Origin of the sequence: Streptomyces xantholiticus, from assembly GCF_014651015.1 — a bacterium.
Classification (GTDB): Bacteria; Actinomycetota; Actinomycetes; order Streptomycetales; family Streptomycetaceae; genus Streptomyces; species Streptomyces xantholiticus.
The window spans coordinates 88,232-182,812 of sequence record NZ_BMWB01000003.1 but is presented as its reverse complement, the minus strand read 5'-3'; the positions used below and the strand labels follow the sequence as shown (position 1 = coordinate 182,812).

Genomic DNA, 94,581 nt, shown 5'->3' with positions numbered 1-94,581 from the left:
CGGGCCCCGCCTCATGTCGCTGCGCCGAGCGTCAGATCCTCACCTGCACGGCCCGGGCGAGACGGTCGTGCAGGCCGCGCCCGTCCCGGTCCCAGACGAGCGCCGGGATCGCCAGGCACAGCAGCACACTGCGCACGAGGACGCGGCCGACGCCGAGGCGGCCGCCGTTCTCGGAGAGGACCCGCAGGCCGAGGAGTCGCTTGCCTGGTGTGAACCCGACGGTACCCACGGTGAGCACGCTCAGGACGAAGAAGATCCCGAGCGCCCAGTTGCCGGCCGCCTGCTGATCACGCCCCGCGAACAGTTGGTATGCGATCAGGAAACACAGTCCCCAGTCGACGAAGAGCGCTCCGAAGCGGCGCCCGAGGGGGGCGACGGAGCCCGGCCCCTGCTCCGGCAGCCCGAGCCGCTGCCCCCGGTATCCGAAGTCGACACCCATGTCCTCCGCGGCCGCGCGGGGCCCGGAGAGCCACGATCCGATTGCTTGCCTGTTGTCCACCCGTCCACGGTACTGGGCCCCGTTTCACCCACCTGCGCCCGGGGCCGTTCCCACAGGGTGACCCTCGGCCGGTTAACTTCGTCGAAACAAATGGGTCATGCTGGAGAAATGCCGTCCGCCTACGGTCGAAACCAGCGTGTGCCACCGCACTGGCCTCACGGACGAGCTACAACCCCGCCCCTCCCGGGTGGGAGTAGGAGGAGTTGGATGTTCCAGAACGCCGATGACGTCAAGAAGTTCATCGCGGACGAGGACGTCAAGTTCATCGATGTCCGCTTCTGCGACCTGCCTGGCGTGATGCAGCACTTCACGATCCCGGCAGCGGCGTTCGACCCGGCCGAGGAGCTCGCCTTCGACGGCTCGTCGATCCGCGGCTTCCAGGCGATCCACGAGTCCGACATGGCGCTGCGTGCCGACCTGTCGACGGCCCGCGTCGACCCGTTCCGCCGCGACAAGACGGTCAACATCAACTTCTTCATCCACGACCCGATCACCGGCGAGCAGTACAGCCGTGACCCGCGGAACGTGGCCAAGAAGGCCGAGGCGTACCTGGCCTCCACCGGCGTCGCCGACACCGCGTACTTCGGCCCCGAGGCCGAGTTCTACGTCTTCGACAACGTGCGCTTCCAGACCTCGGCGAACGAGTCCTTCTACCACATCGACTCCGAGGCCGGCGCCTGGAACACCGGCGCGCTCGAGAACAACCGCGGCTACAAGGTCCGCTACAAGGGCGGTTACTTCCCGGCCCCGCCGGTCGACCACTTCGCCGACCTGCGTGCCGAGATCTCCCTGGAGCTGGACAAGAACGGCCTCCAGGTCGAGCGCCAGCACCACGAGGTCGGCACCGCCGGCCAGGCCGAGATCAACTACAAGTTCAACACGCTGCTCGCCGCGGCCGACGACCTGATGCTCTTCAAGTACATCGTGAAGAACGTCGCCTGGCGCAACGGCAAGACCGCGACCTTCATGCCGAAGCCGATCTTCGGTGACAACGGCTCGGGCATGCACGTCCACCAGTCCCTGTGGCAGGGCGGCGCCCCGCTGTTCTACGACGAGCAGGGCTACGCGGGTCTCTCGGACACCGCCCGCTACTACATCGGCGGCATCCTCAAGCACGCCCCGTCGCTGCTGGCCTTCACCAACCCGACGGTGAACTCGTACCACCGCCTGGTCCCCGGCTTCGAGGCCCCGGTCAACCTGGTCTACTCGCAGCGCAACCGCTCCGCCGCCATGCGCATCCCGATCACGGGCTCCAACCCGAAGGCCAAGCGCGTCGAGTTCCGCGCCCCGGACCCGTCCTCCAACCCGTACCTGGCCTTCTCTGCGCTGCTGCTGGCGGGCCTCGACGGCGTCAAGAACAAGATCGAGCCGGCCGAGCCGATCGACAAGGACCTCTACGAGCTGGCCCCCGAGGAGCACGCGGGCGTCCCGCAGGTCCCGACCTCCCTCCCGGCGGTCCTCGACGCCCTCGAGGACGACAACGAGTACCTGCAGGCGGGCGGCGTCTTCACGTCCGACCTGATCGAGACGTGGATCGACTACAAGCGCAGCAACGAGATCGCCCCGATCCAGCTGCGTCCGCACCCGCACGAGTTCGAGCTGTACTTCGACATCTAAGATCGCCGCGGGTCAGAGCGGATTACCGCTCGCCTGTGCCGCTTGAACGACCGTCGGCCGTGTTCTTCCGCTCCAGGAAGACACGGCCGACGGTCGTTTGGCGCGCCCCCACGCGGCAGCGGCTGCGCGAGCGGGTATGCCCAGGCGGTCGGTCCGTACTGTCGCGCTCCTGCCCCGGCCGGGCCGAGCCGCCACCGGTCTCCCGGGGGCCGGCCCGGCTCGGCCCTCGTGCTCTCAGACGCCGAAGACCCGGGGTGCGGGCTGCGACCGGCAGCGGGGGCGCCACAGGACCACATGGTTGACAGCGGGTCAGGGAATCCGGTGAACGCCGGATGTCGGCCTGCGGCCACCGGCGCGAAGCTGCTAGCTGTGAGCGCGGTAGCTAAACGTACAGCTACGAAAAGTTGTCCGGAACACGGCGTTGCTCTCCGGTCTCAATGCCTCAAGAAAGGTCTGGGATGCCCAAAATCTTCCCTGTGGCCCTCCTCGCGCTCGCTCTTGCCGCCGTACCACTGGCCCCGGCGGTGGCCCAGGCGCCTCCGCAGTCCGACCAGGTCCCCGGCCGTTACATCGTGACCCTCAAGGACGCAGCCGCTGCCGACGCTGCCGGCGTGGAAGCGGCTGTGAACGCGGCTGTCGAGCAGGCCGCCACCCTGGGTGCCGATGTGCAGCACGTGTACCGCTACGCCCTCCAGGGCTACGCGGCGTCCATGAGCCCGAACGTCGCGGCCACGCTCGCGGACGACCCGCGGGTGCGTTCGGTGGAGCCCGACCGGCGGGTACAGGCCACCGCTCAGTCGGTCCCGACCGGTGTGGACCGGGCAGAGGCAGACAAGAGCCCCACAGCGGCCATCGACGGTGTCGACACCCGGGTGAACGCCGATGTCGCCGTCATCGACACCGGGATCAACCCGAACCACCCCGATCTCAATGTGCACCGGGCCGGCGGCAAGAACTGCTGGCTGCCCATCCTGCCTCCCTCCGACTGGCACGGTCACGGCACGCATGTCGCCGGAACCATCGGCGCCCTGGACAACGGCACCGGGGTGGTCGGCACGGCGCCGGGCGTCCGGCTCTGGCCGGTGCAGGTGCTCGACCCCTTGGGCAGTGGCACCACCTCGGCGGTCATCTGCGGCATCGACTACGTGACCCAGCACGCCGACGAGATCGAGGTCGCCAACATGAGCCTCGGCGGCGCGGGCACCGACGACGGCAACTGCGGCAAGAGCAACAACGACGCCATGCACCAGGCGATCTGCAATTCCGTCGCCAAGGGCGTCACCTACACCGTGGCGGCCGGCAACGACCACGCCGACGCCAAGAACATGATCCCCGCCGCGTACGACGAAGTGATCACCGTCAGCGCCCTGGCCGACTTCGACGGCAAGCCGGGGGGTCTCGGCCGGCCGACGTGCCTCAACGACCAGGACGACACCTTCGCCGACTTCTCCAACTACGGCTCCGACGTCGACCTGATCGCTCCCGGCGTGTGCATCCGCTCCACGTCCAACAGCGGCGGCTACACCACGCTGTCCGGCACCTCGATGGCCGCGCCCCACGTCGCAGGCGGCGCAGCGCTGTACCGGGCCACCCACCCCGGCGCACTGCCGCAGAGCGTCAAGACGGCTCTGCAGGGCACCGGCAGCCTCGACTGGACCTGGCCCTCGCAGGACGGCGACGGCACCAAGGAGCGTCTGCTCAGACTCGCGTCCTTCTGACGGCGGTCATCCGGCGTCCTTCTGACGGCGGTCATCCGCCCCATGGCGTGGGCGCGCACCGATGCCGGTGCGGGCCCACGCCGCGCTGCTTCTGCCAAGACGCCGCGAGCAGCGCTCCACCCGAACCGACCGCGCAGGTACGTGCAGCAGCAAGGGCCGCCATCCCGTACCGGGGTGGCGGCCCTTGGCGTTCGTCTCGGCGCAGCGACGACCGGTTCCTGGCCTTCGCGGTCGCCCCTTGCGGCGCTGTACACCCGTCGTAGGCGGCCGCGGCCCGACCGGTGCGTCGAATAATCACATGTGCCGTGTGGGGGGCCGCTGTTAGCGTCTCTTCTGCGCGGGGCGGCTCCCGAGTGTGCTTCCTTCTCCCCTTCTTATGACGAAACAGGGCACTCCATTCCCGCCCCGCGCCTCGACGTGCCGGCATCGACGCCCGGCCGAGCCCCCAGACACATCCGCGCACGGCACACCTGCCGGCCGGGTCTGGAAGAGAAGACAAGGACAATGGTCACCACCAAGGACGCAGGTACCGCTTCCGTCGCCCGTACGCTCACCGCCGTACTGCTGGACCGCCGTGGCGCGCTGTACGTCGCCGGGCCACGGCAGGCCGCGACCCTGGAGAGTCGGGCCGGTGTCGCGCTGCTCGAGGCCGACCTGCTCGATCGCGGCTACCTGGTGGGGGCGTCGCTGCGGGCCGCGCTCGTCGGGCTCGAGCCGAAGGTGCTCGCCGCGACCGGTACGGAGCTGCTCGCGGACCTCGACCGGGCTCTCGGCGCCGACCGGCCGCATGTGCCGCTGCTGCGCCGATTCCCCGACAGCACGCCCGCGGACACGTACCGGCACTTCGTGGACCGGATGCTGGTGCTGCTCTTCCAGCACCCGGACCAGCCGTGCGTCCTGTGCGGTACGGCCGGCGATGTGCTGCCCGTGTCCCCCTGCGCCCACCTGGTGTGCGGAAAGTGTTTCGACGGTGCCGACTTCTCCGCCTGCCCGATCTGCGAGCGCCGGATCGACGCGGACGACCCCTTTCTGAGACCCCGGCGTCCGCGCCTGGTCGACCGGCTGCCCGCCCGACGGCGGGCGCTGCCCGTGCGTCTGCGGGTGATCACCCTCGGCGGGGACCTCGCCGCGCGGGAGGCGGATGCCGGGCGTGAGCTCGACATGCTGCTGGCCCGTACCGGTGCGCTCGGCCCCCAGGAGGCGGACGACCTGGACGCCCTGCTGCTGACCCGGAGCCGTACGGATCTCGACCGGCTGCCCGCGACCGTGCCGGGCCGCGAGGTCAAGGCGCGGCTGCTGGCCTGGATGCTCGCCGACGCCGACGCGCACCCGGTCACGCTGCCGTTCGCCACCCGCCTCGTCGATACTGCGACCGACGTGCTGCGGCTGCTCGCGGTGCGGTCGGGCGGCGACGCGGGGCTGGTGCGCGTACCGCGGCTGACGAGTGTGCCCCGGGCGTTGCGGCGTGCGCTGCTCGCGATCGTCGACGGGCTCGACCCGGCGCTCGCGGCCGAGGACATGCGCCGTCACCGCGGGCTGTGGATCCACGCGGCCGAGGTGCTGCACCCCTTCGAGTACGCGAGCCGCTATCCGCGTGCCGCGCTGGCCTTCGCCGCCGTGCGCCGCACCCGGCTCGCCGACGACGGCCGGCTGGCCACGGTGCTGCGTGAGGCGGCGCAGGGTACGGGGCGGATCGACGCCTCCGGTGCGGCCGTGACGGTCCGCAGCTGGAGCGGTGAGGTGGAGGCGGCGCTGGGCCGCGCCGACACGGGTTCGGCGGTGGCGCTGCTGGCGCAGCGCCCGGGTGAGCTGGTGCGGCGGCTGCACCATATGCTGCGGCTGGCCGGCAAGGACGCGGACGCGGTGCTCGACGCCCTGGAGCGTGCGGTGCCCCGGGTGGCTCCGGCGGTGCTGCTGTCCGCGCTCGGTGAAATCCGTACCCCCGGCGGTGCCCGTCCGGCGCGGGTGTTCTTCCCGAAGGGCGGCAGCGCGAGGACGCACCTGGCCGACGACGAACGGCTGCCGCTGTCCGACGGCGTGGTGGAGCGCACGGTCGGCGTGCTCACCGCCGAGCTCCTGCGGCGGGCGGGTGACGCCGGCGAGCCCGTGGATGTCGCGGTGGTCGACGCGGAACTCGGCGGTGTCATAGCGCCGTTCACCGAGCGGACCGCGGCGCGGGCGCTCGTGACGCTGCCGCGCGGCAGTGAACTGGCGCTGCCCGAGGGGCGGACGGTACGGCTGTTCCTGCACTGGATGGAGTCCGAGACCTCCGGGACCGTGGATCTCGACCTGTCTGCCGCCATGTTCGACGCCGAGTGGCGGCCCGTCGGCTCGTGCTCGTACACCGGCCTGCGCTACCGGGGTTCGGCGGCGGTGCACTCGGGCGACCTGCAGAGTGCGCCGCCGCCCACCGGGGCGAGCGAGTTCGTCGACCTGGATCTGGAGCTGCTTGCCGAGGCCGGGGTCCGGCACGTCGTCGCGGTCGTCTACTCGTACAACAACGTTCCCTTCGAGGAGCTGGCGGAGGGTTTCGCGGGGCTCATGGCGCGGGACGAGGCGGGGAACTCCGGGCCGGTGTTCGACCCGAGGGCGGTGGAGCAGCGCTTCGACCTGACCGGGGCTTCGAAGTCCGCCGTGCCGCTGGTGATCGACGTGTCGGCGCGCACCATGCGCTGGCTGGACGTCACCCACGGGGTCACCGGGTCCCAGCACGCCGTGTGGCGTCACGAGAACGTGCTGGCGACCCTGGGGCAGGGCCTGACCGACCTGTTCGCCTCGGGCGCGCGCGTCGGTCTCGGCGAGCTCGCGGTCTGGCGGTCGGCGGTGCGGGCGGCGACGGTCTTCTTCCGCCGGCACGACGGGTCCTTCTCCTGCTACAGGCGGCGCGAGGACGAGTCGGTCATGGCGTTCGCCGCCCGCATCGGGACACCGGACACGGACGCGCCGGGAGCCGCAGCCCCGGAGTCGGCCGGTCTCGCGCACCTCGTGCGCGGCGATCTGCCGCTGCCCGCGGGCAGCGAGGTGTACGCCCTGCACCCCGGCGCGCTCGAGGCGGACAAGGTCCGGCTGCTGACGGCGGCTGACGTGGTGGCGGCGCTGGCGCCGCGCTGAGCGGCGGGGGGCCGGGGCGGGGCGGCGTCCACCGCGCCCGGGCGGGACGAGGGGGCGGAATACGGGCAGGCAGTACGATCGGGCCGCATGGGGATCACTGTGCAGACGCTGACGTACTACCCGGTCAAGGGCTGCGCCGGAACCGACGTCGAGTCGGCCCGGGTGGGGGCCATGGGGCTGGAGCACGACCGGACCTTCATGGTCGTCGACACCGTCGAGGGGGCGTTCCGGAGTCAGCGGGGGCTGCCGGCCATGGCCGCGGTCCGGCCCGAGGTCGTCGACGGCGGGCGGGCTCTGCGGCTGAGCGCGCAGGGCACCGAGAGCCTGGTCGTGGCCGTCGACCCGGAGGGCGAGCCGCGGCCGGTGAGCCTGTTCGACAAGCCGGTCGGGCACGCCGCGGACCAGGGGGAGGAAGCCGCCGAGTGGTTCTCCGACGTGCTCGGGGAGAAGTTGCGGCTGGTGCGGGTGCCGGACGGCTTCGACCGGGACGGCTGGGGCGAGACGCCGGGCAAGGTCGGCTTCGCGGACGCGCACGCCGTGCTCGTGGTGTCGCAGGCCTCGCTCGACGGGCTGAACGCGCGGATCGAGGCCGCGGGCGGGAAGCCGGTGCCGATGGACCGCTTCCGGGCCAACATCGTGCTGGACGGCTGCGCGCAGCCCCACGACGAGGACCTGATGCGGCGGCTGGAGTTCGCGGGGGCGGACGGGCCGGTCGAACTGGCCCATTCCGTCAGGGCGATGCGCTGCGCCGTGCCGTTGGTGGACCAGCGCACGGGACTGCGGGCGGGACCGGAACCGGTGCGTACGCTCGCCACGTACCGCCGGGAGCCCGCGTACGACAACAAGGTCAGCTTCGGGGCCAAGGCGGCGGTGGTACGCGAGGGCACGCTGGCGGTCGGGGACGCGGTGCTCGCCGAGTGGTACGAGAACGGGGCGCCGGATCCCCGGCGCCCCGCCTCATGAACCGGCCGGCTCAGCAACCGGGGCCGGCTCGGCGGCCGTAACGGATCAGCGGCCGTATCGGATCAGCGCCCTGACCATCCGGCATGTCGTGTCGGACGGCGCGTGGACACCGATGCGCTCCGCCGTCCCCCGTATACGGCGGTTGTCGGCGGTAGCCGGGTGGTAGACGCCGGAGTCGAGCAGTGCGATCGCCAGGCGCATCGCCTTCAGCCGGCGGTTGTGGGACACGTACCACTCGCGCGGCTGTCCGGCCGGGAGCGGCTTCTTCTTGGGCGGGGTCAGGGGCTTCGTGGTGAGTGTGGCAACGGCCATCGGCAACCTCCTGGCGCGGTGGCGGGACCATCCCGAACTACTGTTCATTCTACCGGCGGGCACTGACAATCTCCCCTGGCCAGACGGCGTTTGAGGGCTCCGCGGACGGTACCGTGGAGCGCATGGAGATCTGGATCAACCCCGCCTGTTCCAAGTGCCGCAGCGCCATCGACCTGCTCGACGCGGAGGGCGCCGAATACACCGTGCGCCGCTACCTCGAGGACGTACCGACCGAGGACGAGATCCGCGACGTCCTCGAGCGCCTCGGCCTCGAGCCGTGGGACATCACCCGCACGGGAGAGGCCGTCGCGAAGGAACTGGGCGTCAAGGACTGGGCCAGACAGGCCGGTTCCCGCGACAAATGGATCGCGGCGCTCTCGCAGCACCCGAAGCTCATCCAGCGCCCGATCATCACGGCGGAGGACGGCTCGGCGGTGGTGGGGCGTACGGAGGAGGCCGTACGGGACGCGATGGCGCGCGGCTGACGGTAACGAGGGGCAAGAGGGCGAGGGGTAGCCATGACGGGACGCAGGGACGGGGTTCTGGAGGGTCTCGCCGGGAATCCGGCCGCGCCGAGCAGTGTGCTGCTGCGGCTGCTCGGCGTGGAGGACATCCATCACATCGTCCGGATCGTGGTGTGGCGCAAGGACCTGCCGCAGGATGTCGTCGACGCCGTCGTCACTCATCCCGACCGTCGTATTCGATCGCTCTACGGCGAGAGCGGGCACGCCGATCCGGAGCAGCGCGCCCGGCTGCTCGACGGTCATCCGGGCGACGCGTTCGTACTGGCACACGGGCCGATGATGTATCGGGCAGCGGCGCCGCCGCTGCCCGACTGGGCGTACGAGAGGCTGCTCGAGCATCCGCGGGAATACGTCAGGTACGAGCTGGTGCGCTTCGGGTATCTGCCGCCGCACATCGCGGCGACGCTCGCCGATCACGAGGAGTGGTCCTACCGAGTGGCCGCCTGCCGCGCCTGGGACGAGCTGCCGGAGGCAGCCCGCCGGTCGCTGCTGGAGGACGCGGACGACGACGTCCGCACGGCGGCCGCCCTCCATGTCTTCCGGGGCGACGAGGAACTCACCACGGAGCTCGTCGGGCGGCTGCACGGCGACGGGCGGCTCGGCGAGGTGCTGGAGAGCGGCGCGCTCACCAGGGAAGTGGCGGAGCGGATGGTCGCGGAGCGGCCGTGGATCGCCAAGCTGGCCCTGAATCCCACGCTCCCCGCCGACCTGGTGGCGAAGCTCGCCGTCGACGACGACCCGAGTGTCCGCCTCGCCGTGTCGGCACGTCCCGGCCTGACCGAGGAGGAGCGCGCGGCGATCGACCACGCGGTCGACCCCGAGGACCGGCTCGCCACCCTGCGCTGGGTGTGGGACGCCCGCGACGACCCCGAGGTCCTGCGCCGCTGCGCGACGTCCGGGCACGTCTGGCTGCGCCGCAGTGCCGCCGTGTGCCGGGGACTGCCCGACGACATGGTCGAACTCCTCTCGGACGACGAGGATTTCGCCGTACGGCTGCTGCTCGCCGAGTACCACCCGGCGGCGCCCGCGGAGCTTCTGCTCGACCTCTGGCTGCACGGGAGCCATCGGGCGGTCGGAATGCTTATCGCCAAACCGCAGTTCCCGAGCACCGGCCTCGCGGCACGCTTCAACGACGCCGCGGACCCCCGGGCCCGCGCACTCGTCGTACGCGATCCGGACGCGACCTTGGCGCAGATCGACCGGCTCAGCCGCGACCCGGTCGCCGCGGTACGTGCCGAGGCGGCCCGGGATCCACGGCTGGCTCCGGCCCGGGTGCGGGAGCTGCTCGCGGAGCCGGAGACGGTGCATGCAGCGGCGGCCAGTCCCCGGTTGAGCGCGGGCGAGATGCACGCGCTGCTCGACGAGGTGGGCGTGCCCAGGCAGACGGGACACACGTCTGCCGGCCCTTCGTCACCTTAAAGAAAGTTAAGGAAGAGGCGCGTGGGGCGGCTGAGTACTCGATGGCGGCTACTCGTACGTAAGGGCACAAGGAACCATCCGGCCGCCCCCGCGGCCGGGGACAGGAGCCCTTACGTGTCACGCAAGAAGACCCTCAGCGGCAAGAAGAAGATCGCCCTCCTCGTCGGCGCCGCGGCCATGGTCGGCGGCACTGCGATTGTCATGACCGGGACAAGTAATGCCTCCGGGGCCTGCGACGGGCTTGCCCAGGCGATCAGCAACAACGAGAACTTCATCGCCGGGCAACAGGCCAACCCGGACGCCCAGTCGGCGGCGCGCATCGCCAACCGGGAGGCGGTGATCGCGCAGATCAAGGTCCAGCAGGAGGCGGCCGGCTGTGCCGCGGGCGGTGACGGCGGCCAGGCGGCCGCACCCCCGGCGGCCGAGCAGCCCCCGGCCGAGGAAGCGCCCGCAGACGAGGGCGCGGAGCAGGGCGGCGAAAACGCCGGCGAGGAAGCGGGTGCCGGCCAGGAAGCAGGCGCCGGCCAGGAAGCAGGCGCCGGCGAGCAAGCAGGCGGGAACGCGGGCGGCGCTGCCACGGGCGAGGTCGTCTGCGCCGGCTCGACCGTGACGCTCTCCGGTGAGGGCGGCGCACCCGCCGCCTCCAGCAACCAGTTCCCCGTCGGCACCCAGCTCAAGGTGACCAACCTGGACAACGACAAGTCCACGACCGTCGAGGTCACCTCGGTCTCCGGCAGCTGCGCCCTGCTGAACAACGCGGCCTTCGAGCAGGTACGCGAGGCGGGCAAGTTCCTCATCCGCAACGCGCGCATCGAGCGCGTCGGCTGACCGGGCCGGCCGCCGGAGTCCAGGACGCATGCCGCCGCAGCTCCCCCTTCCACTGTCCCAGGAGGAGCGGCCGCCGGGCCGCACACCCGGCGGCGACGGCAGCGTCACAACCCGGCGGCCCCGTGCCGTCGTAGCCGCAGGCCCCGGTAACGCCCCCGCCGGCCCTGCGGCTACGACTTTTTCCCTCTCCCTTACGGCGCCGCCCGCAGCAGCAGCTCCTCCGCCTCCGCCAGGATCTCCGTGAGCCGCACCCCGAAGCGGATGTCGCACGCGTCCGGCTTCCCGGTGCGTACGGCCTCGAGAAGGGCGTCCACCGCGGCGCGGAACGAGGCGACCGGATCGCCCCAGCCGTCGGGCAGCTCCACCCTCCCCTGCTCCCCCAGCAGCACCAGGCTCGTGCCGGCCGCCTTCCCCGGCGCGCTCAGGCCCAGCGTCACGGTGCTGGACGCGCCGGAGGCGTGCCGGAGCACCAGATGCACGGTGTCGGCGGGTCCACGGCCTGCCGACACCGTTGTCACATCGCCGAGGACAGGGATCAGCGCCGAGAGGGCGTGCGGGCCGACGTCCCACAGTCCGCCCTTCTCCCGCCTCCACGGCGACGCCGCGAACGGGCTGTTGGAACCGTCCGAGTACAGCGAACCGAGCCACTGCGCGTGGGCCGTGAACCACCCGTCGGCGGCGCCCTGTTCGGCCACCCACGGGGCCGTCTCCGAGGCGAACCGCAGCGTGCAGAACACCACCGACGCCACCCCGGCGTCCCCGGCCGCACGGGCCGCCGTCCGCGCCGCGGCCACATCGGTCGCGACCGGCTTGTCCAGCAGCAGATGGCATCCCGCCGCGGCAGCCCTGGCGGCGAGCGGAGCCTGAACGTCCGGCGGCACGGCGAAGGCGACCGCGTCGCATATCGCGAACAGCGCGTCGATGCCCTCGTCACCCGTGAACGCCGCCGTTCCGTGCGCATCGGCGAGCGCCGCAGCCGCGTCGGGCCGCCTCCCCCACACCCCGCTGAACACGACGTCCGGGTGCCCGGCCAGCGCCGGTGCCTGCGTCATCCCAGCCCACGGCCCTGCGCCGATGAGCCCGATACGCAGTTGCTGCGTCTGCTTCGTCATGCGCACCAGTGTGCACGGCGGTGTCGCGGCGCCGGAGAGTCCCGGAGGAGGCGGCGGTCAGGGGTGATGGGTTTCCCCCGACCCGGGGCCGGGCGAACGGATGGATCGTGACCGGCCGGTACCGCGCGTAACGCGGGGTTCACAAGCGGGCAACGGCCGGGAAATCGCGAATTGCCAAGCTTCGCCGCATACCGCTGCACCCGCAAAGGATGAGACCCCGTGACCTTCAAGGCTGAGTACATCTGGATCGACGGCACCGAGCCGACCGCCAAGCTTCGCTCGAAGACGAAGATCATGACGGGTGCCCCGGCGGGCCTCGCCGAGCTGCCCGTCTGGGGCTTCGACGGCTCCAGCACCAACCAGGCGAAGGGACACGCGTCGGACCGTGTGCTCAAGCCGGTCTTCAGCTGCCCGGACCCGATCCGCGGCGGTGACGACATCCTGGTGCTGTGCGAGGTCCTCAACACGGACATGACGCCGCACGAGTCCAACACCCGTGCCGCGCTGGCCGAGGTGTACGGGCAGTTCGCCGCGCAGGAGCCGATCTTCGGCATCGAGCAGGAGTACACCTTCTTCAAGGGGTCCCGTCCGCTCGGCTTCCCCGAGGGCGGCTTCCCGGCCGCGCAGGGCGGCTACTACTGCGGTGTCGGCGCCGACGAGATCTTCGGCCGTGACGTCGTCGAGGCGCACCTGGAGAACTGCCTCAAGGCCGGCCTCGGGATCTCCGGCATCAACGCCGAGGTCATGCCCGGCCAGTGGGAGTTCCAGGTCGGCCCGCTCGCGCCGCTCGAGGTCGCGGACCAGCTGTGGGTGGCCCGCTGGCTGCTCTACCGCACTGCGGAGGACTTCGACGTCTCCGCGACCCTGGACCCGAAGCCGGTGAAGGGCGACTGGAACGGCGCGGGTGCGCACACCAACTTCTCGACGAAGGCGATGCGCGAGGGCTACGACGCGATCATCACCGCGTGCGAGGCGCTCGGCGAGGGCTCCAAGCCGCTCGACCACGTCAAGAACTACGGTGCGGGCATCGACGACCGCCTGACCGGTCTGCACGAGACCGCCCCGTGGAACGAGTACAGCTACGGCGTCTCCGACCGTGGCGCCTCGGTCCGTATCCCGTGGCAGGTCGAGCAGGACCGCAAGGGCTACATCGAGGACCGCCGCCCCAACGCCAACGTCGACCCGTACGTGGTGACCCGCCTGCTGGTGGACACCTGCTGCTCGGCGCTGGAGAAGGCCGGCCAGGTCTGAGCATCCGGAACATGAGGAGAAGGGCGCCCGCCGGCACGGCGGGCGCCCTTCTCGTACAGGGTCGCGCCCATGCCGGCGGGGATCGACGACATCGACCGGGCGGCTCCTGAGCACGCGTACGGGCGCGATCAGGCCGCACGGTTGCCGGGAGCCGGGTCCGTACGGGTCGACCCGTGAGAACCGGGCGCACACGGCCACGGCGATCCGGCGCATCACCGGCCGCACCGACGACGCGGCTCCGGTCCTGGGCCGCCGGATCGCCACGTCCGGTGGGTAGCGCGCGCCGCAGCTCTTCGGACCCTGACGGCCATGTCCCTCCTGTCCGCAGAGGCGCGCCCCGCGGTCGAGCGCATCGCCCACTCGCCGCGCCTCGCCTCCGGCCTCTTCCGCGACCGCGGCCGTCCGGCGACGTCGCGGGCATCGGCGCGTGAACTGCTCGCCTCCAGGGCAGATGGGCGCAGGCGCAAAGGCGACGGAGACGGGGGCCGAAACTCCACCGACGTCGCGCGGGTCACGTATCAACGTGTGGAAGGGGCCTGCTGCGGGCGCGTCACGTCTGCTTGAATGGACCCATGGCCGGCATTCATGGGAGCAGCGGAGAAGGTCGCAGCGACCTCGAGCCGTTCTGGCCTTCCCGGCAGCACCATGACTTCGACCGGGTGTGTTGCCGCGCGGTGAACGCGCCGGCCCTCTGAAACCCCCCTCGGGCAGAACCCGTTCGGGCCTTCGGCCGACGCGCACGACGTACGTACGTCCGTCTCCCTCCGCGCGAAAGAGCTGACTTCTCATGGCGAACACCCGTGCCTTCTCCGCCGTCGCCCACTCTCCGTCCAGCCGGCACCGACTGCGTGCCGTCGACCGTGACGAGGTGGTCGACGTCGCCGGCCTCCTGCCCCCGGGCGCGACTTGGCTGCCCGCTCCCCCGAACGCCCTGCCCACCCTTCCGGGGCGGCCGCCGATGGTCGGCTACCTCGTGCTCGTACCGGCCGACCGGCAGCCGCAGCCCTCCCTCGCCCCGGAATCCGCCCCGCGCCCGGCACCGGAATCCTCCCCGGAGGTCGGCGCGCCGGACCGCGGCCCGGTGCTCATCGACCCGGTCCGGCGCACCGCCCAGGTGGACGGGCAGACGCTCGACCTGACCTACCTGGAGTTCGAGCTGCTGGCGCATCTGGTCGGGCACCCGCACCGGGTGCACACACGGGACCAGCTGGTCAGCACGGTGTGGGGGTACGGACACGTGGGCGACGGCCGCACCGTCGACGTCCATGTGGCGCGGCTGCGCCGCAAGCTGGGCACCGAACACCGCCGTACGATCCAGACCGTGCGGCGGGTCGGCTACAAGTACGTCCCCTAGAGCTCGTCAGGACGCACCGGTCCTGGCCTTCGAGAGCGCGCCGAGCACGATGTCGAAGGCCAGGAACACCAGCAGGGAGATACCGAGCAGCGGCACCAACCAGCCGACCAGGGCCGTCGCCGCCGCGAGCGGCAGCAGCACGGTCACGGGCAGCTTGCGCCATGTGCCGCGCGGCACCGGGCGACCGGCGCCCAGCCTGCGCTCCTTCGTCGGCCTGCGCAGCCACCACATGCGGTAGCCCCACACGACGAGCAGGATCAGGGCGACCATGAGGGCGGCCAGGGCGAGCTGGTTGGGCAGGCCGAAGAGCACGCCCATGTGACCGTCGATGCCGAAGCGGGTCAGCTTTGCGAGCAACGGGTAGTCGTCGAAGCGCAGTTCGTCGATGACCCGGCCGTCGCCGGGGTCGAGGGCGACGGAGTCGAGGTGGACCGGGTACTGGGTGTCGGTCTCCTTGACGATGTAGCCCTTGCCGTCGGCCGGCAGGGTGACGGCGATCCTGCCCTCGATCCCGGAGGCGCGCGCCGGGGCCACCGCCTCGTCGATGCCGACGTCCGGGCCCTGGTGGGCCGCTCCGTGGCCGCTGCCGTGGCCCTCGTGTCCGCCGTCCCCGCCGCCGCCTGCCTCGAGCGCGGCGGAGAGGGCGGGGGTGGCTCCGCCCAGCTGGTCCTGGAGGGCGCCGATGTTCTCGCCCGCGTACCGGGACCAGGTGAGGCCGGTGGCGGAGAGCAGGACCAGGCCGGTCACCGCCCACAGGCCGACCGAGCCGTGCAAGGACAGGGTCCTGCGGCGGCCCTTCGCGCCGCGCTCGGGCAGCAACAGGTCCCGCTTGCTGCGGCGTCGGCGTCCGAACCAGAGCAGCAGTCCGCCGAGTGCGACGGCCCAGAGCCAGCCGGCGGCCAGCTCGCTGTAGTGGCGGCCGACGTCACCGAGGTGCAGGCCGCGGTGGGGTTCGTCGAGCCACGTAGATCAGGTGCAGTGCGCCCTGCACGGCGAGCAGGCCGGCCCCGATGGCGCGGACACCGCGGCGGCGGCCGGCCGCGAATCGTCCGACGGCGGCGGTCACACCGAGCGCGACGATCAGCGCGCCGGACGGTATGTGATGCGCGGACAGGGAGGAATGCCCCATAGCGGCAAGGATGACCGCCACCGCCGCGAAGAGCGCGGCCCGCAGGGCGCGCATCGGCGACCGGGCATCCGTCATCGTCCGCACATGCTGCCAGGCCCGAGCCGGGTCCGGGAGAGTGACCGTGGGTACGGGAAGTTCTTCCGGCAGCAGAACCGCGGTTCCCGGCCCGGCCCGGCAGGGCAGAGTCGTGATCATGAGGCTTCTGATTCTGGGCGGGACACAGTTCGCGGGACGTGCGGTGACGGAGGCGGCGCTCGCCCGCGGGTGGGACGTCACGGTCTTCCATCGGGGACGGCACGCGGCACCGGAAGGCGTTGCCGTACGGCTCGGTGACCGCACCGCGGACGGCGGCCGGGCCACGCTCGCCGACGGCGAGTGGGACGTCGTCATCGACACCTGGTCGGGCGCGCCGTCGGGGGTACGGGACACGGCGCGGCTCCTTGCGGGACGGACCGGGCGGTACGTCTATGTCTCCAGCTGCTCGGTGTACGTCTGGCCCCCGGCGGCCGGGTACGACGAGAGCACGCCCACGGTGGAGAGTTCACCGGACGCCGGAGAGGTGCCGTACGCCGAGGCCAAGCGGGGCGGGGAGCTGGCGGTGCTCGACGCGTTCGGGGACGAGCGCTCGCTGCTGGTGCGCTCGGGGCTGATCCTCGGCCCGTGGGAGAACATCGGCCGGCTGCCGTGGTGGCTGGGGCGGATCGCGCGCGGCGGGGACGTGCTGGCTCCCGGACCGCGGGAGACGCCGCTGCAGTACGTCGACGTCCGTGACCTCGCGGAGTGGATGCTCGACGCGGCCGAGGCCGGGCGCAGCGGACCGTACAACCTGGTGAGCGCCCCCGGCCACACGACGATGGGCGAACTCCTCGACACGTGCGTCGCGGTGACGGGCTCGAAGGCGCGGCTGCGGTGGATGCCGGCGGAGACGGTGCTGGCGGCGGGCGTGGAGCCGTGGACGGACCTGCCGATCTGGATCCCGCCGACCCAGGAGGTGCACGGCGCCCTGCACGGCGTGGGCGTGGAGCGTGCGCTGGCGGCGGGCCTGCGGTGCCGCCCGGTCGCGGACACGGTCCGCGACACCTGGGCGTGGCTCATGTCGCTGGGCGGCGCGGCGCCGCAGCGGCCGGACCGCACGCGGGTGGGGCTGGCGCGGGAGGTGGAGGAACGGCTGCTCAGGGAGGCGTGACGCGGAGGCGGAGGACCTGGCGCAGTGGGCGTCGGGGGCAGCGCGAGCGGCAGCTGCGGGCCGCCGACGACAGCGGGGTGGTGCCAGGTCCACCCCCGGATCCGGTGGTCTCCACCTGTGCGGGCACCGAACCGCGGCTGTCTCGACCACGGTAGTTGAACGGCAAGGTGCCCGTTTTCGTCAGGGTCCAAACGGTTTTGGAGCTGGAGACTTCTACAATTTCCGCACACGAGTGAACACCTCACCGGTGGTGCCCGTATGGAACGACGCGCTACTTCCCTCCCCCGGGATTGGAGTTCCAATGGGACGCACATCGAGAAAACGCTCCACGCTGGCAAACCGGGCGATCGCCGCCTCGGCTGCCCTCCTTCTGGGCGGGGGTGGACTGGTCGCGGCCAATTTCTACGCTTCCGCAAATGAGGGCTGGGGCGGTGACGAGAACGGGCCGAGAACCCAGAGTGCAGGTCAGTCGGTCTCCACCATCGACTGTCCGGAAGTCGTCAATTCCATCAAGGAAATACCCGACGACCAGCGGCTCGCCGTCGACCGTGAACTTGCCACACTGGACAGCCAGATCACCACGTACTACCAGCGGTTCGCCGACAACAAGGAGCGGGTCCAGAGCGACCGCACCTTCGCGCAGAACCAGATTCTGAGCCCACTGAAGAACGAACGACTGGTGGTCATCCAGCGGATCGTCTCGCTGATCGACCGCTCGGCCGAACCCCCCCAGGGCCTGGAGGCGACGGCACCGTGCACGTTGCGCGCCGACGACAACGACCAGAACGACGGGGACCAGAACAACGACGACCAGAACGACGGTCAGGACGACGGCCAGAACAACGACGACGGTCAGGACCAAAACCAGGACCAGGGCCAGGACGGCGGCGACCAGAACAACGACGACGGGGACGGCAACAACGACAACGGTGACAACGCCGGGAACGAGGACAACGGCGGCCAGGCCGGCAACGGCCCCGTGGCCGACGACTTCGTCGAGATCGAGTCGGTCGAACCCAACGTCGACGATCCGCAGCAGCAAGGAGGCGCCTCCGACGGCACCTTCACCTCCGACTGCGGCGTGAACGAGAACGGCTTGTTCAATTCCGACAATCTCATCGCCGCCCCCGGCGTCAGCAACGGCGCGCACCACATGCACGACTACATCGGCAACCAGGCCAACGACGCCTTCGCCAGTGACGACGATCTCGCGAACGGAGACACCACGTGCAACAACCAGGGTGACAAGTCGACGTACTACTGGCCCGTGCTGCGTGTGCAGAACGGCCAGAACGAGTTCGACGCCGACCAGGACGGCGGCGGCAACGACCAGAACGTCGGTGAGATCCAGACACCGTCGGAGGTCACGCTGACGTTCGTGGGCAATCCGCAGAGCAAGGTGACCGCGATGCCGAAATTCCTGCGCATCATCACCGGTGACGCGAAGTCCTTCACCAACGGCGACGCGAATGCCAATGCCTCCTGGAGCTGCACCGGATTCGAGGACCGTCAGCTGAAGGACAAGTACCCGATCTGCCCCGAGGGCAGCCAGGTGGTGCGCAGCTTCAAGTTCCAGAGCTGCTGGGACGGCCAGAACATCGACAGCGCGAACCACCGCACCCACGTGGACTTCGCGGAGGAGGACGGCAGCTGCCCCAACGGCTTCCAGGCCATCCCGCAGCTGGTGCAGCGGATCGTCTACGACGTGCCGCCGCCCGTCTTCGAGGGCGACAACGCATCGGTCTTCGCGGTCGACTCGTTCCCCGAGCAGCTGCACAAGCCGATCACCGACCACGGCGACTTCATCAACGTCTTCGACGAGGACCTGATGGACGAGATGGTGGACTGCATCAACGAGGGCCGTAGTTGCCAGTGACCCACTGAACCGAGTTGGCCGGGCCGGCCTGGGAAAGTCCCAGGCCCGCCCGGCCTCTTTCCGTCTGCGGACGGTCGGCACGGCCCTTCCCGGGCCGGTCCGGGAGCACCCGGACCGGCCCGCGAGTGTCGGTGCGGCGGGTCAGTTCCCGTCCCGCGCCCCGTGCTCCTCGTGGCCTTGCTGCTCCCCCCGGCCGTCGTGTCCTTCGTGGCCGTCGTCCTCGCCGCCGTGGTCACCGGAGCCGTGCTGCGCCCCGGTCTCCACCTCGCCGCCGAGCCGGCCGCGCAGGGCCGCCACGACCTTCTCGTCGCCGACCGCGACCCATTTGCGCCCGACCAGATAGGTGCCGCCGTAGTCGTTGGCCGCGTTGATCCACTCGCGCTGACCGCGGTCGGTGGCGAAGGTCGCGAGGACGTATCTCCCGTCGGCCGTCCTGCAGTTGGCCTGGCGCAGTTCGTCCGCGTCCGTCTGGATGTTCGGTTCGCAGTCGGCCTGGCGTGCGAGTTCCTCCAGGCTGCCGGTCGCCGTCCGCGGCGCCTTCGCGCCCTGGTCGGCTCCGACACGCCCGTCGCCGTCGCCGCCCGATCCGCAGGCCGCGGTCAGAGCCAGGACCACAACTGCAAGTCCTGCCCGGGCCGCCCGCCCTCTGCTGGTGCTCGTACTCGTCCGCATCCGGCCATGGTGCCCTCCCGGCCCCTCTTCGCGCGGCCGAACCACGAGTAACGTGCGCGCCGCACGCACCTGTTGTCGCCCCAGCAACACAGAGGAGCGCTGATGCACAAGCTGTCGAGACGTACGCTGCTGGGCACTGCCGGAGCGGTCGGGGCCGGCGCGGTGCTCGCCGGCCCCGCGGCCGCCCTGCCCGCCCCGGCCCGACCGTCCGAGGACGCGCACACCGGGCAGGCGACCGGCCCCGCGCTCGCCGCCCTGGCCCGCCTGCTGCCCGGCCACGCCGACCAGTTCCGCCTCACCGGGCTGACCGGCCCCGAGCGGTTCCGCGTCACCGGTTCCACCGGCCGCATCGAGGTCGCCGGCACCGGCCCGATCGCTCTGCTGACGGGGGTGCACTGGTATCTCAAGTACGTCTGCCGGGCTCACATCTCCTGGTCCGGCTCCCAGCTCGATCTACCGCTCCGGCTGCCGGCGCCCCGCCGGCCGCTGGAGCGGAGCGCCACCGTCCCACACCGGTTCGCGTACAACGACACCCACGACGGCTACACCGCCCCCTACGCGGACTGGCCGCGCTGGGAGCGGCTGATCGACGTCCTTGCCCTGCACGGCTGCAACGAGGTCCTGGTGACGCCGGGCCAGGAGGCCGTCTACCACCGGCTGCTGATGGACTTCGGCTACTCCGACGCCGAGGCCCGCACCTGGCTGCCGGCGCCCTCGCACCAGCCGTGGTGGCTGCTGCAGAACATGAGCGAGTACGGCGGCCCCCTCTCGCCCGCTCTGATCGAGCGACGCGCCCACCTCGGCCGGCGCATCACCGACCGGATGCGGGAGCTGGGCATGCACCCCGTCCTGCCGGGGTATTTCGGGACGGTCCCCGACGGCTTCGCCGCCCGCACCCCGGGCGACGCGCGGGTCATCGGGCAGGGCACCTGGAACGGGCTGCGCCGGCCCGACTGGCTCGACCCGCGCACCCGGGCGTTCGCCGATGTCGCCGCCGCCTTCTACCGGCACCAGCAGGAGCTGTTCGGCGGGATCGACCATTTCAAGATGGACCTGCTGCACGAGGGCGGCACGGCCGGCGACGTACCGGTCCGCGACGCCGCCCGTGCCGTGGAGACGTCGCTGCGGACCGCACGCCCGGACGCGACCTGGGTGATCCTCGGCTGGCAGGCCAATCCTCGCCCGGCGCTGCTGGAGGCCATCGACACCTCCAAGGTGCTCATCGTCGACGGCCTGTCCGACCTGGACACCGTCACCGACCGGGAGAAGGAGTGGGGCGGGGCGCCGTACGCGTTCGGCACCATCCCCAACTTCGGCGGCCGTACGACGATCGGCGCCAACACCGACCGCTGGACGGAGAAGTTCACGGCCTGGCGCGACAAGCCGGGCAGCGCGCTGGTGGGCACCGCGTACATGCCGGAGGCCGCGGAGCGCGACCCGGCGGCACTGGAACTGTTCAGCGAACTGGCCTGGCGCGAGGAGAAGACCGACCGGGACGCGTGGTTCGCCGAGTACGCGGGCTTCCGCTACGGCGCAGAGGACCGCTCCGCACGCGCCGCGTTCGCCGCGCTGGCCGCGACCGCGTACAGGCTCACCAGCACCGACGGCCGCCCGTACGACTCGCTGTTCTGCCGCCGTCCGTCACTGTCCGCCTCGATCGGCACGGCCTTCGACCCGGCCGGTTTCGACCGGGCGTTCGCCGCGCTGCTCGGCGTACGGCCGTCGCTGCGCGACTGTGACGCGTACCGCCACGACGTGACCGACCTGGCCCGGCAGGCGCTCGCCAACCGTTCCCGTACGCTCCAGCTGCCGCTGCGGGCCGCGTACGCCAACAGGGACGTCGGCACGTTCCGGGCGATCTCGGCGCTGTGGCTGAAGCTGATGCGGCTGAGCGACACCATGGCCGGCTGCCACCGCTCGTTCCTGCTGGGCCCCTGGCTCGAGGACGCCAAGCGGCTCGCCACCGAACCCGAGGAGGCGGTCGGGCTGGAGCGCACGGCCCGCGCGCTGATCACCACATGGGCGGGCCGGAACGCCGCCGGCCATCTCAGCAACTACGCCAACCGGGACTGGCAGGGGCTGATCGACGACGTCCACGTGCCGCAGTGGGAGGCGTATCTGACCGAGCAGGGCGACGCGATGGAGGAGGGCCGGACGCCGCGGCCCTTCGACTGGTACCCGGCGGAGGAGACGTGGACCCGGGACCGCCGCGCCTACCCGGTCCGGCCCACGGGCGACGCCCACCGCACGGCCCTGCGTGTGTATGACACCCTGGCCCGCGCCCCGTACCAGGGATTCGTCACGGTGAGCGTGGAGCCACCGGCCTTCACCCCGGGAAGCACCGGCACGGTGACGGCCGCCTTCCGCAACTTCAACGGGCTGCGCGCCACCGGCCGGGTCGACTTCGAACTCACCGGTCCCGACGGGGAGGCCCAGGGCGAGCCGTGTCTGGACAGCGTGGCGCCGGGCGGCACCGGCTCGGTGGCCTGGCGGGTGCGGGCCCCTTCAGAACCTCTCACGGAGCCGCTGGTGCCCATGCCGTACGAGCTGAGCACCCGGTACGGGCCACGGGGAGAGGAGCGGGTGGCAGTCACCCAGCGCGGCAGTGTGTACCTGGCCTCGCCGCTCGACCCTCGGTGGCGCACGTTCACCTCCAACGCGGCCGTGTTCGGTCAGGCCGGTGACCGGCTCGCGATCAACGGGGCGGGCAACGACCTGTGGCGGGGCACCACCCAGTTCGGCACCGCCTACCGGGAGGCGGTGCTCGCCGACGGCGGCAGCGTGCTGCTCCAGGTGGACACCCAGGAGGACACGGGCAGTTGGGCAAGAGCGGGCATCGTGGTACGGAACTCGCTCGCGACGCCCGGTGACGCGGGCTTCCTGAACCTCGCCGTCACCCCGGGACAGGGTGTCGTGCTGTCGTACGACACGAACGGCGACGGCACGCTCGACACCTACCGGCGCATCACCGGCATCAAGGCCCCGGTGCTGCTGCGGCTCACCCGGACCGAGGGGACCTCCTTCACCGGCGCGTGCTCCACCGACGGCGGCGCCACCTGGCGGACCATCGCCACGGTGTCCGTCCCGGACGCGGCGGCGACGCAGGACACCGGATTCTTCATGTGCGCCACGAACGGCGGGAGCGGGGCGCGCGGAACGGTCGGGTTCAGCGCCTGGTCCGTGACGGGCGGTGTCGCGGCCGCCGGGTGACGCCCGGTGGGCCTAGATTCCGCTCATGAACGCGATCCCCTCCACCACCGTCGCGAACCTTCGCGATCTCGGCGGCACGCCCCTTCCCGGCGGCCGGTCGGTGCGCAGCGGTCTGCTGTTCCGTTCCGGTCAGCTGGACCGGATGGACGCCGCGTCCGACCCGGCCGTCGCCGCCCTCGGCATCCGTACCGTCGTCGACTTCCGCACCCGGGCGGAGCGCGAGGCCCGCCCCGACCGGCTTCCAGAAGGGGGACGGCTGCTGCTCGCGGACGTCCTGGCCGACCAGGTCTCCTCCGGCCGGGTGCCGGCGGCGGCCCGGCTGCGCCGGCTGCTGTCCGATCCGGTCGTCGCGGAGCGGGAACTCGGCGGCGGCCGGGGCCGGGAGATGTTCGCCGGCATCTACCGGGCGTTCGTGACGACGGACTCGGCGCGCGCCTCGTACCGGGCGTTCCTCAACGAGGTGGCGGATCCGGACTCCGGACCGCTGCTGTTCCACTGCACGGCCGGCAAGGACCGTACGGGATGGGCGGCGACGATCGTGCTCACCCTGCTCGGTGCGACGCCGGAGACGGTCGAGGCCGAGTACATGTCGGTCAACGCGGCGGTGCGTGAGGCGTTCGCGCCGCTGGTCGAAGGGTTCACCCTGGAGGGCGGTCAGCCGGAGACGGCACTGTCGATCATCGGCGTCGTGCCCGAGTACCTGGACGCCGCACTGGACGAGGTCGACGCCCGCTACGGCTCGATGGAGAAGTACGTGCGCGAGGGTCTCGGCGTCACGTCCGCGGCGCTGGGGCGCATCCGTGAGCGCTTCGTCGTGAAGGGCTGACTTCTCGCGCTCGCGAACGCCGGGTGACCGCAGGACGATTCGCTCGTTCTGCTGAACGTGCGCCCACACGACGTCGTCCCCTCCCCAAAGCCCTTCGCCGGCTCCCCCTCGACCGGTCCCGCCGATCCGGGGTCCGGCGCCGAGGCGGTCGGGGTCTGGCAGGCGGAGGCGGCGCTCGTCGAGCACTATCCGCGCCTGGTGCGGATCGCCTACCTGGTGCTGCCGTCGTCCCTGGGCCAGGGTCGCCGGGTGCTGACCGCCCATGCCGTCGTGCAGCGTTCGCTCCCCCGCGGCGACACCGCGGCCGCCCCGGCCGTGCCACGGGCACGCCGCCCGCAGGACGCCCGCGACCCCGGCTACGGGTATGTGCGGGACCGGGTGGTGCGGCAGGCCATGGAGGCTTCGCTGCCGCTGCGGCGCCGGGCACTGCCCCGGCGGTCACAGTTCCCGCCGCTGCTGCCGCACCTGTGGGGAATGCGGGTCTTCCCGCGCTCCGGCGGCGCCGGCGAACTCGTCCTGGACCAGCGGCTGGCGGCGCTGTCCGGGCCCGCCAGAGCCGCCTATGTGCTGCGCGGTCTGGAGAAGTTGTCCGACCGCGAGGTGCGCGAGGCGCTGGAGCGTGCCGGGGCGGCGGACCCGGCGAAGGCGCTGACGGACGCCGACGCCGTACCGGGAGGTCGCCGGGGCCGGGAACTCCTCCGCTCCTCCGAGTTCGACGCGTGCTCGCTCCAGGTGCGGCCCACCGATCTGCTGCGCCGTCGCCGGCATGCCAGGGCGGCCCTGGTGGCGGCCGTGGCACTCGCCGTGTGCGGGACGCTGCTCCTGCTGCCGGGCGGCGGGCGGGGCGGCGCGGGAAGCGTGCCGGACGGCCGTAACGCCGCGGTGGAGGCGGCGATCGATCCGGGCAGTCTGCTGCGGGCCCCGGGCACGGCCTGGCAGTCGTCGGCCCGCAGGGACTTCTCGGTGTGGCCGGCCAGGGGGCCACTCACCCGGGACCGGGCCCTGCTGCGGCGGGCTCTCGCCGCCTGGGCGGGGCCGGGCGACACGGTCCGGGTCAGCGCGACGCCCGGGACGCCGTCCGGGCCGCCCGTGGGGCCGCCGCAGCTGCTGTTCGCGGGCGGCGTGGGTCTGGCCCGCGTGGTCGTGCTGTACGACGGGCTGCGCGTGGTCCGTTACGCGGAGACGGCCGGCGCGGACGGCGTGGCCCTCGACTTCGCACGTACGGACGGTGCGGACGCCGCCGTCTCCGGCGCGCTCGTCGCCGGCCGCTCGCAGGCGTACGTCCGGTATCTGACGGCGCCCTGGGTACACGGCGTGACCGTACGGGACCTGCTGGCCCCCGGCGGAAAGCCCCGGGCGCTCCGGCGGGACGCGAACGGCCTGACCGAACGGCTTCCGAGCCCCGCCCAGGAACGGGAGTGCCGGTCCTGGCAGGCGCTGGAGCTGACCGACGGCAGCACGACGACGCTGGTGACGGACCTCGGCGAACTCACCCCTGCCCATCTCACCTACGGCCCGCCGAACGCCCCGGCAGGCGTCATGGACGCCACGGCACGCGCGACCTGGGCGCGTACGGCATGTCTGCTGCCGGGCGTGCGGGCGCACGGCGTGCGCAGCGTCAACTCCTGGCGGTACGCGCAGCAACGGCTGCCGGAAGCGAACGGTACGGCCGCCTGGGTGTGCACGCGGGCGGAGACCTGGCGGGGCACGGACAGCAGGGTCCTGGCCCAGTTCCAGGCACCCGCCGCGCGGCCCGGCACGCCGGGCGCGGTGGTGGCGCGGGCGGAGGACTCGCCGTCCTGCGGGGTGCGTGAGCCACGGGTGCTCGCCGGCGTGCTGTGGAAGTCGCGGGCCGGGCAGTGGTACGTGCTGGCGGCCGGCAGCCGGCAGCATGCTTCGGTCACCGTCCTGGGCGACGGGGTGGAGGGCGAGGCGACGGACAACGTGGTGGCGGTCCGGGCCCAGGAGGGCGCGCGGCCCGAACTGAACGGCCGTCTCGCCGACGGCTCCGTGGTGGGCTCCCTGCGCTGAGCCCGGAGCAGGCTGCGGGGAACGGCCTTGTGTCTGTGCCAGGAGGACGGTGGGTAGGGTGTCGGGCATGACGACCGGGGTACGGCGCAGGATGGGCGTCGAGGAGCGCAGACAGCAGCTGATCGGTGTGGCGCTGGAGCTGTTCAGCCACCGCTCCCCCGACGACGTCTCGATCGACGAGATCGCGGCCGCCGCGGGCATCTCGCGTCCTCTCGTCTACCACTACTTCCCCGGTAAACAGAGCCTGTACGAAGCCGCGTTGCGGCGGGCCGCCGACGAGCTCGCCGCCCGCTTCCTCGAACCGCCCAAGGGCCCGCTCGGTGCGCGGCTGCTGCGCGTGATGGGGCGGTTCTTCGACTTCGTCGAGGAACACGGCCCGGGCTTCTCCGCGTTGATGCGAGGCGGTCCGGCGGTCGGCTCGTCCAGGACGAATGCGATGATCGACGAGGTGCGGCAGGCGGCGTACGACCAGATCCTGGCGCACCTGGGCATCGACGACCCTTCGCCGCGCCTCGCGCTGGTGGTGCGTTCCTGGGTGTCGCTCGCCGAGTCGACGGCGTTGATCTGGCTCGACGGACGCCGCATCCCCCGAGCGGAGCTGGAGTTGCAGCTGGTGCACGACTTCGCGGCGCTGGCCGCGGTGAGCGCCGCCTACGACGAGGAGATGGCCACACTGCTCGTCCGCATCCTCGCCGACGAACCGTTGGACGGCCCGTTCGGCGATCTCGTCGGCCGGCTCGTGGAACTGGTGCCCGCGATGGCGAAGGTGCCCGCTCAACGGCTCCGATAGGACATCTCGCGGTCCTCACCTCGGCCGAGGGCACCGGCGCCGCGCCGCCGGACCGCTTCTGATGACCGGCCGCCGGGTCGGAACCCGCCTCGGGCAGCTCGGCCCTGGCCTCGGGAGCCCCGCCTCGGAGCAGGGCGTTCGCGATGTGCACGACTGCGCCCTCGGGCGCCCGCGCCATCATTGGCCTCGTGATCGCCGACTCCGTCTTCCGGCTCGCCACCGCGTCCGGCTCCGCCCCCGACCACGACTGGGACGTGAACGCCCTCGTCGACCTCTACGACGACACCGCCCGCTGGATGCTGCGCAACGGCATCGACCAGTGGAAGCCCGGCGACAAGGACGCCGACCACTTCCGGCACCGGATCGCACAGGGCGAGGTGTGGCTGCTGCTCGACGGCGGCCGGGCGGCCGGGGCGTACGAGTTGTGGTGGGACGACCTGCCCGCCTGGGGCGACCGGCCGCCGGTCGCCGGCTATGTGCACCGGCTGATGACCGACCGCGCGCACGCGCCCGCCGGCTCCGGACGGGCGCTGCTCGCCCATGCAGAGCGGCGCATCACCGCGGCCGGACGGGAGCTGGCCCGGCTGGACTGCCTGAGCCGTAATCCGCGACTGCGCGCCTACTACGAGGCCGCCGGATACCGGGTGGTGGGTGAGCAGCCCGCCAAGGTGGCCGCGGATGGCAGCCGTTACGGTGTGCTGCTGCTGGAGAAGCGCCTTGCGTCGACGGCACCGGCCTCAACTCCCGTCCGTCCGAGGCTCGCTGGGCAGCCGCAGATGTGACGGGTAGAGTCCGCTCCGTGACCGCACCCGCACGCCTGGCCGACATCGCGACCCAGGCGGGGGTCAGCGAAGCGACGGTGAGCCGGGTCCTCAACGGAAGGCCGGGGGTCGCCGCGACCACCCGCCAGTCGGTGCTCGCCGCCCTCGACGTACTCGGCTACGAGCGGCCCGTCCGGTTGCGCCGGCGCAGCGCGGGTCTGGTGGGGCTGATCACGCCGGGGCTCGACAACCCGATCTTCCCCGCCCTGGCCCAGGTCGTCGGCCAGGCGCTGACCCGGCAGGGCTACACGCCGGTACTGGCCACCCAGACACCGGGCGGGTCGACGGAGGACGAGCTCACCGAGATGCTGGTGGACCGCGGCGTCTGCGGGATCATCTTCGTGTCCGGCCTGCACGCCGACACCACGGCCGACATGGAGCGCTACGACCGGCTCCGCGCCAAGGATGTCCCGTTCGTCCTCGTCGACGGTTATGCGCCCGGCGTGCGCGCGCCGTTCATCTCGGCGGACGACCGCGGCGCGATGCGGCTCGCCGTCACCCACCTCGTCTCGCTCGGGCACACCCGGATCGGTCTCACGCTCGGCCCGCGGCGGTTCGTACCCGTGGTGCGCAAGATCGAAGGCTTCCGGCTCGCCGTGCAGGAACAGCTCGGTGTCACGCCCGAGGCCTGCGACGAGCTGGTCCAGCACTCCCTCTACACCCTCGAAGGAGGCCAGGCAGCGGCCGCGACGCTGATGGACCGGGGGTGCACGGCCGTTGTCTGCGCCAGCGACATGATGGCGCTGGGGGCGATACGGGCGGCCCGGCAGCGGGGCCTCCACGTGCCGGACGACATCTCCGTCGTGGGATTCGACGACTCACCTCTGATCGCGTTCACGGATCCTCCGCTGACCACCGTCCGCAAACCGGTGCAGGCGATGGGGCAGGCGTCGGTGCGCGCGCTGCTGGAGGAGACGGGGGACAGTCACTCCCCGGCGGCGCCGGACCGTCCCCGTGCTCCGGTGCACGGCGAATTCGTCTTCATGCCGGAGTTGGTGGTCCGCGGTTCAACGGCTTCCGGTCCCGGAGGCCGCCCCGGGGGCGCCCCTCCTACGTGAGGGGGAGAGTATGCGGTACGAATGCGACGGAGGGATGATCGGAGGCGGCCGTTCATCTGGCAAACTCCTCTCTCATGGGTGAAGCGACCGTGAAGACTCTCGAAGGCCGGACGGCGACCCCGTCACCCATGGTGGAGGACGAGGCCGCCGCGTCGTCGCCCGACACTCCTCGGCCGCGGCCGCCACGGACGCCCGTCCGCCCCAGCATCTGGTTCGAAGTCATGCTGATCGCGCTGAGTTACTGGACGTACTCGCTGATCCGCAACGCCGTACCCGAGCAGAAGAACCAGGCACTGCGCAACGCCGACTGGATCTGGCAGGCGGAGCAGACCCTCGGCATAGCGGTGGAGCAGTCCATCAACCACGCGGTGAACTCGGTGACATGGCTCATCGTGTCGATGAATTACTACTACGCCACCCTGCACTTCGTCGTCACCATCGGTGTGCTCGTCTGGCTCTACCGTGCGCATCCGGGCCGTTACGCCGCCGCCCGACTCGTCCTTTTCGCCACGACCGGTGTAGCTCTGGTCGGATACTACCTGTATCCCCTCGCACCGCCCCGGTTGATGAACGGCCAGAACTTCATCGACACCGTTCTGGTCCATGACACGTGGGGCTCGATGGCCTCGGGCAACCTCAAGAACATGTCGAACCAGTACGCGGCGATGCCGTCCATGCACATCGGCTGGTCGGTGTGGTGCGGCCTGGTCATATTCGCACTGGCGGCTGCGCCGTGGGCGAAGATCCTCGGCCTGCTGTACCCGACGCTGACGCTGGTCGTCATCGTCGCCACGGCGAACCACTTCTGGCTGGACGCGGTGGGCGGCGTGGCGTGCCTGACGTTCGGCTTCGGCGTCTCGTACGTGTGGTACCGGGCGCTGCCGCACCGGCTTCCGCAGCTGGTCGAACTCCCCCGGAAGGACGGCCCGGACGCCCCGTCCGGCGTCCGTCGCTTCCTCCCCGCGGCCCGCACCTGACCCCTGCGCGGCACAATGCCGCACGGGTGGCGCCGGTACGGGCGGAGCCCGGTCGACACCGGAGGGCCTACTGTCCGGGGCGCAGCCCGGTGTCGGGACGGGGTACCACCCGCACCGCCAGGCGCAGGGGAAGAAGAAGGGCGTGGAAGAGGGTCCCGCGCAGCAGTACGCGCCCACCCGCTGCCGCCCGCCCAGGACTACGCGTCGTAGAAGACCCTCTCCATCACACCCCGCGCCCTGCGCGTCACCCTCCGGTAGTCGTCCAGCATGTCCCCCACATGCCCGGGCCCGTACCCCAGGTACCGCCCCACCGCCGCCAGCTCCCGCGCGTCGGAGGGGAAGGTGTCGCCCGCCCGGCCGCGGACCAGCATCACGCCGTTGCGGACGCGGGTCGCGAGGACCCAGGCCTCGTCGAGGGTGCGGGCGTCGTCCGTGGAGATGAGATCCGCCGCGCGCGCCGCCGCGAGGGCCTCGCGGGTACGCGTGGTCCGCAGGCCCGGCTCGGCCGCGCCGTGCCGCATCTGAAGGAGCTGGACGGTCCATTCGACGTCGCTCAGCCCGCCCCGGCCGAGCTTGGTGTGCAGGGTCGGGTCGGCGCCCCGCGGCAGCCGTTCGGACTCCATGCGCGCCTTCAGCCGCCGGATCTCACGCGCTGCCTCGTCCCCGAGTCCCCGTGGCGGATACCGCAGCGGGTCGATCAGCTCGACGAACGCTTCGCCGAGCGCGGGGTCGCCCGCCATCGGCCGGGCCCGCAGCAGTGCCTGGCTCTCCCACGTCAGGGACCACCGGCGGTAGTACGCCTGGTACGAGGCGAGCGTGCGCACCAGCGGCCCGCTCTTGCCCTCGGGCCGCAGGTCGGCGTCGATCAGCAGAGGCGGGTCGGCGGTCGGCAGCTGCAGCAGCCGGCGCATCTCGGCGACGACCGAGTTCGCGGCCCGTGCGGCTTCCTGTTCCTCGACGCCGTCGCGCGGCTCGTGGACGAAGAGCACGTCCGCGTCGGAGCCGTAGCCGAGCTCGTGGCCGCCGAAGCGTCCGACGCCGATGACCGCGAAGCGGGTGGGCAGGGTGTCGCCCCACTGGTCGCGTACGGCGGCGCGCAGCGCGCCCGCGACGGTGGCGGCGGTCAGCTCGGTGACGGCGTCGCCGACGCGGTCCACCAAGGCGCCGGGATCGCCCTCGGCGGGGCTTTCCTCGGTGCCGTAGGAGCCGATGAGGTCGGCGGCCGCGGTACGGAACAGCTCCCGGCGCCGTACCCCGCGAGCCGCGGCGACCGCCGCCTCCGCGGTGTCGGCGCGGCCGACGGCGGCGAGGACCTCCTGTTCGAGGTGGTCCCTGCCGCGCGGCCGCAGCCCTTCCAGGTCGCCGAGGATGGCGACGGCCTCCGGCGCGCGCAGAAGCAGGTCGGGCGCGAGCCGCCCGGCGGACAGCACACGCGCCAGGTTCTCCGCGGCCGCTCCTTCATCGCGCAGCAGCCGCAGGTACCAGGGGGTCTTGCCGAGCGCGTCGGACACCTTGCGGAAGCCGAGGAGGCCCGCGTCGGGGTCGGCCGAGTCGGCGAACCAGCCGAGCAGGACGGGCAGCAGGGTGCGCTGGATGGCGGCCTTGCGGCTCACCCCGGAGGCGAGCGCCTCGAGGTGGCGCAGCGCGGCGGCGGGGTCGGCGTATCCGAGGGCCTCGAGGCGCTGGCCCGCGGCCTTGGGGCTGAGCCGGGTCTCGCCGGGGGCGAGCTGGGCGACGGCGTCGAGCAGCGGCCGGTAGAAGATCTTCTCGTGCAGACGGCGGACGACGGACGTATGCCGCCTCCACTCCCGGTTGAGGGTGGCGACGGGGTCGGTACGCAGGTCGAGGGAGCGCGCGAGGCGGCGCAGGTCGGCCTCGTCCTCGGGCACCAGGTGGGTGCGGCGCAGCTTGTGGAGCTGGATGCGGTGCTCCATGGCCCGCAGAAAGCGGTACGCCTCGTCCAGTTGCGCAGCGTCCGCCCGGCCGACGTAGCCGCCGGCGGCGAGGGCCTGGAGGGCTTCGAGGGTGGTGCCGCTGTGCAGGGTGGCGTCGCTGCGGCCGTGGACGAGTTGCAGCAGCTGCACGGCGAACTCGACGTCCCGCAGTCCACCGGGCCCCAGTTTGAGTTCGCGTTCGATCTCGGCGGCGGGGATGTTGTCGACGACGCGGCGGCGCATCTTCTGGACGTCGGCGACGAAGTTCTCGCGTTCCGCTGCCTGCCAGACCAGCGGGGCGACCGCCTCCGCGTATGCCTGCCCCAGCGCGGCGTCGCCGGCGACGGGCCTGGCCTTGAGGAGCGCCTGGAACTCCCAGGTCTTCGCCCAGCGCTGGTAGTAGGCGAGATGGCTGGAGAGCGTGCGCACCAGCGGTCCGTTGCGCCCTTCGGGCCGAAGATTGGCATCGACGGGCCAGATGGTGCCTTCGACGGTCGTCTCCGAGCAGATGCGCATCAGGTGGGAGGCGAGACGGGTCGCTGCCTGCAGCGCCTTGGCCTCCTCGGTGCCGTTGACGGGCTCGGCCACGAAGATGACGTCGACGTCGGAGACGTAGTTGAGCTCGTGGCCGCCGCACTTGCCCATGGCGATGACGGCGAGCCGGCAGGCAGCGGCGTCGTCGGGCGCGGCGGCGCGGGCGAGGGCGAGGGCCGCCCGCAGGGTGGCGGTGGCGAGGTCGGCCAGTTCGGCGGCGGCCTCCGCCACGTCGGTGGTGCCGCACACGTCGCGGGCGGCTATGGCCAGCAGACAGCGGCGGTAGGAGACGCGCAGGGACACCGCGTCGGTGGCGTCGGCGAGTCCGCGTTCGAAGTCCTCGACGCCCGGGTGCAGGTCGGCCGACTCGTAGGTGGCGAGGGCGTACCAGTCGCGGGGGTGGCGGGCGAGGTGGTCCCCGAGCGCCTCCGACGCGCCGAGGACGCCGAGCAGCCGGTCGCGCAGCGGTTTGGCGGTGATCAGGTTGTCCAGGAACCGGCGCCGTTCGCCCCGCTCGTGGGCCTCGGCGAGGCGGACGAGGGAGCGCAGGGCGAGGTCGGGGTCGGCGGTGGCGCCGAGGGCGTCGAGGAGGACCGGGTCGCTGCGCACCGACGACATGTCGGGCAGATCGAGGAGCCGTGCGGCGGCGGAAGGGTCGGTGAAGCCGTGCTTCAGCAACCGGGTGAAGGTACTGCTCCTGCGCCCCGGAACCGTCATCCCGGTCTCCCGTCCTGCCGTGTCCCGTCCCGCCGTCTGCGCTCGAGCGTAGCCGCAGGCCGAGGCGCCGGGCCCGGCGGACCACGCGGTGCGGTGCGGGTCCGCCGGCCGGCCGGTGTGCACGGACCGATGAGTACGAAGGCCGGGCGCGGTCTACACATTCGCAGACCGTGTCAGACGAAAGGCGTCGCCGACCGAGAGGACCGCCGCCATGCCACAGGCCCAGCCCTTGCCAGAGCTCGACACCCGCTTCAGCGACCCGAAGGCGTCCGCGGCCGACTGGTCGGACGCGGCAGCTCAGCTCCGCGACGCCGAGGTGTTCTGGCTGACGACCGTACGGCCGGACGGCCGCCCGCACGTCACCCCGCTGATCGCCGTCTGGCACGACGAGTCTCTGCACTTCTGCACCGGCCCCGGGGAACGAAAGGCGAAGAACCTCCGGGAGAACCAGGAGGTCGTCCTCACCACCGGAGTCCCGTCACTGAGCGAGGGGTACGACGTGGTCGTCGAGGGCGAGGCGGTGCGCGTGACCGACGAACCGACACTGCGCGCTCTGGCGGACGCATACGCGCACAAGTACGGTCCGGACTGGACGTTCACGGTCGGCGACGGCGTGTTCGTGCACGAAGCCGGCGAAGCACTGGTATTCCGGGTGGCGCCAAGGACGGCCTTCGGCTTCGCGAAGGGCGACCCGTTCGGCCAGACCCGCTGGCGCTTCGCACAGTGACAGCCGCCCCCACGAAGGGAACACCGTGGAACTGACCCTGGAAGTCGTCCCCGTCCCGGTCACGGACATGGACCGCTCGAAGACCTTCTACGCAGAGGCCTGCGGCTTCAAGGTCGACCTCGACTCCGAGGTCGCTCCGGGCATGCGGATCATCCAGCTGACCCCGCCGGGATCGCGCTGCTCCATCGCCCTGCTGAGCGGCATGCCGCCGCATCCCGACCAGCCCACCATGTCCCCCGGCACACTCCACGGGCTCCAGCTGTGCGTCACGGACATCGCGAAGGCCCACTCCGAGCTGATGTCGCGCGGCGTCCCGGTGAGCTCGATCCAGCACGTCGGCGCGACGGGCTGGGAGGAGGGTACGGGCGAGGAGTGGAACTCGTTCATGTTCTTCAAGGACCCGGACGGCAACAGCTGGTGCGTCCAGGAAGCACCGGCTCCGCTGTCGGAGCGCTGACAGGGCCCCGCCCACGAGGGCGGGGCGTGTCAGCGCGCCCGTCCTGGGCCGACCGGACGCCGACACGCCACGGCCCGGGCCGGGGGCTCGCGCCACCGCCCGGGCCGGGCCGTTCCCTACAGGTGGGGTCACTGGGGAGGGGGCTCGTCGCGGCGTTCCGTACCGGCGGTGCCGCCGCCTCCGTACTGGTCCCTCATCCGGTCCTGCGCGGTGTCCACGTGGCGCCTGTGCTTGCCCTGGGTCTTGTCGTCCACGTAGTCGCCGGCCTTCTCGATTCCCTGGTCAGTCCGCTCAGGGTGGCCTTTGAGCATGTTCTTGAGCTTGTCCATCATGGACATGGGGTTTTCCTCCTCGACGCAGGGTCCCCCGCGACTCCAGGGTCACCGCACCGGGCGCGTTTCGCATCCGCACGAACGAGGAATACGGACAGCTTCTGACCTGATTCCTCAGCCGCTCAGGCCGTCCAGTACGGTCTCGACCGTCGATTTCACCCGGTAGCAGACCTGGCGCCGACAACGGCAGTAGCGCCTGGCGCGCCACCGGCTCCGACGCGGTAGTTCACGGCCGCACCACTTGCATCTCCGTTGCCGCATCGCGGCCCCCTCCCCATGACGCGGCGGCTCCCCCGCCGCACCGCACGCCACAGCACTGCCAGGCGCACGGGTCGGGCCGGCGCCCTGTTGCCGCCGGCCCGGCAAGTGTGCGGCCGTGAGGCGGCGTACCGCCGCAGCACCGGCAAGCACTTGCGTTCAACGCCCTGGCGGGCGTCGCAGAGGTCACCGCGATACGCACGGCGAACGCCAACTCCATGGATCGCATGCCCTCTTAGCAGGCCGGAGCACGGCGTTCCCGCGTTGCGGGATGCGCCGAGCGGGGGAACAGTGGGTCTTGTATGGACTGTGCGTCGTCGATCTGTGGAACTCCGTGACCACAGGCCGTCGCCGTCCTCCGGGCCGCGTTCCGCAGGCCAAACCAGTACGTGGAAACCACACTTGGGACAACCATGTCCAGAACCCCCCAGCAACGAGTCTTCCGTTTCGTCGGCGCCTCCTGCTTGGCTGCGACGCTTGCGCTGTCGACAAGCGTGGCGACTGCTGAGGCAGCGCACCAAGCAGTCGCGCAGGCCACGACCGCAGTACCTGCCCAACCCACCCCGCCTCCGCCGCCTCCGCCGGAGGACCCGCCGCCGCCAGCGGACCCGCCGCCCCCGCCTCCGCCGCCGCCCCCGCCTCCGCCGCAGAACCCGCCTCCGCCAGCGGACCCGCCGCCCCCGCCTCCGCCGCAGAACCCGCCTCCGCCAGCGGACCCGCCGCCCCCGCCTCCGCCGCAGAACCCGCCGCCCCCGCCGGCGGAGAAGAGGGCGGAGTTGCAGCAGCTGACGCCTGAGCTGGAGAAGGGGGTCGACGACCTGACCAACCAGCAGAACGCCCCCCAAGAGCTCAAGAAGACGGCGGGCAATCTGAACGAGACGCTGAAGATGGTCGAGGACCCGGAGACACCGCTGAGTGAGCGGGTCGCGCTCGCGAACATCGTGAAGCAGTCGACGAATGTCCTGGCGAATGTCGACCAGTCGGGTGAGCCGCCGGCCGTGGAGGCGGCGGTGAAGAACACCGTGGAGACCACGACGGACGTCCTGGTGGACGTTCTCAACTCCAACGCCCCCTCCTCGGTCAAGGTCGCGGCGACGAACACCGTGGAGACCACGACGGACGTCCTGGTGGACGTTCTCAACTCCAACGCCCCCTCGTCCGTCAAGGTCGCGGTCACCAACACCGTCGAGACGACGACGAGTGTCCTGGTGGACGTTCTCAACTCCAACGCCCCCTCGTCCGTCAAGGTCGCGGTCACCAACACCGTCGAGACGACGACGAGTGTCCTGGTGGACGTTCTCAACTCCAACGCCTCGAACTCGGTCAAGGTCGCCGTCACCAACACCGTCAAGCAGTCGACGAGTGTCCTGGTGGACGTTCTCAAGTCGAACGCCCCGAACTCGGTCAAGGTCGCCGTCACCAACACCGTCGAGACGACGACGACCGTCCTGGTGAACGTTCTCAAGTCGAACGCCCCGAACTCGGTCAAGGTCGCCGTCACCAACACCGTGAAGACAACGACCACCGTCCTGGTGAACGTTCTCAAGTCGAACGCCCCGAACTCGGTCAAGGTCGCCGTCACCAACACCGTGAAGCAGTCGACGACGGTCCTGGTGAATGCCCTGAAGTCGAATGCTTCGCCGGCTGTGAAGGTGGCGGTGACGAATGTCGTGAAGACGACGACGAACGTTCTGGTGAATGTTCTGAAGTCGGGCGCATCACCGGCGGTGAAGGTCGCGGTGACCAACACCGTGAAGACGACGACCACTGTCCTGGTGGACGTTCTCAAGTCGAACGCCCCGTCGTCGGTGAAGGTCACGGCGACCAACGTCGTGGAGACGACGACGAACGTCCTGGTGACTGCTCTGAAGCCCGGTACGCCGCCGGCGCAGCAGGCGGCGGCGACGAACTTCGCGAAGCAGGTGAACAACACGCTGAACGTGGCCCAGAGCCCGACTGCCTCGGCCGGGCAGAAGTCCGAGGCAACCAAGCAGCTGACCGAGTGGGACAAGTCGCTCGACAGCTGCCTGCAAGAGAACCCGTTCGCCCAGTGCTTGGAATCCGCTGCGAACACTGGTGGATGAGAGCCGGTAACCGGGGAGCGGCCCCCTGTAGCGCGCTCGGTAGGGTGCGCTGCAGAAGGGCCGCTCCCTCGTGTGTCCGAGACCGCACAACTCGGCGGCAGCGCCTCGTCGTCGGGCCGAAGACCACTCCGGGCCGACGGTTCACCACCGCCGGCCCGGAGCGCCCACTCCTGCTTCTTGTTGCGCAGGAACTTGTGCGGCTCGCATGCGACCTCAGAGGACCCAAGGCAAGACCGGCCCGACCAGCAGTCGGGCGGCCGTCTGTGGTCGTTGTTGGTCACTCAAGGCCGCCCTTCGACGGCCCCACAGACGGCCCAGCTCTAGCTAGAGCATGTTGAGTGCCTGCATCGCATCGCGTTCGATGCGCGAGAGCTCGTGGAGGATCGAGCCGGCCTGCATGAGGTGCTTCGCTTCGCCGGATTCTCCTGCTGTCCCGATGAGTGCGGCCACCTGTGTCCAGAGGGTGGCGGCCTCGGTATACAGGCTGTGGCCAGTGCGCAGGTGGCTGCTGTCGATCGACTTGGCACACTCGGCGAGGAAGTCCCGATAGAGATTGCGGAACAGGGCGCCGCCGGTGCCGGCCCTCTCCATGAGGACGGCGGCCAGTGGCAGGTCCTCCCGCGGATTGTCGCTGCGCTGCAGCCACTTCGGCACTTGCTTCGCGGTCTTCTCGATGCCCCGGTGGCCCAGGTTCGCGATGGGCGGGTTCAGGAAGGCGTCGGCGCAGGTCTTGATCGCGGGGATGATCCGGTCCTGCGGTGACGTCAGGCTGCTGGGCGCTGTGATGGTGAAGGAGCGGTGCTTGGCGGTCATGGGGCCGCGCTCGGCTCTGGCCCTGGCCAGGCCGGCGAGGCTGGTCGAAACGGCTCCGCCCTGCGGGTCGGTATCCACCAGGTAGGCGTCCTGTTCGTCGTAGCCGTACATGGCCACGACGTGCCCGCCGAAGTGCACCTTGGTGCTGAAGTAGTCCAGGTGGTAGCTGTCGAGCTGAAGGCCGACCGGCCGACCGGCGTCGATGGACGCCGCCACGTTCTGCCATGCCTTACGCGGAGAGGTGGTCTCCCCGACCAGCAGCTCAAGCCCGAGTACGGCGGCCAGGTTCCTGGTGAGCTCGAACGGCTTGACCCGGCCTCCCAGGAAGGGAAAACCCATGTCCTTGCTGTCCCAGTAGACGAAGGACAGCCCGGAGCCAAGCCCGAACAGCATGGGCTCGGACAAGTCGAGTCCCTCATGCCGCAGCAGCACGCCCAGCGCCGTCGTCTCACAGTGCTGCATACCGCGGACATCGATGTCCTTCACCATGGTCATGCCGCTCATTCTCCTCCCTCACCAGACGACAACGCCGAAGACGGGCGAGCCAGACCATCACGGCCCAGGCATGATCCGCCGGACAAGGCCTAACCAGGCACGGCTCCGCCTGTTCCGCTCTGCCGTGAACGCCGTGCGCGACACCGACCTCATCAGGTGCCTGAATTCGAGTGGCAACGGGTGTGCGCCCAGGACAGTGGTTCTGCGCGGGTGCGTGGCCCTACATGAGCGAGGTGTTCGTCATGCCCTGGGCGCGCGCGACGAGCAGGGCGACATCATCGTGGTCGTACGGCTGTCGGAGCGCTTGCAGGAGCCGGTCACAGGTTTTCTCCAACGGCCGGTCGGGGTCGTCCAGGAGTCGGAGGAGGAGATTGAGGCGGTCGTCGAGGGGCTCGTGGCGGGTTTCGACCAGGCCGTCGGTGTAGAGCACGAGCTGGTCTCCGGGACCGAACTCGACTACGGCGCTGTGGAAGGGCACACCGCCGACGCCGAGCGGTGCGCCCGTGGGCAGATCGAGCAGCTCCGCGGGCCCACTGGCGCGCACCAGAGCGGGCGGCAGGTGTCCGGCGCAGGCGATACAGCATTGCCGGTGGTGGGGGTCGTAGACGGCGTAGATGCAGGTGGCGATGTAGTGACCCAGACCGGCTGTGATCTTGTCGAGATGCTCGAGCAGGCGGGCGGGTTCGAGGTCCAGTGAAGCCAGGGTGCTGGTGGCAGTGCGCAGCCGGCCCATGGTGGTGGCGGCGTCGATACCGCTGCCCATCACATCGCCCACGACAAGCGCGGTCTTGTCGCCTTCCAGGGGTATGACGTCGAACCAGTCACCGCCGACCTCGATCGCGGCTCCAGCCGGCTGGTAGCGCGAGGCAACGGACAAGCCCACCGTGCAGGGCGGATGCTCCGGCAGCAGGCTGCGCTGGAGGGTGACGGCGGTATTGCGCGCACTTTGGTACCAGCGGGCGTTGTCGATCTGCACCGCTGCGCGGGCGCCCAGCTCACGGGCCAGGACCATGTCGTCGTGGTCGAAAGGCAGGGGGTTGCTGGTGCGTTTGAGGTCCAGGGCGCCGAGCACTTCGCCGCGGGCGGTCAACGGCACCGCGAGATAGGAGTGGACGCCCGCCCGGGCCAGGAGCACGGCCTCGTCGGGGTCACGGGCGATGCGCGGCAGATCCCCCTCGCCCACATGGCGCACCATGACCGGGCGGCCGGTGTGCACGCACTGGGTGACCAGGCGGTCGGCGGCGTACTGGGCGATGTGCCCGCGGGCGTCGGCTGTTTGGAGGGCTTCGGTGGGGTGGGCGGCCTTGACGGCGAGGGCCCGGATGACAGCCGGGCCGGTGGGCGAGAGCTCACTGCGGCGGCCTTCCAGGACGGAGTCCAATACGTCCACTGCTGCGATGTCGGCGAGTTCGGGGACAGCGACATCGGCCAGTTCGCGGGCGGTCCGGTCCAGTTCCAGGGTGGTGCCGATGCGGGCGGAGGCGTCGGCGATGAGGGCCAGTCGCCGACGGGCGCGCTCTGCCTCGGTGGCCGCCCGGTGCCGTTCGGTGACATCCACCACCGAGGTGGCCACACCCAGAATCCGCCCACCGGGATCCTCCAGCCGGAAGAAGGAGACCGACCAGGCGCGGTCATGGTCCGGGTCTGCCGGGGTGCGGCCGACGGCGTGCTGGTTGACCTGGGGGATCCCGGTGTCCAGCACCTGGCGCAGGGCGGCTTCGATCTCATCGACGTTCGGGAACGACAGCACGTCGTGGAAGGCGCGGCCGAGGTGTTCGTCGGCGGGTATACCGTGGATCAGCTCCAGCGCCGGGTTGACGGACAGGTACCGCAGATCGGAGTCCAGGACGGCCAGGCCGATCGGGGACTGGGAGACCAACTGTACGGACAGCGCCTGGTCCCTCTCCACCTGGTGCAAGGCCGCCTGATCCGCGGCGATGCCCAGAGCGTAGAAGTCTCCGCGGTCATCCAGGAGCCGCATGTTGCGGAACTCCACGAGCCGGGTACTGCCGTCCTTGTGCCGGATGGGGAAGGCTCCGGCCCAGCGTCGGCCGGTGCCCATCACCTCGCCGAACAGTTTGGTGATCATGTCGAAGTGCTGCTCGCGGACCACGAGCCGAGCGGCGTACTGGCCCAGCGCCTCTTCGGCGGTGTAACCGAACAGTTCCTCGGCCTCGGGGCTCCACAGCACGATCCGCCCCTGCGCGTCGAGCACCACGGCCGCCACGCCCAGCACATCCAGCAGCCCACTCGGCTGGGAGACGGCGAAGGCCGTCTCGTCGCCGTTCGTCTTGACGGTTCGGGCTGCGTTCATCCCGGAATCCCTCCGCCTCTCACCCACAGCCTACGGCCCGACGCCGAGAGCGCAGCTCACGGAGTTTTTACACAAAGTGCCACTTCTGAACGTAGCGACCCCCCTGCGGGCCGCCGCTCATCTCGACGCGTACGCCGGACCGGGCAGCACCGGGCTGATGTTCACAGGGGCACGGGGCGGGCAACTGCGCCGGAACAACTTCCGCCGCCTGTGGGCTCAGGGCCCTGGAGACGACCGGCCTCGGGGACGTGCACTTCCACGATCTGCGCCATACCGGGAACACTATGCCGAGCAGCGACGGCCGGGCGCGAAAGGCCGTGGACACCATGTACGAGGCCGCCTCTCCCACACCCGACGGCCCACAGACGGCCCAGGGGGCTGAGACGCCTCCGGGCCGACGGTCGGTGACCGTCGGCCCGGAGTGCCGTACAGCGGTGAAACCAGGGATGACCTGGGCTTACAGCACCGGCAGGCTCTTACGCAGCTCGAAAGCGGTGACCTCGGAGCGGTACTCCTCCCACTCCTGCTTCTTGTTGCGCAGGAAGAAGTCGAAGACGTGCTCGCCCAGCGTCTGGGCCACCAGCTCGCTGCGCTCCATCAGGTCGATCGCCTCGCCCAGGTTCTGCGGCAGCGGGGCGATGCCCATCGCGCGGCGTTCCGCGTCGGAGAGGGCCCAGACGTCGTCGTCGGCACCGGCCGGGAGTTCGTAGCCCTCCTCGACGCCCTTGAGGCCGGCGGCGAGCAGCACGGCGTACGAGAGGTAGGGGTTGGCGCCGGAGTCCAGGGAGCGGACCTCGATGCGGGCGGAGCCGGTCTTGCCCGGCTTGTACATCGGGACGCGGATCAGGGCGGAGCGGTTGTTGTGGCCCCAGCAGATGTACGAGGGGGCCTCGCCGCCCGCGCCGGCGCTGCGGGTCGAGCCGCCCCAGATCCGCTTGTAGGAGTTGACCCACTGGTTGGTGACGGCCGAGATCTCCGCGGCGTGCCGCAGCAGACCGGCGATGAAGGAGCGGCCGACCTTGGAGAGCTGGTACTCGGCGCCGGACTCGTAGAAGGCGTTGCGGTCGCCCTCGAAGAGGGAGAGGTGGGTGTGCATCCCGGAGCCGGGGTATTCGGAGAACGGCTTCGGCATGAAGGTGGCCTGGACGCCCTGCTCGAGCGCGACCTGCTTCATGACCAGGCGGAACGTCATGATGTTGTCGGCCGTGGACAGCGCGTCCGCGTAGCGCAGGTCGATCTCCTGCTGGCCAGGGGCGCCCTCGTGGTGGCTGAACTCGACCGAGATGCCCATGGACTCGAGCATGGTGATGGCCTGGCGGCGGAAGTCCATGCCGACGTTCTGCGGGGTGTGGTCGAAGTACCCGGAGCTGTCGGCGGGCGTGGGGCGGCTGCCGTCGACGGGCTTGTCCTTGAGCAGGAAGAACTCGATCTCGGGGTGGGTGTAGAAGGTGAAGCCCAGGTCCGAGGTCTTGGCGAGGATCCGCTTCAGCACGAAGCGCGGGTCGGCGAAGGACGGCGAGCCGTCCGGCATCAGGATGTCGCAGAACATCCGGGCCGTGCCGGGAGCCTCGGCGCGCCAGGGCAGGATCTGGAAGGTCCCCGGGTCGGGCTTGGCGATCATGTCCGACTCGTAGACCCGGGCGAAGCCCTCGATCGCGGAGCCGTCGAAGCCGATGCCTTCATCGAACGCCTGTTCCAGTTCGGCAGGTGCCACGGCGACCGACTTGAGGAAGCCGAGCACGTCGGTGAACCACAGGCGTACGAAGCGGATGTCGCGCTCCTCGAGCGTACGGAGCACGAATTCCTGCTGCTTGTCCATTTCCAACCCATCCTTGCCGGTCACGGCGCGTGCCTGCTCCCTGGAGCATCCCATCCGCGGGTTTCGGGGAGATTGCGCACGCGGCTCCGACCATTGTGGGTCAGGGCCCACCCCGAGACGAGCCCGAGGCTCCCCCCACTCGTTCCGGACGGTGTCGGACCCCTTGGACATGCCTCTCCGCAGGGCGTCGGTCTGAACCGACAGGTAGGCCAAGGGTGCCGTGCAGGGCCATGAAGTATTTCGAGCCGGCACAGTTCTGTTTCACGCTGGCGCCCGAGGCGTCGCGGCGGCCGCGCGGACGTTCACCGATGCGGAGCAGCCCCGCTGACGGGCTTCGTCTTCCTGGTCGTCCCGGGCGTCGACCAAACCTCTTCCTGACGCGTCGGCGTCGGCGTACCGCCCGACACCTTCCTGGCCCCTACGGTGCCGGTGCCGGCCGGCGTCGTCGCCGACCGCTCGAATTCGTCGCCCGACCGAGGTACCCGACGGGCGCGCCGACTACGATCTGCGGCCATGGGGGGTTCGCGGACCTACCGCCACTCGCACACCGCGCGTCCCACGGCTCTGCTGAGCGCCGTGGCGACGCTCCTCGGTGCGCTCTTCATCTGCCTCGGCCCGGCAGGTCCGCACCACGACGCGGCCGCTCGCTCGGTGTACGAGCCTTCGACGACGACCGCGTACAGCTGCCCGTACGACGACGGCCGCTGCGGACTGCTGCCGGTGCTCGGTCCTGCGGTGCTCACCGCCCCGCCGCTGGACGCCACCCCCGAGGCGGGCACCACGCCGCCGCATCCCGGGCCGACCGCGGACGCCGTCGGGCCCGACCGTTCCGGAGTGCTCGCACGCGCCCCGGACCTGCATGTCCTTCAGGTACTGCGGACGTGACACGAGTCCGCACGAACTTGCACGTATCGCTGAACCCCCCATTCCGCAGACTTCGCGAAGGACACTGTCACCATGGCTTCCCGTAACACCACCAACGACCGCCGGGCCCGCATAGAGCAGATGCGCCGCGCCGATCAGTCCCGCGAGCGCCGGAACCGCATCCTCACCATCGGCATCAGCGGCGTCGTCGTCGCCGGCCTCGTCGGCTTCGGCGTCTTCGTGCTCAGCAAGGAGTCCGAGGAGAAGGAGCAGCGCGTCGCCGAGGCCAAGGCTCCCGTCAAGCAGGAGCAGACCTGGGACGCGAAGAAGCTCGGCCGCAACCACGTGGACACGACCGTCACGTACGAGATGAAGCCGCCGGTCGGCGGCGACCACAGCCAGGTGTGGATGAACTGCAACGGTGACGTCTACAAGGAGCCGATCCCCGACGTCAACGCCGTCCACTCGCTCGAGCACGGCGCCGTGTGGGTGACCTACACCGACAAGGCCGCCAAGGCCGACGTCGACAAGCTCGCGAAGAAGGTCGAGAAGACGCCGTACTCGCTGATGAGCCCGTACAAGGACCAGCAGGGCGCGATCATGCTGAGCGCCTGGGGCAAGCAGGTCACCGTCGACTCTGCCGACGACAAGCGGGTCGACCAGTTCTTCACCAAGTACGTGCAGGGCCCGCAGACGCCCGAGCCCGGCGCGGCCTGCACGGGCGGACTGAACGGCAACCCACGGTCATGACGCGTACGCACTGGGCCGCCGTCACGGCGGTGGTGCTCGCGCTGCTGTTCGCCGGGGCCGCCACAGTGGCCTCCGCGGGCAACGGCGGCTCCGCGACCGTGGAACGCGCTCCGGCGGGGGCGTCCGCGGACGCCGGATTCGCCCGGGACATGTCGGTGCACCACCAGCAGGCGGTCGAGATGTCGTTCATCGTCCGCGACCGTGCACAGGGCGAAGAGGTGCGCAGGCTCGCGTACGACATCGCCAACACACAGGCGAACCAGCGCGGGATGATGCTCGGCTGGCTCGACCTGTGGGGCCTGCCGAAGGTGTCGGCGGACGCGGAGCCGATGGCGTGGATGAGCACGGGAGGCGACGGCTCGTCGCCGGGTGGCGGCCACTCCGGTCACGCGGGGCATCAGGCCGAGGACGGTTCGCTCATGTCCGGCATGGCGACCAAGTCGGACCTGGAGCGGCTCTCCCGGCTGAGCGGCAAACAGGCCGAGATCCTGTACCTGCAGCTGATGATCATCCATCACAACGGCGGCATCGCCATGGCGAAGGGCTGCGTCGAGCGGTGCGAGGTCGGTGTGGAGCGGGATCTGGCCCAGGGCATGGTCGACGCGCAGGCGTCGGAGGTCGAACTGATGGTCGACCTGCTGCACAAGCGCGGGGCGGAGCCGCGCACCTGACGCGCGTGCCGTCCGGGGTACGCGACTGCGGTCGCGTACCCCGGACGGCGCAACGAGAATGGGGTGGCTCGGGGCCGTACGGCATGCAGGAGGCACGACCCATGACCACTGCGAAGGACATCATGCACGCGGGGGCCCGCTGGATCCCCGAACACGAGACCCTCGACCGGGCGGCGCAGCTGATGCGCGAACTGAATGTGGGCGCGCTGCCGATCGCCGACGCCGACGAGCGTCTGTGCGGCATCCTCACCGACCGCGACATCGTCGTCGGCTGCGTTGCCTTGGGCCACGACCCGTCCCGCGTCACGGCAGGCGACATGGCCAAGGGCACGCCGCGCTGGATCGACGCGGGCGCGGACGTCGAAGCGGTCCTGCGGGAGATGCAGGGCCACCAGATCCGCCGCCTTCCGGTGATCGAGAACAAGCGCCTCGTCGGCATGATCAGCGAGGCCGACCTGGCCCAGCACCTGAGCGAGGACCAGCTGGCGGGGTGGGCGGAACGGGTGTACGCGGAAAGCGGTACGGAGCGGTTGACGAACGCGGGCGCGATGACCTGACAGGTGCGACGCGTCGCGGGGTGCGCCCTGCCCCGGCGGGGCGCTGCGCCCTCGGGTGCACCCCGGGGGGCCGGCAGGCGGGGCGAGCGCGCCGGGGTCGCGGGCGCGGGTCCTGGCCGATGGGGGCCGCCGGCCGGCACCGGCCCGTCGAGGGGAGCGTCTCAGAGCCCCGCCGCCGGTTGAGGCGCGGGGCGAAAGGGCGGGCCCCTTCCCCGGCCGCCCGGCCGGGGAAGGGGCCCGCAAGGCGGGTCCGGGCAGGGCCCGGCTTCGGGCAGGGCGGGGAGGTGAACGGCCCCGCAGCGGCACGCAACCTGTGGGCCGCGTCACCCGGAAGGGCATCGCGTCAGAAAGACGATTACACTGACCCGCGTGCCTCAACTACGTCTCGCTCTGAATCAGATCGACTCGACCGTCGGCGACCTCACCGGCAACGCCGAGGCGATCGTGCACTGGACCCGGCACGCCGCCGAGCAGGGGGCGCATCTCGTCGCGTTCCCCGAGATGGTGTTGACCGGCTACCCCGTCGAGGACCTCGCCCTGCGGTCGTCCTTCGTCGAAGCGTCCCGTTCCGCGCTGCGCGCGCTCGCGGCGCGGCTCGACGCCGAGGGGTTCGGCGAGCTGCCGGTGATCGTCGGGTACCTGGACCGTTCGGAAACGGACCGGCTCAAGTACGGCCAGCCCGTCGGCGGTCCGCGCAACGCCGCCGCAGTGCTGCACCGAGGTGAAGTGGTGCTGAGCTTCGCCAAGCACCACCTCCCCAACTACGGCGTCTTCGACGAGTTCCGTTACTTCATGCCGGGCGACACCATGCCCGTGATCCGCGTCCACGGCATCGACGTCGCGCTCGCGATCTGCGAGGACCTCTGGCAGGACGGCGGCCGCGTGCCCGCCGCCCGCAGCGCGAACGCCGGGCTGCTGGTTTCGATCAACGCCTCCCCCTACGAGCGCGAGAAGGACGACACCCGCTTGGAGCTGGTGCGAAAGCGCGCCCAGGAAGCCGGCTGCACCACCGCGTATCTGGCGATGATCGGCGGACAGGACGAGCTGGTCTTCGACGGCGACTCGATCGTCGTCGGCCCGGACGGCGAAGTCATCGCCCGCGCCCCGCAGTTCGCGGAGGGCAGCGTCGTGCTCGACCTGGAGCTGCCCGCCGCCACCGCCGACGCCCCGACCGGTGTGGTCGACGACGGGCTGCGCATCGACCGGGTCGTCCTCTCCGAGGAGCCGCTGCCCGCATACGAGGCGGAGCTCACGGGCGGTTACGCCGACCGGCTCGACGACGACGAGGAGGTGTACTCGGCGCTGGTCGTCGGCCTGCGCGCGTACGCCGCGAAGAACGGCTTCCGGTCCGTGCTCATCGGCCTGTCCGGCGGCATCGACTCCGCCCTCGTCGCCGCCATCGCCTGCGACGCGCTCGGTGCGCAGAACGTGTACGGCGTGTCCATGCCGTCCAAATACAGCTCCGACCACTCCAAGGGCGACGCCGCCGAGCTGGCCCGCCGGACCGGGCTCAACTTCCGCACCGTACCGATCGAGCCGATGTTCGACGCGTACATGGGCTCGCTGGGCCTCACCGGTCTCGCGGAGGAGAACCTGCAGTCACGGCTGCGCGGCACGATGCTGATGGCGATCTCCAACCAGGAGGGCCACATCGTGCTTGCGCCGGGCAACAAGTCCGAGCTGGCCGTGGGGTATTCGACGCTGTACGGCGACTCCGTCGGTGCCTACGGGCCGATCAAGGACGTCTACAAGACGACCGTGTTCCGGCTCGCGAAATGGCGCAACCGCGCGGCTGAGGAACGCGGCCAGACCCCGCCGATCCCGGAGGCGTCGATCACCAAGCCGCCGAGCGCCGAGCTGCGCCCGGGACAGATGGACACCGACTCGCTGCCGGACTACGACGTGCTGGACCGGCTCCTGGAGTTGTACGTCGACCGGGACCAGGGCAAGGACGCGATCGTGGCGGCCGGCTTCGACGAGGAGCTGGTGACGAAGACGCTGCGGCTGGTGGACACGGCGGAGTACAAGCGGCGCCAGTACCCGCCGGGCACCAAGATCTCGGCGAAGGGCTTCGGCAAGGACCGGCGGCTGCCGATCACGAACCGCTGGCGCGAGACGACGGGCTGAGCGTCTCCTGCTCCTGTGCGAGGGGGCTTCCCGTGACGACGCGGGAGGCCATCTTCGCCGTACGGTCCCGGTCCAGCAGCCCGGCCGTCGCGGCGATCGCGAGTCCCACCACGGCGAGGACGGCCCCGACGAACGCCGGCGACGTCCAGCCCCAGCCGGCAGCGATCGCCGCGCCGCCGAGCCAGGCGCCGCCGGCGTTGGCGAGGTTGAAGGCGGAGTGGTTGGAGGCGGAGGCGAGGGTCGGCGCGTCCTGCGCCTTGCGCATCACCAGCATCTGCAGCGGCGTGGTGGTCAGGAAGCCGACCGCGCCGAGCACGACGACGGTGGTCAGTGCCAGCCACGTCGTGCGGATCGTGAAGGGGAAGGCGGCCAGGACCAGGGCGAGTGCGGTGAGGGAGCCGTAGAGCGTCGGTCGCAGCGCACGGTCGGTGAGCGGGCCGGCAGCCAGGGCGCCGAGGGTCATGCCGATGCCGAACAGGGCGAGCACGAGAGTCACGGACGACTCGCCGAGGCCGATCGCCTCGGTCGTCATCGAGGCGAGGTAGGAGTACACGGCGAACACTCCGGCGAAGCCGAAGACCGCGGTCAGCAGGCCGAGCAGCACCTGCCGGTCGCCGAGCGCGCGCAGCTCGCGGCCGACGCTCTGATGGGCGTCGAGCGGCATGTGCGGCACGAGACCGGTCAGGGCCGCCATGGCGACGAGGCCGATGGCGCTCACGACGAGGAACGTCGAGCGCCAGCCGAGCTGCTGGCCGAGCGCTGTGGCGGCCGGGACGCCGACGATGTTGGCGACGGTGAGCCCGAGGAACATGGTGGCGACCGCCCTCGCCTGCCGGTGCTCCCGCACGAGGCGCGCGGCGACCACGGCGCCGACACCGAAGAACGCGCCGTGCGGCAGCCCGGCGAGAACGCGTCCCGCGAGCAGCGTGCCGAAGCCGGGGGCGAGGGCGGAGGCAAGGTTCCCGACGGTGAACAGCGCCATCAGGAGCAGCAGCATCCGCTTGCGCGGGACGCGGGATCCCAGGGCGGTGAGCAGGGGTGCGCCGATGACGACACCGATGGCGTAGGCGGAGACGAGATGGCCGGCAGTGGGGACGGAGGTGCCGAGATCGTCCGCCACGTTGGGCAGGAGGCCCATCATGACGAATTCGGTGGTTCCGATGCCGAAGGCGGACACGGCGAGGGCGAGTAGCGCCAAGGGCATGTGCGGTGAGCCTTTCCGCGTAAGTTCGTTCTCGGAACAAATAGTCTCAGATGTTTTGCTCCCACCGGTGAACGCCGAATAGCGGGGACGTTCCCCCACCCCGACCCTTCCCGAACCCGGGCTAGGCCCGGTGCCGGGGCGGCACCCCGGCCATGGACCTCCACCGCCCGAAACCCGGCCCGCCGGGCGGGAGCGGATCAGGCGCCGGCGATCGAGGCGCAGGTGTCCGGTGAGCAAAGGCCCCGGGCGGCCAGGAGCGGGGTGGGGAATGTCACAGCGTGACGCTCGCCGCGATCGGAAGGTGGTCGCTCGGCGTCCGCGGAAGCGTCCACGACGCCACCGGCTCCACTCCCCGCACCATGATCTGATCGATCCGCGCCATCGGGAACGCCGCCGGCCAGCTGAAGCCGAAGCCGTCGCCCGCCGCCCCCTGCGTGGAACGCATCTGGGACGTGACGGCGTTCAGCGAGCGGTCGTTCATCGTGCCGTTGAGGTCGCCGAGCAGCACGACCCGGTCGACCCGCTCGCGGGCGATCGCCTCGCCCAGCGCGTCGGCGCTGTTGTCCCGCTGGTTGGCGGTGAAGCCGGCCTCGAGTTTCACGCGCACGGACGGCATGTGCGCGACGTACACCGCGACGTCTCCGCCCGGCGCCGCCACCGTCGCCCGCATGGCGCGGGTCCAGCCCATTTTGATGTCCACGGGGGACGTGCCGGTCAGCGGGTACTTGCTCCACAGGCCGACCGTGCCTTCGACCGCGTGGTACCGGTAGGTGTCGGCCAGGGCCTGCTCGTACGTCGCGACCTGCCCGGCCGGCAGCTCCTGCAGCGCCAGGACGTCCGCCCCGGACGCGGAGACGTCCTGCGCGGTGCCCGCCGGGTCCGGGTTGTCCGCGTTCACGTTGTGCGTGGCGACCGTCAGATCGCCCCGGCCCACGTCCCCCGCCGCGGCCGCGGACTTGCCGGTCAGCAGTCCGCCGAACAGGTTGAGCCACACGATCAGCGGCAGCAGCACGGCGATCAGCGCGGTCGCGGAGCGCCGCAGCACCGCCGCGACGGCAATCAGCGGGACGAGGACGCCGAACCACGGCAGGAACGTCTCCGTCAGGCTGCCGAGGTTCCCGATCCGGTTGGGGATACGGGCGTGCAGGGCCATCAGCAGGGCGATCAGCACGGCGCAGACCGCGAGGACGATGCCACGCCGCCAGATCCCCCGTTCCTCGCGCCAGCGTGCCGGCAGGAGACCGCCGAGTCTCCCGGCGAGGGAGCCGGTGGGCGTCCTGGCTGCGCCGTTCCCCGTTTCCGCCGTGTACGCCTGCGCCATGAATGCTGTCCTCACTGCCTTGCCACTGCCTTGCCGTCAACTCCGGCCTGCCGCCGCCCTTAGGACCCTAGGCGATGACCGGTGGTGATCGAGCCGTCCGCGCGGACGGCCGTACTGCCTCGATGACGACGGGGCGGCACGCCGGGTTCCTGCCGTCGGACCTGGTGGGGAGGCTGTGACAGAACGGGCACACTTCAAGCGCCGGCACGGCGACGCGGCGACCCGGCGACGCGCGCCGTGTGACGGGGTCCTCTTTCCCCCGGGTGGCATGAAGTGCCACCATGGAAGCGATCCGGGGACGCCGTCAGGGCGCCACGAGATGACGAAGGAGCCGAATACTCATGACGCTTCAGCCTGCCCACAAGCCCTCCGACAGCAGCAAGGCGCTGTACGGCGGCAAGCAGACGCGCCGCATCACCGTGCACGACATCGCCGCCGCCAAGGAGCGCGGCGAGAAGTGGCCCATGCTCACCGCCTACGACGCGATGACCGCGTCCGTCTTCGACGAGGCAGGCATCCCCGTGGTGCTCGTGGGCGACTCGATGGGCAACTGTCACCTCGGGTACGAGACCACGGTGCCCGTCACGATGGACGAGATGACGCTGCTGTCGGCGGCCGTCGTACGGGGCACCAGGCGCGCCCTGGTCGTCGGCGACCTGCCGTTCGGTGCGTACCAGGAAGGTCCGGTCCAGGCGCTGCGCAACGCCACACGGCTGGTCAAGGACGCCGGTGTCGGCGCGGTCAAGCTCGAGGGCGGCGAGCGTTCGCTGGCCCAGACGGAGCTGATCGTGCAGTCCGGCATCCCGGTCATGTCGCACCTCGGTCTGACCCCGCAGTCCGTGAACACCATGGGCTACCGGGTGCAGGGCCGCAGCGACGAGGCCGCGCACCGGCTGATCCGCGACGCCAAGGCCGCCCAGGACGCGGGCGCGTTCGCCGTGGTCCTGGAGCTGGTGCCGGCGGAACTCGCCGCCGAGGTCACCCGCTCCCTGCACATTCCCACCATCGGCATCGGCGCCGGTCCGGACACCGACGCGCAGGTCCTGGTGTGGACCGACATGGCGGGCATGACGGGAGGCAGGGTGCCGCGCTTCACCAAGCAGTACGCCAACCTCCGGCAGACCCTCGGGGACGCGGCGAAGGCGTTCGCGGACGATGTCGCGGGCGGCGCGTTCCCCGCGGAGGAGCACACCTTCCACTGAGCCGCACCGCCAGGTGCACAGAGCCACTTCCGGCACCAACGACAGCCCGCCGACCGTCCCCCGTCGGCGGGCTGTCGGCATTGGTGTGAGAAATGGCCTCGCGGACCGCACCGACGCGAAGGCGGCACATCATGGCCGCAGTCGTGAGCAGGAACTTCGACTCCGCTGAGGACGACGGCGGGACGGCCGACGCGGAACCCGGCCAGTTCGTCACCGTCGCGCCGGGGCACGACGCGTATGTGGTCGGCGACGAGCCCTGCGTGATGCCCGACTGGGTCGGATCGGGCGCCTACGCAAAGGCCTTGACCCGCGAGTACCAAGGCCCGACCCGCGAGTACGACGGCCGTCGGCATCTTGTCGCGCCTGTCGGCAATCTGCCGGCGCGGGCGGGCACCACGGCCGGAATGGCGCGAATCGACAAGAACGCCCTCGAGTACGGGGCCTCGTGAAGCACTCGGGCGCGACCGCCTGCGCCGCCGCTGACTGCTCATCGTCCCCGCGGCACTGGGGACGGCCCGTGCTGGGCCGCCGGCCGGTGTCGGGCCCGCCGCGGCCGGGCAGGAGCAGGAACCGGGAGCGACCCCCGGGACGTTTCACCCGGTGTCACCGGTACGGTCTACTCCGCACACACCGCCCGCCCCGCCCGCCGCACCTCAGGAGCCGCGTCCATGACCACCGCCGCCAGGCGTCACAGCGACCGCGCCATCAGTCCCGTGTTCCTCGGGATCGCCGCGGTGATGGCGGTCACCGGCTGGGCGGTGTGGACCGGTTTCTCGGCCAACCCCGGCCTCGCCGTCTTCCTCTTCGTCGTCTCCGCGTGGATCGTCTCGCTCTGTCTGCACGAGTACGCGCACGCCCGCACCGCGCTGCACGGCGGCGACATCTCCATCGGCGCCAAGGGCTATCTCACGCTGAACCCGCTGAAATACACGCACGCCCTGCTGAGCATCGTGCTGCCGGTCATCTTCGTGATCATGGGTGGCATCGGTCTTCCGGGCGGCGCGGTCTTCATCGAGCGGGGCCGCATCAGGGGCCGCTGGAAGCACAGCCTGGTCTCGGCGGCGGGCCCGCTGACAAACGTGCTGTTCGCCGTCGTGTGCACGGCGCCGTTCTGGCTGGGCGCTCTGGACGGGGTGCCGGTCGGGTTCCGTTTCGCGCTGGCGTTCCTCGCGATGCTCCAGGTCACCGCCGCGATCCTGAACTTCCTGCCGGTGCCGGGCCTCGACGGCTACGGAGTGATCGAGCCCTGGCTGTCGTACAAGGTGCGCCGGCAGGTGGAGCCGATCGCGCCGTTCGGGCTGATCATCGTCTTCGTGGTGCTGTTCATCCCCGAGGTCAACGCCGTGTTCTTCGACACGATTTACGGCGTCATGCAGGCCCTCGGCGTGGACGAGTTGGGCATCTACTGCGGCCGGGACCTGTTCGAGTTCTGGAACGGGCAGAACGAGTTCTGCGCGACCGCGGCCTGACGCCTGGGGCCGCGGGGGTCAGGCCGACCCGGCGCCCGCCGCGGCCCGCTCCACCTTCGCGCGGCGCCGGTAGTACCAGGCCATGTTCGAGGCGACCCCCGCGAGCAGCACCCACACGATCCCGAGCCACATGCCCTGCATGAACGAGATCACCGCCGCGACGACGGCCAGGACGCAGACGGCGAGGGAGTAGAGAGCGAGGCGGGGCATGGGGCGGGGCTCCTGTCGGTTCCTGCGGGTGGGGGCACCTCCCACGCCCGCCGGGGCGTAGGGGGGATGCGGCCCCTCCAGTGTCCCCCATGCCCGCCCCGTACCCATGCCCGCCCCGTGGTCGTGCCCGGCGCCCGGAGCGGCTCACACGTCGGTGACGCGCAGCCCCGCGTGTGCCTTGTAGCGGCGGTTGACCGAGATCAGATTGGCGACCAGCGACTCCACCTGATGGGCGCCTCGCAGCCGTCCGGCGAAGACGCCCCGCATGCCCGGGATACGGGCGGCGAGCGCCTGCACGATGTCGGTGTCGGCGCGGGCCTCGCCCAGCACCATCACATCGGTGTCGATCTCCTCGATCGACTCGTCCTGCAGCAGCACGGCCGACAGATGGTGGAAGGCCGCCGTCACCCGCGAGTCGGGCAGCAGGGCAGCGGCCTGCTCGGCGGCGCTTCCCTCCTCCGGCTTGAGCGCGTACGCGCCCTTCTTGTCGAAGCCGAGCGGGTTGACGCAGTCGACGACGAGCTTGCCGACGAGCTCCTTCTGCAGCGTCTCCAGCGTCTGCGCGTGCCCGTCCCACGGCACCGCCACGATCACCACGTCGCTGCGCCGCGCGCACTCGGCGTTGTCGGCGCCCTCGATGCCGAGGCCCAGTTCCCCTGCTGCGGCCTCGGCGCGCTCGACGGAACGGGAGCCGATGATCACCTTCTGGCCTGCCCTGGCCAGCCGGTAGGCCAGTCCACGGCCCTGGTCACCGGTGCCGCCGAGGACGCCGACGACCAGGTCGGAAACGTCGGGAAGGTCCCATGGATCCTTCGCCGGGGCCTTGGGCGCGGTGCCCGAACTGTCAGCAGGAGTAGTAGTCATGGGCCGACCTTACTTCGCGGGCCCCCGCTCTCCCGTTCGGGTGAGACGAAGCCGACCCGGTCCCGCACGGCCGCGGCCCGGTGCAGGATGCGGGGCCATGGATGCCGTGCGTGTCGCGCTGCTGCGCGAAGTCCTCGTCGGGACACAGTGGCCCGCGGCGACCCGGCGGTTCGCCCAGGCGCTGCGCTCGTCGGTGGTGCCCCGGGGCGGCGGGCTGCTGCTGGTGGGGACAAAGGAGTACGAGCCGTGGCACATGGCCGCGCACCTCGTCGATGAGGCGGCGTGGTCGGGACAGCCCGAGTTGGCGCCGACGCTCGTACGGCACCGGGTGCGGGCCACGGACCCCGCACACCTGGCCGTCGGACTCGGCCGGCTCGAGGCGGCCAGGCGTGGCGAGACCTTGCTGGTGGTGGCGCCCGCGCCGCCGGACGAGGGCCTGCTGGGGCGGGTCCACGACGCGCGCCGGGCCGGTGCGACGGTCCTGGCCCTGGACGGCGGCGACCCAGAGGTGCAGGGGCTGGCGCACGAGGCGCTGACCGTACCGGGCGTGGACCACGCGGAGGGTGCGGCGGAGATCGACATCGACACGGTGCAGCACCTGGTGAGTGCGGCGGCGGGCGAGAACTGCGTGCCCGCGCCACGCGGCCGGTCGCGGCTGCGGGACCGGTTGTCGTGGTTGGCGGACCAGCTGACGTCACCGCCGCCGGCCCGCTGGTAATCGGTTGCCCCGGGCTCCGACATCCTTGGAGCATGGGCCTCTGTGTCAAGCAAGCTCTCCGCCGTCCTGCCCGATCCGGTCGCTCGGCCTGATGTACGCGGCGGGCTCGGCCGGGTCCGTGCTGCTGAGCCTCACCAGCGGCTGGACCTCCCGAGTACGGCGGCACGGCCTGTTCGTGCTCTTCGGCGCGGCGGGGTGGGGCCTTGCGGTGGCGGCGGGCTGGATCGACAACGTGTGGCTGGTGCTGGTGCGCGGCGTTCGCGGGCGCCGGCGACATGCTGAGCGGGCTGGGCCGCTCGACGATCTGGAACCAGACGATCCCCGACGGGCTGCGCGGCCGCCTGGCCGGCATCGAGGTCCTCTCGTACAGCGTCGGCCCTCAACTGGGCCGGGTACGGGCCGGCGCGATGGCCGGCTGGACGGGGACGCGGCCCGCGATCCGGGGCGGGGGTGTGGCGTGCGTGGTGTCGGTGGGAGTGCCGGCGGCGGTGCTGCCGAAGCCGGTGACGTACGACGCGGCCACGGACGAGGACGCGGGGCGCGGCGGGCCGCGCGGGAGGCGGCCGCGGGTGCGTGACTCCCGCGGCGGACTGTTCCCCCTCCCCGCACGCCCCTACGGCTGGATCCTGCCGCGCGCGATCGGCCCGTCCCGCGGCGGCGCCCCGCCCCGGGCCTACGCGTCGTCCCCGCCGCCCCGCGGCGCGTCGTGCCAGCGGGGGTCGTTCTCCCACTCGAGATTCCGTTCCCGCGCCGTCTCCATCGCCTGGGTCGCCTCCTCGCGGGACGCGTACGGCCCGAAGCGGTCCTTGGCCGGGCACTCCGGCCCTTCCTCGACCTTCTTGTGCTGCAGGCAGTAGTACCACTCGCCCGGCTTGCCCGCCGTGCGCTTCTTGAACAGGGCCATCGTCGGCTCCTTCCTCTCAGGCCATGCTGCCCCAGCAGGGCTGGTTAGACTCGCTGCCATGTCTGGCCAGTCGCTGCTCGTACCAGGGGAGCTCTCTCCCACCCGCTCCGTCCCCGGCAACATCCGGCGTCCCGAGTATGTCGGGAAGCCCGCGCCGACCCCGTACTCCGGGCCGGAGGTCCAGGACTCGGAGACCGTCGAGCGGATGCGCATCGCGGGCCGCATCGCCGCGCAGGCGATGGAGGAGGCCGCCAAGCACATCGCCCCGGGTGTGACGACGGACGAACTCGACCGGGTGGCGCACGAGTTCATGTGCGACCACGGCGCCTACCCGTCGACGCTCGGCTACCGCGGCTTCCCCAAGTCACTGTGCGCCTCGATCAACGAGGTGATCTGCCACGGGATCCCGGACTCGACCGTCCTGCGGGACGGCGACATCGTGAACCTGGACGTCACGGCGTACATCAACGGTGTGCACGGCGACAACAACGCCACCTACCTCTGCGGTGACGTCGACGAGGAGTCACGGCTGCTCGTCGAGCGCACCCGGGAGTCGCTGAACCGTGCGATCAAGGCGGTCAAGCCGGGCCGCCAGATCAATGTCATCGGCCGGGTCATCGAGTCGTACGCCAAGCGTTTCGGTTACGGGGTCGTCCGCGACTTCACAGGGCACGGGATCAACTCGTCGTTCCACTCCGGCCTGATCATTCCGCACTACGACGCGGCGCACGCCACCACCGTCATCCAGCCGGGAATGACGTTCACCATCGAGCCGATGCTCACGCTCGGCACGTACGAGTACGACATGTGGGACGACGGCTGGACGGTGGTCACGAAGGACCGCAAGCGGACGGCACAGTTCGAGCACACGCTGGTGGTGACCGACACGGGGGCCGAAATTCTCACGTTGCCCTGAGCCCCGGGGCGGGTAGCGTTTTACCGACAGAACGTCGGGAACACATTGACTCAGCCGAGCCTGAGCAGCAGGATCGGTGGGGGCAACAGCCGTCGCCGCCCGTTCCCGCCCCTTCGGTTCTCTGGAGGCTCGCCTTGGACGCCACCGGCACCCCCTTCTCGACGCTGATCCGTCTCGCCTCGCACGAGCGGCACACCACGGTGCAGACGTCCCATTTCATGGACCACCTGCTCGCGGGCCGGCTCGGTGTCGAGGCGTACGCGCGGTACACCGAGGAGCTGTGGTTCGTCTACCGCGCGCTGGAGGGCACGGCGGAGGCGCTGAAGGACGACCCGGTCGCCGGCCCGTTCATCAGGCCCGAGCTGATGCGCACGGCGGAGCTGGCGCGCGACCTCGGGCATCTGCGCGGTGCCGGCGTCCTGCCCGAGGAGCTCGTACCGCTGCCGGCCACGGCCGCGTACGCCGCCCGGATCGAGGAGTGCGCGCGGACCTGGCCCGCCGGATATGTGGCGCACCACTACACCCGCTATCTCGGCGATCTCTCCGGCGGCCAGGTGCTGCGCGACATGGCGGAGAAGACCTGGGGCTTCGACCGCAAGGGCGACGGCGTCCGGTTCTACGTCTTCGAGCAGATCCCGAACCCGGCGGCCTTCAAGCGCGGTTACCGCGAACTGCTGGACGCGGTGGACGTCGACGACCTGGAGAAGCAGCGCATGGTCGACGAGTGCCGGCTGGCCTTCGACCACAACGTGGCCATCCTGCGAGAGCTGGAGCGGGAGTTCCCGCTCAGCGCGTAGCGGTCAGGACGTGCGGCCCGGCATGGTCACCGCGTGCGGCAGCCGGGTCAGCCCGCCCCTTGCGAGGGTCATCCGCACGGGGGCGGGGGCCGGGGCGGCGGCAGGGGCGGACGCGGGCGTCGCAAGGCGGACGCGGCCGCCGATCTCGACGATGCCGTCAGGGCCGGGGGCGGTCAGGATCTGCGACCCCCGGCCCTGAGTGATGTTCAGGGCACGCCCGAGCCGGTCGGTGAGCAGCAGCGCCGCCGCGCCTGTCGCCTCGTCCTCGACGACGCTGTCCCCGCGCCGGGGGAAGGCACGGGCCCGTACCCGGCCCGCCGCCTCGTCCTCCCACGCCCACGCGTACAGCCACCCCTCGCCCGGCGGCGGAGCCGGCAGTGCGTCGACCTCCGCCGGTGACGCGTACTGCTCGAGCCGCCGGGGCGGCGCCCATTCTGCGCGGGCGGTGATCCAGGTGAACTCGCCGTCGTGGCGCGCCCAGACCTCGCCCGCAGGCGGGTTGACGGACTCCAGATCGAGCAGCCAGGCGGTGCCGACGAGGGGGTGCCCGGCGAAGGGCAGACGCACCGTGGGGGTGTAGATGTCGACGACACCGCGTTCGGGGTCGTCGACGAACACGGTCTCGCTGAAGCCCAGTTCGGCGGCGAGGGCCTGCCGGGAGCCGCGGTCAGGGTGGCGACGGGGGTCACGTACGACGCCGAGGGCGTTGCCGTGCCGCCCGTTGCCGTCACAGAAGACGTGCAGAATGTCGAGTTCGCCGCTCACGCCGAGCGCGTCGAGTTCGTTCACGCAGGCATTCAAGCATCCCGGTTCAGGAACCGGCGGTTTCCCGGTGAAGCCCCGCTCCCGGATGCCGTCCTCGAGTTCCCGGGCCGGTGCGGCGGGCGCACCCCCCAAGGGGGCCGGCCCAGTGGTGTGACGGCGCGGGAGCGGGTTCCTCGGATGTCCCCCGATCCTTTGCTCCCCCCGACGCCCATGCGTTCGGTCGGCAGCCCGACCAGGCGGATCGGGCCCGTGCCGCGAGTCGGCATCCGTGCGACGATCCGGGCGGACATCCGGTACGGGACGCTGGGCAAGGGCGTGTTCACCTTCCGGCCGGGCCCGGCCGTCCTCCAGGTCACGGTGTGGGCGCTGTATCCGGTCCCGGCGCTCGGTCCGTTTCCGGCCCCGGTAGGGTTCGGACGGTCCATGGGGGTCGAGGAGCAGAAGGCAACCGATGAGAAGGCTGGGTCGGACGACGACGGGGCTCGCGGCGTTGGCGGTGCTGTCGCTGACGGCGAGCGGGTGCGTGACGGTGCACGGGGAGCGGGCGGTCGTCCCCTCGGCGACGAAGGATGAGGCGGAGCAGGCGCTCGCCGCGTTCACAGAGGCGTACAACAAGGCCGACAAGGCGTATGACCCCACTCTCGACGCCGCCCATGTCACCGGTGCACTGGGGGCGATCAACCAGGCCGGTCTCAAGGCGCGCCAGGTCAACTTCCCGAACGGCAACCCCAACCACTCGCCGCTGGAGCTGTCCGACGCCAAGTTCGTCATCCCGAAGAAGGCGGGCTGGCCTCGCTGGTTCGTGGCGGACACGGACTCCAACCGCGACCGGGACGGCGGCGCGCGGGACAGCCGCTGGCTGCTCGTCTTCTTGCGCACCGGCGCCGACGCGGGATGGCGGGCCGCCTATCTGACGATCCTTTCCCCGCAGCAGGTCCCCACCTTCAAGACGGACAAGGACGGGTACGCCGAACCCGTCGCCCCGGACAGCGCGGCGCTGGCGGTCGCCCCGCGCAATTTGAGCGAGGAGTACGCCTCGTACATGCAGAGCGGGAAGCCCGCCCACTTCAAGGCCGGCCCGCACACCTCCGTGTGGCGCGCGGTCCGTGCGAAGGGCGCCAACGTGCTGGGGACGAGCACCCAGTACATCGACCAGCCGCTCGACACGGGCGACTTCGCGCCGCTGGGGCTTCTCACGCAGGACGGCGGCGGGTTCGTCTTCTTCTCGGTGCGCAACTTCGAACGCCAGACGGCCGCGAAGGGTGTGCGGCTGAAGGTCGTACCGGACGTGAAGGCGCTGCTGACCGGCGAGGTGAAGTCCTCGCTCACCAAGGAGCGGGTCTCGAACCTTGCCGTGGTGGTCCCGCCGGGCAACGGGGGCGAGCCCGGGCAGGTGGTGGAGGTACGGGGCCGTCTGACGGGCCTCACCGCCGCGAAGGGCGAATAGCGCGAGGGGCGGCGGCTTCGGCGGGCCTGCTCCTGTCGTGCTCCGGGGCGAACGGTTCAGCGGCCGAGGGGCCAGGCTGTCGCGTGGTGGTCCAAGTCCTCGTTCTCGCCCGCGTATTTCGCGCACGCGTCCGTCAGCGTCTCCAGCAGCGTCAGCGGATCCGGCAGCGGATGCTCCGGGCCACGGACCCAGGAGACGCCGAGGTCACCGTCGCCGGGGAGCCGGGCCGGGGGCACCAGGACGTAGCTGCCGCGGCAGTGCCAGCGCAGCCCCGGGTGCTCGTCCATGGTCTCCGGGTGGCAGTCCAGTGCGCAGGGCCACCACTCGTCCTCGTCCTCCGGGGTGCCGCGGGTGGCGGTGAAGAAGAGCATCCGGTCCGTGCCCACCTCGGCGGCCGGGCCGACGTCGATCCCCCGCTCCAGCAGCCGGGCGAGCGCGTCCCGACCGGCCTCCAGAGGGACGTCGAGGACGTCGTGCACCATGCCGGTCGCGGTGATGAAGTTCGCCTCCGGCTGACCCTGCGCCCAGCGCTGGACCTGCGCCTTGTCGGTCGTGGACTGGGTCTGCCAGGCGAACGAGATCGGATGGGTGGCCGGCGTAGGACAGCCGATGCGCTCACAGGAACAGCGGTAACCGACGGGGTGAGCGGCGGGCGCGAGCGGCAGTCCCACGGCGGCGGCGGCCAGTAGCAGGTCCTCGCGCTGCGAGTCCTCCGCGTCGGTGTTCCCGCTGCGGCGGCGCAGCCACTGCGTCAGCCGGCTCTCCCGGGAAGGCCTGTTCGCCGTGCCGCGGTAGCGGCCGATACCGTCGCCCATCTATCCCCTCACACCTCACGCTCGCCCCACGCGGACACTGCCATGCTCCCACCATCCTGCTCCCTGGGTGGCCACAGTCCTCAACCGGGGTGGGGCACGTCGCCCTCCGGGGTGGGGCACACGCGCCTGTCGGGGCGCGCGGGGTGCATGCTCGGGGCGCCGGAATCACTCGCGGGGCGGCCGGGATCAGTCGCGGGGCGCGAGGCCGTTCACGGCGTAGTCCACGACCAGATCGGCGTACTCGTGGGTGAGCGGCAGGGTGCGCAACAGCCAGCGGTGCGCGAGCGGTCCCACGAAGAGCTCCAGGGCGATACGGGCATCGATCCCGGCCCGCACCTGTCCGGCCTGCTGCGCGGCGCGCAGTCGCGTGACATAGAGCTGGAGCTGCGGCTCGAGCAGCTTTTCCACGAACTGGGCCCCCACCGCCGCGTCGACCACGCCCTCCGCGGCGAGCGCGCGGGCGGGGGCGTCGTAGACGGGCGTGTTCATCTCGTCGACGGTGGCACGCAGAACCAGACGGAGGTCGGCCTCGAGGTCGCCGGTGTCGGGGATCTCGTAGCCGCCGGGAGCGGCCGCGTCCGACGCTTGTTCGGCGAGGTCGAGGAACGCCTCGAGGAGGACGGCGGCTTTGGAGGGCCACCAGCGGTAGATCGTCTGCTTGCCGACCCCGGCGCGGGAGGCGATGCCCTCGATCGTGGTCCTGGCATACCCGATCTCGCCGACGAGGGCGAGGGCGGCGTCGTAGATCGCGCGGCGGGAGCGCTCGCTACGGCGTGAGTGGTCGGGTGCCTTGGTCTCGGTCATGGCGGCCAATCTAGCAACGATGAGGCGAGACGTCTCGTCTCACTCCTGGCCCTGGCCGGGCGGCCAGGCGTCGCCCCACTCCGCGTCCCTGGCCTCCTTGTAGAGCGCCCCGTGCCGCTTGGTCACCGTGTCGCGGCGCAGCCCCTCGTCCTTGGTGCACAGGTCGAGCAGCACCAGGCCCTTGCGGATCTGCGGCTTGCGGACCACCCGGGCGGTGGCCGGCTCCACCGGGACGCGGGTGGCGGCGACGTAGCTGAACTTCTCGTCCTCGTACGGCAGCGAGCCGCCCTTGACCTGCCGGTGCAAGGAGGAACGGGACACCCGGGCGGCGAAGTGGCACCAGTCGGAGCCCCGCTCTATGGGACAGGAGGCGCTGTGCGGACAGGGCGCGGCGATGTGCAGTCCGGCGGCGATCAGGGCGTCGCGGGCCTCGATGATCCGCGCGTAGCCGTCGGGGGTGCCCGGCTCGACGACGACGACGGTCCGGGCGGCGCGGGCGGACTCTGCGACGACGGCGGCGCGGTCGGCGGCGGTGAGCTCGTTGAGGACGTACGAGACGGTGACGAGATCGGTGCTCTCGATACGGAGCGTCGAGCTGATCCGTGAGCGCTGCCAGTGCGTGTCACGCAGGGAGGGCACCTGGGAAGCGGCGGCCAGTTCCCGGCCGAGCGCGATCGCGGCCTCGGCCCAGTCCAGCACCGTCGTGCTCGGCGCCGCCTCGTCCCACACGTCGGCGACCGCCCAACTCGCGGCGCCGGTGCCGCCGCCGAGGTCGGTGTGCGTGCCGGGCACCCACCCCGGTACCGCCGCCCGCAGCGCAGCGAGTGCGGACCGCACCGCCTCGAAGGTCGCCGGCATCCGGTACGCGGCGTAGGCGACGACGTCGCCGCGGTCCCGCAGGATGGGTGCGGCGGTGGGTGTCTGCCCGCGGTAGTTGGCGATCAGCCGCTCGACGGCCTGCGCGGCCTGCCTGGGCGGCAGCCCGTCCAGCGACGCGGCGAGCACGGCACGGAGGATGTCGGCGGTGGGGGTGGTGGCGCTCACCGAGCGAGTGTACGTGCGGGGCGCGGGCGGGCGGGCCGCTGCGCGGGCCGTCCCCACCCCCTCTTCCGAAGCGGGGCATGCCCATGACCCCGGTACCGCGCTGCGCGCGGTCTCCTCGGACGCCGGACGGGCCGCCTGCGCAGTCCTGCCGGCGGCAGAGGTGCGGAGCACCCTTGAACGGGTCCTTGGGATCCCCGCACGCCGCCAGGCGTAGAGGGAGGAGCCCGGTTTCGGGAAGGTGGCACCCCGCGGCCCCGGGCTCAGGGGCAGTCGGGGAACAGGCCGCCACGCGCGCCCGCGCACCCCCATCGCGCCCTCGTGCGACAGCGCGCCGCCGCCTCAGACCGCCTCCGGCCTCCGCCGCCACGGCCTGCACAGGCCGACGAAGCACGCCACCGCTCCCACCGCACACACCGCCTGCACCACAGCCATCGGCACCGCCGTCGCCTCCCCCGCGATACCGACCAGCGGCGACGCCACCGCGCCGATCAGGAACGCCGACGTGCCGATCAGGGCCGACGCCGAGCCGGCCGCGTGCGGGGTGCGCTGCAGGGCGAGAGCGTTCGTGTTCGGCATCGCCAGGCCCATCGCGGACATCAGGACGAACAGCCCCGCCGCGATCGGGAACAGTCCCACCGCGCCGAAGACGCCCGACGTCAGCAACAGCAGCGCGGTCGCCGCCAGGGTGATGACGGCCAGGCCGAAGCCGAGGGCCTTGTCGAGGCTGACCCGGCCGACGAGCAGTCTGCCGTTGATCTGGCCGACGGCGATCAGGCCGATCGAGTTGATGCCGAAGAGCAGACTGAACATCTGCGGCGAGGCGCCGTAGATCTCCTGCACCACGAACGGCGACGCCGAGATGTACGCGAACAGCGCGGCGAAGGCGAGCCCGCCGGTGAGCATGTAGCCGGTGAAGACCCGGTCGGCGAGCAGGCCGCGCATGGTGCGCAGCGCCTCGCCGACGCCGCCGCTGTGCCGCTTCTCCTCCGGCAGGGTCTCCTGGAGCCATTTGGCGACCACGAGCGTGAGCAGGATGCCGACGGCGGTGAGGACGACGAAGATGCCGCGCCAGTCGGTGACCCGCAGCACCTGGCCGCCGATGAGCGGGGCGATGATCGGGGCGGCGCCGGAGATCAGCATCAGGGTGGAGAAGAACCTGGCCATCTCCTCGCCGTCGTAGAGGTCGCGCACCACCGCGCGGGCGATGACGATGCCGGCCGCGCCCGCGAGGCCCTGCAACAGGCGGAAGGCGATGAGCATTTCGGCGGTCGGGGCGAACGCGCAGATCGCGGTGGCGACGACGTACACGAGCATGCCGACGAGCAGCGGACGGCGGCGCCCCCACCTGTCGCTCATAGGACCGACGACGAGCTGACCGAGGGCCATGCCGGCGAGGCACGCGGTGAGGGTGAGCTGGACGGTCGCGGCGGGGGCGTGCAGCGAGTCGGTGACGGCGGGCAGCGCAGGAAGGTACATGTCCATGGACAACGGCGGCAGCGCGGTGAGACCGCCGAGGACCAGCGTGACGACGAGCCCGGCCCGGCGGGCCGCGGCCACCCCCGCGGCAATGGGGGCCGCCGCGGCGGCCGGTGGCGCGGATGCCGGTCCGAATTGAGTGTTGTGCCCTTGTTCACCCTGGCCGCTCTCCGGCATCTACCGCTCCTCATCCTATTTTCGACAACTATGCTCTCAGCTCGCCCGTCGCGAACCAGGGGTGGGGAAAGATGAGCGACACGTGCGGTGGGCGTACGGGCCACGGGCGGCATGGCCGCGCGGTTCATCGAGGACCTGATGCGGATGCCGGACGCCGAGGTCGTGGCGGTCGCGTCCCGTACCGGGGCGTCCCCCAAGGCCTTCGCCGGCGCGGAGCCCGAGGAGTTCCGACGGCCGCAGGGACTCGCTGGAGCACGAGGCGAACGAGGCGAACGAGGCGAACGAGGTGATGCGGGCCGTGCGGGCGGGCGAGTGCGAGTCGCCCCTCGTCCCGCTCGACGGCATGCTGCTGTGATGCGGACGCTCGACGCGGTCCGCGACCGCATCGGCGTCCGCTTCCCCGGCGAGACCGTCGCGAACCGGACCGTCCCGTACCAGACCGTCGCGAACCGGACCGTCGCGAATCGGACCGTCGCGAATCGGACCGTCGCGAACCGGACCGTCGCGAACCGGACCTGCTCGAACTAGTGCCGCATCAGGCAACGTTCGCCCTGTTCACGACCACGCGGAGGTGTTCGTCGGCGGCGTGCTTGTTCCGCCAGATGATGTAGCGGCGGATCATGCTGCCCTGCTCCTTGTGGCTGGTGTGGTCGGTGCCGTCGAGTGCGAAGTAGCGCAGGGCGGTGAACTGGCCCTCGATCCGGTTGAGCCAGGAGCCGTTGGCCGGGGTGCAGGCGATCTCCACGTTGTTCGCTGCCGCCCACGTCTCGACCCGCTGGCAGCGCTTCGTGGTCAGGTGCGGGGAGTAGTTGTCACAGACGATCGCGATGCGCGCGTTCGCCGGGTGCAGGGAGCGCAGGTAGCGGCAGAACTCCAGGAACTTCGACCTGGTCTTGGTCTTCTTGATGTGCCCGTAGAGCTTGTCCTTGGCGAGGTCGTAGGCGGCGAACAGGTGCCGGACCCCGTGCGGGCGGGTGTAGGTCGCCCGGCGGCGGGGCCGGGCCTCGCGATCGGGATCCTTGTGTCGGCCGCCGCGTGCGGCCCATTGTCGGCCGGGGTGGGGCTGGAGGTTGAGCGGTTCCGAACTCGTCCATGCAGAAGACGACTTCGGGCTCGCCTTCCTCGGGGATTGACCTCACCGTCGGCGATCGCATAGAGATGCTCGACCCGGGCCTTCTTGGCCGCGTAGTCCGGGCCGCGTGAGGTCTTGCAGTTCTTCACGCGTTGAAACGAGACGCCCTCCTCGCGGAGCAGAACCCGAAGGCCCTCGTGGCTGATGTCGTCGACCACCCCCTCGGCGACCAGGAAGTCGGCCGGTTTGGCCAGCCACGTCCCGGACCCGGTCCGGGCTGGTGAACGTCACCTCGGCGATCTTCGCCACGGGCATGCTCTGTGCGGACAACAGCACCATTCGGGCCCGCCGCCAGGTCACCACCGAACCGGTGCCTCTGCGGATGATCCCCAACCACCGCTTCACCTCGAGCCGATCCCTCCGCCCTGTCCCGTCGAAGGGAAACCGCCCAGGATTACGTATTACTGATACGCCCCGATCTCCCGCCTGGAATGATTGAACCAATGCCCAGTGCAAGGAGTCAGCGAGTGCGGGTCAAGGTGACCGTGTCAGTGCTCTTCACAGCGGCCCTCATTGCCGGATGCGGCAGCGGTGGGGATGCGAAGAGCAACCCCGGCCCGCCACAGGCCTCACAGGGGTCCCCGTCAGCCGAGCGGAGCCGGACGCAGGCCCCGACTGACGCCTCCTCCGGCCCTCTCAGCGCCGACCGGTTGGAGTCCGCCGCGCTGTCAGGAACCGTGGACAACTTTCAGATCGCCGACTGGCCTGCGAGGAGCCACGGCGGCTCCAGAGCCGAGCCCACCGCCTGCCAGCCGGTCGAGAACATGCGTATCGCCTATCCCGCCCCGGCCCCCAAAGCGATTGTCGGCAAAGTGGCCTACGCAACATCTGGCCCTTCGGTCGGATCTGCCACCACCATCGGCCTCATGGCATACGACCAGTCCGGCGCCGAGCGGATCCTCTCCGGACTCCATGCCTCCCTCGAAAAATGCACCTCCTACGACGGCGGTGTGCCCGCCCGCACCGCCGTCCAAGCCGTGGCCGCCCCCGACGCTGGCGACGATGCGCTGGCCTTCCAACTCAACACCGAGGGCAAATCGCAGCCGGACCTCATCGCCGTCGTACGCACCGGTGCCACCGTCGTGCTGTTCATCACCGCGAGTGGCACCGGCGCGCCAGCCGAGCTGCCTGACAATCTGGTGACCGCGCAGATCAATAAGCTGGAGCGGATCTCCGGGGGACGATCGTAGGTGCGCGAGCCGTATTCCTCTTCACCCTTCGGGTCTGTCAAACGGCCGGTGTAGCCAGGGATGTCGGGGTGTAACGGGCTGCGGTGAGTCGGCCGTCGAAGGCGTCAGGGCGGTCTTCCGGCCGTACCCACTCAGCGACCGGCAACCGAAATCACCTGACCACCGCGATCAGGCCGATGCAGCCATCCGGAGCGAAACAGGGAGGCTGCTACTCCGCCGGACTTCTGGATTTTCCCTGGTCAACTTGTCGGCCGGGGTGGGGCTGGAGGTTGAGCGGTCCGAACTCGTCCATGCGGAAGACGACTTCGGGATCGCCTTCCTCGGGGATGACCTCACCGTCGGCGATCGCGTAGAGATGCTCGACGCGGGCCTTCTTGGCCGCGTAGTCCGGGTCGCGTGAGGTCTTCCAGGTCTTCACGCGTCGAAACGAGACGCCCTCCTCGCGGAGCAGAACCCGAAGGCCCTCGTGGCTGATGTCGTCGACCACCCCCTCGGCGACCAGGAAGTCGGCCAGTTTGGCCAGGCTCGAGGTCGAGAACGGCAAGCTGTGCTCAGCCGGCTTGGACTTGGCGGTCTTCTTGATTTCCCGGCGTTCCGGGAGGGTGAAGGCTTTCGGTCGGCGCCCTTGTACTTCGGGTAGAGCGAGTCGAAGCCCTCGTTGTTGAAGTTGTGGAGCACGTCCCGGACCCGGTCCGGGCTGGTGAACGTCACCTCGGCGATCTTCGCCACGGGCATGCTCTGTGCGGACAACAGCACCATCTGGGCCCGCCGCCAGGTCACCACCGAACCGGTGCCTCTGCGGATGATCCGCAACCACCGCCTGCCTTCGTCGTCATCGATTTCCCGGACCTGCACACGTCCAGCCACGTGATCATTCTGGCGGCCCGGAGCCGCCAGGCGCAGCAACCGAGCGATGCGTCAGGACAGGGCGAACGTTGCCTGATGCGGCACTAGACCTGCTCGAGGCCGGGGTTGCCGGCCTGCGTCACGAACGAGGCCGTCGTGGTGACCGGCGCGCCCGGCGTCGTCACCGCGGCGACCGTGCGGAAGTCGGCGCGCGCCTGCTGCCGGTCGAGGGTGACCGTCACATAGCCGCGGCGGCCGTTGTAGAACCGCATGTGCGGGTTGGCACTGGTGTAGGTGTCCCAGCTGGCCGGCTTGTCGGCACCGTCCCTGCCGCTGGAGATGGAGGTGGCGACGATCTCGGTTCCGACGACCTCGGCTCCGGGCGTCTCGTAGTCGCGCTTGATGTCGTACGCGTAGGCGACGTGCACGTCACCGGTGAGGACCATCAGGTTCTCGATGCCGGCCGACCGGGCGCCGTCCAGGACGCGGTCACGGGAGGCCGGGTAGCCGTCCCAGGCGTCCATGCTGAGCTTGGGGTCGTCGGTGAGGTCCAGCTTGCGCTTGGAGAAGTTGACCTGCTGCGGCACGACGTTCCAGGTGGCGGTGGAGGCGCGCCAGCCGTCGATCAGCCAGCGCTCCTGCTGTGCGCCGGTCATCGTGCGCGACGGGTCCTCCGACTCGGGCCCCGAGACGTGCGCCCGGTCCCCGTACGCCTGGTCGGAGCGGTACTGGCGGGTGTCGAGCACGTCGAACCGGGCGAGCTGCCCGAAGTGCAGCCGGCGGTACAGCTGCATGTCGGGGCCGGTGGGCTGCTGCGGCGCGCGCAGCGGCATGTTCTCCCAGTAGGCGCGGTACGCGGCGGCCCGGCGCAGCAGGAACTCCTCCGGCGGGACGCTGTTTTCGGGCGTCTCGTCGGCGTAGTTGTTCTCCGTCTCGTGGTCGTCCCAGGTGACGACGAAGGGGTGCGCGGCGTGGGCGGCCTTCAGGTCGGGGTCCGACTTGTAGAGGCCGTAGCGCAGCCGGTAGTCCTCCAGGGTGACCGTCTCGCGGTTGAAGTGGGCGGGCAGGACGAGGTCGGTGTGATTGCGGGCACCGCCCGCGGAGTTCACGGCGTACTCGTAGAGGTAGTCGCCGAGGTGGAAGACGACGTCGAGGTCCTCGGCCGCGAGGTGCTTGTAAGCGGTGAAGTACCCGTCGTGGTAGGCCTGGCAGGACACGGCAGCCAGCTTCAGGTCCCCGATGAAGGCGCCGAGCGCGGGCGCGGTGCGGGTGCGGCCGACGGGGCTGATCCAGGTGCCGGTGCGGAAGCGGTAGTAGTAGACGCGGTCCGCCTCGAGGCCGACGGCCTCGAGGCGGACGCTGTGGTTGAACTCGGGGAAGGCGGTGACGGAGCCGCGCTTCGCGATCCTGGCGAAGCCGGCGTCGTACGCGACCTCCCACTGCACCTGGACCCTGGCCTGCGGCAGTCCGCTGCCGGGTTCGTACGGCTTCGGTGCGAGGCGCGTCCACAGTACGACGGAATCGGGCTGAGGGTCGCCGGAGGCGACGCCGAGGGTGAAGGGGTCCTCGGTGATCTTCCGGCCGTTGATGGTCTCGGCGTGCGCGGTGCCCGGCAGGTTCACCGAGAAGGCGAGTGCGGCGGCGGCGGCCGTGGCGGTGAGGAAGGTACGGCGGCCGAGGTGCCGGGCGGCCGCCGCTCTGAGCTCGGGCGAGTGGGTCGTGTGCGCGGGTGTCATATGGCCCTCCCCTGACGGGTGTTGTCAGTCGCATTGGAGTGGGGGCCGGCGAATCCGCGTTGGCGGGGACACAACATCCGCATGTCGGCCGGATGAGATCCGTGTACGGCACAGGCGCGTACGCTGCTGACCATGAACGCAGTGGTGAGGATTGCGGTGGTGACGGGTGCCGGCTCCGGCATCGGCCGGAGCGTCGCACTCGAACTGGCACGAACAGGCGAGAATGCGACCGTGGGTTCGCGTGCCACGCACACGTGGTCGGTGGCACTCGCCGGCCGGCGCAGCGGGACGCTCGAGGAGACGGCGGCGCTGATCCGGACCGCCCGGCCGGACGCGGACGTGTTCTGCGTCCCGACGGACGTGACGGACCCCGAGGCGGTGGCCGCGCTGTTCTCCGCGGTGCGCGAGCGCCACGGCCGGCTGGACCTGCTCTTCAACAACGCGGGCACGTTCGGCCCCGGGGGCATCCGCTTCGAGGACCTGCCGTACTCGGCGTGGCGCAAGGTCGTCGACACCAATCTGACGGGCGCGTTCCTGTGCGCGCAGGCGGCGTTCCGTCAGATGAAGGAGCAGACCCCGCAGGGCGGCCGGATCATCAACAACGGCTCGATCTCGGCACACGCGCCGCGCCCGAACTCCGCGCCGTACACCGCCACCAAGCACGCGCTCACGGGCCTGACCAAGTCCCTGTCACTGGACGGCCGGCCCTACTCGATCGCCTGCGGCCAGATCGACATCGGCAACGCGTCCACCGACATGACGAGCGCCATGCGGTCGGGCGTCCTGCAGGCGAACGGCGAACTGGCCCCGGAGCCGATGATGGACGTGGGCGATGTGGCCCGGACCGTACGCCACATGGCGGAGCTGCCGCTGGCGGCGAACGTGCAGTTCGCGACGGTGCTGGCGACGAACATGCCGTTCATCGGGCGCGGCTGAGGGTCACCGCCCGGCCGGCCCGCGCCCCTGCGTCGCGTCCGGTTCCGCCATCACCTGCGGGTCGAACGACACGTGGGCCAGGGCCGTAACAGGCCGGCACGCTCTGTGCGAGTGTGCGACCGTCCGACCTCAGCAGGTCGCGCACCACCGCGGTCGCCCGGGACCCAGCTCCGCCCGTGAGGTGGACGCCAGGAGTTGGAGCGCGGCCGAGGTCGAGCCCGTGGCAGGCTGGCGTTCATGGAGCACACGGACCACAACTGGGAGACCGTCGGCCGCCTGCACGCGTGGCTGCACGAGAACAGCAAGTACCCGCCGGAGCAGGAGGTGTTGCTCCGGGTGCTGAAGCTCTCGGAGGAGGTCGGCGAGGTCGCCCAAGCGGTCATCGGCACGAAGGGCCAGAACCCGCGCAAGGGCACGACGCACAGCTGGCAGGACGTGGAGTCCGAACTGTGCGACGTGATCATCACGGCCATGGTGGCGCTGCGCACGCTCACCCCGGACGCGGCGTACGTCTTCACCTCTCACCTGGACCGGGTGGCGGGGCGCTCCCTGGGCGGCTGACGGCCTCTGCGGCAGGCCGTACAGGGAGTTTCAACCCGGTCACTCTCGGAATACTCCTTTGCGGGGAAGGAAGCATCACGCCGCAACCGAGCAGTGGGGGCCGGAGTTGGGCTTTCGATGCGCCGTGTGCGACGGTCCGGACGCCCGCCTGGACGCCGGCCGGCGCACCGCTCTGTGCACCCCGTGCGAGCGGGCCGGCCCGGCCGGCCGTGAGCCCGTCCGGCTGGGCGACATCCTGACGGCGGCAGGGGGTGTCCTGACGTTCACCTCCCCGGACCGCGACCGCCCACGCCGTACCGCGTGCCGGTTCTGCGGCACCGAGGCCGAGCGGCACCGGACGGCCGGCGGCCGCCGGCTGCCGAAGGAGCCGGCCGCTCACCCCGTCGACTCCGACCTCACCCGCGACCACCCGCCGGAAAGGTGATGGCTCAACAGCCCTGTCCGACACAGGAGTCCTGCCCGGTCGGCGTGGAGCTCGTGCTCCTGATCGGGTACCACCCGTGCCGCCGCGAACGCCTGCTGCCGAGCGGCAGGAACGGCCGCCGCCGTTCCCCTCGGCATCCGTGAGATCACTCCACTCCATGTCCACATCAACGACCCAGACGGACTGGTTCCATGACCGGCCGGACACGTTCTGGAGGGGATGCCCCGCCCAGGAGCGGTCCGAACCGGGTCCTTCGTCGCCTTAGGGGTTCAGACGGTCCCAACGCGATGACGCTCAGCCACCACAGCCTGAGCCACCTGCGCCAGGGCCGCCGTGTGGGTCTGCTCGACCTCGGTCCCGGCGAACACGAGATGCGCCAGCTCGGGAACCGGGACATGCCGGTGGGCGAGGTGGGCGACCAAAGCCGGAAGCCGAGTGAAGACCAGGTGCCGTGTCTCCTCCTGGAGCGCCTCATACCGGGCGTTCATTCGAGCGGACTCCTGCACGGCTGCGTCGCGCTCCGTCCGTAGTGCCGTCAGCAGACGGCGGATGCGGAGCAGAAACGGGGCCGCGAGAAGTCCAGCGATCACCGTGGCCGTGATCACGACCACAGGCAGCGCCTCCGGTGCCGGCTTCATCAAGGGTCCTCGGACAGTGTGGCAACGGTTGAATGCGTTGCGCCCGGTGAACAGTGGACGGCTCTGGGGCCACGGTCAGGGCCGCAGGCAGTGATGCGAGACGTACATTGCGGACTTCCTCCAGGGCTCGGATGCCTGCCGGGTCGGCAGACGCAGGGAGGGGCCGAACCGCGACCGGAATACGGCCGACTGCCGCTTGCTCCGGTCGCGGCCGGCGTCGGGTCAGGCGGGCGGCGGCAGCCGGTCCGCGAGGGCGATCGGCGCCCACCAGTCGGGGTAGACGGTCGGGAGTGCGCTGGCCGCGTCCAGTTCCGCCAGGTCCTGCTCCGTGAGTACGAGGTCGACGGCGGCGAGGTTTTCGGTGAGCTGGTCGGGGCGCTTCGCGCCGACGATCACGCTCGTGACCCCCGGTCGGGCGAGTACCCAGGCGAGGGCGACGCGGGCCACACTCACGCCGTGCCACGAGGCCACGACGCGCAGCGCATCCACGATGTCCCAGCCGCGTTCCCGGTCCACGGGCGGGAAGTCGGCGAGGGCGCGTCGCGCGGTCTCGTCGCCGGCGCCGTTGCGGTCGAACTTGCCGGACAGGAACCCGCCGGCGAGCGGGCTCCACACCAGCGTGGCGAGCTTCTGATCCGCAGCCATCGGCAAGATCTCCCGCTCGATGTCCCGTCCGGCCAGCGAGTAGTACACCTGCTGGGACACGAAGCTCTCCGACCCGCGCAGCTGCGAGGCGCCGAGGAACTTCATCATCTGCCACGCCGCCAGGTTCGACGCGCCGATATAGCGGATCTTGCCCTGCCGAACGGCGTCGTCCAGAGCGGCCAGCGTCTCCTCCACCGGGGTCAGCGGATCGAAGCTGTGGATCTGATACAGGTCGATATGGTCTGTACGCAGTCGGCGCAGGCTGTCCTCCAGCGCCCGGGTGACCCACTGCCGTGACAGACCGACGTCGTTGGGACCGGTGCCCATGCGGGCGAAGAGCTTGCTGGCAAGCAGCACGCCTTGGCGCCTTGGGCCCAGTACCCGACCGAGGATCTCCTCGCACTCACCCGCCGCGTACATGTCCGCGGTGTCGAGGAGGTTGACACCTGCGTCGAGAGCCAGGCCGACAAGCTCGTCCGCAGCTTTCTCGTCCAGCCCACCGACGAGGCTCCACGGCGCCGTCCCCGCCCCACCGAACGTCATCGTCCCTAAAGCGATCCGGGAGACGAAGACCCCCGTGGCACCGAGTTGCTCGTACTGCATGTTCCACCTTCCACCGATCCGTGTAGGCGCCGTGGACGGTGCTGCCGCGGCCGTCGGCACGGCTGCCTCCGACGCTAGGAGGCTCCGACCGAACAGACCATGATCAAGCGTCTGGCGAACCTGCGCGTTCGTCCATGGCGGACGGCACACGGAAGGGAACCGCTGGCCAGCCGTCCAGCCTCGCCGTCACCGCTGCGAGCGGGGCGCTGCGGTACTGCGCCGGCGAGATGCCGGTGACCCGTTTGAACGCGGTGCTGAACGCGCTCTCCGACGAGTACCCCCATTCGGCGGCCACCGAGGCCACGGTCCGCTCACTGCGGCGCAGCTCCCGGCCGCCGGCCAGAATCCGCCAGCGCTGGAGGTAGACGAGCGGCGGCAGCCCGACGAGTTCCTTGAAGCGGGCGGCGAAGCTCGCCCGGGACATGCCCACCTGAGCACCGAGTGCGGCGACGGTCCATGGGCGGTCGGCCTGCTGGTGCATCAGCAGCAGCGCCCGACCGATGCGCGGATCGCCGAGCGCACCGAGCCAGCCGGGCGCGGCCGTCCTGTCCGGTGCGCCCGCTCCCGCCACGACGGCCCGCAGAGCCTGGATGAACAACATCTCGGTGAGCCGCTCCGACATCACGGAGGTGCCCAGGCGCACGGCGCCCACCTCCTCGAGGAACACCCCCAGCAGCGGCTGGATCGCCCTTGCCTGAGCGGTTCCGGCGCGGATGGCGACTATGGGTGGCAGGCTGTCGAGCAGCAGAGCGACGGTGGCGTCGAGGAAGTCGACGCTGCCGCCGATGATGAGCGTCCGCTCGTGGTCGGCGGTGTGGTGCGTCTCACCGATCCGCACGATGCGGCTGGAGGAGGTCCGGTAGACCTCCTCGCCGCTGTGGTACGGCGCATCCAGGTCCGCGCAGATCGCGAACGACTCGCGCGCCGCCAGCAGGAAGCAGTCACCGGCCTGGAGACGCACCGGCTCGGCACCGTCGACGCTGAACCAGCAGCAGCCGTCGAGTACGGCCCCGATCTTGATGTGCTCGTGGACACCGAAGCGCAGTGCCCAGCTGCCCCACGCCTCCAGACCCGACAGCGACCCGGCCCTGACGTTCAGCGAGGCGAGAACATCGAGCAGCGGGTCAACCGGTGATTGCATGTGCTGCACGTTAGCGGACAGCCGGCGGCTCCGCGGCAGCCGAGCACCGGACGCAGAGGTTGTCACGGTTGTGTATCGGGCCGCCACGAGAGAACCCCGCGTGGGCCGGGTCCGTAGCAGGGACCGTCGGCCTTCTCTTCGAAGCCGCGCAGCAAAAGGTCTCTTCTCCAACAGGGGTTCCCATGTTCCACAGACGTGCCGCCATGCTCGCCGCGCTCACCGCCACGGGCGTGCTTCTGCTGTCCGCCTGCGGCGGCGACGCCGGAAGCGATGGCGCCACCGGCGAAAAGGCTCCGGCCGCCGCGTCCTCGTCCGGCGCGATCGAGCTGGCGTTCAAGCGCGGCACAGCCCAGGAGAACAACGCGCAGCAGAACACCGGCGATTGGGCGAAAGACGCCGCACCAGCAGCAGCCACCAAGAAGCCCGTGGTTCGCAAGTGGGTGCAGCTGTCGGCCGGTCGGGCCGGGACGCTGAATCCCGTGGTGGTCAACGGCGCCGGGTTCACGCTGTACCGGTTCGACAACGACTCGGCCAACCCCTCGAAGTCCACCTGTGAAGGCGAGTGCGCCGCCACCTGGCCGCCGTATCTGATCGCTCCGGGTGGACGGATCTTCGTCGACGGGGTCAAGCCCTCGGCGATCGGGGTCATCAAGCGGACCGACGGTAATTTCCAGGTCACCATCGGAGGCTGGCCTGTCTACCTCTTCAGCAAGGATCTCAAGGCCGGCGACACCAACGGCCAGGGTGTGGGCGGCACCTGGTTCGGCGTCACGCCCGACGGACAGCGAGCCGGCCGGCCCACCGAGGCGGAACCCGGCAACCAGCCCAGCTCCGGTGCGTCATCGGAGGTCAGGCCCGCGAGTAGCGTCATCCTCTTCGACGCGCCCGGCTTCTCCGAGAGCGGCGCCTCTCGGGGCATCGCGGGCCCCGGCTGCCAGAACGTCGGGCGTGGCAGCACCTTCGGCTCACTGAGCGCGAACGGCTCCGTCAAGATCTGGGAGGAAGCCGACTGCAAGGGTAGGTCCGCCACGGTCGAGGGCAACGTGAGCAACCTCGCCGACATCGGGTTCACCACGATCAGGTCGATCCGCTTCGCCGGCTGACCGCTGTTCTCCGGGGCGGGTGGGCGACTCCCCCCTTTCGTTCCGCCCGCCCCGGGCACCACACGAGTCGAAGGATGGAAGGGTGCCCGTGACACGCCGCACACCGATCGCCGCCTGCGTCACCGCGCTCCTGCTCGTCCTTGCAGGTGCCGCCTGTGACTCCCCGCCACGCCTGCCGGCCTTCTCCAACCCCGTCGTGGCAGGGCTGTGGACCGCCCAGCGCATGTCGGAAGCCCGGGCCGCGGACACCGCGGTGCCGAACGGCATCGGCGAGGACGCCGGCACCACGGATCCCGAGCCCGACCCGGTGCCTGCGACGGCGGAGAAGGTGGCGTACCACGACAATGCCGCGGTAATCGGGAAGATCTTCTTCGACACCCCCGACGGGCCGAGCGTGTGCTCCGGCACTGCGGTGGAGGACCCGGCACGCCCCGGCAGATCGGGGCTGGTGTGGACGGCGGGTCACTGTGTGCACGCCGGGGCCGGCGGGGGCTGGTTCCGCAACATCGTCTTCGTACCCTCGTACAACGATCTCGGGCTCGACGCAGCAGCCCGGCAGGCCGCGGACGAGGACCGGATCGCGCCCTTCGGAATCTGGTGGGCCGACTCGGCGGAGGTCGCGCCCGAGTGGGTCGCCGAGGGCGCCCCCTCCGGCGGTGGTGGCTCGCCGTTCGACTATGCGGTGATGCATGTACGGCGCCAGGGGCTACCGGCCTCCCTCCAGGAGACGATCGGTCAGGCGGCGCCGGTCTGGTTCGGCGCACCGTCGGCCACTCGTATCGGGGACATGGCGGTCTGGGGCTATCCGGCCGAGTCCCCGTTCGATGGTGAACGGATGTTCTCGTGCCAGGACAGGCCCGGCCGTCTCTCGATCCTCTCCGACCAGCCGGTGCTGTACCGGATCGGGTGCACGATGACCGGAGGCTCCTCCGGCGGCGGCTGGTTCGCCCGCGGTCCGAACGGCGCCCTCGCGCTGGTGAGCAACACGTCCATCGGTCCGGCCGACAGCACCTGGCTCGCGGGACCGCGCCTGGGTGAGCCGGCGAAGGAGTTGTATGAGCGCGTCAGTGACAAGGCCGGTTCTCTGTGAGCCCCGTGAGCTTCGCACGGGTGGCCTCCGCGTCCGGACTCCCGAGCCCCTCCAGGATGGCGAGGGCCTCGGCCCATGCCTCACGCGCCGAGGCCACGCGGCCCACCACGTGGTGGGTGTCCCCGAGGCGGCTCAGCGTACCCGCTTCGGCGTGGGCGACGCCGACTTCACGGTAGAGGACGAGGGCCTGTTCGTAGCCGGCGACGGCCTCTGTGTACCGGCCCAGTTGGTGCTGGGCAAGGCCGATGCTGTCCCAGACGTCCGCCTTGAGGTAGGGGCGGTCGTGCAGTTCCTCCATCGCCAGGGCTTCCCGGCAGTGATCGAGCGCCTGCTGGTGTTGCCCGAGCAGGGTGTGGCACCAGCCGACGGCGTTGAGTGCCGCGGCGGTGCGGGCACTGTGGCCAGCAGCCCGCTGCAGAGCGAGAGCCTGTTGGGCGTGGGAGAGCGCTGCCTCCAGGTCGTTCTGCCGTTCGGCTACCCGGCTCAGCGCCCGGATGCTCTCGGCGCAGGCGGTGACGTCGCCGGCAGCGGTGAACAGCTCCACCGCCCGCTCCATGCGGTTCCGTGCCTCCTCGACCCGGCCCAGATGGGTCGCGGCCCGCGCCAGTTGCTGGTGGACGTGTGCCTGGGCACGGGGGTCGCCGAGACGCTCTGCCGCCTCCATCGCGATGTGCTGTGTGGCTTCGAGGTCGTGCCACAGCCCCTTCCGGTCCAGGTGGTGTCCGACGGCCCAGGCGAGCTGCCAGGTGTGCGTGTCGAGCCCATGAGCGGCCGCCGTTCTGATGGCTGCCACCAGCACCGCCCGTTCGGCGTCGAACCAGGCCGCGGCCGGACCGGAGTGCCCCGGCTCCGGGGCGAATTCCTCGGCCCGGACGCCCCGGGAGGGGGCAGCCAGCACGATCGCGGGCCGATCGGGAGAGTACGCCTGCCCTGCGCGGTGGGCACTGTGCAGATAGTGGTCGAGGACGCGGACCCGGGCGGCGTGGTGCTCCTCCGGCGTGTCGCAGGCACGTGCCAGTTCGCCGGCGTAGGTGCGCAGCAGGTCGTGGGCGGCGTACCGGCCGGGCACGGGCTCGTCCACCAGGTGGGCGTGGGCCAGTTCGGTCAGCAATTGGTGAGTGTGCGGGACGGTGAGGCCTGCGAGGCTTGCGGCGGCGGCCAACGAGGTGTCCGGGCCCGGATGAAGGGCGATCAGTCGGAACAGGCATGCGGCGGCGGGGGTGAGGGCGTGGTACGACCACGAGAAGACGGCGCGTACGTCGACCGCCGTGTCGGTGTCGCTGAAAGCGTCCAGACCGCTGTGACCGCCTGCGAGCTCGCCGGCGAGGGTCGCAAGAGAGAAGGCCGAGCGGGTCAGCGCCCGCGCAGCCGCGATGGACAGGGCGAGCGGCAGCCGGGCGCAGAGTTCGATGACCTCGTCGACGGCCGTCGGCTCGGCGGCCACTCGGTCGGCGCCCAGCCTGCGCACGAGGAAGGCTCGCGCCTCCGCCACAGAGAGCGCGCCGAGGTGGATGGGCCGGGCTCCGTCCGTGGCGATGAGGCCGGACAGCCGGTTCCTGCTGGTGACGATCACCAGGCAGCCGGGGCTCGCCGGCAGCAGCGGGCGCACTTGCTGAGCGTCGCGGGCGTTGTCCAGCAGGAGCAGCAACCGCCGCCCGGCGAGCCGTGTGCGGTAGCAGGCGGCCAGCGCGTCGGTGTCCTGCGGCAGGCTCAGCGGATCGGCCCCAAGTGACTCGAGAAGCGTGCGCAGCGCCCGGTCCGGGGAGACCGGCAGCCCGGCCGGGTCGAAGCCCCTCAGGTCGATGTAGAGCTGACCGTCGGGGAAACGGGAGGTGACATGGTGGGCCCAGTGCACGGCGAGGGTGCTCTTGCCGACTCCTGCCATGCCGGTGATGGCACTGACGACGATGGTCGTGGGCACCTCGCCGTTGCCGTCAAGCAGCAGGTCCAACTGTGCGAGTTGCGCCGCACGCCCGACAAAGGCCGGCAGATCGGCGGGGAGCTGTGCCGGCGTCGGCTGGTCGGGTGCCGGCGCGGCCGGGTTCGCGGGCGTGGGAGGGGCGATCAGTCCGGCGTCCGCCTGCAGGATGCGCTCGAACATGCGCCGGAGTTCAGGTCCCGGATCGACACCCAGATCGCCGGCGAGAACCGCGCGGGCCTCGCTGTACGTCGCGAGCGCCTCCGCCTGGCGTCCCGACCGGTACAGGGCCAGCATCAGCATCTCCCGGAAGCGTTCGTCCAGCGGATGCTCGGCCACCAGGGCCGCCAACTCCCTGGCGACATCGGCGTGTTCGCCCAGTTCGAGCCGGACCGCGAGACTCGCCTCCAGGACGGCCAGCCGCAACCTGCCCAGCCGTTCGCGCTGCGCCTGGGCATACTCACCGCGGACTCCGGCCAGCGCGGTCCCCTGCCAGTGTGCGAGGGCGTCGTCCAGCTGCCGTGCGGCAGTCTTGACATCGCCGTCGCGGCGCGCCCGGTCGGCCCGGGCGGCGAGGTCCCGGAAGGCAGCCAGATCGAGCGATTCGGGCGACGTATGCATCTGGTAACCGTCCCCCACCGAGAGGATCGCCAGGGGGCCGAGCAGCCGACGCAGCCGATGGACGTAGGTACGCAGCGAACTCACCGCGGACCCCGGCGATCCGGTCCCCCAGACGGCGTCGACCAGCGCTTCGACCGGGACCTGTGCGCCTTCGCCGAGCAGCAGCACGGCAAGGACCGCACGCTGCTTCGGAGGGCCGAGGTCCACCTCGTCCGGCCCGCGCCAGCCGCGGACAGGCCCCAGGACGGTGAACCGCAGTCGTTCCGGCAGCCAGGCTCTCCCCTGCTCAGATCGAGCCCAAGGCCTCTCCACCAGGCGACCGCCTTGATCCCGCGAAGAGCACTGACGTTCCGGGCCGGGCTCCACGGCGGCGCCCTCGCTGTGGCGATATCGCATGTTCCGCTTTCCGCTGATCCGCGTTCGGGCTGCGGTCGGAGCGCCGCTGCGGCCGTGACCACGGCTGCCTGCGACGCTACGGACTGCAGGCCGGGCAGGCCATGATCGAACGTCCAGCGAACCTGCGCGTTCGTCCACGGCAGCGGGAGGTGAATGCCCGGGCGGCGCCCGCACGGCGGCGTCGACGTCCAGCTCGGTGGCCTCAGGAGGTTCGGCGGGAACCTCGCCGTGGCCGGGGTGACGGTGGTGAAGGTGGCGCCGCTCCCAGCGGTCCACTCGCCGCCGATGAGCACGCCGTACGCATGGCTGGTTCTCCTCTTGCGCAAGTGATGCGGGTCAGGAGACGGCGAGGATGAGGTCGGAGGCCTTCTCGCCGACCATGATCGAAGGGGCGTTGGTGTTGCCGGAGGGCACCGACGGCATGATCGAGGCATCCGCTACGCGGAGCCCTTCGACGCCGTACACCCGCAGCTCGGGGTCGACAACCGCGAGGGAATCCTGTCCCATGCGGCAGGTGCCGACCTGGTGGTGGTAGGTGCCGACGGCCCGGCGAACGTAGGCGCGCAGGTCGTCGCGGGTACGTGCCTCGGGCCCCGGCGCCACCTCGGCCTTGCGCCAGGTGTCGAATGCGGCCTGTCCGCCGATCTCCCGGCACAGCTCCACGGCGTCGACCAGTGCTTCGAGGTCGTACCGCTCGGAAAGTACGTTGGGGTCGAGCAGGGGCGTCGTCTCCGGGTCGGCCGACGCAAGCCGCAGTGTGCCGCGCGAGAGCGGTCGTACGATGCCGGGGGCGATGGTGTAGCCGTGCTCCGGCACCGGATAGGACTCCGCCGGATAGACCAGGTGCAGGAAGAGCGGCTGCAGATCGGGGCCCGGACGGCGGGCGTCGGTGGAGGCGAACAGCTGGCTCTCCAGCAGGTTGGCCCTGCCGGGCGGCAGCGGCCGGGAGGCCTCGTAGACGTTGCTGACCAGCAGGTGGTCGTGCAGGTTCTCGCCCACGCCCGGCAGGTCCACGGTCACCTCGACGCCGACCTCGCGCAGGTGCGCTGCTGGGCCGATACCGGAAAGCAGCAGCGTCTGCGCCGAGCCGATGACGCCGCCGCTGAGCACGACCTCGGCGGAGGCGTACGCCCGGTGCACGGCGCCGTCGGCTGCGTACTCGACACCGACGGCCCGGCCGCCCTCCATCAGCACCCGGTGCACACGGGCTCCCGTCGTGACGGTCAGCGCCTGGTTGCCGAGCACCGGGGCGACGAAGCTCTGCCAGGCGCTCATCCGCCGCCCTTCACGGATCGTGGCGTGGTTGAAGCCGACGCCGGTCATCCGCTCGCCGTTGAAGTCGTCGTTGTGCTCGTGGCCGAGCGCGAGGGCGGCCTGCACGAACGCGGCGGCGGTGGGATGCGGCTCGGTGATCCGACTGACCGACAGCGGTCCGTCCTTGCCGTGCCAGGCGCTCTCGCCGTCAACGTGGTCCTCGGACCGTTTGAACAGCGGCAGCACGCTGTCCCAGTCCCAGCCGGGACAGCCCGCGTAGGCCCAGGCGTCGTAGTCGCTGCGGTGACCGCGGATGTAGATCATGCCGTTCAGCGAACTGGAACCGCCCAGGACCTTGCCACGAGGCCAGTACAACGACCGGTTGTTCGCGTGCCGCTGAGGCTCTGTCATGAGTGCCCAGTCCAGGGGAGACTGGAAAAGCAACGGCCAGCTCTGCGGGCTGTGCACGCGCTCGTCGTCGTCCGCCGATCCGGCCTCCACCACATGGACCGAGTGCCCGGCGTCCAGCAGCCGCCGAGCGATCACACTGCCCGCCGATCCGGCGCCCACCACGAGATAGTCGTGCTCGATACCTGTTCGCTGTGACATCGCTTTACGCTCCTCACTCCGCTGTCGCATGGTCGAAGCTAGATCGGCGGAGTCGCCACGGCTCTCCACCCGGCGCACCGGCAGTCGCCAGTGGGCGCTCAGCGGGGGACGAGACCTATGACATGCACGTCCTGGGCGTCATCGACGGTGCTGACGCTCCGTGGACCGCTGGACCCCTTCATCATCCGTGCCCAGTGGTGCGTTGATCAGCACCGTTGGGACACCGCACAGCTCAAACCCGACGGCAGCCGGCGACGCGCCCCTGAGTGTGTGCACGGAGCTGCACCAACGGGTTGGTCAGACCGGCCGTCCCCAATACGGCACCTGCGGCACTCGGATGTGCTGCCGCACCCGTAGGCGGTATGCGGCGCATCCAATGACGTACTCCGCGTAGCCGCCCCACCCCTCCGCGAACCGCGAGCCCGGCGGTACGGCGACGACCTCCCCTGCAGCTTCCTCCCCGAGGCCGAAGGGAGGTTCACCCAGCAGCGGGGAAATGGCCTGCGGTCATCATCGCATCGGGGGAACCCCGCACCCGCCTTCCGTACGCGGATCAGCACCTGCCCGGGCGATGCAGGGGTCAGCGAAACCTGCGTCCCGACGCTCGTAGGATGGGTGTATGGCATCAACCACCCGACGGCCCTCCAGTGCCGCTGACCGGCGCGCCGCAGTGGAGAGGCGGATCCTGTCCGCGATCGGAGAATTGCTGCGCGAAGGCAAGACCTACACCGAACTGGGCGTGGAGCAGATCGCGGCTGCCGGGGGCATCTCCCGCTCGGGGTTCTACCTGTACTTCCGCGACAAGGTGGATGTGCTCCTGCGGCTGAGTGCTTTCCTGAAGGCAGACAGTTTCGAGATTGCACAAGGCTGGCAGCCCTGCGGTCCCGCCGGCGGACTTGACGGGCTTGCCCACACCTATGAGCAGCTGTTCAGGCACTACCGCAAGCATGCGGCCCTCCTGGCAGCGATCAACGAAGTGGCTGCATACGACCCTTCTGTACGTGGGTCGTGGACATCGACTCAGGACCAGTTCATCGACAACACCATGGAGCTGCTGACCCAGGAACAGCTTGCCGGTCGCACACCAGCTGATATCGATCCGCTGTGCGCCGCCACAGTGATGGTGCGAGGCGGCGCGCAGGTCATCGCCCAGCAGGTGGCGACAAGCGATGGCCATGACGATGCCGTGGTCGCCCGCGAGATGGCTTGCGGCTACTGGTACGGCCTCTTCCGGCGTCCTGAGTAGCGCCCCCGGGTTACGCGGGAGAACGACGCTCCGGCGAACCGCCCCGCCACCAGGGAGCTTTGGGCGAGCCGTTGGGGGGCTTGCGCCGTCGCCCCTCTTGACGGTCTCAGCCCTCGGCAGCCACCGCTCCAGCGGTGGCCGGCTCGTCGAAGGCTCTCTGTGCCGGGAGTGGTGTGTCCACCGGGCGCTGCTGGGCCTGGTTGAGCAGTAGGTGGGTGACGTCGGGGCGGGAGTAGTGCACTACGGCCCCCCGTCAACGGCCAGGTTCACGGCCAAGGGCAGCCAAGCGCTCCCCTATCATCCGGGCGTGGCCGCGGTGACCGGCACCGCGGGAGAGGATGCCCTGGACAGGTGGCTAGCCTGCCCGAACTCCGCACTCGGTACGGTCGGTTGACCGGAGAGGGACCGCCCGTCGAGGCGATGAGCGCCCTGATCAGAAGCCCCGGAAGACACCGTCCTCATCGGCGGAGTCGACGAATTCCGACCAGTCCATGTTGGCGAGAGAGATGTTGTTCTCGATCGACGACAATTCCTCGGCGATGACCCGCAGTTCGCCGCCGCCCTCGCTCTTCAGGATGACAAGCAGCGGCATCCCGGGGGTGGTGAGGGCCGTCTTGTCGGCCACGATCAGGAACTCATCAGCGGTCAGCGATGTGATCTGCTCGGACGTCAGATCGCGGTAGGCGGGATCGTCCACGATGTCCACGTTCGCAAGGAAGTCCTCCTCGATCGGCGTCGTGACCGCCGCGTGCAGGGCTTGCCAAGCCGCTTGGTCGGAAAAGTCGGTACGGATCAGCAGGGTCCAATCTGTTTCCGGCAGGCTCTTCACAGGTGGTCTCCTCGTGTGTGGGGCCGTGTCGGAACGGGTCGGCGCACACCAGGTGCGGGCCTGGGGCGAGGCCCTCCCGCCGGGGTCGGTGGGTGACAAGGCCGCGGGGTCGAGGCCCGGCATCCGGGCCAGGTCGGTCAGCACGGCCCGCGCGAGGGGCGCCGGGCGGGGCCCGGGATCCGGCCCGCATGACCTGGTCATTCCTTTCATCCCTCCGCAGCTGCCGCACGGCTGGGGCACGGGGCCTTCGGGGATCAGCGCAAGGAATCCGGCGGGCAGGGTGAGCCGCCGTCCGGGTCGCCGTGGTACACGTGCTGCACCGCGAGGTCCGGTGAAATCCCAAGTTCCCTTGAGGCAGTGGACCGTGAACGACGACACCGCTGAGATCACTGCGTCCTCCCGGCCGTCGCACTTGCGTTCCGCGGGTCGGCGAACCGGCGTTGTCCCGAGACCCTTGAGCAGTCGGGGGTGGTGATCCGGGGGGCGGTGGCTCCGCTTGCGGCATCCGGGCTGAGGTCGGGGCCGGTCGGCAGCATCGCCAGCAGTGGCGAGGGCAGCGCGGTCGCGTCCCGCGCCGTGTAGCCGAGGGCCGTCAGCGCCTCGTCCCCTGCCACCCGGTACTTCACTCCGGTCTCGGTCACCAGATAGGTGGTGTCGCCGACCGTGCCGCCGCCCGCACCCAGTGCCCGTACCAGCGCGCCGCGACCCGGACTCACCACGGTCCCGTCCACCGGGCTGCAGGCCGGGGCAACGCGGTCGCCGGTGTGCTGGACCAGCGGCGCCAGTGCGGCCACCGGCACCAGAGCGCTCGACACCCGGGTGCCAGCGGAACCGGGCTCGACCACGGCGCACGCCGTCAGCTTCTCGGTGACCTTCGTCAGGCTCGGCGGCGATCCCGGCAGGTCGTCCGGCGCGGCCTGAGCGCTGCCTGGTGCCAGATGCTGCCCGAGCACATCCGAACCGACGACCGGCACCTGGGGTGCCTGCCCGTCGTACGCCGCCTCGCGGGTCCTCGGATCGCCCAGCAGCAATGCCGCCGCTGTGTCGGTGAGAGGCTCAAGGCCCTTGCGCCCCAGCACATACCAGGATCGTGAGCCACCAGGGACCTGTACGCGGAAGAGCTGTCCCACCCTCGTCGCCGCACCTGCCAGGGACGGTCCCGGTTCACCGCGGCCGGGCACGTCAGGAGAGGTCAGGTCAGGCCCGGCGGGCAGGGCGTCGAGGAAGGCGGACGACACGCTGCGCGGTGTGGCCGAGCCGTATCCAAGGGACTTCACCGCACCGCTCGACGCGTCCAGCCGCAGCCGGCTGCCCCGCCACATCAGGTATGCGGTGCGGTCCGGGCCGACCAGCAGCACCGCCTCGCGTGTGCCCAGCTGGCGGTCCGCCTCACGGCCGCCTCCGATTACCAGCACCGTCCTGGCAGCGCCCTTCTCAGGGTCCACCACGGAACACACCCGCCAGGCACCGCGCTCCAGCCGGTTACTGCCGGGCACGCTGTCGGGCGCTCCGTCGATGCCGACCGATACGCCGATCGGCGTTCCATCCAGGGACCCCGAGCCCACGTCCACCGTGGTGAGGTCCTTGCCGCCCAGCAGAAGTGCCGACGCGTAGTTGCGCACCGGACGCAGCCGACCGCCGAGATATACGTAGCGGGCTCCGGTGTCCTTGTTGACGATGAGTGCCTCACCGCTGCGCCAGGAGTCGTTGCCACCGGGTGAGAGCAGCCCGAAGACGAACGCACCCGCGCCGATGAGCACGGCGATCACGACACCGGTCACCAAGCCGCGGGTGGTGCGCGCCAAGGGGCTCTCGGGCGCGTCCGGTTCGCCGAGCAGCATTCCGGAGTTGAGCCGGCCCATGACGAACATGTGAGCCTGGACCTGGTCGCGCTTGGATTGCATGATCCCCCCGTCAGCCGTTCAGTCCGCGCAGGCCACCGAAGAGGCCGACTACCCACAGCACCAGCGGCAGAAGGCTGATGGCGAGAGCGCTGTGCAGCAGCTCCGCGGCCCGGCCCCAGTACGGAACAAGTCGACGCCCCGGCAGCACCCACGACGCGATGGCGAGGACGGCGGCCACCGCGAACGTGGCACCGGCCACCGCCGGCCGCTGTTCCGGCCGCACGGCCGCGACCAGTGCGAGGGTGAGAAGGGTGAGGCCCCACACGCCGGGCAGGGCCATGGAGAGGCGCTGCCAGACATTGCCGAGGCCCCGCCCATGCAGGAGCAGGAGCATCGACAGGACTCCCGTCGTGACCACCTCAGGCAGTGCCGGGCGCGACAGCACGGGGAGGACGCAGACGGCGGCGACCACGCCGGTCGAGGCGTAGAGCACCGTCATCCAGGAGTTGGCGAGCTTCGTACGGGCGCTGACGGCTCGCCCCGAGTACGGCTCGATGTCCTCCTGCAACTGCTGCGGGTTGTTCGGCAGGAACGGCATACGCATCCCGGCGAGTTTGAACGCGATCGAGGGAATGAAGGCGCCAAGCGCCGCACAGGTGGCCGCAATCATCAAGGCCGCTTCCTCGATCGGGAATCCGGCGAAGGCCATCAGCGCACCGCCGGCCATTCCGGCCAAGGCACACAGCGTGACCCCGGTGAACAGCGGTGTGTAGAGCGCCACCATCGACACGGCCAGGACTGCTCCCCCCGCGCCCGCCGCGCCGGCGGCCAGCAGCCGGGCGCCCAGCACCTCCTGGGCATAGGCCCCGGCGAGTTCCCCGCCGGGCACAAGCCAGCCGGCAAGGGCGAGGCAGGGTGCGGCGAACACGCCCAGGACCGCGCCGGAGGGCGCGTCGCCCACGGCGCGGCTCGCCGTTGCGGCGCCCGCGAGGAGCAGTGCGCCGGTTGCCGCGAGTGATAGCACCCGCGCGGCAGGGGAGCCGCCGGGCCAGACCAAAATCAGCAGGCCGATCGCCACGGTGAACCCCGTCAACCCGCGCAGAAGCAGTCGACTGCTGTACGGACCCCAGCTGTGCAGGTGGTCGCGCATGGTGGTGGCTATGCCGTCCACCAGGTCGTCCAGTCGTACTGCGGGCAGTTCCTCCGTGCGAGGGCGCAGATACAGCACTTCGCCGTGTTTGACGTTCAGTGAGCCAAGGGTTCCCTCGCCCTCCAAGGGAGCCTCTCCGAGGCGCTGGAGCACCCAGCCACCGTGTTCCAGCCCCTCTTCCTCCAGTTCCGCACCGGCATGGCGCAGAACGGCCGGAAGCAGGTCGGACACCGGTACATCGGACGGTACCGCCCAGTCGATGGATGTGTCGGGGGTTCGCACGGTCAGGTGACAGAGACCGGCCGTTGAGGTTTCGGTCATGCAGAAGCCGCCCTTTCCTGAGCGTCATCGGACCGGACTTCCTGGTCCACCTCTTCAGGTGGTCCGATTCCTTGTGTCCCGTGCCGGATGGCGGCCCGGTCGGGAGGCGTACCGGGTGGGGCCGGCTGTCCGGAGTCTCCGATGGTGAATCGAAGTCAGCCGGTTTTTCCGAGGGCGACGTGGACAAGAAGGGCAGCAAGTTCCGCGGGCATCGACAGGAACGGCGAGTGACTGCTTTCCAGCCGGTGAATCGCATTTGCCCGGGCAGCGAATTTCTCCTGCATCTGGGGCGGCAGAGCCTGGTCCTGCTCACAGATGATGTACGTGCAGGGCGTCGTTCGCCACCCCGCCTTTGTCACCCGATCGCTCATCGATCTCACACTTTGCGGCACGAGTTGCTGGACCGCTCGAACGGTCTCCTCCTCGGACACATCGGCGTAGAGCTCCGTATCACTGTTTTCCAAAGGCGGGTAGACGCCCTTCGGATCCTCCGGCTCGGGAGCGCCATGGGCCGCATAGAGGCTCTCCCCGACGTCCAGCTGATATGCCGCCAGGTAGACGGCATGCGAGACGTTCGGGGCGTCAGCGATGGCTTGGGTGACCGGAATGCCACCGTAGGAGTGAGCGACGACGACTACGGGACCCTCGATGCTTTCAAGGGTCTCCCGGACGACCCGCGCGTCGTCATGAATGCCGGCGAGCGGTTCGGTGGTCGGGGCTTCCGGCCTCACAGCACTGGGCAGTTCAACCGTTCGAGTCGCCCAACCCTCGGCCTCCAGCGCGGACTCCAGCTTCTCCCAGCACCAGGGGCCGTGCCATGCCCCGTGCACCAGGAGCAGAGTGGGACGGGATGCTTCGGCGGTAGCCAAGTCGAATCTCCTAGCTGTTCCAGAAAACCATGACTTCAGAGAACTGCGGATCGCCAAGAAGCCGCTGCGCCGCTCGGACAAGCAGCGCAGTCACACACCCCATCGGCGAAGCGAGCGTCGTAGGTGCTGTACGTGACAAGCGGCACGCCGGGCGCCGGCTCGCTGGCTGCGTTCGGACAGTTCGCTGCAGCGTCGCGTTCCTCCGCCGTGGCGGCCCGGCAAAATCCCCCGCATCTGTGTTGTGGATGCGCATCCGGCAGCTGGACGGGGGCCTGGCCGCCGGATGCAGCACCTACCGAGGGCTGTCCAACTGTCCGTGCAACCTCGGTATCCCAAAGGCTAGTTCGAATTGGACACAATGTCCAACGCAATGTCCAACGCAATGCCCAACGCCCCGTCCAACTCGGGCGCGTATCGGCGAGGGAGATCTGACGCACATGCCGTCGCACCGGGCGGATCCGGGTCAGCCGGTCTTCCACTTCTGGTCACCCGCGCCGCTGCACGACCACAGTTGCAGCCCGGCACCGTTGCCCGTGGCGTGGTCCTTCACGCCCACGCACTTGTCCGACTGCGGGTTCACCAGGTCATGGGCCGAATTCAGGCGGAACTGCTGTGCCGGGTTGCCAGTGCAGTTGGCGAGCTGGATGACCGCACCGTTCTCGCGCGAGCCCCAAGCCACATCCATGCACTTGCCCATGGACCGGAGGGTGCCGTCCCCGTAGAACTCCCAACGCTGGTTGACCGCGCCACCGCAGTCCCAGATCTGCAGCGGTGTGCCGTCCACACCGCTGTTGTCCTTCACGTCGATGCAACGGTTGGAGGCAAAGCCGATCAGCAGTTGACCGACGGGCTCGCTGGAGGCGGTCAGCTCGCCTGCGCCCCCGCTTGTTCCACTGAGGGCGGTGTTTGACCCGGCTCGCGTCGCGGCGGTGGACCTGGCGCCGGAATCTGATCCGGAGGCCCTGTACCCGCCCGTCGACGGGCCTGACTCGCTGCTACTGCTCGGTCGCGGGGAGGCGCCCGCCGCGGCCCCGTCCCTGCCTGGCGAACCCGTGGAACCTCCCTCTGTCGGTCGCCCGGAGCCGGGCTCGCTCGGCGGAGCGGAACCGTAGGCGTCGGTCGGTTCGCCGCCGAGAGCGAGAACGGTGTCGCCCTCGGCCACTGTCCGCTTGGGCTCGGAGTCCTTGCCATCGCCAGTCTGGGTGAGCAGCAGGGGAATGGCGATCAGCAGCGTTCCGGCGATGGCCGCGCCCGCCAGCATCGCCTTGCGGGGCAGGCGGGGCATGTCGGGTTCCTCCGGCTGCGAACCGGTGTCCGCCGCCGCGGAGGCGGCCGCCGCACCGGAGACGGTCGCTGCTTCAGCTCCTCCCGTTACGGCGGACGAGTCAGCGGTGGTGCCCTCCTCGGATCCGGTGGCGGTGTCCGCGTCCGATGCGGAACTCTTCGGCGAAGCCTCCGCCTCCGAGTCCTCCCCGGTGGAGTGTTCCTCTTCCATTTCCGCTTCGGAAGCCGGCTGCTCGCCGCCTGCGGCGGCCGGCTTGCCGCGCGCGCCCTCGGCGCTCTCCTCGGGCCTCGTTGGCCGATTCGGATCTCCGGCGTCCGGTTCGGCGAGTGCCGCGGCTATCTCCGCCGCCGAAGCAGGGGAAGTCTCCGGTTCTCCAGGGGAGGGGTCCGCGGCGAGCGGAACGGTTACCGGTGCGCGTTGCGACTGACTGTTGTCGGTATCGGTCATTCGTGCCTTCCATGGATGGTGACCAGTGGGGGAAGTGTGGTGCGGCAGTGGGCATCCGCCGGGATCTGCCGCGGCTGCTCACCCTGAACTACGGCGGAGGGCCTTGCGCGGATGCCGCCGGGAGGGGACTTCCCAAGAGCGCCCCGGCCGGGCGAGTTGTCACCGGTCGGCTCCGCTTCCCGTGACGGGTTGCTGGGCGCCCGGTCCCACGATGTGCGGCTCGGGACGGACCCCCATCATTTCCGCCATGGCAAGGTCCCCCAACGAGACCGGAGCTTGACCGGTCGTGGACTGGTTCGCCACGGCGACTACGTCCCCCGCAGCCGCCGTCGTCGCAGAGGCCTGCGGCGGGCTCGACGGCGACTGCTGCTCCGCCGCTTGCTGGACGTTCGCCTGCGTGACGGGTCCGTCCGGCACGGCGCCACGCTCCACCACCTGAGCGGTGCCGAACGCTTCACGGCCGCTCAGGGGGGTGCCGCGCCCAACCGAACTCCGTGCGCCCGCCAACGCGGTCCCGGGGTCGACCGCGTCGCCGGAAGCGGAAGCCGTCTCGTCGAAGGGCGTTTCGTCGGAGACTGTCCCGGCTTGGTCCTGTGTCGTCTGCGAAGCATCAGGGCTCTCAGGACCGGGGACGAACCGACCGGGGTGCGCGCTGAACGGACGGCCGTGCTCCTGTCGGAGCGGCGCCTGAGTGGGCGGCGGGAAAGCCTCGCTCCGCGACGTACGTGCCTGCCACGTCCCGGTCCGCGATGTGCCGGTGGGCGGGGCCTCGGCGCGGGGGGCCTCTGCCCGGAGAGTCTCGGCGTCAAGCCCCGGAACGTGCTTGAGGCCAGCCGGAGCGGGGTCGTCGAGCGGCACAGTGGACGGGTCCGGAAAGACTGCCGCGGCCTCGGGCTCGGGCGCCTCTTGGATCACCGCCGGCGTCCCCCGCGCGGGGGACAGTAGAGCATTTGACGGCACGTCAACCCCCGCCACCACACCCTTCTCGGCGTCGGCGTCGGCGTCGGGGCGGGTGGCCGGTGAGCCGCTGCCCCCGGAACCGTTCAGTGCCGCCGCGGCGCGCCCGAACAGGTCGGGTCGGCGCATCACCAGCCGGGCGGTGTCCAGTGGGCTCAGACCCACATCCCCCAAGGCTACGTCGCTGGTGAGCTGCCAGGTGGCCTGCAGCTCCGGACGACAGGCCAGGCCCGCCACGTCCCTCTCGGCCACCCGCACCGCCAGCGCCTCCGAGGCGGTGAGCAACTCCGTCACCTCGGGAGTCAGGTCTCGTTCCGTCAGGTTGTCTTCGGTCAAGGTCCGCTGTGCGGACCCGCCACGCGCTTGCCCGGACCTTTCCTGCGGGTGCCGGTGTAGCCGCGGCTCTCCTTGGTCCGGCTCTGTCCCAGGAGTGCGGTCCGCAGGTTCGGACGTCGCGGTGGCGCCGACAAGGGGCTCGGCGAGCAAGTACTCGTTGCCGCGCTGGTAGAGCGTGACGCGGCGCGGCGTCTCGCCGGCCGGCCGGTGCGTTCGGCACGTACCGTCCTCGTACACCAGCGTGATCTCCGCCCGGTACTCCTCCGCGGCGACGGCCAGTGCGCTCCGGGTGAGTGTCTCGTTCCATCCGCGGCCGGCCGCGAGCTGGGCGCGGATCAAGGCGGTTGTCTCGCTGTCGGCGAGTTGCCCCTCCGCGGTCCGGAGCCTGGCCATGCCGTCCTCGCCCTCCCGAGCGGTGGTGAATTGCGCCGATTCCTGTGGGGCGAGGAGGGGGAGTCCGTCGGGGACCGTGCCGGGCAGCGGCGACCGGCGGGTCAGGAAATCGTGTGGCGCCCGGAGGTTCTGCGACGGCACGGCGAGTTCCAGCGCGTGCCAGAAGCCGTTGCCCGCGCCGCCGGGCGAGCACAGGTCGTACAGGGTTCCGTCGGGCCCGGTGACGGTCCTTCCGTCGCCCGACGTGCGCCATGCGTCGGAGCCCCGCTCCTTGTCCCACGGCGCCTTCGCATGCGCAGGGCGGGTCAGCACCGGGCCGGGGTCCGCATCGGCAGTGGGTTCCGTGTCGCTGCCGGCAACGGTGCCGGCGGGCCAGTAGTGCGGTGCCGTTCCCTCCGGTAGCGCCACCTGGTAGTGCTGCTCCGCGAGCCTGAGTACCACGGACGGCGCATCGCCCGGGTCGGACGGAGACGGTGCGGGACCGCCGGAGGAGCGCTCGTGGTCTGCGGTGTCCGGCCTGGAGGGCGAGAACGTGACGAAGGAGCCGTCGTCGCCGACCACGGTGACCTGGACCTGGAGCGTCCGCGCCGCCAATGCGGGCAGCAGGTCGGCCGCGGCCTGGTTCCAGCCGGCCTCGCCGGGTGCGTCACCGGGGCGCCGCAGCCCGGCGACGGCCAGGGGCCCTCGCTGCTCGTCGGGAAGCGAAAGGTACGGTGAGAGCCGTTGCGCGTCCTTGAATTCCTTCGCGGCGGTCGAGCCCTCCGGAAGGAGGATGCCGGAGGCCGACAGTTCCTCCGCGGTGAACGTGTCGACCGTGTCAGGAGCCGCGAAGGCCCACAGGTCCCGGTTGTCCGGTTGGGCCAGCTGGTCGGCCAGGAGTTGGCGCAGCGCCGCGGCCCGGGCTTCCGGGCTGCCGGCCGCGGGCAGCTTGGGATGTCCGGGAGCGACGTGCCACAGGGCTTCGCCGAGCGCGTGGAAGAATCCTTGACCGTCCTTCGGGACGTCGTGAACGACGAAGGCCTGGCCCTCCGGTGAGACAAGGGAGTTCGGCTCGTCCTCGGGCTGGGTGAAACGGGGGTGTCCGGCGGACTTGTCTTCCATGGCTGGTGCTGTGAAGGCGACGGGGGGAGGCTCCGGCAGCCCCTGTCGGAGCTCGGCCGACCCGTCTTCCGGCGGTTCTGCGGGCAGTTGGTGCCAGCGGGTCATCCGATCGGTCTCGTAACGGACCCGGTGGAACTCCTTGGCGGCGCGCTTGGCCGACTCCAGGAGTTCGGCGAGCTCCTCCTCCCGCAGCCTGCGCACCTCTTCGTCCCTGGCCGCCCTCTGGGCTTCCCATTCCTCAACGCTCTGCGCTTGCAATTCCTGAACGCTCTGCGGTGCCGCGGTGGCTTCGCCGGAACCGGCTTCCGCTGCGGCGTCCCGCTGCTCGACACCGGCGGGGGTGTCCGTCGCGGTGCCTGTCGTGGCAGCGGATGCGCTGCCGGAGGCGGCTTCGCCTTGACGTCCGGCTGCGGGGCCTGGCGCAGCACCGGTCTGGCGCGCCGTCGTGATCCGGGCGGGCAGTGCCCGGTGTTCCGAGTGGGCGGCGCCGAAGGTGCGACGCTTGTTCCAGTACGCCTGGTCCGCGGCGGCCCAGGCGTCGCCGGCCGCCTTCACTGCCTCCCAGGCTTCCGCCACCTGTGACGGGAAATTGCGGTCGTCGATCAGGCCCCACGCGCGGGCGGCGTCCTCGCGTACCCAGGCGAGCGTGTACGTCTGCGCTTCGGCGGCCCGCGGTCCCGGATTGATCCTGCCCAACGGGCCGAGCATGCGATGAGCGGCCTTGCCCATCCGGCTGTCGCGGATCGTGTGGTGCACCTCGGCGATACCGAGCCAGTCGGTCGGTATGGCGAACAGCATCGCCGAGGAGGTGGTGGGCTTGAGGTTGGTGTAGGGAGCGGCGCTGCGGCCGACCTTGGCGCTGTCGCCCTCCCTGCTGTTGAGCAGCGTGCCTGACGGACCGGGGACGACCGATCCGGCCTGCGACGTCATGAACAAGGGTATGGAGTTGAGTGACGTGTCATGCGCGCCGGAATAGTCGAGTGTCATCTCCTGGCCCGAGGTCAGCTTGACACCTCCGTCCATCCCAGCTGCGGGAGCCACCGTCAGCAGCCGGGCACGGGTGAAGTCGGGTCTGGCATAGAGCCGGTAGTCCCCCCGCGTGTCACCCACGATGGGGGCATCGGCCAGACCCGGCACCTGGTAACCGTCCTCGCTGAGGGCCTCCAGGAAGAAGCCGGACAAGGCGGCGTCACTGGTAGCGTTCTCCAGTGCCAATGCCGGGGCGGTGCCGGGCCGGGTGAAGTCTGTGCGCCGGGCGCGTTGGACTGCGGAGTCGAGCTCGTCACCTGTCAGCTTCGCCCTCGGGCGGGGCAGGAGACCGTACGCGGTCGCCACGGTGATGTCGGAGGCGTCCTTGAGGTTCCCCAGACCCACCACTTTGCGTACCTGGAAGTTGTCGGAGGTAAGCCCGGTCGGCACGGAGCGGTCCCGTCGCCAGTCGAGCACGGCCTGAAGCTGTACCTGCCCCTCCCACACGATCACGGCCCGCCCGGGCCGCGGCAGTTCAGGCACACCCAGGGGATCAAAGGCATCACCGGGGCGGGCGGGGACCGCCTGCGCATGCCGCGCATCCGTGCCCTCCCCTTCCGCGACCGGTCGCGTGGCCGTGTCCGCAGCTACGGGTGTGGCCCGGGCATTCAAACCCGCACCGGCATCCGCGGCGGGAGTCGGCGCCGCATTGGCGTCGGGGTCGGGCGTCGTCAGGCTCAGCGGCACCTGTTCGCGCAGGATGCCGATGCTGCCTTCCTCCGGTGGAACGCCGTCGATGTCGATGCTCAGCCTCAGCCGGTAGGGAGTGAGGTACTCGGCGTGCGGCTCGTCGAACTTGAAGTTCTGGGTGACGGCCCTTTCCTGCGGCTCGGCTGTGGTCGTCGTCCGGTGGTCGGCGCCTGTCTCCGAGTAGCCGGCTCCGGCTGCCCGGATCACATTGTCGCCGGTCCGTACGCCTTCTCGTGCGAGCACTCCGGCACTGCGGGACCCGGTGGTGGTCGTGGTGGCCTCGAGGCTCTCGGTCGCGATCCGGTTGTCGGTCAGAACGACACTGTGCCCGAGGCCGTCGAACGTCGATTCCCCGGCAAGGAGCTGGACGCGGACCGGCACGGTTCGGCCTCCGATGTCCAGGGTCGTCTTGTCCGTCCATACCGGCATCTGCCACCGTCCCGCGCGGGCACGCGCGACGGCTCCGGATCCGGACATCTGACCTCGCAACGACCGCATGGCCCGCGGAGTCACCAGGCTGCGCACCCGCTCCCGTTCGGTGTCGCTGACCCCCAAAGCGGCGAGTTTCTTGTCGAACGCGGCCACTACGAGTGTGGCGTCGAGCGTGTTGACAGGGAAACTGCCGAGCGACGCCTCCACGGCCCAGGCCGGGCGGCTCCACCTTTGTTCGGTGTAGAGCGGCACCTCCCCCACTCCATCGTCGACCAGCTTCAGACGATGGGCGACCCGCTCGGGGATCGCGCCGATCCAGCCTTGCGGGATGGTCACGCGCATGCCTTGCCAGACCTGGCGGAACAGGGTGAGCAGCCCGTGCAGCGGGGACGTCAGGCCCCTGGAATCCACCGAGGCGAGCATTTCGTGCCGGGCGGCGGCGCTTACGAGGTACTTGTGGTTACCGTCCTCTTGGGCGTTCTCGATGGTGACATTGCGCGCGGTGGTGATTACGGTGCCCCGGGACCGGCCGCCGCCTCCCGTTATGGCGTAGGTGCCGAGGGCCGGGGGCACAGTGGCGCCGTGCAGGCTGAGGAATGCGGCCATGCCCGTGAGTGAGAAGGTACGGGTACGTATCCCTGCCCCCGATGCCTGCAGTTCGGCCGAGACCTGCTGTTCGGTGTCCAGCTTGACGGCGTCCGAGATCACAGTGGGCTTCACCAGCCGCACGCGGTGGATCATGGTGCCGAGCCTGTCCAGGTAAGAGCCCTTTCCGAACAGGCCGGTCAGCCGGACGCCGGTGGCACCGGTGCTGACGTCACTGCCCGCCGTCAGGGAATGGGGCAGCAGGGCGCGCGCGACCGCGTCGTTCGCCGGAGCTCCGGCCTGAGTGAAGTGCCAGGAATCGCTGGAGGCTTTGGCCATGACGGACTCGGCTGCCTTGCTCAGCTCCTTGTGGGCGGCGAGGCCGATGGTCTGGTACTGGTGACCGTGGAATGGCTGCTCGCCTTGCGCGGCGTTCTCCGAGCCGTACGCCAAGGCCTTGGCCGTGTCCGGGTCCAGGGTCTCCGGCTCCACGGAGTTCGAGGACGCCCTACCTGCGGCTTCCGGTTCGCCATCGGCGAAGCCTGCCTGGCCCGTTCCGCTCGGCTTGCCGCCGGGTGGGGTGTACTGGTCGGGCACGGACAGCAGCACCTTGCCCTTGACGGAGGAATCCGCCGTGCCGCCGATGAGTGTCACCGTCGGTTCCCCGCGGACAAACCAGTGGGTGCCCAGCAGGCCGAGGGTTCCCATACCGCGCCACAGCCCGCGCGGGCGCCAGTAGCCGCCTAGTTCCGCGGTGAGTTCGAGGTCGTAGGCGTACAGATGCGACGGTGCCGCGGTCACCGAGATGGACTCGAACGAAGCGGTCGCTCCGTAACCTGTCCTGTCGCCCCGCCGCTGGTTCCAGTGCGGTCCCAGCTGAAGGAGGCCTCTGTGGAGTGGGAATCCGAGCTCGTCGCGGGCAGTGTCGCGGATCGAGACGCCGACGTCGACCCCCTCCTCGGTCGCACGGCTCGCGGTACGTGATCCGTCCAGCTTGTCGGTGCCGGGAGCGCTGTGCCGCAGCGACACTTCCTTCTGAGTGCCCTGGTACGTCCGGTTCGTCGCCCGGCCGTCGATCCACAGGTACCGGTGGGTGCGGGTGAACCGTCCGGGCTCCAGCAATTCGATGCGTACGCCGGTGGTGATCAGCGCTTCCAGATTCCCCGCCATGCTGTGGTAGCTCAGCGAGTTGATGATCGTCAGGGTGTTCTGCAGCGCCATGCGGTAGTGGTCCTTGCTGCGCCACCGGGTGTCTTCCGGGCCCCCCTCATTCAGAGGCGCGACCGTGCGGGGACAGCGCTTCGCGGTCTCACACAAAACCTGATCGGTGAAGCTTTCCAGCAGCGTGCGCCCC

The 94,581-nt window shown here is 70.8% G+C and carries 74 protein-coding genes and 5 pseudogenes (1 of these 79 running past the window's edge); 43 read left to right on the top strand and 36 right to left on the bottom strand.

The annotated features are described in order from the left end of the window. Window positions 1-31: 31 nt before the first annotated feature. Complete coding sequence (locus tag IE198_RS07350) at window positions 32-499, bottom strand: RDD family protein (protein ID WP_189883975.1); 468 nt, start codon at window positions 497-499, stop codon at window positions 32-34. A gap of 207 nt (window positions 500-706) precedes the next feature. Here IE198_RS07350 and glnA point away from each other — a divergent pair, with 207 nt between their 5' ends. The 4 genes from glnA (at window position 707) to IE198_RS07330 (ending at window position 7,908) form a co-directional block, all read left to right on the top strand. Then, complete coding sequence (gene glnA / locus IE198_RS07345; protein WP_189883973.1) at window positions 707-2,116, top strand: type I glutamate--ammonia ligase; 1,410 nt, start codon at window positions 707-709, stop codon at window positions 2,114-2,116. Between the two features lie 458 nt (window positions 2,117-2,574). Continuing rightward, window positions 2,575-3,834, top strand: a complete 1,260-nt coding sequence (locus IE198_RS07340) for a S8 family serine peptidase (RefSeq protein ID WP_189883971.1) — start codon at window positions 2,575-2,577, stop codon at window positions 3,832-3,834. A 504-nt stretch (window positions 3,835-4,338) separates the two neighbouring features. Further along, the gene (locus IE198_RS07335) at window positions 4,339-6,945 is read left to right on the top strand and encodes an MXAN_6230/SCO0854 family RING domain-containing protein (RefSeq protein WP_189883969.1); all 2,607 of its coding nucleotides are present in this window, start codon (window positions 4,339-4,341) and stop codon (window positions 6,943-6,945) included. Between the two features lie 87 nt (window positions 6,946-7,032). After that, window positions 7,033-7,908 carry an MOSC domain-containing protein gene (locus IE198_RS07330; protein ID WP_189883967.1) on the top strand — a complete coding sequence of 292 codons (876 nt, stop codon included), beginning with the start codon at window positions 7,033-7,035 and terminating at the stop codon, window positions 7,906-7,908. A gap of 45 nt (window positions 7,909-7,953) precedes the next feature. On the opposite strand, the gene IE198_RS07325 is transcribed toward IE198_RS07330, so the two are convergent. Continuing rightward, on the bottom strand, window positions 7,954-8,220 hold the full coding sequence (locus tag IE198_RS07325) for a hypothetical protein (RefSeq protein WP_189883965.1): 267 nt from the start codon (window positions 8,218-8,220) through the stop codon (window positions 7,954-7,956). Between the two features lie 122 nt (window positions 8,221-8,342). Here IE198_RS07325 and IE198_RS07320 point away from each other — a divergent pair, with 122 nt between their 5' ends. The 3 genes from IE198_RS07320 (at window position 8,343) to IE198_RS07310 (ending at window position 10,991) form a co-directional block, all read left to right on the top strand. Continuing rightward, a complete protein-coding gene (locus IE198_RS07320; protein WP_189883963.1) occupies window positions 8,343-8,705 on the top strand; it encodes an arsenate reductase family protein in 363 nt (120 codons plus the stop codon). A gap of 33 nt (window positions 8,706-8,738) precedes the next feature. After that, entirely contained in the window at window positions 8,739-10,163 is a 1,425-nt protein-coding gene (locus IE198_RS07315; protein WP_189883961.1) for a hypothetical protein, read from the top strand. A gap of 114 nt (window positions 10,164-10,277) precedes the next feature. Further along, entirely contained in the window at window positions 10,278-10,991 is a 714-nt protein-coding gene (locus tag IE198_RS07310; RefSeq protein WP_189883959.1) for an SCO2207 family protein, read from the top strand. A gap of 191 nt (window positions 10,992-11,182) precedes the next feature. Here the strand turns inward: IE198_RS07310 and IE198_RS07305 are convergent, their stop codons facing one another. Continuing rightward, window positions 11,183-12,103: a Gfo/Idh/MocA family protein gene (locus IE198_RS07305; RefSeq protein ID WP_189883956.1), complete on the bottom strand. Its 921-nt coding sequence runs from the start codon at window positions 12,101-12,103 to the stop codon at window positions 11,183-11,185. 219 nt (window positions 12,104-12,322) lie between these two features. Here IE198_RS07305 and glnII point away from each other — a divergent pair, with 219 nt between their 5' ends. After that, complete coding sequence (gene glnII / locus IE198_RS07300) at window positions 12,323-13,354, top strand: glutamine synthetase (protein ID WP_189883954.1); 1,032 nt, start codon at window positions 12,323-12,325, stop codon at window positions 13,352-13,354. Window positions 13,355-14,141: 787 nt separating this feature from the next. Further along, on the top strand, window positions 14,142-14,708 hold the full coding sequence (locus IE198_RS07295; RefSeq protein WP_189883952.1) for a winged helix-turn-helix domain-containing protein: 567 nt from the start codon (window positions 14,142-14,144) through the stop codon (window positions 14,706-14,708). A 6-nt stretch (window positions 14,709-14,714) separates the two neighbouring features. Here IE198_RS07295 and IE198_RS07290 read toward each other — a convergent pair. Continuing rightward, window positions 14,715-15,674 (bottom strand): annotated as a pseudogene (locus IE198_RS07290) (PepSY-associated TM helix domain-containing protein); the annotation flags it as partial. Beyond that, on the bottom strand, window positions 15,634-16,032 hold the full coding sequence (locus tag IE198_RS07285) for a hypothetical protein (protein ID WP_189883950.1): 399 nt from the start codon (window positions 16,030-16,032) through the stop codon (window positions 15,634-15,636). The pseudogene IE198_RS07290 and the gene IE198_RS07285, both read right to left, overlap by 41 nt. Between IE198_RS07285 and IE198_RS07280 the strand changes: the two genes are divergently transcribed. Beyond that, window positions 16,031-17,023 carry an NAD-dependent epimerase/dehydratase family protein gene (locus IE198_RS07280; RefSeq protein WP_189883948.1) on the top strand — a complete coding sequence of 331 codons (993 nt, stop codon included), beginning with the start codon at window positions 16,031-16,033 and terminating at the stop codon, window positions 17,021-17,023. The two genes, IE198_RS07285 and IE198_RS07280, sit on opposite strands and share 2 nt — an antisense overlap. A 301-nt stretch (window positions 17,024-17,324) precedes the next feature. Beyond that, a complete protein-coding gene (locus IE198_RS07275) occupies window positions 17,325-18,899 on the top strand; it encodes a DUF1996 domain-containing protein (RefSeq protein ID WP_189883946.1) in 1,575 nt (524 codons plus the stop codon). Between the two features lie 141 nt (window positions 18,900-19,040). Here IE198_RS07275 and IE198_RS07270 read toward each other — a convergent pair whose 3' ends face one another. Then, complete coding sequence (locus tag IE198_RS07270; protein WP_189883944.1) at window positions 19,041-19,571, bottom strand: hypothetical protein; 531 nt, start codon at window positions 19,569-19,571, stop codon at window positions 19,041-19,043. A 102-nt stretch (window positions 19,572-19,673) separates the two neighbouring features. Between IE198_RS07270 and IE198_RS07265 the strand changes: the two genes are divergently transcribed. The 7 genes from IE198_RS07265 (at window position 19,674) to IE198_RS07235 (ending at window position 29,284) form a co-directional block, all read left to right on the top strand. Further along, complete coding sequence (locus tag IE198_RS07265; protein WP_189883942.1) at window positions 19,674-22,781, top strand: alpha-N-acetylglucosaminidase; 3,108 nt, start codon at window positions 19,674-19,676, stop codon at window positions 22,779-22,781. Window positions 22,782-22,806: 25 nt separating this feature from the next. Further along, on the top strand, window positions 22,807-23,607 hold the full coding sequence (locus IE198_RS07260; RefSeq protein WP_189883940.1) for a tyrosine-protein phosphatase: 801 nt from the start codon (window positions 22,807-22,809) through the stop codon (window positions 23,605-23,607). Between the two features lie 57 nt (window positions 23,608-23,664). After that, window positions 23,665-25,638: a hypothetical protein gene (locus IE198_RS07255; protein WP_189883938.1), complete on the top strand. Its 1,974-nt coding sequence runs from the start codon at window positions 23,665-23,667 to the stop codon at window positions 25,636-25,638. A gap of 67 nt (window positions 25,639-25,705) precedes the next feature. Beyond that, entirely contained in the window at window positions 25,706-26,428 is a 723-nt protein-coding gene (locus IE198_RS07250; protein WP_189883936.1) for a TetR/AcrR family transcriptional regulator, read from the top strand. A gap of 191 nt (window positions 26,429-26,619) precedes the next feature. Then, window positions 26,620-27,210: a GNAT family N-acetyltransferase gene (locus IE198_RS07245; RefSeq protein ID WP_373299801.1), complete on the top strand. Its 591-nt coding sequence runs from the start codon at window positions 26,620-26,622 to the stop codon at window positions 27,208-27,210. 17 nt (window positions 27,211-27,227) lie between these two features. Beyond that, window positions 27,228-28,307, top strand: coding sequence for a LacI family DNA-binding transcriptional regulator (locus IE198_RS07240; protein WP_189883932.1), 1,080 nt, complete (start codon window positions 27,228-27,230; stop codon window positions 28,305-28,307). 74 nt (window positions 28,308-28,381) lie between these two features. Beyond that, complete coding sequence (locus IE198_RS07235) at window positions 28,382-29,284, top strand: phosphatase PAP2 family protein (protein ID WP_189883930.1); 903 nt, start codon at window positions 28,382-28,384, stop codon at window positions 29,282-29,284. A 197-nt stretch (window positions 29,285-29,481) separates the two neighbouring features. Here IE198_RS07235 and IE198_RS07230 read toward each other — a convergent pair whose 3' ends face one another. Continuing rightward, window positions 29,482-32,469 (bottom strand): bifunctional [glutamine synthetase] adenylyltransferase/[glutamine synthetase]-adenylyl-L-tyrosine phosphorylase, encoded by a 2,988-nt coding sequence (locus tag IE198_RS07230; protein ID WP_189883928.1) that lies wholly within the window; start codon window positions 32,467-32,469, stop codon window positions 29,482-29,484. A gap of 211 nt (window positions 32,470-32,680) precedes the next feature. On the opposite strand from IE198_RS07230, the gene IE198_RS07225 reads away from it, so the two are divergent. Then, on the top strand, window positions 32,681-33,196 hold the full coding sequence (locus IE198_RS07225) for a pyridoxamine 5'-phosphate oxidase family protein (protein ID WP_189883926.1): 516 nt from the start codon (window positions 32,681-32,683) through the stop codon (window positions 33,194-33,196). Between the two features lie 25 nt (window positions 33,197-33,221). Continuing rightward, window positions 33,222-33,653: a VOC family protein gene (locus IE198_RS07220; RefSeq protein ID WP_189883924.1), complete on the top strand. Its 432-nt coding sequence runs from the start codon at window positions 33,222-33,224 to the stop codon at window positions 33,651-33,653. Between the two features lie 128 nt (window positions 33,654-33,781). Here the strand turns inward: IE198_RS07220 and IE198_RS07215 are convergent, their stop codons facing one another. Then, a complete protein-coding gene (locus tag IE198_RS07215; RefSeq protein WP_189883923.1) occupies window positions 33,782-33,991 on the bottom strand; it encodes an antitoxin in 210 nt (69 codons plus the stop codon). Between the two features lie 1,028 nt (window positions 33,992-35,019). Between IE198_RS07215 and IE198_RS07210 the strand changes: the two genes are divergently transcribed. Continuing rightward, window positions 35,020-36,327 (top strand): hypothetical protein, encoded by a 1,308-nt coding sequence (locus tag IE198_RS07210; RefSeq protein WP_189883921.1) that lies wholly within the window; start codon window positions 35,020-35,022, stop codon window positions 36,325-36,327. A gap of 324 nt (window positions 36,328-36,651) precedes the next feature. Here IE198_RS07210 and IE198_RS07205 read toward each other — a convergent pair whose 3' ends face one another. The 3 genes from IE198_RS07205 to glnA2 form a co-directional block, all read right to left on the bottom strand. After that, complete coding sequence (locus tag IE198_RS07205; protein ID WP_189883919.1) at window positions 36,652-37,635, bottom strand: BtrH N-terminal domain-containing protein; 984 nt, start codon at window positions 37,633-37,635, stop codon at window positions 36,652-36,654. Window positions 37,636-37,855: 220 nt separating this feature from the next. Continuing rightward, window positions 37,856-39,949 carry a SpoIIE family protein phosphatase gene (locus tag IE198_RS07200; protein ID WP_189883917.1) on the bottom strand — a complete coding sequence of 698 codons (2,094 nt, stop codon included), beginning with the start codon at window positions 39,947-39,949 and terminating at the stop codon, window positions 37,856-37,858. Between the two features lie 457 nt (window positions 39,950-40,406). Then, window positions 40,407-41,768: a gamma-glutamylpolyamine synthetase GlnA2 gene (gene glnA2, locus IE198_RS07195; RefSeq protein WP_189883915.1), complete on the bottom strand. Its 1,362-nt coding sequence runs from the start codon at window positions 41,766-41,768 to the stop codon at window positions 40,407-40,409. Between the two features lie 513 nt (window positions 41,769-42,281). Between glnA2 and IE198_RS07190 the strand changes: the two genes are divergently transcribed. From IE198_RS07190 to IE198_RS07170, 5 genes are all read left to right on the top strand, one after another. Then, on the top strand, window positions 42,282-42,653 hold the full coding sequence (locus tag IE198_RS07190) for a hypothetical protein (RefSeq protein ID WP_189883913.1): 372 nt from the start codon (window positions 42,282-42,284) through the stop codon (window positions 42,651-42,653). 72 nt (window positions 42,654-42,725) lie between these two features. Then, window positions 42,726-43,382, top strand: a complete 657-nt coding sequence (locus IE198_RS07185; protein ID WP_189883911.1) for a thioredoxin-like domain-containing protein — start codon at window positions 42,726-42,728, stop codon at window positions 43,380-43,382. After that, on the top strand, window positions 43,379-44,053 hold the full coding sequence (locus IE198_RS07180; RefSeq protein WP_189883910.1) for a DUF305 domain-containing protein: 675 nt from the start codon (window positions 43,379-43,381) through the stop codon (window positions 44,051-44,053). Before IE198_RS07185 ends, IE198_RS07180 begins: the two co-directional genes overlap by 4 nt. Before the next feature lie 101 nt (window positions 44,054-44,154). Then, window positions 44,155-44,610 (top strand): CBS domain-containing protein, encoded by a 456-nt coding sequence (locus IE198_RS07175; protein WP_189883908.1) that lies wholly within the window; start codon window positions 44,155-44,157, stop codon window positions 44,608-44,610. Between the two features lie 369 nt (window positions 44,611-44,979). Then, complete coding sequence (locus IE198_RS07170; RefSeq protein ID WP_189883906.1) at window positions 44,980-46,737, top strand: NAD+ synthase; 1,758 nt, start codon at window positions 44,980-44,982, stop codon at window positions 46,735-46,737. Here IE198_RS07170 and IE198_RS07165 read toward each other — a convergent pair. After that, window positions 46,706-47,941 carry an MFS transporter gene (locus tag IE198_RS07165; protein ID WP_189883904.1) on the bottom strand — a complete coding sequence of 412 codons (1,236 nt, stop codon included), beginning with the start codon at window positions 47,939-47,941 and terminating at the stop codon, window positions 46,706-46,708. The genes IE198_RS07170 and IE198_RS07165 overlap by 32 nt on opposite strands. 271 nt (window positions 47,942-48,212) lie before the next feature. Then, entirely contained in the window at window positions 48,213-49,262 is a 1,050-nt protein-coding gene (locus IE198_RS07160; protein ID WP_189883902.1) for an endonuclease/exonuclease/phosphatase family protein, read from the bottom strand. Window positions 49,263-49,603: 341 nt separating this feature from the next. Here IE198_RS07160 and panB point away from each other — a divergent pair, with 341 nt between their 5' ends. The 3 genes from panB (at window position 49,604) to IE198_RS07145 (ending at window position 51,933) form a co-directional block, all read left to right on the top strand. Beyond that, a complete protein-coding gene (gene panB, locus IE198_RS07155) occupies window positions 49,604-50,464 on the top strand; it encodes a 3-methyl-2-oxobutanoate hydroxymethyltransferase (RefSeq protein WP_189883900.1) in 861 nt (286 codons plus the stop codon). Window positions 50,465-50,595: 131 nt separating this feature from the next. After that, window positions 50,596-50,913 (top strand): cupin domain-containing protein, encoded by a 318-nt coding sequence (locus IE198_RS35045; RefSeq protein WP_229833786.1) that lies wholly within the window; start codon window positions 50,596-50,598, stop codon window positions 50,911-50,913. A 219-nt stretch (window positions 50,914-51,132) separates the two neighbouring features. Then, window positions 51,133-51,933 carry a site-2 protease family protein gene (locus IE198_RS07145; RefSeq protein WP_189883898.1) on the top strand — a complete coding sequence of 267 codons (801 nt, stop codon included), beginning with the start codon at window positions 51,133-51,135 and terminating at the stop codon, window positions 51,931-51,933. Between the two features lie 18 nt (window positions 51,934-51,951). Here the strand turns inward: IE198_RS07145 and IE198_RS07140 are convergent, their stop codons facing one another. Both IE198_RS07140 and npdG read right to left on the bottom strand, forming a co-directional pair. Then, the gene (locus IE198_RS07140; protein WP_189883896.1) at window positions 51,952-52,143 is read right to left on the bottom strand and encodes a hypothetical protein; all 192 of its coding nucleotides are present in this window, start codon (window positions 52,141-52,143) and stop codon (window positions 51,952-51,954) included. Between the two features lie 144 nt (window positions 52,144-52,287). Beyond that, the gene (gene npdG, locus IE198_RS07135) at window positions 52,288-53,007 is read right to left on the bottom strand and encodes an NADPH-dependent F420 reductase (RefSeq protein WP_189883894.1); all 720 of its coding nucleotides are present in this window, start codon (window positions 53,005-53,007) and stop codon (window positions 52,288-52,290) included. 97 nt (window positions 53,008-53,104) lie between these two features. Between npdG and IE198_RS07130 the strand changes: the two genes are divergently transcribed. Then, window positions 53,105-53,725 (top strand): hypothetical protein, encoded by a 621-nt coding sequence (locus IE198_RS07130; RefSeq protein WP_189883892.1) that lies wholly within the window; start codon window positions 53,105-53,107, stop codon window positions 53,723-53,725. A gap of 79 nt (window positions 53,726-53,804) precedes the next feature. Continuing rightward, window positions 53,805-54,267, top strand: a pseudogene (locus IE198_RS35040) (MFS transporter); the annotation flags it as partial. Window positions 54,268-54,398: 131 nt separating this feature from the next. On the opposite strand, the gene IE198_RS07125 reads toward IE198_RS35040, so the two are convergent. Beyond that, the gene (locus IE198_RS07125) at window positions 54,399-54,629 is read right to left on the bottom strand and encodes a hypothetical protein (RefSeq protein WP_100106814.1); all 231 of its coding nucleotides are present in this window, start codon (window positions 54,627-54,629) and stop codon (window positions 54,399-54,401) included. 58 nt (window positions 54,630-54,687) lie between these two features. Between IE198_RS07125 and map the strand changes: the two genes are divergently transcribed. Both map and IE198_RS07115 read left to right on the top strand, forming a co-directional pair. After that, window positions 54,688-55,545: a type I methionyl aminopeptidase gene (map, locus tag IE198_RS07120; RefSeq protein WP_189883890.1), complete on the top strand. Its 858-nt coding sequence runs from the start codon at window positions 54,688-54,690 to the stop codon at window positions 55,543-55,545. A gap of 134 nt (window positions 55,546-55,679) precedes the next feature. Continuing rightward, window positions 55,680-56,342, top strand: coding sequence for a biliverdin-producing heme oxygenase (locus IE198_RS07115; protein WP_100106816.1), 663 nt, complete (start codon window positions 55,680-55,682; stop codon window positions 56,340-56,342). Window positions 56,343-56,345: 3 nt separating this feature from the next. On the opposite strand, the gene IE198_RS07110 is transcribed toward IE198_RS07115, so the two are convergent. Beyond that, window positions 56,346-57,131: a PhzF family phenazine biosynthesis protein gene (locus IE198_RS07110; protein WP_308426795.1), complete on the bottom strand. Its 786-nt coding sequence runs from the start codon at window positions 57,129-57,131 to the stop codon at window positions 56,346-56,348. 427 nt (window positions 57,132-57,558) lie between these two features. Here IE198_RS07110 and IE198_RS07105 point away from each other — a divergent pair, with 427 nt between their 5' ends. After that, window positions 57,559-58,554, top strand: coding sequence for an SCO2278 family lipoprotein (locus tag IE198_RS07105; protein WP_189883888.1), 996 nt, complete (start codon window positions 57,559-57,561; stop codon window positions 58,552-58,554). Window positions 58,555-58,610: 56 nt separating this feature from the next. Here the strand turns inward: IE198_RS07105 and IE198_RS07100 are convergent, their stop codons facing one another. The 4 genes from IE198_RS07100 to IE198_RS07085 form a co-directional block, all read right to left on the bottom strand. Continuing rightward, window positions 58,611-59,369 carry a bifunctional DNA primase/polymerase gene (locus tag IE198_RS07100; RefSeq protein WP_189883886.1) on the bottom strand — a complete coding sequence of 253 codons (759 nt, stop codon included), beginning with the start codon at window positions 59,367-59,369 and terminating at the stop codon, window positions 58,611-58,613. Window positions 59,370-59,555: 186 nt separating this feature from the next. After that, a complete protein-coding gene (locus IE198_RS07095) occupies window positions 59,556-60,173 on the bottom strand; it encodes a TetR/AcrR family transcriptional regulator (RefSeq protein WP_189883884.1) in 618 nt (205 codons plus the stop codon). Between the two features lie 39 nt (window positions 60,174-60,212). Next, entirely contained in the window at window positions 60,213-61,217 is a 1,005-nt protein-coding gene (locus IE198_RS07090; RefSeq protein WP_189883882.1) for a small ribosomal subunit Rsm22 family protein, read from the bottom strand. Window positions 61,218-61,556: 339 nt separating this feature from the next. Further along, window positions 61,557-62,870 (bottom strand): Bcr/CflA family multidrug efflux MFS transporter, encoded by a 1,314-nt coding sequence (locus IE198_RS07085; protein WP_189883880.1) that lies wholly within the window; start codon window positions 62,868-62,870, stop codon window positions 61,557-61,559. A gap of 226 nt (window positions 62,871-63,096) precedes the next feature. Between IE198_RS07085 and IE198_RS35030 the strand changes: the two are divergent. Beyond that, a pseudogene (locus IE198_RS35030) lies at window positions 63,097-63,398 on the top strand (hypothetical protein); the annotation flags it as partial. A gap of 7 nt (window positions 63,399-63,405) precedes the next feature. Here the strand turns inward: IE198_RS35030 and IE198_RS36305 are convergent. Beyond that, window positions 63,406-64,257, bottom strand: a pseudogene (locus tag IE198_RS36305) (transposase). A 422-nt stretch (window positions 64,258-64,679) separates the two neighbouring features. Between IE198_RS36305 and IE198_RS07070 the strand changes: the two are divergent. After that, window positions 64,680-65,192, top strand: coding sequence for a hypothetical protein (locus IE198_RS07070; protein WP_229833785.1), 513 nt, complete (start codon window positions 64,680-64,682; stop codon window positions 65,190-65,192). Between the two features lie 217 nt (window positions 65,193-65,409). On the opposite strand, the pseudogene IE198_RS36300 reads toward IE198_RS07070, so the two are convergent. Continuing rightward, window positions 65,410-66,059: pseudogene (locus IE198_RS36300) on the bottom strand (helix-turn-helix domain-containing protein); the annotation flags it as partial. Window positions 66,060-66,142: 83 nt separating this feature from the next. After that, on the bottom strand, window positions 66,143-67,774 hold the full coding sequence (locus tag IE198_RS07060; RefSeq protein WP_189883876.1) for an alkaline phosphatase D family protein: 1,632 nt from the start codon (window positions 67,772-67,774) through the stop codon (window positions 66,143-66,145). A 132-nt stretch (window positions 67,775-67,906) separates the two neighbouring features. On the opposite strand from IE198_RS07060, the gene IE198_RS07055 reads away from it, so the two are divergent. The 3 genes from IE198_RS07055 to IE198_RS07045 all read left to right on the top strand — a co-directional run bounded on the left by IE198_RS07055 (window position 67,907) and on the right by IE198_RS07045 (window position 69,695). Next, complete coding sequence (locus tag IE198_RS07055; protein WP_189883874.1) at window positions 67,907-68,710, top strand: SDR family oxidoreductase; 804 nt, start codon at window positions 67,907-67,909, stop codon at window positions 68,708-68,710. A gap of 237 nt (window positions 68,711-68,947) precedes the next feature. After that, entirely contained in the window at window positions 68,948-69,271 is a 324-nt protein-coding gene (locus IE198_RS07050; protein ID WP_189883872.1) for a MazG-like family protein, read from the top strand. 124 nt (window positions 69,272-69,395) lie between these two features. Then, on the top strand, window positions 69,396-69,695 hold the full coding sequence (locus IE198_RS07045) for a hypothetical protein (protein WP_189883869.1): 300 nt from the start codon (window positions 69,396-69,398) through the stop codon (window positions 69,693-69,695). Between the two features lie 269 nt (window positions 69,696-69,964). Here IE198_RS07045 and IE198_RS07040 read toward each other — a convergent pair whose 3' ends face one another. From IE198_RS07040 to IE198_RS07030, 3 genes are all read right to left on the bottom strand, one after another. Beyond that, window positions 69,965-70,333, bottom strand: coding sequence for a hypothetical protein (locus IE198_RS07040; protein ID WP_189883868.1), 369 nt, complete (start codon window positions 70,331-70,333; stop codon window positions 69,965-69,967). A 222-nt stretch (window positions 70,334-70,555) separates the two neighbouring features. Then, window positions 70,556-71,581 (bottom strand): aldo/keto reductase, encoded by a 1,026-nt coding sequence (locus IE198_RS07035; RefSeq protein WP_189883866.1) that lies wholly within the window; start codon window positions 71,579-71,581, stop codon window positions 70,556-70,558. A gap of 103 nt (window positions 71,582-71,684) precedes the next feature. Then, window positions 71,685-72,722, bottom strand: a complete 1,038-nt coding sequence (locus tag IE198_RS07030; RefSeq protein ID WP_189883864.1) for an AraC family transcriptional regulator — start codon at window positions 72,720-72,722, stop codon at window positions 71,685-71,687. Window positions 72,723-72,904: 182 nt separating this feature from the next. Here IE198_RS07030 and IE198_RS07025 point away from each other — a divergent pair, with 182 nt between their 5' ends. Beyond that, on the top strand, window positions 72,905-73,825 hold the full coding sequence (locus IE198_RS07025) for a COG4315 family predicted lipoprotein (RefSeq protein WP_189883862.1): 921 nt from the start codon (window positions 72,905-72,907) through the stop codon (window positions 73,823-73,825). A gap of 88 nt (window positions 73,826-73,913) precedes the next feature. Continuing rightward, a complete protein-coding gene (locus IE198_RS07020; RefSeq protein WP_229833784.1) occupies window positions 73,914-74,915 on the top strand; it encodes a trypsin-like serine peptidase in 1,002 nt (333 codons plus the stop codon). On the opposite strand, the gene IE198_RS07015 is transcribed toward IE198_RS07020, so the two are convergent. Then, a complete protein-coding gene (locus IE198_RS07015; protein ID WP_229833783.1) occupies window positions 74,890-77,766 on the bottom strand; it encodes an AfsR/SARP family transcriptional regulator in 2,877 nt (958 codons plus the stop codon). The two genes, IE198_RS07020 and IE198_RS07015, sit on opposite strands and share 26 nt — an antisense overlap. 237 nt (window positions 77,767-78,003) lie before the next feature. On the opposite strand from IE198_RS07015, the gene IE198_RS07010 reads away from it, so the two are divergent. Further along, entirely contained in the window at window positions 78,004-78,180 is a 177-nt protein-coding gene (locus IE198_RS07010) for a hypothetical protein (protein ID WP_189883855.1), read from the top strand. A gap of 6 nt (window positions 78,181-78,186) precedes the next feature. Here IE198_RS07010 and IE198_RS07005 read toward each other — a convergent pair whose 3' ends face one another. Next, window positions 78,187-79,713, bottom strand: coding sequence for a GMC family oxidoreductase (locus IE198_RS07005; RefSeq protein WP_189883853.1), 1,527 nt, complete (start codon window positions 79,711-79,713; stop codon window positions 78,187-78,189). Between the two features lie 619 nt (window positions 79,714-80,332). On the opposite strand from IE198_RS07005, the gene IE198_RS07000 reads away from it, so the two are divergent. Beyond that, the gene (locus IE198_RS07000; RefSeq protein WP_189883851.1) at window positions 80,333-80,959 is read left to right on the top strand and encodes a TetR/AcrR family transcriptional regulator; all 627 of its coding nucleotides are present in this window, start codon (window positions 80,333-80,335) and stop codon (window positions 80,957-80,959) included. Between the two features lie 106 nt (window positions 80,960-81,065). On the opposite strand, the gene IE198_RS36065 is transcribed toward IE198_RS07000, so the two are convergent. The 7 genes from IE198_RS36065 to IE198_RS06970 form a co-directional block, all read right to left on the bottom strand. Then, entirely contained in the window at window positions 81,066-81,200 is a 135-nt protein-coding gene (locus tag IE198_RS36065) for a hypothetical protein (RefSeq protein WP_268246463.1), read from the bottom strand. Between the two features lie 192 nt (window positions 81,201-81,392). Continuing rightward, window positions 81,393-81,788 carry a DUF6924 domain-containing protein gene (locus IE198_RS06995; protein WP_189883849.1) on the bottom strand — a complete coding sequence of 132 codons (396 nt, stop codon included), beginning with the start codon at window positions 81,786-81,788 and terminating at the stop codon, window positions 81,393-81,395. A 386-nt stretch (window positions 81,789-82,174) separates the two neighbouring features. Next, window positions 82,175-83,692: a type VII secretion protein EccB gene (eccB, locus tag IE198_RS06990; protein ID WP_189883847.1), complete on the bottom strand. Its 1,518-nt coding sequence runs from the start codon at window positions 83,690-83,692 to the stop codon at window positions 82,175-82,177. A gap of 10 nt (window positions 83,693-83,702) precedes the next feature. Beyond that, window positions 83,703-85,103 (bottom strand): type VII secretion integral membrane protein EccD, encoded by a 1,401-nt coding sequence (gene eccD / locus IE198_RS06985; protein ID WP_189883845.1) that lies wholly within the window; start codon window positions 85,101-85,103, stop codon window positions 83,703-83,705. Between the two features lie 155 nt (window positions 85,104-85,258). After that, window positions 85,259-85,972, bottom strand: a complete 714-nt coding sequence (locus IE198_RS06980) for an alpha/beta hydrolase (protein WP_189883843.1) — start codon at window positions 85,970-85,972, stop codon at window positions 85,259-85,261. A gap of 463 nt (window positions 85,973-86,435) precedes the next feature. Next, window positions 86,436-87,704, bottom strand: coding sequence for an RICIN domain-containing protein (locus tag IE198_RS06975; protein ID WP_189883841.1), 1,269 nt, complete (start codon window positions 87,702-87,704; stop codon window positions 86,436-86,438). 159 nt (window positions 87,705-87,863) lie between these two features. Continuing rightward, window positions 87,864-94,581, bottom strand: partial view of a hypothetical protein gene (locus IE198_RS06970; RefSeq protein ID WP_189883839.1) — the final stretch only. The gene runs 9,170 nt beyond the window's last position; the window shows 6,718 of its 15,888 coding nt (coding positions 9,171-15,888); the start codon falls outside the window, past its right edge; its stop codon occupies window positions 87,864-87,866.

What these genes read in the sequence shown, in the direction of transcription:
- glnA (WP_189883973.1), top strand. Translation starts at nt 707, where the DNA reads ATGTTCCAGAACGCCGATGACGTCAAGAAGTTCATCGCGGACGAGGAC.
- IE198_RS07340 (WP_189883971.1), top strand. Translation starts at nt 2,575, where the DNA reads ATGCCCAAAATCTTCCCTGTGGCCCTCCTCGCGCTCGCTCTTGCCGCC.
- IE198_RS07335 (WP_189883969.1), top strand. Translation starts at nt 4,339, where the DNA reads ATGGTCACCACCAAGGACGCAGGTACCGCTTCCGTCGCCCGTACGCTC.
- IE198_RS07330 (WP_189883967.1), top strand. Translation starts at nt 7,033, where the DNA reads ATGGGGATCACTGTGCAGACGCTGACGTACTACCCGGTCAAGGGCTGC.
- IE198_RS07325 (WP_189883965.1), bottom strand. Translation starts at nt 8,220, where the DNA reads ATGGCCGTTGCCACACTCACCACGAAGCCCCTGACCCCGCCCAAGAAG.
- IE198_RS07320 (WP_189883963.1), top strand. Translation starts at nt 8,343, where the DNA reads ATGGAGATCTGGATCAACCCCGCCTGTTCCAAGTGCCGCAGCGCCATC.
- IE198_RS07315 (WP_189883961.1), top strand. Translation starts at nt 8,739, where the DNA reads ATGACGGGACGCAGGGACGGGGTTCTGGAGGGTCTCGCCGGGAATCCG.
- IE198_RS07305 (WP_189883956.1), bottom strand. Translation starts at nt 12,103, where the DNA reads ATGACGAAGCAGACGCAGCAACTGCGTATCGGGCTCATCGGCGCAGGG.
- IE198_RS07295 (WP_189883952.1), top strand. Translation starts at nt 14,142, where the DNA reads ATGGCGAACACCCGTGCCTTCTCCGCCGTCGCCCACTCTCCGTCCAGC.
- IE198_RS07280 (WP_189883948.1), top strand. Translation starts at nt 16,031, where the DNA reads ATGAGGCTTCTGATTCTGGGCGGGACACAGTTCGCGGGACGTGCGGTG.
- IE198_RS07285 (WP_189883950.1), bottom strand. Translation starts at nt 16,032, where the DNA reads ATGATCACGACTCTGCCCTGCCGGGCCGGGCCGGGAACCGCGGTTCTG.
- IE198_RS07275 (WP_189883946.1), top strand. Translation starts at nt 17,325, where the DNA reads ATGGGACGCACATCGAGAAAACGCTCCACGCTGGCAAACCGGGCGATC.
- IE198_RS07270 (WP_189883944.1), bottom strand. Translation starts at nt 19,571, where the DNA reads ATGCGGACGAGTACGAGCACCAGCAGAGGGCGGGCGGCCCGGGCAGGA.
- IE198_RS07265 (WP_189883942.1), top strand. Translation starts at nt 19,674, where the DNA reads ATGCACAAGCTGTCGAGACGTACGCTGCTGGGCACTGCCGGAGCGGTC.
- IE198_RS07260 (WP_189883940.1), top strand. Translation starts at nt 22,807, where the DNA reads ATGAACGCGATCCCCTCCACCACCGTCGCGAACCTTCGCGATCTCGGC.
- IE198_RS07250 (WP_189883936.1), top strand. Translation starts at nt 25,706, where the DNA reads ATGACGACCGGGGTACGGCGCAGGATGGGCGTCGAGGAGCGCAGACAG.
- IE198_RS07235 (WP_189883930.1), top strand. Translation starts at nt 28,382, where the DNA reads ATGGGTGAAGCGACCGTGAAGACTCTCGAAGGCCGGACGGCGACCCCG.
- IE198_RS07230 (WP_189883928.1), bottom strand. Translation starts at nt 32,469, where the DNA reads ATGACGGTTCCGGGGCGCAGGAGCAGTACCTTCACCCGGTTGCTGAAG.
- IE198_RS07225 (WP_189883926.1), top strand. Translation starts at nt 32,681, where the DNA reads ATGCCACAGGCCCAGCCCTTGCCAGAGCTCGACACCCGCTTCAGCGAC.
- IE198_RS07215 (WP_189883923.1), bottom strand. Translation starts at nt 33,991, where the DNA reads ATGTCCATGATGGACAAGCTCAAGAACATGCTCAAAGGCCACCCTGAG.
- IE198_RS07205 (WP_189883919.1), bottom strand. Translation starts at nt 37,635, where the DNA reads ATGACCATGGTGAAGGACATCGATGTCCGCGGTATGCAGCACTGTGAG.
- IE198_RS07200 (WP_189883917.1), bottom strand. Translation starts at nt 39,949, where the DNA reads ATGAACGCAGCCCGAACCGTCAAGACGAACGGCGACGAGACGGCCTTC.
- glnA2 (WP_189883915.1), bottom strand. Translation starts at nt 41,768, where the DNA reads ATGGACAAGCAGCAGGAATTCGTGCTCCGTACGCTCGAGGAGCGCGAC.
- IE198_RS07190 (WP_189883913.1), top strand. Translation starts at nt 42,282, where the DNA reads ATGGGGGGTTCGCGGACCTACCGCCACTCGCACACCGCGCGTCCCACG.
- IE198_RS07185 (WP_189883911.1), top strand. Translation starts at nt 42,726, where the DNA reads ATGGCTTCCCGTAACACCACCAACGACCGCCGGGCCCGCATAGAGCAG.
- IE198_RS07180 (WP_189883910.1), top strand. Translation starts at nt 43,379, where the DNA reads ATGACGCGTACGCACTGGGCCGCCGTCACGGCGGTGGTGCTCGCGCTG.
- IE198_RS07175 (WP_189883908.1), top strand. Translation starts at nt 44,155, where the DNA reads ATGACCACTGCGAAGGACATCATGCACGCGGGGGCCCGCTGGATCCCC.
- IE198_RS07165 (WP_189883904.1), bottom strand. Translation starts at nt 47,941, where the DNA reads ATGCCCTTGGCGCTACTCGCCCTCGCCGTGTCCGCCTTCGGCATCGGA.
- IE198_RS07160 (WP_189883902.1), bottom strand. Translation starts at nt 49,262, where the DNA reads ATGGCGCAGGCGTACACGGCGGAAACGGGGAACGGCGCAGCCAGGACG.
- panB (WP_189883900.1), top strand. Translation starts at nt 49,604, where the DNA reads ATGACGCTTCAGCCTGCCCACAAGCCCTCCGACAGCAGCAAGGCGCTG.
- IE198_RS35045 (WP_229833786.1), top strand. Translation starts at nt 50,596, where the DNA reads ATGGCCGCAGTCGTGAGCAGGAACTTCGACTCCGCTGAGGACGACGGC.
- IE198_RS07145 (WP_189883898.1), top strand. Translation starts at nt 51,133, where the DNA reads ATGACCACCGCCGCCAGGCGTCACAGCGACCGCGCCATCAGTCCCGTG.
- IE198_RS07140 (WP_189883896.1), bottom strand. Translation starts at nt 52,143, where the DNA reads ATGCCCCGCCTCGCTCTCTACTCCCTCGCCGTCTGCGTCCTGGCCGTC.
- npdG (WP_189883894.1), bottom strand. Translation starts at nt 53,007, where the DNA reads ATGACTACTACTCCTGCTGACAGTTCGGGCACCGCGCCCAAGGCCCCG.
- IE198_RS07130 (WP_189883892.1), top strand. Translation starts at nt 53,105, where the DNA reads ATGGATGCCGTGCGTGTCGCGCTGCTGCGCGAAGTCCTCGTCGGGACA.
- IE198_RS07125 (WP_100106814.1), bottom strand. Translation starts at nt 54,629, where the DNA reads ATGGCCCTGTTCAAGAAGCGCACGGCGGGCAAGCCGGGCGAGTGGTAC.
- map (WP_189883890.1), top strand. Translation starts at nt 54,688, where the DNA reads ATGTCTGGCCAGTCGCTGCTCGTACCAGGGGAGCTCTCTCCCACCCGC.
- IE198_RS07105 (WP_189883888.1), top strand. Translation starts at nt 57,559, where the DNA reads ATGAGAAGGCTGGGTCGGACGACGACGGGGCTCGCGGCGTTGGCGGTG.
- IE198_RS07100 (WP_189883886.1), bottom strand. Translation starts at nt 59,369, where the DNA reads ATGGGCGACGGTATCGGCCGCTACCGCGGCACGGCGAACAGGCCTTCC.
- IE198_RS07095 (WP_189883884.1), bottom strand. Translation starts at nt 60,173, where the DNA reads ATGACCGAGACCAAGGCACCCGACCACTCACGCCGTAGCGAGCGCTCC.
- IE198_RS07085 (WP_189883880.1), bottom strand. Translation starts at nt 62,870, where the DNA reads ATGCCGGAGAGCGGCCAGGGTGAACAAGGGCACAACACTCAATTCGGA.
- IE198_RS07060 (WP_189883876.1), bottom strand. Translation starts at nt 67,774, where the DNA reads ATGACACCCGCGCACACGACCCACTCGCCCGAGCTCAGAGCGGCGGCC.
- IE198_RS07055 (WP_189883874.1), top strand. Translation starts at nt 67,907, where the DNA reads ATGAACGCAGTGGTGAGGATTGCGGTGGTGACGGGTGCCGGCTCCGGC.
- IE198_RS07050 (WP_189883872.1), top strand. Translation starts at nt 68,948, where the DNA reads ATGGAGCACACGGACCACAACTGGGAGACCGTCGGCCGCCTGCACGCG.
- IE198_RS07040 (WP_189883868.1), bottom strand. Translation starts at nt 70,333, where the DNA reads ATGAAGCCGGCACCGGAGGCGCTGCCTGTGGTCGTGATCACGGCCACG.
- IE198_RS07035 (WP_189883866.1), bottom strand. Translation starts at nt 71,581, where the DNA reads ATGCAGTACGAGCAACTCGGTGCCACGGGGGTCTTCGTCTCCCGGATC.
- IE198_RS07030 (WP_189883864.1), bottom strand. Translation starts at nt 72,722, where the DNA reads ATGCAATCACCGGTTGACCCGCTGCTCGATGTTCTCGCCTCGCTGAAC.
- IE198_RS07025 (WP_189883862.1), top strand. Translation starts at nt 72,905, where the DNA reads ATGTTCCACAGACGTGCCGCCATGCTCGCCGCGCTCACCGCCACGGGC.
- IE198_RS07010 (WP_189883855.1), top strand. Translation starts at nt 78,004, where the DNA reads ATGCCCGGGCGGCGCCCGCACGGCGGCGTCGACGTCCAGCTCGGTGGC.
- IE198_RS07005 (WP_189883853.1), bottom strand. Translation starts at nt 79,713, where the DNA reads ATGTCACAGCGAACAGGTATCGAGCACGACTATCTCGTGGTGGGCGCC.
- IE198_RS07000 (WP_189883851.1), top strand. Translation starts at nt 80,333, where the DNA reads ATGGCATCAACCACCCGACGGCCCTCCAGTGCCGCTGACCGGCGCGCC.
- eccB (WP_189883847.1), bottom strand. Translation starts at nt 83,692, where the DNA reads ATGCAATCCAAGCGCGACCAGGTCCAGGCTCACATGTTCGTCATGGGC.
- eccD (WP_189883845.1), bottom strand. Translation starts at nt 85,103, where the DNA reads ATGACCGAAACCTCAACGGCCGGTCTCTGTCACCTGACCGTGCGAACC.
- IE198_RS06975 (WP_189883841.1), bottom strand. Translation starts at nt 87,704, where the DNA reads ATGACCGATACCGACAACAGTCAGTCGCAACGCGCACCGGTAACCGTT.